This window comes from Hymenobacter glacialis, from assembly GCF_001816165.1.
In the GTDB taxonomy this organism is placed as follows: domain Bacteria; phylum Bacteroidota; class Bacteroidia; order Cytophagales; family Hymenobacteraceae; genus Hymenobacter; species Hymenobacter glacialis.
Map to the genome: position 1 here is coordinate 1 of NZ_MDZC01000014.1, position 115,343 is coordinate 115,343.

Here is a 115,343-nt window from a genome sequence, read left to right on the forward strand (position 1 = left end):
GCCTACACTCCAGCATCGACTATCAGACGCCCTATCACACTCATCAACAGCTTCTTCAAACTAACGCCCTAAACTGTCCAGCGTAATTGGACCACCTCAAGGTTCCCCGCGTGCGGCGTTTGGCATCACTAACGATTCCCGACCTTTGCGCTCCGCTACATTCCTGAAATCACATGTCCGCTCTCATCAAAACGCCCGAAACCACCCGCCGCATCTATTTTCAGGATTGCGACATGCTGGGGCACCTCAACAATTCCCGCTACCTCGACTATTTCCTTAATGCCCGCGAAGACCATACCACGGCGCATTATTCGCTGAACATGGGCGAGCTGGCCCGCGAGCAAAGTGCGGCCTGGGTAGTCACCAAGCACCACATCAGCTACCTGAAGCCCGCGCGGCAGGGGACGGAAGTGCGCATTTCCAGCCAGCTTATCCATTTTGACAACTCCAACCTGGTGGTGGAAATGCAGATGCGCGACGAAACCGGCACGCGCCTGCTGGCCCTGCTGTGGTCGGAGCTGACCTTTGTGACCATGCCCGCCGGCACCCGCACCGACCACGCCAACGCCATGATGGACCTGCTGGAGGAGTTGGATGTAGATGGCGTGGACTACGACCCCGACGGCTTTGACGAACGAGTAAAGACTGTGCGGCAGCAGCTCAAGGCCCTGCGCCGCGAATCGTAGCTTGTGAATTACGCGTTGCCTTGGCTCGGTGTTCCAAGCTGCATTGGCCTGGGTATTTGTTTATAAATCAGGTTATTTCGTTGCTGTACAGTTTTGCAGCAGCAGCAGTAGCCGGCAGGCGGGCGGGGTAGAAGCGGGCGCTCGTGGCCGGGGCGGCAATCCGCTGCCACATAATGGTCGTAACTTTCGCTGGGCAGTGCGGCATTGGGCTTCTGCTGGCCGTGAGGGCAGTTGAAACCCGTGCGGTAGCGCTTCCTTAGAAACTATTCGCCCGTTCCCGCGCTTACCAGCGCATTCCCCATTCTATTCGATTTCCTCTCTCATGGAGCAAAACATTCAGCAGCAGGTACAGGACTACTACGGCCGCGAACTAAACACCAGCCAGGACCTGAAAACCAACGCCTGCTGCACCGACGATATTCCCACCGCTCACAAGCGCATTCTGGCCACGCTGGAGTCGGAAGTACTGGAGAAGTACTATGGCTGCGGTGTGTGCGTGCCCTCGGCCGTGGAAGGTCTCACGGTGCTGGACCTGGGCTCGGGCTCGGGCCGCGACGTGTACTTGCTCTCGAAGCTGGTGGGGGAGCAGGGCCACGTAATCGGGGTGGACATGACGGAGGAGCAGCTGGCCGTGGCCAACCGCAACATTGCCGCCCACACCACCAAGTTCGGCTACGCCAAACCCAACGTGGAGTTCCGCCACGGTTACATCGAAGACCTGGCCTCCGCCGGCATTGAGGACAACAGCGTGGACTTGGTGGTGAGCAACTGCGTACTCAACCTGAGCACCGACAAAGCTGCCACCTACCGCGAAATTTTCCGGGTGCTGAAGCCTGGCGGCGAGCTGTTCATTGCCGACGTATTTGCCGACCGCCGCATTTCCGAGAGCCTGCGCCAGGACCCCGTGCTCTACGGCGAGTGCCTGAGTGGCGCCCTCTACACCGAGGACTTCCGCCGCCTGCTGCGCGAGCTGGGCATCAACGACTACCGCCTCATGAGCCAGCGCCGCCTCACCATTGATAACGAGGAGATTGAGCGCAAAGTGGGCAACATCAAGTTCTACTCGCTCACGGTGCGGGCCTTTAAGCTCGCTTTGGAGGACCAATGCGAGGACTACGGCCAGGTGGCTACCTACCTGGGCACCCTGCCCGACGAGCCCAACGGCTTCACCCTCGACGACCACCACCACTTCGAAACCGGCCGCCCCATGCTGGTGTGCGGCAACACCGCCGACATGCTCGCCCTCACCCGCTTCGGTGCCCACTTCCGCCTCGACGGCGCCAAGGACCGGCATTTTGGGTTGTTCCCCTGTGGGCCGGTAGCTACCACGGCCAGCAACAGTTCAGACGACACTACCGGCAGCTGCTGCTAAGCCGGCCGTGGCCTGCAGCATGTTGCCCTTCTAACTTTTTCTCTTCCCGAGTCCATGATTAAGTCCCTCAAGGCCACCGGCAACCAACTGGCCGACTCTGCCTTCCAGCTCACCGTGCTCAGCCGGGAGGTGGCCGATACCCAACACCAGCCGCGCTTTCACGAGCAGCTGCGGGGTATTGGGTTTTTTCCGCTGAAGCCCGTGGCTCCTGCAGTGATGCAAATCAACGTGGGTAAGATGTGCAACCAGGTGTGCAACCATTGCCATGTGGATGCCGGCCCCGACCGTAAGGAAATCATGACCCGCGAAACGATGCAGCTCTGCCTCGATGCGCTGGCTAAAACCGACATTGGCACGGTGGACCTCACCGGCGGCGCCCCGGAAATGAACCCCGATTTCCGCTGGTTTGTGGAGCAAATCAGCCTGTTGGGGCGCAAGGTGCTGGTGCGCTGCAACCTCACCATCATCGTGGCCAACAAGAAGTACCACAGCCTGCCCGAGTTCTTCAAGCTGCACGGCGTGGAAGTAGTGAGCTCGCTGCCCTGCTATACCGCCGAAAACACCGACAAGCAGCGCGGCGACGGCGTGTTTGAGGACTCTATCAAAGCCCTGAAAATGCTCAACGCCGTGGGCTACGGCCAGGAAGGCTCGGGCCTGGTGCTGAACTTGGTGTTCAACCCCGTTGGCGCATCATTGCCTGGCCCCCAGGCTGGCTTGCAGGCCGATTACAAAAAGGCCCTGGCCCGCGATTTCGGCATCGTGTTCAACGAGCTCTACGCCATCACCAACCTGCCCGTGAGCCGCTACCTCGACTACCTCATCGAGTCGGGCCAGTACGCAGGCTACATGGAAAAGCTGGTGAACGCCTTCAACCCGGCGGCAGCGGCCAGTGTAATGTGCCGCGACACCATTTCGGTGAGCTGGGACGGCGGCCTTTACGACTGCGACTTCAACCAGATGCTGGACCTGCACGTGGCCAGCCCCGTGCGCCACATCCGCGACTTCGACGCCAACGCCCTCGCCGGGCGCGCCATTGTGGTGAACCAGCATTGCTACGGCTGCACGGCCGGCGCTGGCTCCAGTTGCGGCGGTACCGTGGCATAAACCACCAGCTGCTTTAATCGGTACAAAAAAGGCCGACCAGTTCTACTGGTCGGCCTTTCTGTTTTGAGGGTGACGGCTGTGCTAGTTGAACGAGTACCGCAGGCCCAGCTGCCCCTGCCAGCGCGAGTTGATGGGGTCAATTTGCCAGGGCGTGCTGGTGGGCTGTTTGAATTGATACACTGGCTGGTTGTTCTCGATACGCAGAAAATTGAGCAACGCGTAGCCCGAGTTATTGATGTTCGGCACGAAGTACTGGCGGCCCCAGTCGTTGCTCAGCAGGTTGCCCAGGTTGAGTACGTCAAGGGTGATTTCCAGGCGCTGGGTGCCGGCCTGGGTGAGGGGCAGCTTGGCGGTGAGGCGCAGGTCGAGCTGCTGGACCCAAGGCGTGCGGGCCGCGTTGCGCTCGGCGTAGCTGCCGCGGCGGCCCGACAGGTAGGGGCTGTTTTGGATGTACTGGTCGAGTTGGTCGTACTGCTGCGCTGCTGACACCGGCGCGGCCCCCGTGATAGGCGCCAGCACAATTTCCTCACGGCTGCGGGGAATGTAGAGCAGGTCGTTTTTGGCCGAGCCGTCGCGGTTTATATCGCCTTCATAAACAAACGAGAACGGGCTACCCGAGCGCGCGATGTACACCAGGCTGGCCCCGAGGTTTACCCTCCGCACGTTCAGATTATAGTACACGTTGCCGATGAACTTGTGGCGCAGGTCGAAGTTGGAATAAGCCAGGGCGGGCGAGTTGGCCACCAGCGACTGGTTCCATTCGTAGTTGGCGGCCGGCGACACGCGCACGCCGTTCACAATGTCCTTGCTCTGGCCGTAGCTGTAGCCGGCGTAGGCTTCCAGGTGGTTCTGGATGCGCTTGCTGAGCGTGAAGGTGGCGTTGTAGTTGTAGCCCTGGTTGGTGTTGCGCATCACAAACACGTTGGTAAACGCGGGGTCGATTTTGGCCGCGCTGCCGGTGTTGGTGAAGTAGGGCCGGTTGTCGGCGCCGGCGAAGGTGGATTTCGCGTCCTTGAAATTGATGGACTGAAACAGCATGCCCGTCACCACTTTCGAGTACAGGCCCTCGGCCGTGAAGGTGAAGTCATGCGGCAGCTTCACGTCGATGGCCAGCGTGGACTTCCAGTCGCGCGGCAGCTTGAAATCGTTGTCAATCAGGTTGATTTCGGCAATGCCGGGCTGCACGGATTGCAGCGCCGACAAGTCCTCGGCAATGGGCAGGGCGCCGGTAGGGCGATAGTCGATGTTGTTGTAGCGGTTGCCCGAGATGTAGTGCGCGTAGGCGTACCACACAAACGGAATGCGACCCGTGAACAGCCCCGAGCCCCCGCGCACCTGCACGGTGTTGGCCTCGTTGAGCTGGTAGTTGAAGCTGAGGCGGGGGTTGAACTGCGGCACACCGCCAAACTTGTTCTGGTACTGCGCAAACTCCGGGTTTTTGGCCACGGCCGGGTTCACGGGCACCTTGTCGGGGTGCAGCTGCATGTCGAGGCGCAGGCCCAGCTGCACGCTCAGGCGGTCCGTTGCGCGGTAGTCGTCCTGGGCGTAGGCACTGAGCAGCATCACCCGGTAATCGGCCGAGGGCTGGGTTTTGTTGAAGGCCGCGGCGTTGTTTTCGGTGTTGTACACGCCGCGCACGCGGGTGGGGCGGTTGGCCAGAAAGGCATCCACCGAGGGGTACTGCCAGCGGCCATTAAAGGCCGTCAGAAAGCGGTATTCGATGTTGTTCAGCTCGTTGGAAGTGCCGAAAGTGAAGGTGTGCTTGTCCTTGAAAACCGTCAGGTTGTCGGTTAGCTGCGTGGTGCTCACGCTGGAGCCGTAAATGGCCGCCTCGCGGTAGGTGCCCGCGTAAATAATAGTGGAGGCGTTGTAGCTGATTTCGAGGTGCGGAAACAGGCGGTTCTGGTAGCTGCGGTCTTCGTTTACGGTGTTGAAACCGGCAATCAGCTGGTTGGAAACCCTGCTGTTGAACGTGCTTTTCAGCTCGGCCACCAGGCTGTTGGTCTGGCTGTTGTGCCGGAAGCCCTGGTTGCCGTAGTTCAGCACCGTGGGCGAGCGTTCGAGGTTGTCGGCGAAGCCGGCCACGTAGTTGTCGCGCAGCGTGAGGCGGTGCTTGTCGGAGATATTGTAATCGAAGCGCAGCAAAAACTTGTCGCTGTTGCGCTTGATGGACGCGCTGCCAAACGTGCCGGGGTCGTAGCCATACTGCGCCTTCAAAAAGTCGCTTACCTGCTGGGCTACCTCCAGCGGCACGCCGGCGCCGGGCGTGCCGGGCGCGAAAGACACCGGCTCTTCGCGGCGCTGCAGCTCGTAGTTGCCGAAGAAAAACAGCTTGTTTTTGATGATGGGCCCGCCTAGGCTGGCGCCCGACTGGATGTCGTAATATTTATCGATGGGCGTGCGCAGGCCGTCCACGCTCCGGCCCGTGAGCACCTGGTTGCGGCCGTAGCTGTACACGCTGCCGGCAAAACGGTTGGTGCCGCTCTTGGTCACGGCGTTGATGTTGGCCCCGGTGAAGTTGCCCAGCGTGACGTTAAAGGGCGAAAGCACCACCGAAATCTCGTCGATGGCATCGAGCGAAATGGGCTGGGTGCCGGCCAGCGCGCCGGGCGTGCCCGCGGCCACTGAGCCCGCCGCGCCGCTGGCCGGCTCCTGAAACCCGAGCACGTCGTTGGTGGCCATGCCGTCGATGCTCAGGTTGTTGAAGCGGTAGTTCGAGCCGCCGAAGGAGTTCTTGTTGCCCTGCGGCATCAGCTTGGTCAGGTCACCGAGGCTGCGGTTCACGGTGGGCGTGTTCTGGATGGCCGTCTGCCCCAGGTGGTAGGCCTGGCCGTTTTTGTCGGTCGTGAAGGGGTCGCTCTTGTTGGCCGTAACCTGCACGCCGGCCAGCTCGGTGCTGGTTTCCTGTAGTGTGAACGTCTGGCGCGTCACTTTGCCCAGGCTCAGGTACAGGTCCGTTTTGGTTTCGGTGGTGTAGCCCACAAAGCTCACCTGCACCTGGTAGGGGCCGCCGGGCTTGAGGTTGTTGAGCAGGAACTTGCCGCTGGGGTCCGACTGCGTGCCGCTGCGGGTGCCCGTAGGCACGTGCGTCAGCACCACCGTAGCCCCGGGAATGCCGGCGCCGTCCCGGCCCTCAATCTGGCCCTCAAAAGCGCTGGTCGTGAGCTGGGCAAAAGTTAGCAGCGGTAGAAATGTGGCTAACAGGAGAAATAGGAGTTTCTTCACGTAAAGAGGGTAAATGGGGGGCATTGGAGTAAGGCGGACCGTCATGCTGAGCGGAGTCGAAGCATCTCTACCGCTTCGTTGAATCGGCATTGATTACTACTGCGGTAGAGATGCTTCGACAAGCGGACGCCAGATGAGCATGACGTTCTCGTGGCGTTATTTTGCGAAAGAGGCATCACCGGCCCAGCGTGTGAAAGGCGTAGTAGAAGCCCGCGCTCAGTAGCGCGGCCACGGGCAGCGTGAGCAGCCACGACAACCCGATTTTGGCAATCTCCCGGGAGTTGGCCGTGCCATTTACCAGCCCAATGCCGTAGATGCTGCCCACCGATACGTGCGTGGTGGACACCGGCAGGCCGAACTTGCTGGCCGCGATTACCAGCAGGCTCGTTATCAAGTTGGCCGTAAAACCCTGGCCGTGGTTGAGCTTCGATATCTTCTTGCTCATGGTGTCGGCCACTTTGCGCGCATTCAGCAAGCCACCAATAGCCATGGCCACGGCCAGCACGAGCACATTGACGGGCATGGCGAAGAACTTGCACAGCAGCAGCAGTCCCACCAGCTTGGGCGTGTCGTTGAGGCCGCGGGCAAAGCTCATGGCCGCGGCGCTGCCGTAGTGCAGGTTGTTGATGAGCGGCTGAAAGTGCAGGCCGATGAACGTGCCCTGGTAGAGGTTCTGGCACTCGGCCTGGGTGCCGGTGCCAGCCTGCAGCGTGGGCAGCGCCGTGAAAGCCATGGTAGGCGCGGCGGCGGCCGGCACCCAGGTGTCGCCCACGCACACGCACGATTCTTCGGTGATGCCTGCCGCCCGTCTGCCTTGCCGAAATAGCACATACACCAAGCTGCCCAGAACCACGGCCAGCACCGGCCCCAGAATGAGCGGTAGAAAGAAGCTGACCCCCAGCTTGGCAAAGTTCACCGCGGTGCCCACTGCCACCAGCCCGGCACCCACCAACGCGCCCACCAGCCCGTGGGTGGTAGAAATGGGAAAGCCAAACCGCGTGGCCAGCAGCACCGTAACGCCCGCCGCCAGCGCCACCGACAGCGTAAAATCGACCGACTGAATAATATCATCGGGCACCAGCCCTTTGCCCGAGAAGTTTTTAATCAGTTCCTCCGCAAAAAAATACGAGCAGATGGAGCCGGCAAACGTGGCCACGGTGGCCAGTATCAGAGCCGGACGGTAGGCCATCGTGCCGCTGCCCCACAGCGTGGCCACGCCCTTAAAGTTGTCGTTGGCCCCGTTGGAGTACGTGAGCAGCAGGACCGCCAGAAACAGAAAAAGTAACAGCATGGGGAGCGGGCAATACTGAAAAGCCTAAGCAAAAGCCCCACGCCAGATGCCAGCGTGGGGCTTTTGGGGCAATTTACGGCTGTTTTCAGGGCGGTGGTTTCACCGGGAGAAGAAATAGTTTCTTGTGGGGCAATGCGTGGGGAGTATCGGGGCCGGCGCGGCGCTTAGCGCTGCGTCCAGGTGTTGTCCTGCTCGGTGGCATCCATGAAAACGCCCTGCTGCAAGCTCACGGACTTCACGGCTTTGGGCACGCTGATGACGGCCTGCTTCTGGTTGGCCTGCCAGATGGCGGGCGACTGGTGCAGGGTGGCTTTGGTGCCGTCGGTGTACTCCACGGCTACATCGAAGGGAATGACAAAGCCACCGATGTTCTGCACCGTGATGGTGCTCCCGCTGGCCGATACGGCCAGGTCGATGTAGTTATTGGTAAAGAACCAGTTCTGGAAAAACCAGTTCAGGTTCTGGCCCGAAGTGGTGCTGAAAGAGTTGAAAAAATCCCAGGGAATGGGGTGTTTGCCGTGCCAGTCGGCCATGAACGCGTGCAAGGATTTCTTGAACTGCGCATCGCCGAGCATGTCTTTCAGGGCGAAGTAGCTCAGTGAGGGCTTGCCGTAGGCGTTGTTGCCGTAGCCGGCGCGCAGTTCGCTGCTGGGCGTGATAATGGGCAGGTCCTGGGCTGAGTTGCGGTCGTTTATCCAGCGGCTGACGCGGAATTTCTTGTGAAATTCATCGGCGTAGGCTGCGCCGTTCTGGCTGGTGTTGATAAGGCGCTCAAATGTGGTGGCCCAGCCCTCGTCCATGTAAGCAAACCGGCTTTCGTTGATGCCCATGTAGAAGGGGAAGTAAGTGTGCACGATTTCGTGGTCCTGCACAAACTGGCCGAATTTGGGGTCTTCCTGCGGGCTGTCGTTCAGCATCATGGGGTATTCCATGTCGGCAAAACCTTGGAAAGCCGTCATTTTGGGGAAGGGATACGCCACGCCGGGCCAGTTTTTGGGGTCCGAAAACCAGCCCAACGCGTACTGCCCAAACTTCACCGACTGGTGGAAATTGGCGGTAGAGTCGGCAAAGGCGGCCTGCATGCTGGCGCGGCGCTTGGTGCGGGCATCCACCACCACGCTGGCCGCGTCCCACACGTAGCCGCTGCTCAGGCCCACCGTCACGTCGGAAATGTCGTTGGCGGTCCATACCCAGGTGTTGGTGGGGTTTTGGGCGGTGATTGACTTTTTGGCCAGGTCGGCGGCGGTGGCCACGTGAATGACTTTGTCGCTGGTGAAGGACTGCTTCAGGCGCTTGGCTGCCGCCTTCTGCAGCACCTGGTCGGGGTTTTGGAGGGTGCCGGTGGCCCACACAATGTAGTTGGCGGGCACCTGCACGCTCAGCCGGTAGTCGTTGAAATCGTTGTAAAACTCCTTGCTGTCCACAAACGGCAGCCGGTCCCAGCCGGCGTAGTCGTCGTACACGGCCACGCGGGGGTAGAAGTAGGCCAGGAAAAAGGTGTTGGGGTCGATAACGCCCTCGCGGCCGCTTTCCAGCGAAAGCGGAAAGTGCCAGGCAATGGTGAATTTGACGGAGTCGCGGGGTGCCAAAGGCTTGCCCAGGGGCAGGCTGCGGGCCGTGCCGCCATCGGCAAAAGGCGCGGGCAGGCCCTGGCCGTTCACCTCAAACGTGTCGATGACGAGGCCCGAAGTGAGGTAGTCGGGGTTGGCGTCGGCATCGCGGGCCGCACCGGGCCGGTGAATGTTCATGGCCAAGCGCATCACCACTTGCCGCAGCGTGTCGGGGCTGTTGTTGAAGTAGGTAATGGTTTCGCGGCCGCGAATGTCGCGGGCGGGCGGCGCGGCCTGCACCGTGATGTCGTAGCGGGCGCGGTTTTGCCAATATTTGGCGCTGGGGCGGCCGTCAGGGCTGCGGGTGCCTTTATCGTAGGCCCGCTGAATGTCGCGGGGCATGTAAAGCGTTTGGGCCGCGGCCGGGCACAGCGTGCCGGCAAGCAGGAAGGCAAGGAAAATTCGAACCATAAAAAAACAGACGGCGGGAAAACGAGAGGTGTTGCAGTTAAGGCAAGCAAAAGTAGCCCGACGCCACTGGCCACCGCAACGCGGCAGCATCTTCGCACCTCGGCTCCGAGCAACTGCCGCGAGCGGCACCACCGACATTCAACAACACGTTGCGACTATGCATCCGTGGGCTGATTCTATCCTGCGACTTTAGGGCTTCACCTCCACCCAGCCCTTAAACCTGCGGCCGTCGGTGTAGCGCACCAGATAGAAGTAGCTGCCGGCCAGGCCCGCACCGCCCCACCGGAAATTGCGGTCGGGCGACTGGTACACCACCTGTCCCCAGCGGGAGTAGATGGTGATGCCGGCGAAGCTGCGCCCGCAGAAATCGGCCGGCAGGTCGGGCATGCTGAGGAAGTCGTTCTTGGCATCGCCGTTGGGCGTGATGATGTTGGGCGGGCGGAAAGCAACCGAATCCTTTTCGGGCACCAGCTCAAACCGCACCACCCGCTCCTTTGGAATGGGCACGCAGGGGCCGGTTTCAGTGAGCCGGAAGCGCACGGTGAGCGACGTGACGGTACTGCTGCCGGCGTCGCAGTTGGGGTCCCAGGTGAAGAGGCCGGTGGCCTCGCCGGGGCCATTCTGGGCGGTGAAGCGCATGCCCCGGGCCGCCAGGTCGAAGCCGTCGCCGGTGGCGGTCAGGACCAGGGCGTTGCGGTCGGCGTCGGTGCCCAGCAGGGTGGCACTGTAGCGGCTGCCCAGCGCCACGCGCACTACGGCCGGCGGCGCAGTGGGCTGGGCCGGCTCGGGCGGGAAGGTGCTGGTGAGCCGGGGTGCGGCATTGGGCGCTATCGTGGCCGTGAACGCCACGCGCAGGGTATCGCGCCGGGGCAGGCTGCAGCCGTTGTCGGCCACAATCAGGTCGAGCAGGTACACTTTGCCCTGGCTGTCGATGCACTCGGGGAAGCACAGGGTGGTGGTGAGGGTGTCGGGGGCGCCGGCGGCGCGCACGGTGCCGGTGCGGCTGGTGGTGAAGAGCGGCGCGGGCCCGGTGAAATTCACCGGGCGGCTGCTCAGGGTGAGCACCGAGTTGGGGTCGGGGTCGGTGTAGCGAATGGTGAGGCAGCGGTTGCCGCCCGGCACCAGGCGCAGGGTGTCCTGGCCGGGGCGGAACAGGGCCGGGCTGCCCGTGGCCTGCGCCTGCAGGCGCGGTGCGGCGTTGGTGGGGCAGTTCAGCACAAACAGCTGAAAGTCGCGCCGCGTCTCGCCTATTTTCACGCCGCGCCGGTACTCCGAGCAGCGCACGCCAAATACGTACAGCCCCAGGCTGGCCGGCCGCACCGTGAGGCGACCGGTGCGGGCGTCGATGCCCAGGGCGGGGCTGCCGGGAATCTGGTTGGCGGCGCTCCGACCCGCGCTCCACTGAATGAGGGGGTAGGGCGCGCTGCCGGCCTGCGCCACCGACGGCATGTTCGACGAGGTGAAGCCGTTAAGGGGCGTCACCATGTCGTAGGCCAGGGAATCCTGGTCGGGGTCCTGGCCCCCAAATCGTAGTAGAACAGCTCGCCGCGGCAGGCGTAGTCGCCCAGCGGCGGAAAGATGCGCGGCGTGGAATCAATAAACGCGGCCCCGTTGCGCACCACCGCCGGAAACTCCAGGTAAAACGCCTGGGCGGCCCCGGCAGGGTTCACAATGTTGCTGATGGTGACGTTGCGGCAGCAGCGCTCCACGGCCACGTAGTAGCCCGCGGGGTTGTTGTACAGGGCCGGGTCGAGGGTAATGTCGCGGGTGTACACCAGCTTGCGCGTGCTGAGCGAGCCCACGGCGCAGGCCGGGCTGGTATAGTTTACGAAGGTATTGGCGGCCAGCACCAGCACCACGTCGGTAATGCGCTGGTTGGTGGCTTTGGAGAAAATGCTGGCCGTGAGCTGCGGGTCTAGGGCACCGGGGGAGCCGTTGATGGCGTCGAAATACAGGTTGAGGCTGAGCGTGTAGGCCGTGCCGGCTTTGTGCTGCAAATCCAGCTCGCCGCCCACAATGTGCGTGGCCGAGGCCGCCAGTGGAGCCACCAGCGCCAAAACCAAAACTAGTAAAAAAGGGCGGCAATCAAGCAGAACCATCCAGCATCGTATCATAGCCAGTAAGATACCCCAAAAAATGAATACACGGCGGCGCTGCGTTCTATTTCAAAGGGAAAAAATGCCAGCCAAGCTGGGCAGATCCGCCCCGTGTGCTCCGGCAGCTACTGGCGGCAGGCAAATGCCAGCAAGCGAACAACGAGCGGCGCGCTGTGGCATTATTTTGCGTAACGGCAACGCACGGGACTGCTAATATTTGCTCCCATTTCACCCCAGTCGTCTTCCGGCGCCGGGCGAACCAAAGGCGCCACGGGGCGTAAAGCAGCTAGCCCGGGCATATCTCCGGCCTTTCCATTACCGCCACCCTCCTATGAGCATCTTCAGCAGCGACAAACTCAAGGGCAAGAAAGTTGCCATCATCGCCACCGACGGATTCGAGCAATCGGAACTCGACGAACCCAAAAAATACCTGGAAGGAGAAGGTGCCGAAACCCACGTCATCTCCCTCAAAAGTGGCTCCATCAAGGGCTGGGACGGTCCCTCCAAGGACTGGGGCAGCAAAGTGAGCGTCGATAAAGTAATCGGCGATGCCAAGCCTGCCGACTACGACGCGCTGGTGCTGCCCGGTGGGCAAATGAACCCCGACATCCTGCGCATGGACAAAGACGTGGTGGCCTTCATCCGCGAATTTGCCCGCTCCAGCAAAGTGGTGGCTGCCATCTGTCACGGTCCCTGGCTGCTCATCGAAGCCGAAGCCGTGCGCGGCAAACGCGTGACCAGCTGGCCCAGCCTGCAAACCGACCTGCGCAACGCCGGCGCCCATTGGGAAGACTCCGAAGTGGTGTGCGACCACGGCCTTATCACCAGCCGCAACCCCCAGGACATTCCCGCCTTCAACAAGAAGATTGTGGAGGAAATGCTGGAACCCCAGCACGGCGGCAACAGCTAGCCCGCCAGCGCCAGCAATGTGCTAACCGCATGCAAACACAAAGCCCCGACTCTATGCAGAGTCGGGGCTTTGTGTTTGAATAGTAGGTGGTCGGTTAACCGAGCCACGCTGGCAACGAGCAGCCCCGTTACCGTTGAGCCACTGTTACTTACTTCTGGCCCAGAATCCAGGTGCGGATATCAGCTGGCGCATCAATCGAAACGGGAGCGGGCGACATGCCCGCCGCGATGGCGCTGGTAAGCTGCAGGGCGTGGTTGAGGCCGGGGTAGTTTTTCTCGGCTACGTGGGGGTTGCCGTGCAGGCCTTTTTTCAGGAGCGAGACGTTCACCAGCGGGTTTACCACGGTGTCGTCGTCGCCTTGCAGCAGCAGCACCGGGCAGCGCACACCGGCCAGGCTGGCCTGCGGGTCGAAGGTGAGGTAGCTGCGGTAAGCGGGCGTGGTGAGCAGCTGCACGCTGGCTTGCACATCGGCCGGCGCGATGCCGGGGTAGCGCTGGCGCAGCATATTGGTCAGAATGGCCTGAGCCTGGGCGTTATCAGGCGTTTGGCGTACAATCTCCAGCATGGCGCGCTGGTGCTTGATGAGGCTGGCCTCGTCGCGGCGAATGGCCATTTTCTGCCGCATGCGCTGCTGGTCGAGGTAAGTCTGCACCTGCGCGGTGTTGGAGCCATTGGCGCGCATTTTGGCGGCTTCCTGCTCGGCTGCGGTCAGGTCGCGCTGGTACTGGCGCTGGCGCTGTATGTCGGTCGAGTCGTTGCCCAGAAATTTGCCGTACATCACGGGCTGGGTGGCCAGCACCTCGCGGCCGGGCAGCCCTGCTGCTGCCAGTGCTACCACAAAGGCGGGCGCCAGCGGCTGCGCGCCGGCCAGCAGAGCCACGTTGGCTCCTTCGCCGTGGCCGATGATGCCCAGGCGCGTCACATCAAGCTGCGGCCGGGTGCGCAGGTAGTTGAGGGCGGCAAGGGCATCAGCCGAACGCTCGCTCAGGGTAGTGGTGCTGAACGAGCCTTCCGAGCCGCCCTGGCCGCGCTCCTGCAGGCGCAGCACGGCCATGCCCTGGCTCACGAGGTAGTCGGCGAGGGTGTTGAGCAGCTGGTTATCTGCCGAACGCGGGTTATCGGCATCGGAGCCGCGCTCGGGCAGCAATATCACCGCAGGAAAGGGACCGGGGCCGCTGGGCATCCGGAGCAGCCCGTTGAGCCGCACGCCGCCGGCCGGCGAGGTCAGGGCAACGGTTTCGGTGCGGTCCAGCGGCATGGCTTGCAGCGCAAAGCTGCCGGTGAGCAGGGCGCAGAGAGTAGCGAGGGCGGCGATGAATTGGCGCATGGGCGAAGTAGCGGTCAGGAGTTGTAGCAGTCACCTGATTGCCTAGTCAGGCTAAAAGGACTGCTCAAAATTCCGCGCTTCGGCAGCACCGTTTTGCTTTATAAGTTGAACCCCACTATTTACACGGCTTATGGAGGTATTTGCCAAGCGAACCAATGGGCAGTTTTCTCAAAATGGGCCGGCTTTCCCATTATGGGATGTCAAATTGTAGTTTTACTATTTCAAGTTAACTGCTGCAGCCACGCCTGGCCCTGCCAATGCAGCCACGCCCACATCACGGCATCAAAAGCCAGTAAAAAACCTCCCTGCACCCACAGCGAGCGGCCAAATCCGAGCATTCTTTCGGGCCTGTTCCGGCCGGGGTGCCTGCCCAGGGCGCGCAGGTAAAAACCCGTCATGATGTAGGCTACATCGAGCCCGGCATTTAGTAAAAACAGGTTTTCGTTGAGCAACTGCTCTCTAAACAGGTGGGCCATGCTCAACCCCGCTGGCACCGAAAACCGTAGCTGCAATATGCCCCATCCCGCCAGGACCGCGTTCACCAGCCCCCAGCCCACGTTCATGGCCTGGAAATAATACGGTTCGTAGCGGCGGTCGGCGCGGGCCAGCAGGTAGCCGCCCACCACCAGATTGAGCAGGGCCCAGGCCGCCAGCACCGCCAGGCCCCGGCCCACCACTTGCTCATTGCCCTGAAATATGACTGCAATCTGGGCGGGCGTAAGCATGGGCAACAGGATGTAAGAAGAACTCGGAAAGCAGCAGGATGCGGATGGTATTGCCCAACCTGATGCTGCATGCTTTCGACAATGGATTGCCGCTATGGGCACAAGCCGCCGGCCCTGTATGGGCCTTTTTTCAATACCAGCCCAACCCTTGGAAAGTTTGTAAACAACGTGGCCACCGTGGGCCGCCCGCCCGAACGGGGTGCAGCACGCCCACAAAAAAAGGAGGCTTATGCAGCCTCCTTTTTTGGGAATAAATTGAGCAGCCAGGCTTATTGGGTAAAGCCGATGCCTACGTACAGCTGCACGAGGCTGTTGTACAACTTGCTGTTGGAGAAAGACGGGTTGATGAGGCCGGTCTGGCTGTTGCCATCTTCAAAAAGTTTGCCCAGGCTCAGGTTGTAGCGGGCGCCCAGGCGGGCGGGACCCACGCGGGCTTCCAGACCACCCACGGCCCCATAGTCAAACGAATTGAAGCCGTTGGCGGCGATGTCCAGCGTCTTTTCGTCGCGGCGAATGTTGGTGAGCAGCGACACCTGCGGCCCCACGTGGAAGCTGAGGTTATCGGTGAAGTTGCCCACGTACATCACGGGCAGCATCAGGTAGTCCATGCGGTAGCGCTGGCGGGCCGAAGCGCCGGCACCGGTTCCGGTGTTGGCTTCAAAGCCCTGGCGCGAATACAGCAGCTCGGCTTGAATCGACGAAAACTGGTTGAGACCAAACTGGCCGTAAAGCCCGCCGTGCAAGTCGCTGCGCGACTGGCGCTCAATGCCCGAAATATCGTCGCCGCGCAGGGTGTTGAAGTTATACCCACCTTTGATGCCGAAGCCGGTGTTGCGCGATTCGGTGACGCCGCCGCCGGTGTAGTCCACCGACGATTGGCTACCGCCCGGGCGGGCCTGCGAAAATGCTGCCGTGGAAGAACCTACGGCCAATAGTAAAAACAGAAGAGTCTTTTTCATGGGAGAAAGAAGATGAGGAAAATGAAGCTTAAGGGAGGGTAAGATTACTATTCCCGTTTGCCACTATACTTTACCGGGGGCATAAGGTTGCCGCAGGGCCCCGGCGAAAGCCAAAAAAAGCCGCCACCGCCTGTGCGCCTGCCGCCGTTGCGTGCTACCTTTGGGCGTGCCGCCACGCAGTGCGCAGGCATTCCGGGGTGTTAGCTCAGTTGGTTCAGAGCGCCACCCTGACACGGTGGAGGTCGTTGGTTCGAGCCCAATACGCCTCACGGAAACCCTCATTGCCTAGCGCAGTGGGGGTTTTTTATTGAGCCGCCCTGGGGTTCAGGCGGCCCACAGTTTGGGTGCGCCAGTGGGTTTTGCCGGGCAGTTGTGCACTGCCGGGTAGCCAAATCCCGCGCTTATTTCGTTGCTGCTTTATGCTGCCAATTGCTTTCGCACCCACTTACGCCCACCCGCTGCCAGCCGGCCACCGCTTTCCGATGTTGAAATACGAGCTGCTGCCCGAGCAGCTCCTGCACGAGGGAACGGCCACCAGCGGCGATTTTTTTGTGCCCACGCCGCCGCCCGTGGCCGACGTGCTGCTGGTGCACGCCGCCGACTACTACGAGCGGTTGCGTCTGGGCCAGCTTACTCGGCTGGAGGAGCGCACCACCGGATTTCCGTGGTCGGCCGCGCTGTTTGAGCGCGAAATCACCATCCTGGGCGGTACCATTGAGGCGGCGCGGCTGGCCCTGCAGCACGGCGTGGCCTTCAACATTGCCGGGGGCACGCACCACGCGTTCCGGGCGCGGGGCGAAGGGTTTTGCCTGCTCAACGACCAGGCCGCCGCCGCCATGTGGCTGCTCACGCACATGCCCGCCGTGCGCAAAATCCTCATCGTAGACCTCGACGTGCACCAGGGCAACGGCACAGCGGCCATCTTCCAGCACGAGCCGCGGGTGTTTACCTTTTCCATGCACGGCGCCCGCAACTACCCCGCCCGCAAAGAAGCCTCCGACCTGGACCTGCCCCTGCCCGACGGCACCGACGATGCCCACTACTTGCAGCTGCTGGGCGAAACCCTGCCCCGCCTGCTGGATGAAGTGCAGCCCGATTTCGTGTTTTACCTGGCGGGCGTCGACGTGCTGGCTACCGACAAGCTGGGCCACCTGGGCCTCACCCGCGCCGGCTGCCGCCAGCGCGACGAGATGGTGCTCAGCCTCTGCCACCGCCACCGCCTGCCCGTGGTGGTGTGCATGGGTGGCGGCTATTCCGAGCGCATCCTCGACATTGTGGAAGCCCACGCCAATACTTTCCGCGCGCCGCCGCACTTTATTAATGAGCAGGGGCAGACAATTGCTGGCGCGCGTCTGCGACGCGTTGCCGACTGGTTTCGCGTCTGCGACGCGGGGGCGAACATCTGATAGCGGGTCCTGCCAACGGCCCCCAACCCGAGCCGCAGGCTCGCCGCCAGTCGGCAGCGCGTCGCAGACGCGCGCCAGCAATTGTCTGCTCCCTGTTAATTAAAAATAATCACCTGCCAGCGGAACGCCCAGCGCCAGCGGAGCTTGTAGTGGCGGATGCCCGCCCGCGCCAGTAGCGCCACCCAGTCCTGCCGCCGGAAGGCCCGGGCCACCGACAGCGGCGCGTCATGCCGCACCAGGTAGGAGCCGCCCAGCAGCCGCGTGAGCCATTTTATGCTGTGGTAAGCCAGCCAGTGCCGGTGCAGGTCGTTTATCACCACCGCCACCTGCGCCTGCTGCTGCCACTGCCGCAGCAGCGTCACCAACTCATCGTCCTCGAAATGGTGGCAGAACAAGCTGCAAGTGACGATGTCGTAGGGCTGAGCCTGAAATTCGGCGGAAAAAATATCGAATTGCTGGTAGCTGATTTCCGGATATTCCCGGCTCTTGGCGGCGGCGTAATCCAGCATAAAGCGGTTGGCGTCGATGCCCGTGAGGGCAACCGGTATGCGGCGCTTGCGGGCCCAATGGGCCACGTGCCGCAGGGTGTCGCCGCCGCCGCTGCCCAGGTCGGCCAGGCGCAGCGGCTTGCCCTGTGAGAAACGACTTCTCAGGCGGTCCAGGGCATTAAGCACCGGCTGGTAGCCGCCCAGCCAGGTATTGATGGTTTCCAGCTCATCAAGGTTCTGGCGCAGCGCATCGGTGGCCAGCGTCAGGTCGTCCATCAGCTCGGGGCCGGAAGCGCGGGCAGTGAGATTCACGGCGTGTGGAAATTAAACGACCTCCGCCGACTCCCTGGCCTTGCTGCTCACCGCAGTGCCGGCCGCCTCGTGCACCACTTCCAGCAGCATGGCCTCCATGGTCAGCCCCGGCCCGAAGGCGAAGCTGAGCACCGGCGCGCCGTGCTCGGCGGGCGTGGAGTGCGCCAGCACATCGCGCAGCACAAACAGCACCGTGGCCGACGACATGTTGCCATAGTCGCGCAGCACGCGGTAGGCGTGGCGGTTGTCGTCGCGGCTCAGCCCCAGCTCGGCCTCAATGGTTTCCAGAATCTTGCGCCCCCCCGGATGGATAGCAAAGTGCCGCACATCGGCCAGCTCCACGGGCAGGCTTTGCAGCAGCCCATCGGTGAGGTGGCGAATGCCGCGCTGAATGAGCTTGGGCACGTAGCTCGACAGGGTCATCTCGAACCCGAAGTCGTTGATGTGCCACGCCATGTCGTCGTGCCCATCGGGCTCGAGGCCGCAGTGGAAGGCCTGCAGGGCCAGGCTGGGCGCGCCATCGGGTAGGGGCTCGGCCTGTACCAGACACGCCGCCGCGCCATCGCCAAACAGGGCGTTGCTGATGAGGTGGTCTTCCTCCGGGCTCTTCTGAAAATGCAGGGTGCACAGCTCCACGCTCACAATGAGCACGCGGGCGTTGGCATCGGCCAGGCAAAAGGCGTCGGCCAGCTTCACGGCGTTCACGGCGGCGTAGCAGCCCATAAAGTTCACACAGGTGCGGCGCACATCGGGCCGCAGGCCCAGGGCCTGCACCAGCTCAATGTCGAGGCCCGGCGCGTACATGCCGGTGCAGCTCACCGTCACCACGTGCGTGATGCTGGCCATGGCCACGCCGGGCACCTGGCGCAGGCAGTTGCGCACGGCTTCGGTGGCCAGGGGCAAAGCCTCGCGCCGGTACACCGCCATGCGCTGCCCCACGCTGGGAAAGGGCTCCAGAGTGGGCGTGTTGGGGAAAAACGTGTACTCGCCGTTGGGGCGGCCGTAGTCGGGCAGTACCGAGTAGCGGTGCTCAATGCCTGACACCCGGTACAGGGCCCGCAGTTTGCGCGCGTCATTATCGCCAAAATCCAGCGCCTGGGCCATAAAATCGGCTATTTGCGGCTGGGCGATGCGGTGTACAGGATTGGCAGTGCCGATGGCACCTAGGTAACTCGGCATTCGGGATGAATTACAGATTCGAAAGTTGGGGGAGGGACACTCGTTCGGGCAGCTCAATGTACGGAGGCCCGCGCATCGGTAGTGCCTACCTACGGTAGAACAAACGTTTTTGCGCGGTGGTTAGATTAAATAAGCTGCATAACATTCTGGCCTTTCCCGGGCGCCGGACCGTGCTGCAAGGGCTGCCTTTACCTAAAACGCCTGGCCGTGCGTACGGCTCATCAGGGCCTGCACGGCGCCGGGCCAGTGCCGGAGCCCGCCCACCACCAGCTCACTCAGCACGGGCCCGCCAAACAGCTTCTGCACCGTGCGGCCCACCCGTAGCCGGCTGCCAAACTGCGCGTTCCAGGCGCGGGCGTAGCCGGCTTCCATGGCGGCGCGGGCAGTGGTGCCGGCCAAAAAACCGTGCGCGGCTGCGGCCGCCAGGGCCGCGCCGTGCAGCGCCATGGCCATGCCGTTGCCGCATAGCGGCGTGATGAGGCCGGCGGCATCGCCGCACATCAGCACGTGCTGCTCCACCGGCTGCTTGGGGGCAAATGAAATTTCGTTGATGACCTCCGGCTGGGGGTACAGCACCTCGGCCGCGCCCAAAATCTCCCGCAGCCGCGGGTTTTTGCTTAGTACCGCCGCCTCCATGGCCGGAATGGTGCCGTGGTTCTTCAGGTTCTGGCGGGTGGTGAGGTAGCAAAAGCACAGCTTGTCTTCCTCAATGGCCGAAATGCCCGCGTAGCCGTTGGCAAAGTTGTGCAGGGCGATGACATCGCGGGGAAAGCCCGGCAGGCGCAAGTGGTATTTCACGCCCAGGTAGGGCGAGCGCTGCGCGAAAAACGAGCGCTGCAGCTGCCGGTCCAGGTTGGCGCGCTTGCCGTAGGTGCCCAGCACCACGCGGGCCGTGAGCACGCGGCCGTCGGCCAGCGTCACGTGGTGCTGGTCGGTGGCGGCGTCGAAGGCCACGTCCGTCACAGTATTTTTCAGGTAGAACGTAACGCCCCGCGCCAGGGCCAGGCGGTACAGAAAATCGTCCAGCACGTAGCGGCTTACGCCAAACCCGCCCAGGTCGAGCCGGGCCGTGAGCGTGCGCCCGCCCGGCGACGACAGCAGAAACTGCTCAATGGCGGCCGGGGCCAGTGCGGCCGGGTCGGCGTGGAGGCGCCGCAGGTAGGGCAGCACCTCGTTGCTCACGTATTCGCCGCACACTTTATGGAATGGGTACTGCTTGCGCTCCACCACCGCCACCCGGTGCCCGCGTCCCGCTAAATCCAAAGCGGCAGCCAGCCCGGCCAGTCCGCCGCCAATCATTAAAATATCCACTTAAAATGTTAAAAAAGAGAGAACCATGAACAGCGGCCTAGCGTAATCTATCGAAGTTTCTGCATATATTACTAGCGCTTGCGGGTTCATGGTCCTACCTTTGCCAACTAAAACCGCCGCCACTCGTTAATCCTGAGCGCCCCGCGCTTGTTTCTGCCGACCTCTAATTATTACTATGATGCAACGCTTACTATTACCATTGATTTTTTTCATGTGCTTCGGCCTCAGTCTGGGCACCCTGTTCAACGCCCCGGCGGCGGCAGCTACCTTGAGCCGCCCCGGCCAGCAAACCAAACCCGGCGACGATAAAACCCTGCTGCTGTACCCCAACCCCAGCACCGGCATCGTGCACCTCACCATCAATAACCTGCAGGGTAAAAAAGTGCAGCTGAGCGTACTCAACGTCATTGGGTCGGTGATGTACCGCGAAACGCTCACCGAAATGAACGACCGCTACACCAAAATGCTGGACCTGAGCAAATTTGCCAACGGCCTGTACTACGTCCGTCTCGAAGCCAACAACACCAGCCAGATGTGCAAGCTGGTAATTCGCTAAGGAGCCAAACCATCAACACGTTATTCACAAAAAAAAGCAGCCCTGGAGCTGCTTTTTTTTGTGACTTGTTTCTGCAATTAATACTACTTCACCCGAACGCGTACGGGAGCGAGCTTGGGCTTGGCAGAAGAGAGTGTGTCGGAAATGAGCGCGAAAATGGCGGCGAATACGCCGAGCATGACAATAACCATAATGGTATAGGCGAATCAGGTGAATGAAAACGGACCCTTACTGGGGGCTGTTTCTGGTTTACTCAACCCGGAAAGCCGGGCCGGGGTTTCAATAACATTAGGGCATCTGCAATAACCTGGCCACAACCCGCTTGGCATCGGGCCCGGCCCCATTGAGCAGCGCCGAGCGGCGGCTGTCCAGCCAGTCGAGCCCCAAAAAAGCCACCCCCGGTGCCTCCGTGAGCCCCCGGTAATGGCGGGGCTGGCCATCGGCCTCCAAAACAGGCAGGTCTATCCAGGAATAATCGGGCTGGTAGCCCGTGGCCCACACCACCGCGTCCAGCGGAGGAGTAGTCACCTGCCGGCCTTGTATGGCACCGGTTGGCAGCGCGCCATCGGCCCTGCCAATAAACCGCGCGTTTGCAAACCCGCGCAGCTTTTCCAAATCTCCGCTCACCACCGGCTCCGGGTTGCTGATCATCTTGCGGCCCAGCCAGGAGTGGCGCGACACGGCCAGCAGCCCGGTAAGGACAAGTCCAGCCCACATCAGCTGGCCGTTGGGCATGGCCGGGGTCTGCTCATCAAAAGCCACAAACACGGGGCGGCCGGTAGCGGCCACATCGGCGGCTATCTGCAACGCGGAGTTGCCGCTGCCCACCACTGCCACCGGGCCGCTGCCCGGCAGCTGAGTGGGGCGCTGGTAGTCGCGGCTGGGCAGCTGGGTTACCGCGGCCGGCATATCTGTGGCCCAGGCCGGCACCTTGGGTGTGGTATAAGGCCCCGTGGCCACAATTATCCGGCTGGCATGGTAGGTGCGGCCGGCGGCGGTGCACACGGCATAGCCCGCCCCGCTGGTGGAAGCAGTCAGCTGGGTCACGCGCTGGTTCACATCCAGGGGAAACGCAAAGTGTGCCGCGTAGCTGCGCAGGTACGCGGTGGTTTCGTCGCGGGAAGGGTAATGCAGGGGGGTGGCCGGCCAGGGCAGGCCCGGCAGGCCGCTCACCCAGGCCGGCGAAAACAGCCGCAGCGAATCGTATCGGGCCGGCCACGCGGCACCTGCCGCGGGCGCGGCTTCCAGCACTCGAAAGTCGATGCCGGCCTGCTGCAGGTAGTACGCGGCGGCCAGCCCCGCCTGGCCAGCCCCAATCACAAGGGTATTGGTTTGAATGGGGGGCAGTGCTGAAGATTCGCTCATGTAAGGATAAGGGGAGGGGCAGAGGCGCAGGTTGACGCTCAGCCAACCCGCTCGGACATCACAACGCTGGAAGGGCTATTGCTGTTCCGGGAACTCCTGCTGGAGCTCGGCCATTACCTGCTCGGTCACGGCACGCACCTGGGCCACCTGCTCAGCGGCCTGCTTGGGGGCGGGCGGGGTGGTTCCGTAGGCTTCTACTTCCCGAATGGTGTGACGCAGGCTTTCTACCCCCAAGCCGTCGAGTGAGCTTTTGAGGTGGTGGGCGGCGTCGCCCACGGCTTCCCAGTCGGGCTTAATCAGGGCTTCGTCGAGGGCGGTGAGAATGGCGGGCGTGGTTTCGATGAAAGCCCAGGCAAGACGTCGAATAATGGCTTCATCGCCGCGCACCAACTGGCGCACGTTGCTTAAGTTGTATAGAGGGGTTGCAGAGGACATAGCGGCAGGTGTGAGAGGCACTAAGGAAGTGGTATGCGTAGTGTGGCGGGTCAAAACAGCCTGCATGGCCTGAAGAAGCTGTTCTTCCCGATAAGGCTTGGCAAGATAGCCTGCAAAGCCAGCCGCTACCAGGCGTTCGGCCTCGCCCGCCTGGGCCCGCGCCGTGAGGGCAATGACGGGCGTAGCGGCTTTGAGGGCATTAGGGTGTTCGCGCAGGGCACGGGCGGCGGTCTCGCCGTCCATAACAGGCATTTGAATATCCATCAGCACGAGGTCGAACGGGCGTTGCTCGAACAACTGAATGGCAGCCTGGCCACTGGCGGCCGTGGTCACCTGCCAGCCCCAGTTGCGCAGCACGGTTTCGGCCAGCAGGCTGTTCACCATGTTGTCTTCTACCAGCAGCACGCGGCCAATGGCCGGGGCCGCAGTGGTCGCGGCCAGAGCTGTTGTACTATCGGGCTCGGCTTCGGGCACTGGCGGGAAGGCCAGCGTAAAGGCAAAGGTGCTGCCCTCGCCCAGCTCGCTGGTCACCCGCAGCACGCCGCCCATTAGGGTCACGAGGCCTTCGGAAATACTCAGGCCCAGCCCCGAGCCGCCGTATTCGCGGTCGGTGCTGGCGGCGGCTTGCGCAAACGGCTCAAATACCTTGTCCAGGGTTTCGGGCGCTATGCCCACGCCGCTGTCGCTCACCGTGAATTGCAGCCACAAGGTGCCCGCCGGCTCCGAATGCCGGGGCGGAGCCGACACGTGGCGGCAGCGCAGCAGCACCTGGCCCGCATCCGTAAATTTGATGGCGTTGCTCACTAAATTCAGCAACACCTGCCGCAGCCGGTGGGCATCGCCTAACAGGCGGGGCAGGTGCGTGGGTTTGTCCACGCGCATGCGCAGGCCTTTTTTACGGGCCTGCGGCCGCAGCAGCGCGGCGCAGCCCATGAGCAAATCCTCAGGGCTGAAGGGCTGGGCCTCAGCTCGCAGCTTTCCGGCGCCGAGACGGGCCGTCGTCAGTACGTCGTTGAGCACCGTGAGCAGGTGCTCCGCCGACTCGCTCAGCAGGCGCAGGTAGTCGTGTTGGCTGCGGCTGAGCGAGGTTTTTGCCAATATGCTGGTCAGGCCCAGGATGCCGTGCAGCGGGGTCCGGATTTCGTGGCTCATGTTGGCCAGGAAGTCCTGCTTGGCCTGGGAGTCCACCTCGGCTTCGCCCACCGCCGCCTCTAGGGCCCGCTGCATCAGCTTCAGCTCGGTAATGTTGCTGTCCACGCCCAGTACCTGCGCCGTGCCGTCGGAGCGCACAAAGAGGCGCTTCACGCTGCTGAACCACGCCACCTCCCCGTCGGGGTAGGTGTAGCACTCTTCCAGGGTCAGGTCCTGGCCGGTGGCCAGTACCTGCTGGTCCTGGCTGAGGTAGCGGTCTGTTTCGGGGTTGTATACCACCCGTGTGTTGGTTTCGCCGTAGCACACCAGTTCATCGGGTGTCATGCCGTAGAGGGCGGCCATGGCGCGGTTTGCCAGCAGGTAGTTGCCGTGGCCGTCTTTTAAGTAAACGGGGTGGGGCAGGGCGTCAATCACCTGGCGAAACAGGCGGTGCTGCTCGGCCAGCTTATCGGCGGCGGCCTGGCTCTGGGCATCGGTTGCCCGCCGCTCCGTTACGTCTTCGGCCACGCCAATAATGCTTGTTACCTGGCCCTGGGCATCGCGGGCAAAGGGCGTGTGGGCGCTCCGCAGCCAGCGCGTGGTGCCGTTGCGGTGCTGCACGGCAAACTCCAGGGCGAGGGTAGCGCCGTCGGGCAGTTGGGCCACTTCCTGGAAATGTGCCCGCAGCTGCACCAGCGTGTCCTCGGGCACAATGCTTGGCAGCAGCGTATCGTCGCGGAATTCCATCAGCTCTGCGCTGCTGAACCCCAGGAACTGGTCAATGCGCTGGTTGGAGTACGTACTGCGTTCCTCGCGCAGGTCGTAGATGTAAATGAGGTTCGGCACCAGGTCTACTACCTGGCGCAGGAGGTGGCGGCTTTGGCGTAGGTTTTCCACCGCTGCGCGGTGCCGGGTCACGTCCTCGGCGCTGCCCATTACTTCGCGTACCTGGCCATTGGGCCCGAAACCACTGGCCCGGAGGCGGATGCGCAGCCAGCGCCAGCTGCCGTCGCGGTGGCGGAAGCGACAATCCCACGTCAGGGCCCGGTTGCCGGCCAGCACGTGGTGCAGGTCGTTGCGCTGGAAATGGGCCAGGGAGTCGGCGTGCAGCATGGTTTTTCCCAAGGCCTGGCCCATGGTTAGCAGCTCCTGGCTGGAATAGCCCAGCACTGTATGGCAGTGCCGGTTGCAGTGCAGCAGGTGTTGGTGCTCCACATCGTAGCTGAACAGGATGAGCGGCACCCGGTCGGCCAGGCCATTGCCAAAGAGGGGCGCCGAGCTGCCGCCGCTTTCCACTGCGGGCACGGTGCTGCTGGCCGTGGTGCGGGCTATACGAGCAGCTACTCGGCGCACGGCCGGAACCGCCGCCCGGCGGGGAAAACGAGGGCGCATAAGGCAGGAGCTCGGCTAAACGGGAGGAATCAGACGTAAATAAAGGCAATAGCGCCGGTCGTTTCCGGTTTCAGGCCAAGTGAAGCTCGCGCTGCTGCAGCATGCGGTAGATGGTGGACTTGCCAATGCGCAGCTTCGCGGCCACGGCCAGCACGTCGCCACCCATCTCGTCCAGGCAATTCTGCACAATGGCCGTGGTTTGGTCACGCAAGGAAAGCTGACTGCTCGCGCTCACGGCGGCGCGGCCCTCGCGCAAGGGCAAGTCGGTGGCCTGAATCTGTTCGCCGTCGGCTAGCACTGCGGCCAGCTCCACCACCGCTTTCAGCTCCCGCACGTTGCCCGGAAAGGCATGGCTCATGAGCAGGCTGCGAGCTCCTTCGGAGAGCTGGCGCGGCGTGAGGTTGTTGAGCGCACAAAATTCCCGCACGAAGGCTTCGGCCAGCAGCAGCACGTCGTTGCCGCGCTGGCGCAGCGGGGGCAGGGCCACCGGCAGGCCCAGCAGGCGGTAGTAAAGGTCTTCGCGGAAGCGGCCGGCCTGCACTTCGGCCAGCAGGTCGCGGTGGGTGGCCACAATCAGGCGCACATCAAAGGCCACCGACTGGTTGCCGCCCACGCGCGTGACTTCCCGTTCCTGGAGCACGCGCAGCAGCTTGGCCTGCAGGCTCAGGTCAAGGTCCGCTATTTCGTCAAGAAACAGCGTGCCGCGGTTGGCTTCTTCCAGCCGGCCCACGCGCCGGGCCACGGCGCCCGTGAAGGCGCCTTTCTCGTGGCCAAACAGCTCGCTCTCCACCAGCTCGCGGGGGATGGCGGCCATGTTGACGGCCACAAATGGCTGGCTGGACCGGCCCGACTGAAAGTGAATGGCTTTGGCCACCAGCTCTTTGCCAGTGCCCGTTTCGCCGCTCACGCTCACCGTGATGGTGGTGCGGGCGGCTTTGGCAATGAGGGAATGCACCTGCTGCACCGAAGCGTGCTCGCCCAGAATGGCCTGCCCAGGGTTGTAGCGGGCGCCTATCTGCTGGCGCAGGCGGTTGTTTTCGCGCCGCAGGCTGGCCTGTTCGCTCACCTTGCCCACTATGTTCCAGAGGCGGTCGAGCGTGTTTTCGTCCTTCACCAGGTAGTCGTAGGCGCCTTGGCGCAGCATGCTCACGGCCGTGTTCACGTCCTCCTGGCCCGAAATGACAATGACTTCGGTGGCCGGCAGCCGCTCGCGGATTTGCCGGAGTACCTGCTCGCCCTTGCTGTCGGGCAGGGAATAGTCGAGGGTGATGAGGTCGGGCAGCTCGCCGAGCTGGTCGAGGCAGGCACGGGCGGTGGTAAATCGGTATACGCTGTGGTCGGGGTTTTGGCCCAGGCGATGCTGCAGCAGTTCGCCATACCACTCGTTGTCCTCGACCACAAAAATTTTGAATGGTAGGGATGAAGCCATGCTTGGAATGATTTAGGTAGAACTCAGTTCAAGCGGTTCCAGACTGGTGGTTAGTCCGATTTCCGTAGTAGTTAGCGCGTAGCTATTGGAAAAATTATATTGATAAAATTAAGCTATTGCAAACGCTCGTTAAAATCATACCGACGAAACGAGGCATATACGCGTCGAGTATGCATTTGGATTAGTACCAAAAAAATTTTTGCTTCTCAGTTTGAGAACAAATTCCAGTAATGGGAGCACCGCTAAAATATTGCTTGATAACTATGTAATTGACTGTTAGCTCAACAGGAAGTGTCCTAGCGCATGGCTGCCGAATTGCATGAAGGTGAAAGACAGTGTGCCAATTGCTTAAATATTTTTCATCGATTACTATGCGAATATTTACTCTTCCTTCCGTCTTACTGGCTCGGGTCCGGGTTCTCTCCCTTGTAGCAGCTCTTTGTTTGGTGCTGGGCAGTGCATTTGCCACTCGGGCATCAGCCCAGTCCTTGCCCGCCTATTATTCAACGGGCAGCAACGTATTTCAAATTACGCAGCCCTCGCCCCAAGTGACAGGCAGCGGAAACGTGACGGCTGGCCTGAACGCCTCGGATAGTGACTTCAGCACCTTTGCTGTCCTCCGGACCGACGCGAACCTGACGTTGGGCAATCCCGTGGGGCTGCGGCTGAAACTCACGGGTGTGGCGCCGGCCGGCTACCGCGCCGGGGTGCTGCTGGCCAACGCCAGCGGCCTGCTCAGTCTCAACGCGCTGGGCACCGTTACGCTGCGCACCTACCTGAGCGGGGCCACGCCCGAGCTGCGCGAAGAAAAGGTGGTGCGCGCCGACGTGGTGCGTGCCTCTCTGCTGGCCACTGACCGTCCCACGCAGTTGGAATTCTCGTCGTCCAAGTCGTTTGATGCTGTGGAGATTGAAATTGGCGGATTGGTCGGCGTCAACTACACCACCAACATCTACTATGCCTACGGGGTGCTGCCGGGCGTGCAAACCCGGGCAGCGGGTTACCTGTCGCAATTCGCCGCACCCACCAGCGCCGAGTACAACACCCGGGACTACACGGGCCTGGCATGTGTGCTCACCGATGTGGATAATCCGGAGCGCGTGGCGGACTTTGACCTGACCAACTTCGCCACGTTCCGCAGCGTGCTCACCGTGGCCTGCCAGCCCTCGCTGCGCACCAAACTGGCGGGCGTGCCGGCCAGTGGCGTTCCGGCCGGCCATTACGCCGGGTTTGTGGTGGGGCAGGCGGGGCTGCTCGATGCGGGCGTGCTCAGTGGCTTGCGGGTGAGTACCTACCGCAACGGTGCGCTGCAGGAGTCCCGCACTGGCACCGGCCTGCTGGAACTGGACGTGCTTCCGGGCGGCAAAGCCCAGGTGTCGTTTCCAGCCACCCTGCCCTTCGACGAAGTTGGTATTTCGCGGACGGGCCTGCTCACCGCCGTCGACAATTTGAACATTTACTACGGTTTTGGCTTGCAGCCGCAATTTTTTGAGGGCTTGAACCCCGTGCTTACTGATGTTACGGCCCCTACCTCGCCCGAGCAATACCTGGCCAGCGCCCCGCAAACCATTTCGCTCTTAGGTCTGGTGGTAACGCTCTCGCGGGTGGTTGACCCGGAGAACGCCGCCGATGGCATCTTGACGAACTTCGCGCAGCTAAATACCACGGGTCTGGGACTTATTACTGAAACGGCCAAGGCCAGCCTGCGGCTGAAACTTAACGGCACCGGCCGCGCGGGCAACCGCGTGGGCGTGGTCATTCAGCAGGGTGCGGGGCTGCTCGACCTGGCCGCACTCCAACGGCTGACCCTGCTCACCTACGACGCCGACAAAAATCTCATCGAAACCAAGACCGGGTCAGCCTTGCTCACGGTGAGCTTGCTGGCCGGTTCGACGGACAAGTTCAAGGTTTCGTTTCTGGCCACGCGCGACTTCCAGTACGTCGCGCTGGAAGTGAACAGCGCCGCATCCGTTTCATCCAACACACGGCTGTATTACGGGTTTGCCGAGGACGTGCCCCTGCTCTCGTTTGCGGCCCCGCTGCCCGTGGAACTTTCGGCCTTCACCGGCCGCTGGGCCAACGGTGCTGCCACCCTCAACTGGGCCACCGCCTCCGAAAAAAACAGCAGCCACTTTGTAGTGGAGCGGTCCACGGGCAGTAATGCCGGCTTCCAGGCCATTGGGCAGGTGCAGTCGGTGGGCAACAGCAGCCGTGCCCAGACTTATACGCTGCGCGACGAGGAAGCCGCTTCCCAGGGCGTAGCCGTGCTCTACTACCGCTTGCGGCAGGTAGATGTAGACGGCAAGCAGGCCTTCTCACCCGTTGTTTCGGTAGTGGTAGACCAGCGCAGCAGCACATCGCGGCTGCAAGTGTACCCCAACCCTACCTCCGACGTGCGTTCCGTGATGATTCGCCTGCAGGACCTGCCCGCCGGCAGCACCGTGCAGACCTACTCGCCGCTCGGCCGGCTGGTAAGCCGGATGCCGGTAACCGAAGCCGGGGCAACCCGCCTGGTGCTGCCTGCCACGTTGGCCCCCGGCATGTACTACGTGGTGCTGCGCGGCGCGAGCGGGCAAGTGCTATCCACGCAACGCCTCGCGGTAGAGAGCCGCTAAAGCACCTCTCTTTTCGGCAACCACAGGGCCCCGCTGGTACTTCCAGCGGGGCTTTTTATGCCGGCCCACCTGGTATTGCCAACACCCAAAAATGGACCTGTACGAATTTATTACGCCAAAGTAAAGCCAGCGCTTATAGTGCTATAGGGTTGTGTAAAAAGCACATAATGTTATAGGTTGCCTCATTGCCGGCGTCTCTTTCTGCGCGTAACATTGTGGCAGGGTTAGCGAAGCTCCTGCCGGACACCTTCGCTGCCACCATTCACCTCATCATTTTCCTGTTTCGCTCACCTATGAAGCTTACTTGTATCAGAATTAGTAGCCTGGCGCTGCTCGTGGCGTTGGCCACTTCGTGTTCGAAACAGGAGATGACTCCCGAAGCCGGACCCACTGCCGCTGTAGTGGCCCAAGATGCTACCCGCGACAGCCACCTGGCCATGGGCAACCCCAGCGGTGCCACCACCAATACCACGTACTACTACAACTACCTGCTATCCAAGTCGCAGTATGCTATGTCCTACCACCGCGACCGGGGCACGCCCAACTGGGTGAGCTGGCACCTGAGCAGCGCTTGGCTGGGCAGCACCCCGCGCCAGGACGATTTCCGCGCCGATGCTACGCTGCCAAGCGGCTGGTACCGCGTGGGCGGCAGCAGCTACTCGGGCTCGGGCTTTGACCGCGGCCACCAGACCCCCAGCGCCGACCGCACCGGTTCCGTTACCGACAACTCGGCCACGTTCCTCATGTCCAACATGATACCCCAAGCCCCCAACAACAACCAACGGAGCTGGGCCAGCCTGGAAAACTATTGCCGCACCCTAGTGGGCCAGGGCTACGAGCTCTACATTATTTGCGGTAGCTATGGTAAGGGCGGCGATGGCACCAATGGCTACGCCACCACCATTGATGCGGGCCGCGTGACCGTGCCCAACCGCACCTGGAAAGTTGTGGTGGTGCTGCCCGAAGGAAGCAGCGATGCCGGCCGCGTAAGCACCAGCACCCGCATCATCGCCGTAAACATGCCCAACTCCAACACCATCAATACGGACTGGGGCACCTACCGCTGCACGGTCAATTCCATCGAAGCAGCCACGGGCTACAACATCATGTCGGCCGTGTCTACGGCCGTGCAGGACGTCATCGAAGCCCGCACCGATACCGGCCCGACTTCTTGAGTGGCGCCGGGGCCGTAAAAGCCCGCGCTGCACAAAAAAGCCCGTGGTACTCAGCTGAGTACCACGGGCTTTTTTGTGCAGCCAGAAGCTACGGAGGCTTCAGGAGCGGAATAAAGAGGTCAAAGTTACGGCTTTACCCAAATGAAGTGCAAACGCAAAAAATTGTTATAAAAAGATTGACAGCACGATACCCATTCTAAATCCCGGCTATCTCGGTTAATTCGCAGAAAATGAGAAGCGAAAAAAAATCGAAAAAAAACGTAATAAAAACGCAGCATAGCTAGGGGATTCGTCCGGCAAAATGATTTCGTAATTTTGCATCGTGCTTCAACCCAATCACCATTTGATGAAGTGCGGAACGCTGAACACAGCCCCGCAACGAGACCAGAAGGTGTTGGCCGCTGTCGGTTTTGCCGATTTTGATTCCGTTTTTTTTGGTTGTTGCCCCGCTACCGTTTCGTGATTCGAAACGGTTTTTTTTATGTCCAATCGGGTTGGCTTGCCCAGCCCTGTCTCAATAAATAACCCTCTTTTGACGTCCACACAAAAGCGACAGCGTTATCTGAATTGTATTTAGGAGTTGCTGGTTGTCAGTTGGTAGCGAATGGGTTGGGCCTTGCCCGGCTCGCGGCTGGCCACTGACAACCAGCAATTGTTTCCCCGCTGTGCTAACTTCAGGAAGCGGAATTTCCCGGTTGACCGCGCTGTCACACGGCCTGACAACTAACCACGAGCAACGAACAACTGAAGACTATGAAACTCGGCGCCATTACGTTACAAAATTCGGTATGCCTGGCCACCGCTCCCTGGGAGCTGGACGGCACCGGCTACGAGCAGCTGGGCGCCATCTTCACCAAAACGGTGACCATGGAGCCCCGCGCCGGCCTGCCCGGCGACGAAGGCATTCTGCAGGTAGCCGACCAAACCCTGCTCAACCGCACCGACCTGCGCATTGAAGGAGCCGAGCTGCTGGTGCACGAGCACCTGCCGCGCCTGTGCCGCTTCGGCGTGCCGGTGTTTGTGAGCATCACAGCGCCCGGCGTGCCGGGCTTCCGCAAGATTGCGCGCTACCTGCAGCGCGAGGCCGGCGAGCAGCTGGCCGGCGTGGAAGTGTACATCACGGCCCCGCATTCTGGCGCGGGCCCCGACATCACGGCCCGCTACGTGCGCGAAGCCACCGAAGCCGTGCGCACCGAATTGCGCGACGACGCGGCCGTGATTGTGAAGCTGCCGCCGTGGCCCGACCACATCCGGGGCCTGGCCCTGGGCGCGCAGGAGGGCGGCGCCACCGCGCTGGCCGCCACCAATACCCTGAAAGTGCTGCACCTGCCTGCCAATCCCAACGCCGCGCCGCTGGTGGGGGGGCTATCGGGCGAGGCGTTGCGGCCGTTGTCCCTGCGCTGCGTGTGGGAGCTGGCGAATGACGAGAAGCTGCAGCTTCCTATTTTTGGAACGGGTGGTATTTTTACCTTGCGCGACGTGGAAGACTACCTCCGGGTGGGCGCCCAGGCCGTGCAGGTGGCCAGCGGCGAATGGTTGTCGCCGGGCCTATCGGCGCGGCTGGCTTCGGAAGTAGCCCACAAAGCACCCATTGCCCGCTAGCCTGATTCGTACTTCTTTTCCATCCAAACTTCCCGCCCTTTCCGATGCAAAAGCTCCTCAACCGCGTTCAAACTGCCAACTCCCTGCTGTGCGTGGGCCTCGACCCCACCGGCGACGACGCTACCGTGGCCCAGCGGCTGCGCGAAGTGGTAGCCGAAACCGCAGCTTACGCGGCCGCTTTCAAACCCAACTTGGCGTTCTTTCTGAGCCGTGAAAACGGAGTGGCCCTGCTCCAGCAAACAGTACAAAGCATCCCCGATGATATTCCCGTGATTCTGGACGGCAAGTTTGGCGACATTGCCAACACCGCCGAGCAGTACGCGCGCTTCGCCTACGACATCGTGGGCGCCGATGGCGTGACCGTGAACCCCTACATGGGCGACGACACCATCCGGCCCTTTGGCCGGCCCGGCAAAATCGTTTTTTCCCTTGCCAAAACCTCCAACAAGCCCGTGCACGGCCTGCAGGATGCTGCCATGACGCGCGGTGGCTCCATCAGCGACTGGGCCGCCCGCCTGGCCAAGCTCATGGACGAGGAGCTCACCGAGTCCACTGTGGGCTTAGTGGTGGGGGCTACGGAGCCCGAAACGGTAGCCAAGCTGCGGGCCTCGTGCCCGGAGCAGTGGTTCCTGGTGCCGGGCATTGGGGCGCAGGGCGGCGACCTGTCGGCCACATTGCGGGCTGGCTTGCGCACCGACGGTAGCGGCCTGCTTATAAACTCCTCGCGGGGCATCTGGCAGGCAAAAGACGCCGGCGCTGCGGCTCGCCAGCTACAAGAAGAAATTAACCAACACCGGGTGGTAACGAGCCCTCAGTCTGAATAACCAAAAAGCCGCTTTACCGCGGCTTTTTGCGTATTAGATTTTTTGCAACCAAATGACCCTAACCACTTCAACCACAAATTTGCCCCTTGCCCTCGATGCCGAGCGGGTGGAGCAGCAGCTGCGGCAGGAAGACGCCCTGTTGCGCGGGCACTTCCGGCTGTCGTCGGGCCTGCACTCCGATACGTACGTGCAGTGCGCCCGCTTCCTGTGCCGGCCAGAACTGGCTGCGCCCGCCGCCGCCGCGCTGGCCGGCCAGATTAAGGCCGCCGGCCTGCAGCCCGATTCGGTAGTTGGCCCCGCCATGGGCGGTGTGGTGATAGGCTACGAGCTGGCCCGCCAATTGGGCGTGCCCGGTATTTTTACGGAGCGCGACGCCGATGGGCAAATGACCCTGCGGCGCGGTTTCACGATTGAGCCCGGCGAGAAAATCATCATTGCCGAAGACGTGGTGACCACGGGCAAAAGCACCTTGGAAGTAGCCAAAGTGTTGCGCGCCATGGGCGCCGAAGTGCTGGCCGTGGCTTCGCTGATAGACCGCACGGGGGGCAATGGCGGACTTGATTTCCCGCATTTCGCGCTCCTTTCAGTGCAGGCTGCGACCTTTGCCCCTGAGAATTGCCCGCTGTGCGCGCCGGCGTACCAGTGGTAAAGCCCGGCAGTCGGCCGGAAAAAGCGTTTTGATTTTTTGTTATTGGAAAAGGACGTCATGCTGAGCGAAGCCGAAGCATCTCGCTTGCAACCACTAACCAGATAATGCTAAAACGATTGATTTAATGCCACAAGCGAGATGCTTCGGCTTCGCTCAGCATGACAGTTTCCCCCTGACGTTCTGATTTCTCAATGTCCGATAACACCCCCACCACCACCCACACCATCCAACTCACGCTGAAACCCGGCCAGCACGACGGCGACGGCCAGCGCGTGGCCGAAGCCGCCGCCCGCCACCTGGGCCTGGCCACCGGCAACGTGCGCAGCGCCGCGCTCTACACCGTGCGCTATCCGCTGAGCGAAACCCAGGTGCAGGACTTTGCCACCCGCTGCCTCGCCGACCCGGTGATGCACGACGTGCGCCTGAATGAGCTGACTGCCCCCGCAGGCTTCGCCACCTACATTCTGGTGGCCCGCCGCCCCGGCGTGACCGACGACGAAGGCACCTCGGCCCAAAATGCCTTGGCTGACCTGCTGAACGAGCCGCTGGATACGCACACCCAGCACATCTTCAGCAAGCGCCTCTACCTGCTCGAAAACGACCTGCCGGAAACCGACCTGCGCCGCATTGCGGAGGAGCTGCTCGGCAACAAGCTCATCAACTGGCTGGAGGTGGGCCGCGTAGCCGATGGCATTCGGGACTACACGCCGCGCCCCGGCGGTGGGGCCGAGGCCATTACCGAAGTTATTTCGCTGACCGGCCTGAGCGATGCGGAACTGGTGCAGCTTTCGAAGGAGAACATCTACGCGCTGAACCTGGAGGAAATGCAGGCCGTGCGCGACCATTTCGCCGCCGCCGACACGCGGGCCGAGCGCCAGGCTGCCGGCCTGCCCACCGACCCCACCGATTGCGAGTTGGAAATCATTGCCCAAACGTGGTCGGAGCACTGCAAGCACAAGGAGTTTTCGGCCCTCATCAACTACAAGGACCTGGAAACGGGGGAGGAAAAGCAGGTCGATTCCCTCTTCAAAACCTACATCAAGGACGCCACTTCGGAAGTAGACCGCCAGCTGCGCGCCAACGGCAACGACTGGCTGGTGAAGGTGTTTTCGGACAACGCCGGCGCCGTGCGCATCAACGCCGATTCGCTGTTTGTGTGGAAAGTGGAAACGCACAACTCGCCCAGCGCCATTGACCCGTATGGCGGGGCCATCACGGGCATTCTGGGCAACAACCGCGACCCACTGGCCACCGGCATCGGCGGCGCGCGGCTGCTGTTCAATACCAACGTGCTGTGCTTCGGCAACCCCGAGTACGACGGGCCGCTGCTGACCGGGCAGCTGCACCCGCGTCGCATTCTGGAAGGTGTGCGCAAGGGCATTGAGGATGGCGGCAACAAGTCGGGCGTGCCCACCGTGAACGGCGCCATTGTGTTCGACGACCGGTACGCCGGCAAGCCGCTGGTGTACTGCGGCACCGGTGCCGTGATGCCCATGCAATTCGCGGGTAAAGACTCGTGGGAAAAGAACATTGATGCCGGCGACCGCATCATCATGGCTGGGGGCCGGGTGGGCAAGGATGGCATTCACGGTGCGACTTTTTCGAGCATTGAGCTGGACGAAACCGCACCCGCCACGGCCGTGCAAATCGGCTCGCCCATCACCCAGAAGCTGGCGATGGATTTCCTGATGCTGGCGGCCCGCCGCGGCCTGCTGAAGTGCAGCACCGACAACGGCGCGGGCGGCCTGTCGTCGTCGGTAGGCGAGCTGGCCGGTATTTCGGGCGGTGCGGTAGTAGAGCTGGAAAAAGTACCGCTGAAGTACCCCGGCCTGCGGCCCTGGGAGATTTTTGTGAGCGAGTCGCAGGAGCGGTTTACGCTGGTGGTGGAGCCCGGTAAAATGGCCGACATCATGGCGCTGGGCCAGGAAATGGAAGTGGAGCTGACCGACATCGGTCATTTCACGGCCGATGGATTCCTGGACGTGCGTTTCGATGGCACGCCGGTAGCGCGGCTGGATATGCACTTCCTGCACGAGGGCGTGCCGCGCAAGGTGCTGGAGGCAGAATGGACGCGGCCCACGCTGGTTGAGCCGGCTATTGCGCCTGCTACCAACTACACCGCCACCCTCGGCCAGCTGCTGGGTTCGCTCAATATCTGCTCGCGCGAGTCGGTTATCCGCCAGTACGACCACGAGGTGAAGGGCCGCACCATTGTGAAGCCGCTGATGGGCGCCACGGGCCAGGCCCCGCAGGACGCGGCCGTGGTGCGCTTCAATTTTGAGAGCTGGGAAGGCGTGGCCGTGAGCAACGGCATCTTGCCGCGCTTTGGCGACCTAGACGCCTACCACATGTCGGCGGGCGCGTTCGACGAAGCCGTGCGCCAGATTATCGCGGTAGGAGGGAAGCTCCCGAACCTGAGCCACGGCGACAATATTTTCTGGTCGGTAAACGACAACTTCTGCGTGCCCGATTCGGTGTACGACCCCATCGGCAACCCCGATGGCAAGCAGAAACTGGCCAAGCTGGTGCGCATGTGCGAAGCCCTGCGCGACGCCACGGCGGCCTACTGCATCCCGCTCACTAGCGGCAAGGACTCGATGAAAAACGACTTCAAGGCCGATGGCGTGAAGATTTCGGTACCCCCCACCGTGCTCTACTCCATGACCGCCAAAATGGAGGACGTGCGCCGGGCCATCACCTCCGACTTCAAGCAGCCCGACGACGTGGTGTACCTGCTGGGCGAAACCCACGACGAGCTGGGCGGCTCCGAATACTACGCCCTGCACGGCGAACTGGGGGCCAACGTGCCCAAGGTTGATTTCAAAAAAGCCAAGGCCCTGTACACCCTGGTGGGCCAGGCCAACGACCAGCACCTGATTCAGTCCTGCCACGACCTGAGCGATGGCGGCCTGGCCGTGGCGCTGGCCGAATGCACGTTTGGCTACAACTGCGGCGCCAGCATTGACCTGCCCGATACGGGCTTGGCGTTGCCGGCGCAGCTGTTTTCGGAGTCGCACTCGCGCTTCCTGGCCACGGTGGCGCCGGAAGATGTGGTGGCCTTTGAAGCACTTCTCGGCAGCCGGGCCACGCGCCTGGGTACCGTGACCAAGGACGTGCGCCTGGTGGTGCGCCACGGCGGCCGCGAGGTGATTTCGGCCGATACGGACGTGCTGCGCAGCGTGTGGACCAATGGCCCCGTAAACCGGCTGCTGGGCGTGGTGTCGAAACAGAACCTCAGCCACTCCAATTCGCTATAGTGGCACAAAATTCAATTCCATTGGCCCAAAAGACTTTTGAAATGGTACAAGAAGCCGCGCAGGCAGCATATAAAGTTCAATCGGAGGCACAAACCAATGTGCCGGCTTCGGCGGGTGCGGTGCGGGCGCTGATTCTGACGGGCTTTGGCATCAACTGCGAAGAGGAATTTGCCGCCGCCTACCGCATGGCCGGCGCCGAGCCCACCATTGTGCACCTCAACCAGGTGCTGCACGGGCAGGTGAGCATCCACGATTTTGATACCCTGAACTTCCCCGGCGGCTTCAGCTTCGGCGACGACCTGGGCTCGGGCGTGGTGCTGGCTAATAAGCTGCGCTACCGCCAGACCGGCGCTGGCGGCCGCACGCTGCTCGACGACATCAAGCAATTCATCGCCGACGGCAAGTTTGTGCTGGGCATCTGCAACGGCTTCCAGGTGCTGGTGAAGCTGGGCCTGCTGCCCAACCTGAGCGGCGACGTGACCCCCGAAGTGACCCTGACGCACAACGCCAGCGGCCGCTACGAAGACCGGTGGGTGACGCTGCGGGTGAACGCCAAGGCCAACACGCCCTTCCTCAAAGGCATCGACACGCTGGAAGTGCCCGTGCGCCACGGCGAAGGCCGCCTCGTGATTTCCGACGCTGCCATTCAGCAGCGCATCGAAGAAGGCGGCTTCAACTGCCTGAGCTACCTCGACGCCAGCGGCGACGGCACCGACATTTACCCCTTCAACCCCAACGGCGCCGCGCTGAATTGTGCCGGCCTCACCGACCCCACCGGCCAGGTGTTTGGGCTGATGCCGCACCCCGAAGCGTTTCTGTCGGCCTACAACCACCCCGACTGGGCCCGCCGCCGCCGGCTGAATCCGGAGGCGAGTGAGGAAGGCGAGGGCCTGCAGATTTTTAAGAACATTGTGGAGCACATTACCGACACCCGTACCGCTGCAGCTTCTGCCGCGGAATTTGCCACCCAAAACTAGTCTCCTTACGAGTCGCTAATGAACACGCTCACTCAATTTGCTTCTCCCCAGCTTGCTCTGCTGCACCGCGGCAAGGTGCGCGACAGCCTGCGCGCACCTTCCGGCGACCGGCTCATCATCGTGACGGACCGCCTCTCCGCGTTCGATTCGGTGCTGGAAACCGCTATTCCGCACAAAGGTGCCGTGCTGAACGGCTTGGCGAGCTTCTGGTTTGAAAAGACGGCTCACATCATCCCCAACCACGTCATTAAGCTGGTGGATGCCAACGCCATGCTGGTGAAGGAGGCCGAGCCCATTAAGGTGGAAATGATTGTGCGTCAGTACCTCACGGGGTCCATGTGGCGCGGCTATCAGGAGGGCCAGCGCACGTTTTCGGGCGTGACGGTGCCGGACGGACTCACCAAAAACCAGCCTTTCCCGCAGGCCATTGTGACGCCAACCACCAAGGAGGAGTCGGACCGTGAAATCACGCCCGAAAGCCTGGTGAGCGAGGGCTGGGTTACCAAAGAACTGTACGACCAGATGGCCGTGAAGGCCCAAATGCTGTTTGCCGTGGGCTCGCAGTTGCTGGCCGGGAAGGGCATCATTCTGGTAGACACCAAATATGAGTTTGGCCTGCTCAACGGCAAGCTGATTCTCATCGACGAGATGCACACGCCGGATTCTTCGCGTTTCTGGGCCGCCGAGGACTACGCCCGGAACCCCGAAACGGCCGAGCAGATGGACAAGGAGTACGTGCGGCAGTGGCTCATCGCCAACAAAAAAGACGGCCAGTACCCCCGCGCCCTCACCCCGGAGGTGGCCCAGGAAGCCAGCCGCCGCTACCTCGACATCTACAAGCGCATTGTGGGCCAGCCGCTGCCCACGGCCGAAACGGAAGCCGCCGACGCGCCCCACACCGGCCGCCAGGACACCCGCGCCCGCCTGCTGGCCAACCTCGTGCAGGCCGGCCTGATTCAGGACGCCTGGGTGAGCATTGTGATGGACTCGCCCGCCGACAAGGAGTACTGCGAGGAAATCCGCCGGCAGTTCGACGGCTACGGCGTGTTCACGCAGCTACGCGTGGCCTCGGCCCACCAAAACGGCGAAGCCATTGCCGGCATGGCCGAAATCTGGAACAACAGCATCGAGCCCGGCGTCATTATCGCCGTGGCCGGCCTGAACAACGGCCTGGGCGGTGCCTTGGCCGCCAATGTGAACGTGCCCGTGATTTCGTGCCCGCCCTATAAGGACTACGCCGAGCTGGCCCTGAACCTGAACTCCTCAGTTATCATGCCCAGCGGCACGCCCAGCCTGACAGTAGTTCGCCCCGACAACGCCGCCCAGGGAGCCCTGCGCGCCCTGAACCTGCCCCGTCTGCGCGAGCGGCTGAACAAGGACATGCTCGCCACCAAAGCCAAGCTGCGAGCAGCCGACGAGGAGTTTAAAACACTGTAACCCCACCCCAACCTCTCCCCGGTGGGGAGGGACTTTGATTCACTTAAGCCCGAATCCATCTGGCTCCCCTCCCCACCGGGGAGGGGCCGGGGGTGGGGTTAGCTACATGAATAACAACAAAACCCTTCTCCTCCTCGGCTCCGGCGCGCGCGAGCACGCCCTAGCCGAAAAGCTGACCCGCGACGGGGCCACGGTGCACGTGCTGCCCGGCAATGCCGGCATTCCGAATAGCCAATTAGGTTTCGACCCGCTGGATTTTGAGGCGGTGAAAGCCTTTGCGCAGGCCCACGATGCCAAGCTGATTGTGGTGGGGCCGGAAGCGCCGCTGGCGGCTGGCATCACCGACTTTTTTGCTGGTTCCGATATCCAGGTTTTCGGCCCGACCCGCTCGGCGGCGCGGCTGGAAAGCTCCAAAATATGGAGCAAGGAATTCATGCGCCGCCACGGCGTGGCTACGGCGCAGGCCTGGCCGTTTCGGAGCGACAATATTGCTGACGCCCGCGCCAAAGCGGCCGAGCTGGGCGGGCATGTGGTGGTGAAATACGACGGCCTGGCCGCCGGCAAAGGCGTGTACGTGTGTTCGTCGCCGGAAGAAGCGGAAGCAGCGTTTGATGATTTGCAAACGAGCTATTCGGGTTGGTTTTCCTTCCTGCTCGAAGAGAAGCTGACCGGTCCCGAAATCAGCATCATCGGTATCACGGATGGCCACGTTATCCGTTTGTTGGCTACCTCGCAGGACCACAAGCAGCTGCTGGCCGGCGACCAGGGGCCCAACACCGGCGGCATGGGCGCGTATTGCCCCGTGCCCTTCGCCGACGACAACGTGCTGGCCGCCATCCGGCGCGACATCGTAGACCCCACCCTCGGCGGTATCCAGCACGAGCAGTTCGAGTTCCGCGGCTTCCTCTACTTCGGCGTCATGCTCACGCCCACCGGCCCCAAGCTGCTCGAATACAACGTGCGCCTCGGCGACCCCGAAGCCGAAGTCCTGCTACCCGCTCTGGAAAGTAGCCTGCTCGATTTGATTGAGGGCACGCTCAACGGGACGCTGTCGCGGCAGGGCGTGGTGCAGCGGCCCGGCGCGTTTGTGGGCGTGGTGCTGGCCTCGGGCGGCTACCCGACCCCCAAATTTTCCACCGGCTTCCCCATTACCGGCCTCGACAACCTGCCCAACGACGTACGCGCCTACCACGGCGCTACCAAGCACAATGAGGCCGGAGAGCTGGTGACCAACGGCGGCCGGGTGCTCGTGCTCACTGCCCACGGCCACGACCTGGAATCGGCCACGGCCCGGGCCTACGAGGCCTGCGGTCAGGTCACGTTCCAGGACGCTTACTTCCGCACCGACATTGCCCAGCGCCAGTCCTAACCGCTGGCGTTGTAAATTGAAGCTGAAAACCAGTATATGAACAGCCCCACTTCCCAAGAGCAAATTCGTCCGGCTCCCCTCTCTTCTGGAGAGGGGCAGGGGCTGAGGTTGCACGGCGAACGGCCCAATAAAGCCCGCTTGGCCATCTTGCTCTCGGGCCGCGGTTCCAATATGCTGTCGTTGCTGGAAGCCACCAAAATCGGTGTGCTGCAGGATTTGGCCGAAGTGGTCGTGGTGTTCAGCAACAAGCCCGATGCGCCTGGCTTGGCGCTGGCCGCCGCGCAGGGCTGCCCGGTAGCCTCGCTGCCCAGCCAGGGCCGCAAACGCGAAACGTTTGATGCGGAAGCTGCGGCGCTGCTCCAGCAGTACCAGCCCGACTTGGTGGTGCTGGCGGGCTACATGCGCATCCTGTCGCCGGCCTTCATTCAGCCGTTTGCGGGCCGTATTCTCAATATTCACCCCGCCGATACGCACCAGCACCAGGGCCTGCACGCCTACGAATGGGCCTTCGATAACAAGCTGCCGGCGACCAAAATTACCGTTCACCTGGTGGATGAGGGCCTTGACACCGGGCCCATTCTGGCTCAGCAGCCCGTGGACCTGCGCGGGGCCACCACGCTGGCCGAAGTGGAGCGCCGCGGCCTTGCCGTGGAGCACGAATTGTACGCCAAAGCTTTGGCGGAATTAATCAAAACCAATACCACCAGAACGTCATGCTGAGCCTGCCGAAGCATCTCTGCCTCAATTGTAAATCAATTTATAGGATTAGTTGCGCAGTAGAGATGCTTCGGCAGGCTCAGCATGACGTTCTTCTCTAAATCAGTAATCAGAAAAGATATGTGTGGAATAGTAGGTTTTCATGGCCCCGATGACGTGGTTGCCGACATGGTGGTGGGCCTCACGGCGCTGCAGCACCGGGGGCAGGACGCGGCCGGCATCGCCACCTTCGACGGCACCTCGTTTCACCTGCATAAGGGGCAGGGCCTGGTAAACGACGTGTTCAAGCCCAAGCACCTGAAGAAGCTGAAGGGCAACAGCGGCATCGGCCACGTGCGCTACACCACGCAGGGCGCCAACGATTCTGACCTGGCCCAGCCCTTCACCACCAGCTACCCCTTTGGGCTGGCGATGGTGCACAACGGCAACGTCATCAACTTCCGCGACGTGGCCAAGCGCCTGCACGACAAGTACCACGTGCTGCCCAAAACCACCAACGACCTCGAACTCATCATGTACACCTTCGCTTCGGAGCTGCGCGTGAAAGACCTCGACCACCTCTCCGTGGTCGACATTTTCGATGCCGTGGAAACCACCCAGGAGCTGGTGGAGGGCGCTTATGCCACCATCACGCTCATTGCCGGGCACGGCCTGCTGGCCTTCACCGACCCGCTGGCCATCCGGCCGCTGGTGCTGGGCCGCCGCGACACGCCGGGCGGGCCCGTGTACGCCTTTGCGTCGGAGAGCACTTGCTTCGATTTCCTGGGCTTTGAATTTGTTGAAAATGTGGGGCCGGGTCAGGCCGTATTCATTGATAACAATTACCAGGTTCACTACAAAAATCCTTACGAGCTGCCCAAGAATTTCTGCGCTTTTGAGCAGATTTACTTTGCCCGCGAAGACTCCATTATTCACGGCCGGCTGGTGGCCCGCGAGCGGGTGCGGCTGGGCAAGCGCCTGGCCCGCAAAGTGGCCGATGCCGGCCTGAAGCCGGACATGGTGATTGACGTGCCCAGCTCCGGCTACTTTGCCGCTTCCGGGCTGGCCGAGGCCATTGGCGTGCCCTACCGCCGCGCGCTGGTGAAGAACAACCACATGGGCCGTTCCTTCATTGTGGCCACGCAGGCCGGGCGCGAGGACGTGGTGAAGAAGAAGCTCAACCCCATCCGCGAGTTTGTGCAGGGCAAGAAAATCGCCGTCGTGGACGACAGCATTGTGCGGGGCACCACCTCGCGCCGCATCGTGCGGCTGCTGCGCGACGCCGGCGCCACCGAGGTGTACTTTATTTCCAGCGCGCCGCCCATCGTGTCGCCCTGCATCTACGGCATCGATATGGCCATGAGCACCGAGCTGATTGCGGCCAACTACACGGAGGACGAAATCTGCCGCTACATTGAAGCCGATAAAGTCATCTACCAGGATTTGGAAGATTTGCAGGAGCTTTTTGCCGAAGAGAAAGGCCACGGCGGCAGCTGCTTCGCCTGTTTCTCGGGCAAGTACCCCACCGGCGACGTGACCCACTACCTGCGCCACGTGCAGGAAGAGCGCGCCAGCCACCGCCCCGAAAAAGGCAAGAAGAACCTGTCGGTAAGCGCCAAAGCGCCCGAGCCAACGGAGCATTAGTCGCTTCCTGAGGCAAGAAGGACGTCAACTCCCCTCCTCAGATGAGGAGGGGATGTGGCCGCGAAGCGGACGCTGGGGTGGTTGAAACCGTCCGCGCCGTTAGGGGCCGTTGTCTCACTTGCCTCGTTCCGGCTTCGTTCAACGAATTCAACCACCCCCGTTTCAGCTGAAGCTGAAACATCCCCTCCTCATCTGAGGAGGGGAGTTGTCGTTCCAGTATCATGTCCGCATCCTCCGAAAACCCCGCCGGCTACTCCATCGAAGAAGGCAACGCCGCCTCGCGCAACGCCTACAACTGGGCCAAAAAGACGTTCCAGAACCGCGCCGGCAAGCCCGGTGAAGCCGCCCAGGACCTCGACGGCGGCTTTGCCAACGAAATCCGCTTCGGCAACGCCCGCCTCGGCATCAGCTCCGACGGCATTGGCACCAAAATCGAAGTGGCCGAGCGCGTGGGCCGCTACGACACCCTGGGCTTCGACCTGGTGGCCATGACCGCCGACGACCTCATCGTGGCCGGTTTCGTACCCACCAACCTCTCCAACATCATCGACGTGAACCACCTCGACTACGACGTGGTAGACCAGATGATGCGCGGCCTGCACGACGCCTGCAACTTCGCCCAGCTGGCCATCACCGGCGGCGAAATTGCGGAGCTCGGCAACCGCATCGGCGGCTGGCCGGGCGCGGCCATGAACTTCAACTGGTGCTCCACGGCCATCGGCAGCCTGCACCCCAGTCTGGAGCGGCCCCTGAGCGGGCACACCGCCCGGGCCGGTATGGCCGTGGTGGCCATTCAGTCGCCCTCGTTCCGCTCCAACGGCTACTCCCTGGCCCGTAAAACCCTGCAAAAAGTATTCGGTGACAACTGGCACGAAGCCCCCTACGACGGCACCGACGCCGACCAGTACGCCACCTGGGGCGATGCCATGCTGGCGCCCTCGCTCATCTACTCGCCTGGCGTGGCGGCCCTGCTCGATGCCGGCCTGCCCCTGCACGGCGCCGCTCACATCACCGGCGGCGGCGTGGCCGACAACTTCCAGCGCATCCTCAAAAACAACCTCGGCGCGGTGCTGGATAACCTCTTCGCGCCCCTGCCCGCCATGCAGCGCCTCTGCGAAATTGGCGATATCAGCTCCGAAACCGCTTACCTCTACTGGAACATGGGCACCGGCATGCTCCTGGTCACGGAAGAAGCTTCGGCCGCTGCTGTCGTGGCCTCGCTGCAAGGCAACGGCTACGCGGCGCAAGTGGCTGGTCACCTCACGGCCGAGAGCGGCGTGACGATGCGCGTGGGCGCGGGGAACTGCGGTACAGTTAGAGTACGATTGCCATAAAAAGAACGTCATGCTGAGCGGAGCCGAAGCATCTCTACTGCAACACTAAATTTAATTAGCTGTGCGGTAGAGATGCTTCTGCTCCGCTCAGCATGACGTCTCATTTATCAGATATTTTCACTGTCCAATTATTTATCTCCAATTGTTCCTGAGTTAAGCTAATCTGTTTAAATAAACGCTTTTTGTTTATTAATGCCATGTCATGGTACTTGCGTACAGTATCAATTTTATAGATAAATAGGTTTAATCTTCTGTTTCTATTAGTCTGGATTTCAATTATCCAGGCGTCTTTTCCTGGTATCGTTTGGGCTGATGTGTCGCCTGGTAGAATTTGATGGCCTAAATAAAATTCTGGATGGTTGGTCTTGTGGTCTTTAGGAATGGTGTCTTTATAAGACTCGATGCAAATTGCCGAACTGCTTTCGTTTATTATTCTAAGCCGTGAATCATAGTAGTCGCAACCTGATAAGCCAAGCAGAAATACTCCAATACAGAGGCGAAGCCGATGAGTCATAGGATAAGAGCAAAACATACCAATTGATAAAATACAAGTCGAATTGGTAACCCTATTGCACAGCTACGCCCCGCGCACCGGGCGCTTCTCCAGAATAAGCTGCGTGCGGTAGTCGTACAGGCTCATTTCCAGGCCCACGGGGTACACGTGCGGGTTGAGGAAGCGGCGGATGCTGGGGTCCAGGCTTTGCACTTCGCGCTGGGCGTGGGCGCGGCTTTCGGCCAGGGTGGGGAGGTCTAGCACGCGCTGGCCCTGGCGGAATACGGGCTCCAGCAACTCGCGGAACTTGGTTTCGGGCTTGATGAGCAGGCGGCGGGTGTTGTCGGCCGGGTCGATGAGGGTGAGCTGGTCGGGGAGGGGCTCGGCGGTGTTGTAGAGCATGTCGGCGCGGGGCTTGCCGTACTCATTGAGGTAGCGGCGCACCTGCAGAATGCCGGGAATGCTGGTTTTGGCCACCTGCTCCGAGAGCTTGATGGTGTAATCCCAACCCGAATCGTCGGCTTTGCGCAGGGCGGCCAGCTTGTACACGCCCCCGAGCGCTGCTTGGTTGTAAGCTGTTACCAGCTGCGTGCCCACGCCCCAGGTGTCGATGCGGGCCCCCTGCTGCTTGAGGCTGGTGATGAGGTTCTCCTCCAAATCGTTGCTGGCCACGATGCGCGTTGCCGTAAATCCGGCTTCGTCCAGCACCGCCCGCGCCTCCCGGCTCAAATAGGCCAAGTCGCCCGAATCGAGCCGGATGCCGGCCAGCTCGTGGCCGTTGGCGCGCATCTCGCGGGCCACTTTGATGGCCTGGCGCACGCCCTCAATGGTGTCGTAGGTATCCACCAAAAACACCGAGTCGTCGGGAAAAGCCTGGGCGTAGGCCGAAAACGCCTGCGTTTCATCGCCAAACGCCTGCACCCAACTGTGGGCGTGCGTGCCGCGCACCGGAATGCCGTAGCGCTGCCCGGCCAGCACGTTGCTGGTGGCATCGGCCCCGCCTAGATAAGCCGCTCGGCTGGCCCCCAAGCCACCATCGAAGCCCTGCGCCCGGCGCAGACCAAATTCCAGCACCTGGTCGCCGGGCCCGGCCGCTTCCCGGATGCGGGCGGCTTTGGTGGCAATCAGGGTCTGGAAATTGATGAGCGTGAGCAGCGCCGTTTCCAGTAGTTGGGCCTGCAGCAGCGGCCCGCGCACGCGCAGCATGGGCTCGTTGCCAAACACCACGGTGCCCTCGGGCACAGCGTCGATGTCGCAGGTGAACTTCAGCTGGCGCAGGTATTCCAGAAAATCAGCGGGAAACAGCGCGGTGCCCTTGCTGCCGCTTAGGCTGCCGAGGTACGCCAGGTCGTCGTCCGAAAATTGCAGGTTTTCAACCCAGTCCACGGCCAGCGCCAACCCTGCCGCTACCGCGTAGCCGCCCGCGAACGGCGCTTTGCGGAAGTACAGATGAAACACGGCCTCCCGGTCCTGCATGCCCTGCTGCCAGTAGCCGTAGGCCATGGTGAGCTGATACAAATCGGTGACGAGGGCCAGCGATGGGGCGTAGAGGCCGGAAAGAGGAGCTGCGTTCATACAAACAGGGCGGCAAATGAAGCGAATGCCGGAGCTGCAAAGGAAACGCAGGGAAAAGCAACAAAGCCGGATTGTCGCCGTCGGGCGGCCCCGTATATTGCGCCCCGTGAACCCGTCTCGCTCCGCTTTTTTTCGCTTGGCTCACCGGCTGGGCTCCATCACGGCGAAATACCGGCTGCTGACTGGCCTGGCACTGGGGGCCGTGGCCTGGACCATAGCCCCAGCCGGAATAGACACCACCAGCCGCTGGGTGGCGATATGGGACGTGTACGCGGGCACCACCTTGCTGCTCATCGCGGCGGCCGTGTTCACCGCCGATGCGGCCACCATTCGCAAAGTGGCCAACAGCGAAGACCTCGGCCGGGTGCTGGCCTTCGTCTTTGTGCTGGTGGCAGCCGTGGCCAGTCTGCTGGGCGTGGTGGCCCTGCTGGGCACTCTCGATAACTTGCCGCGCGCGCCTTCGTGCAGCACGTGGCCCTGAGTGTGGCGGCCGTGCTGGAGTCGTGGCTGCTGGTGCACACGGTGTTCACGCTGCACTACGCCCACATTTACTACGACAGCGACGAACAGCACGGCGGCGACACCGGCGGCCTTGAATTTCCCGGCAACGACCCCGAACCCGACTACCTCGACTTCGCTTATTTCGCCTTCACCATCGGCATGGCCGCCCAGACCGCAGACGTCACCATTCCCGGCCGGCGGCAGCGGCGCACGGCGCTGCTCCACGCCATTATCTCCTTCGGGTTCAATACTGCCATTGTGGCCCTAAGCATCAGCGCCATAGGCGGACTGCTTTAGATAAGTTTTGAGGGTTCAGGGTTAAATGTTGAATGTTGAATTAGCAAAACAGCACTCAACACTTAACCCCTTACGTAATCAGTCCCCGGCTTACGGCCAGCTTAATGAGTGCCGCCGTGTTCTTGGCCTGGGTTTTGGCGATGATGTTCTGGCGGTGGGTTTCGATGGTGCGCTTGCTGGTGAAGAGCTTATCGGATATTTCGCCGTTGGTAAGGCCTTCGGCGATGAGCTTGAGGACTTCCAGCTCGCGGGCCGTGAGGTCGGCCGTGGCCACGCCGTCGGTAGTAACGGGCGGCGTGCCCGGCGCGTGCGAAACGGCTTTGGAGAGCATGCTCAGCCCGATTTCAGTGCACAAAAACGGACTGCCTGCCGCTACCGTGCGGATGGCGAAGGTGATTTCGCTGATGGCCGCATTCTTCAGCACGTAGCCTGCGGCCCCGGCTTCAAACATGCGCGTCACGTAGTTTTCGTGGTCGAGCATGGTGAGCACCAGCACCCGCACCTCCGGAAAGCGACGGCGCACCTCCGGCACGGTAGCAAACCCGTCGAGCACCGGCATCTGCACGTCCATCAGCACCACATCGGCAGGGGTCGTTTCGAGCAGCGACAGGACCTCGGCACCGTTGCCAGCTTCCCCCACCACTTCCAGGTCGGCATCGGCCAAAAGCAGGGCCCTGATGCCATCGCGCAGAATGGTGTGGTCGTCAGCAAGCAGAATGCGAATCATAGCCAAGGGAAAAGGAAATGCAAAGTTGGGTAGAAATCACGGGGCCGGGGGTGTGGCGTATACGCAAAAAAAAAGACTACGTATTTGTACGAGAAGCGCCCTTTATGGTCCGGGTTTTATTGGTATTAATACGGCTTTTATGGGCGTGGTCCCGACGCAGGGGGGGCATGCCCTGTACTTTCGACGTGGTAAAAATTAGTTTTTCGGCAAGTATTTCGAGAAATTGAAATCTTTGGTTTAGCTGCACTGTCTACTCGCGTATGATTCGCCTACTACTCACCGACGGCCACACGGCCTCCCGCGAGGAACTGCGCCTTCGGCTGGCCACGGCGCCCGGCCTGGAGATAGTAGGGGAGGCCGGTACCGGCGATGAGTTGCTGGCGCTGCTGGCCACTGCGGCGCCCACCGTTGTGCTGCTGGATTTGAACCTGCCCGGCCCCGACGCTTTCGCGCTGCTGCCGTCGCTGCGGCGGCAGTACCCGCAGGTGCGCGTGCTGGCCCGGGGCGACCAGGCCAACGAGCACTACGTGAGCCGCGCCTTCGACCTGGGCGCCCACGGCTACCTGCTGGCCAATGCCCTGCCCATGGAGCTGCGGCACGGCTTGGCCACCGTGGCTGCGGGGCGGCCTTTTTTGTGCACCGCCATTGGGCTGGCCCTGGTAGGGCATTTCTATGCCGAAAGCCCCGCTTCGAGCGACGCCGTGCGCTCGGCCCTGGGCCTGAGCAAGCGCGAAATGGAAGTACTGGGCCTTGTGGGCGAGGGCCTCACCAATGCCGAGATAGCCGCCAAGCTCTTCACCAGCAAGCGCACCATCGAAACCCACCGCCAGAACATCATCGCCAAAACCCAGGCCAAGAACACGGCGGCGCTCATTCGGCTGGCCGCGCGCCAGGGGCTGCTGCCAGAGTGAGGTGAAGTGGGGGTGGTTTGATGTTTGGGCTACGCAGGTTTAGCGCATTGCTATTTTGCGTGTGGTTGGTTTACGCCCTCGCGGCCCTGCGCGGCAATAATGAATTCGGCCAATTCGCGGAAGCACCCGTGGCCGCCGGCCGTCTGGCAGTGCAAATCGGCTTCGGCGCGGGCAAACGACGTGGCATCGCCGGGGCAGGCGGAGAGGCCCACGAGGCGCAGGATTTCCACGTCGTTGGTATCGTCGCCGATAAAGGCCACTTCCTCGGCCCGCAGGCCGGTGCGCGCCAGAATTTCGGCCAGGCAGGCGGGCTTGTCTTTTATGCCCAGGTGTAGTTCCTCAATTTGCAGCTTGGCCGCCCGGGTGCGCACCGACGGCGACACTTCGCCCGTGACAATGCCCGTGGCAATGCCGCACTCGCGCAGCCGGACCACGCCCATGCCGTCGCGGATGTGGAAGCGTTTCATTTCCTCCCCGCGCTCGGAATAATACACGCCGCCGTCGGTGAGCACGCCGTCGCAGTCGGTGAGCACTAAACGGATGCGGCGGGCGCGGGCCAGGAGTTCGGCTAGTTTCATAAAATCAAGAATAAGCGGATGCCAGAATGAGAAAAAAGCGGCCCTGCCGCTGCAATGCGGGCGCAAGAACGGCAAGGATGCGCAAACCTGAGGCAAGTCGAAATTGTGATTATCCCGGAAATCGTATCTTCGTTATAGAGAAACTGCTACACTTGTATCCTATGAAGAATCAATTGACTATTGGGCTGGCGCTTGCCCTCGCATTACCCGTTGCGTCACAGGCGCAGTCAGCGCACAATGCCGTGGTGGCTGCCGAAACGGCCTTTATCGCCATGGCTGCTAAGACCAACACGCAGGCCGCGTTTCTGGCCCACAGCGCCCCCACGGCACTGGTGACCGAGCAGGGCAAGTGGGCCAATGCCCAGGAGGGGTGGAAAAGCCGCCCTGCCCAGCCCGGCAAGACCCTCGCCTGGTACCCCGTGCTGGCTGATGCCGCCCAAACCGGCGACCTGGGCTACACCACCGGCCCGTGGACTTCCTTCCAAAACGACAAGCCGCAAACTACTGGCGAATACGTGACCGTGTGGCGCAAGCAGCCCGACGGCACGCTGAAAGTGGTGGTGGATATGGGCGTTGAGCGCGTGGGGGTGGCCCAGGCCAAAACCGCCAGCGTGCCGCAGCCGCGCCTGCTGCCGGCCGCCGCCGTGCCCAGCACGGCCCCCTCGAACATTGTGCTTGAAGTTGACCGCAAGTTCGCCGCCGCCGAGCTACTCAAGCCCGGCGCTACTTACCAGCAATACCTGAGCTCCGAGGCCCGCCTGTACCGCCCCGGCCTGAGCATGATGCTTGGCGCCGCAGCTTCAGCCAATATGAAAAATATGGACGGCGGCTACCTGTTTACGGTTGTGGATGGGTACCTGGCTGCGGCCGGCGACCTGGGCTACGTGGTGGGTAACATGCGCCGCCCCGGCACCGCCAAGCGCCCCGAAGAGAACGGCACATACCTGCGCATCTGGCGCCGCGAGGCCGTGGACGGCTGGCGCGTGGTGCTGGAGATTTTCAACTTTGCCCCCAATGCTGCTACGGCTACGACCACGGCCCCAGCGCCGGAAGAAGCGTCGGTTGCACCTGGTATCAGCCAGCGCAAATAACCTGCGTTTCGCTGCACCCCAACCAAAAGCCCCCAACTTCCTGAAGTTGGGGGCTTTTGGTTGGGGTGTTGGGTGCTGCACCTGCCGGCAGCTGGATTGGGCACCGCGGTGGCTGGTGCGGCTACGCGCCGGGCGCCAGGCGCACCACCAGCCCGTCGGTGCGGGGAGTGAGGCGAATCTGGCAGCTCAGGCGGCTGCCCAGGTGCACCACGGGCAGGGTTTCCAGCATGTCGAGCTCGTCGTCGCCGGGCTCCGGCAGGGCGGGGCCGGCCAATACTTCTACGTGGCAGGTGGCGCACAGCGCCATGCCGCCGCAGGTGGCCATGATGTTGTAGCCGCTGGCTTTGAGCAGCTCCATCAGGCTCAGGCCCATGTCGGTAGGTCCGATTAACTCCGTGCGTTGGCCCGGAGCTTCCTCAACGTAGATGCGAATGTCTTCTTCCATGAATTGAATTATGAATTAAAAATTATGAATTAAAAATTGGGGTGGCGTGGAAGCCTTTTTGAATTTTTAATTCATAATTCTTAATTTACATAGAGGGTGCCCCGTTCACCGTCGTGTACTTGAGGGTGTACTTTTTGTCGGGGTAAATGTATTTGAACGCGCCCTGGCACATGAGCGCGGCCTCGTGGAAACCGCAGAGAATGAGCTTCAGCTTGCCGGGATAGGTGTTGATGTCGCCGATGGCGTACACGCCGGGCAGGGAGGTGCTGTAGTCCAGGGTGTCCACCACAATGGCATCATCGGTGAGCTCCAGGCCCCACTCGCCAATGGGGCCGAGCTTGGGCGTGAGGCCGAACAAGGGAATGAAGTGGTCGAGCGGCACGGTTTCGGCGGTGCCGTCGTTGCCGGTGATGGTCACTTCGGCCAGCTTGCCGTTGCCGTGCAGGTGCGTCACGTTGGAGCTCAGCACCAGCTTTATTTTGCCGGCGTCGGCCAGGGTCTTCACTTTCTCGGCCGAGTCGGCGGCGCCGCGGAACGTAGTGCCGCGGTGCACCAGGGTCACATCGGCGGCTACGTTGGCCAGGAAATTGGTCCAGTCCAGGGCGGAGTCGCCGCCACCGGCGATGACGATTTTCTGGTCGCGGAAATACTCGGGGTCGCGCACCATGTAGTGCACGCCTTTGCCGCCCTCAAACTGCTCGAGGTTTTCCACGGCCGGCTTGCGCGGCTCAAACGAGCCCAGGCCGCCGGCAATGGCCACGGCCTTGCAGTGAATTTCGGTGCCGTCGGTGGTGTAGAGCTGAAACGAACCGTCGTCGAGCTTGGCAAACCGCTCCACCCGCTCGCCCAGCGTGAAGGTGGGGTGGAAGGGCTCAATCTGCTTCATGAGGTTGTCGACCAGGTCGCCAGCCAGAATTTCAGGAAAGCCCGGGATGTCGTAAATCGGCTTCTTGGGGTAGATTTCGGAGAGCTGGCCACCGGGCTGGGGCAGGGCATCTACTACGTGGCAGCGAAGCTTAAGCAAACCGGCTTCGAAAACGGCGAATAAGCCGACCGGGCCGGCCCCGACGATGCAGATGTCGGTGGAAATAATATTGGGCATAATAGCAAATAGTGCCTGACGAGGCGCCGAGTGAAAAGCGGCCGCACCCTTTAAGGAGCTGTTCGGCAAAGGTACGGTCCGCAACCGGGGCCGCCAACGACGTCCCGGGTATTAACAAAGGCGGCGTCCAAATCGTTGGCTGCCACCCAATATTCGGCTAGTGTAGCACGGGGGTGTGCACGGGTACCAGCACGGCCTCCACGCCCACGTCGTTCAGGAACTGCACCGCCTCCTACATGGTCAGGAAGTGGCGCACGGGCATGGCCTGGGGTGTTGGTCACCGCGTGGCAGCCGTAGTGGGTGCAAAAGCCGGGCACGTTCACCTTGGCCACCACACTCACACCGCGCGCCACTGTCATCTGCTTCACGGCCTAGAAAATGGTTAACAGGGCGTGGTTGGTGACGGGGGCTGCTACCGGGCAGCAATGCGTGGGTAGTCGGCGGGTGTTGCCAGATGCATAAATGCGGGGTGCCACCTGCCCAGCTCTAGGCGGAACATGTAGGTTTGCACAAGGGCATGTACCAACAGCTGCCTTTGCCACGTTATAAGCCCGACGGATTTCGGCCGGGCGGCCATTGGCTGCGTAATGCCTATACTTCGGCCCAAAACCTCGTCTTTTCTGCTTATGCCATTATTTGTTTCTGTGGGGCCGCGTGTGCGGCAGTTTTCTCATTGTTTGGGTTGTGTCGGCGGGCTCTTCGGAGCGCTGCTTCTGAGCAGCTGCGGCTCTGATTCTGCCGATACCAAGTCGGGTAGCCCTGGCAAAAGCGGGAAGCCCGCCACTACCACGCTGGCTGCAACTGAAGCCGCGCCGCTCCGCGTTAATGTTTTTCTAGAGTATTCGGGGGGCATGAAGGGCTTTGTGCCCCGCGGCGGCGCCAGCCAGCCGGCCACCGAGTTCCAGCAGCGCATCGGGGCGCTCATCACCGAAACCCAGGTGAGCGGGGCCATTGCCGACCGCAAGTATTACCTCTGCGAAAACGCGGCGCCCCGCGCGGTGCCCTTTCAGCAGCTGCGCGACGTGGTGCAGGGCGAAGTGAACCAGGCCGCCCTGGGCACGGAGCTGCCGCAGATGCTGGAAGGCATCCTCAACATGCCGCAGGCCACGCAGCAGGTGAGCGTGGTTATTTCTGATTTCATCTATGGTCCGGCGCGCAAATCCGACTTCTCGCAGCTGCCCAACCTGATACGCACCTCTATTGCGCCCGTGAGCCAGAAGCAGCTGGCGGTGGCGGTATTTGGAGAGACTTCCCGTTTCTACGGCACCTACCACCCGGCCGTGAAAACGCCCGTGGCCAAGCGCACCCTCAACGGCGAGAAGGTGCCGTATTACGTGTGGGTGATAGGGCCGCCCGCGCTGGTGGCACGCTACACAGCCGAGGTGTTTAAGAATGCGCCCGCCCAGCAGGCGTTCTTTGGACTGAAAACGAGCACGCCGGCCTTCGCGCCCCTGCTTACCAAGCTCACCGACGCCAAGTTAAAGCCAAGCGGGGGCACTGTGTACGCCGAAAACAACGGCTTGACCCTGAACCCATCCGACGACCCGGTGGACTTTTCGGTGGGTGTAAATTTAGGGGAATTGCCGGCGGCGTGGCAGAAACCGGCGTTTTTGGCCCAACATATGCAGGTGCGCCTTCCCAACGGCCAGGCTGCCCTGCTGCCGAACTCGGTGCGCCTGCTCACCGACGACGAGCAAAGCGGCCAGCCGGTGCTGGCACCCTATACCCACGTAATGCGCCTGCGGGTGAGCAAGCTGGCGGCCCCCACCGCCACCCTCAGCCTGGCCCTGCCCGCCCCGGAAACGCCGGACTGGGTAGCGGCCTGGTCCACTGCCAACGACAATACGCCGGCCCCGCGCACGTTTGGCCTCGACCAGATTCTGACCGGCGTGCGCCAATCGTATCCCAGTCCGCTGCCGGCCGTATTCACGGTTCAGCTTCCTCTCAAAAACGACAAATAACCTGCTTGTTTTTCTATGCAAACCTTCTTCACCAGCCTGTACTCGGCCCTGATTTCCATCTTTCAAAGCCAGCGCCCGGCCGATTTCGGCTTGTATAAAACCGATTTGTTTTCGCTCGTGGGGTGGAGCACGCTGGGCGTGGCCCTGCTGCTGGTAGCTGCCTTTTATTACCTGTTCAATTCGGCGTTGCGCACGGGCATGTTTCGCACCACGCACTGGGTGCTCACGCTGGCGCTGGCCGCGGGCCTGGGCACGCTGCTGGCCAACACGCTCAGCAAAAGCCACGGCGCCGAAGGCAGCAGCTACCTCGGGTATTTTATGGTGGTGAACCTGCTGGTGGCCGCGCTGTGGTTCCTGTTGTTCTCGGTGCTGCTCAAGCGCTGGAGCACGTACGCCCGCACTACCCCGTTTGTGGGCCCATTCTAAGGCAGAACCTCACCCCCGGCCCCTCTCCAAAAGAGAGGGGAGCCCGATGATTTTTGGGCGGTGATTTTAAAGCTATCAACAAAAACGACCCCGCCGCCGTGGCTCCCCTCTCTTCTGGAGAGGGGCCGGGGGTGAGGTTCTCACGATTTAGAACAAACAATGCCTAAACTATTCATCTTCGCCGTAGGCGGCACCGGGGCCCGCGTGCTGCGCTCGCTCACCATGCTGCTCGCTTCGGGCGTGCGCATTCCCAACTGCGACCAGGTGGTGCCCGTGCTCATCGACCCCGATACCCAGAACGGCGACGTGACCCGCACGGTGGCGCTGCTCAAGCGCTACGCCCGCATTCACGAGGCCCTGTACAGCGACGGCCAGAAAGAAAAAGAGGGTTTCTTCAGCCAGCCCATGAACACGCTGGCCCACCTCAACACCGGGGGCTCGGAGGAGCTGCGCGACTCGTTCGTGTACGACTTCGGGGGCATCAGCCAGCCGTTTCGGGACTATTTGAAATACAACGACCTGTCCGTTGAATCCCAGGGTCTGGTCGATTTGCTGTTTACACAGGACAGCCTGGCAGCCAACCTGGACGTGGGCTTCCGGGGCTCGCCCAACGTTGGTTCGGTGGTGCTCAATGCCGTGGTGCAGTCCAAGGAAATGCGCTACCTGGCCCAAAGCCTGCAGGACGGCGACCGCGCCTTTTTCATCAGCTCGATATTTGGGGGTACCGGGGCGGCTGGTTTCCCGCTGCTGGTGAAGAACCTGCGCGACGGCAACTCGCAGCTGGCCCACCCCGAAGTGCGCCGCCGCATGAAAGCCGGCGCGCTGGTGATGCTGCCCTACTTCAAGCTGCAGGAGCCTTCGGTGGATGAAAAAGCCGCCGGCCAGGACTTTATCGACTCGAACACCTTCATTACGAAGACCAAAACGGCCCTTTCGTACTACGCCGACAACTTGCAGGGCCTGGAGTCCATGTACTATCTAGGAGACCAGCCGGGCCAACCGCTGGCCAACCACCCCGGCCGGCCGAGCAGCGCAACCAGGCGCACCTACTGGAGCTGCTGGGCGCCCTGGCGGTGCCGCACTTCATGGAAGTGCCAGACAACCAGCTCGACGCCGGCCAGCCGCTCTACCACGAGTTTGGCCTGAAATCCGACAGCCCGGAAATTGACTTCGGCCAGCTGCCCCCCGAGTTGCGCCAGGAGGTGGCCCGCCCCCTGATTCAGCTGCACTACTTTGCCCGCTACTTCCTCAAGCACACGCCCGACGATGCCAAGGCCCCCTACTACGAGGCCGGCAACCTGGCTGCCCAATTGCGTAACAACCGCGCCCTGCGCGAGCTGGCCGACTTTTTTGGGGATTACAACGAGTGGATTCGCGAGCTGGGCGTGAACCAGCGCCGCTACACCGCCATCCGCGCCGAGGAGATGGACTTCAACAAAATGGTGGCCGACAAAACGGTGGAAACCGGCATTTTCAGCAAAGGCATCACGCCCGGTTACTTCCGCGACGAACTGACCAAGGCCGTGGGCAAGGCCACGCTGAGCAACCCCACCGAAAACGAGGCCCTGCGCTGGGTAGTGAAGGCATTTGAAGAGGCTACGAGCGAGATTCTGGACAAAAAGCTGCAGTACTCGTAGCCGCCGGAACCTTACCCCCGGCCCCTCTCCAAAAGAGAGGGAAGCCAGACGAGAAAACTCCTCGCACAACAAAATCAACAATAGCAAAATCTCACGTTAACAGCATTTCCGGTGCCCCCTCTTTTTTGGAGAGGGGTCATGCCCCAAAGGGGTCTCGTGAGGTTGACGGAAGAACGAAGTAAAACATACACATGGCTAAAATCCTGCGTTTGCACGATACCGGTTCCAGCACCCACGAGGGTTGGGGCCCTACTGGTAAGATTGGCCCCCACGAAGTGGAGCGGCTGATGGACCCACAAGGCGGCCGCGCGGCCAAGGTGGCGGTGTCCATCCCGTCGCCCTTTGCCCGGATGCACCTGGTAGAAACGGCCCTGCGCTTTGTGGGGCAGGGCGGCACGCACCAGGATTCGGTGTACCACCAGCTGGTGAGCCATTTCTGGGACGTATGGGAAATGGTGTTCAACTACCACCAGCGCAAGCTGGCCAGCCAGCGCCTGCAAATCCGGGCCTGGCGCAAAGACGAGGAGCTGGCCAAGCTGCGCGCCAACCCCGGCACCCGGCCCCTGGCCGACGTGCTGAGCCTGTACCTCGACGGCCGCTTTGCGAAGCTGACCGAGATGCACCTGATTTACTTCCCCGGTGCCAATGGTGTGCCGCAGCTCATTGGGGGCACTTCGCCGCTCACGCTGTTTTTTCCAGCGCCCAATGTGCAGCCGCTGCCGGTGCAGCGGCCCCAGGGCGGTGGCTATTATTTCGATAACCAGTACGTGGGGCTGGCCAGCCGGGAGGCTGCGTTCCGTGACTTCGTGTACCAGCAGTTTGTGGGCGACCCGACCCTGATGGCCCTGGCGCCGCTGGTGCGCGACACCCTCGACCGTGGCATTTTGCAGAAGTGGGCCATGGAAGGCAGCGCCAACCTCGGCGAATTCCCCGTGCTCACCGATAGCTCCAACAACCAGATTGACGTGGCCGGCGTGCTGCTGCGCGTGCGCCCCGACGAGGGCACCGTGCGCAACTCCGACCTGTTTATCCAGCCTAGCCGGCCGGGGGTGACCGGCCCGCTGCCCATCGTGCTGCGCCCCGGCTTGAAGGCAGCAGGCAAGCGCTACTTCAACGAGACGCTATTTGCCGACAGTGGCGCCATTGTTCCCGCCTCCGACCCGCGCCCGCTGAAGGAGCGCACGCTGCCCGGCCCGGAGCTGCCCTACCCGTACCTCACGGTGAACGACCTGCTGGAAGAGACCCTGCTCACCGTGCCTTACGAGGTGGATGAAACACGTTTCCACTGCGGGAATCTAAAAATCACGGCTGGTTTCAAACCCAGCACCTGGCCGCTGCTGCCCCTCAAGCCGGCTTATTTCGACTACTTCTCGGCCCAGGATTTGGCCGAGCACCTGAGCATTGAGTTGGACCCGGCCTGCGTGCGCGTGAAGCTGCGCGTGCCCGTGAGCGGCGGCGACTTCGTGGACTTTGAGCGGGCCTACTACCCCAACCCGCAGGGCGACAATATGGGCCGACTGCTGGTGACCAATGTGGCCCTGTCCATTTTCCCCTTCGTGAAGGTGGCCGATGCGCCGCAGTACAACGATTTCTACAAAATCATGCTGGTGGATGCCAACAACATCGACCCGAGCATGGTGACCAAGAAGGTTGACCTGAAGTTCTGGGTGGATGGCCGCCCGCTGGGCGAAACCGGCACCGGCCAGAGCGCCACCCGCTACGAGCGCACGCACAAAACCGGCCAGGACGAAGGCAGTACGTATTTTGAGGTGCGCGGCACCCATTTCGACTACCTCGAAGTGCTGAACCCCGCCCCGGCGGCCGGGGCGGCCCTGGTTATTCCGCGCTGGCCCGAGGTGCGGCAGGGCACCAAGGAATTCCGGTTCGCCATTGACTTTGGCACCACCAACACCCACGTGGCCATGCAGGACAGCCCCGGCCAGGAACCCAAGCCGTTCAGCTTTGGCCTGACCGACACGCCCGTGGCCCTGCTGAAGAAAGCCACCAACGAGCCCGACCGCAGCGCCTACGAGCGCCTGTACCGCGGCATCGACGACGACCCCGCCAACTTCGTGCAAATCAAGCGCTGGCAGCAGTACCAGGAGCGCGAGTTTGTGCCGCCCATCATTGGGGCCGACAGCTCGCCGTATGCTTTCCCGGCCCGCACGGCTACTTATGAGGCACCAAACTACGCCACCCAGGAGCTGAGTGTGCTGGGCAACATCAACGTGGCCTTCGGCATCATTACCGAAGAGCAGCGCCGGCCCAACTACCACACCAACCTGAAGTGGGACAACAGCCTGAACCAGGCCAGCACCAACCGCGTGCGGGCTTTTTTCCAGGAAATCCTGCTGCTGTGCCGTGCCAAGGTGGCCATGAACGGCGGCAACATGGGCGCTACCCAAATCACGTGGTTTGCCCCGTTAAGCTTCTCCACCTACCAGCGCAACCTGTACCAGCGTGAGTGGGACATGCTGTTCCACAGCATCTTCCATACCACCAACTCCATGCCCTGTATGGCTGAAGGTACTGCTCCATATTATTATCTCACTCGGCGAAATATTGTGACATTAGGGCCAGGAGAAAATGCGGCTTTTATTGATATTGGCGGTGGTACTACTGATGTATTAATATATGCAGACCGCAAGCCCGTGTTAAGTACATCCTTTCGCTTTGCAGGAAATGATTTGTGGAGTGATGGTGGAGCTGAGGTGCGTGGTGCCAAGGATAATGGTCTGGTAAGGTTTGGTGTAACTGGTGTGCAAAGCGCGGTGCTATCTCCTGCAGCCCGTCGAGCCCGAGAATATGTGCTACAAGCTGAGGGTACTGATGAATTTGGTTCCGAGGACGTGGCAAGTTTTCTGTTTAGTTACGACCAGTTGCTGGGCTTCAGCGAGAGGCTGCTTCGGGCCGAACACTTGCGCGTTCTATTCTATTTGCATTTCGGCGCGCTGATTTACCATGTCGCTCAAGTGACGGTATCCAACAACCAAAAACTGCCGCGTTACTTGTGCTTCACAGGTAGAGGAAGCCTGTACATCAGATTGCTGGCAGCGGGTACCAACTTGCAGCCGGTAGAAAAATTAGCCCGCCTCATCATGGAGAAGGCTACGGGGCAAACGGTGCCAACTGATTTCCTAATCAAACTGGCCGACGACCCCAAGCAAATTACTGCTAACGGTGGTGTTTTGGCTATAGGCCAGATGCCGCAAGACCCGCCGCTGGTGCGCCCGGTGGGCGTGCTGCCGGGTGCCGATAACCTGCAGGCCGATAAAGGCGAGCACCATCTGGAGGCCAGCGCCGTGACCGACGAAATCAAGCAAGCCGTGTTGGCCAACGCCCGTGCCTGCCTGCAGCTATTGCTCGAAGACCCCGAAGTGAAGCGCCTGCAGGCCGACCTGGGTGTAAAAAACGACCCCGGCCTGGTGATGGGGACGCTGGACCGCCACCTCGGCGACTCGTTCAACCTCTACCGGCAGCAGTATGCCGATGTGCTGCGCGACGGCGATACCATTCCCGAAACGCTGTTCTTCCTGCCGTTCAAAAACGCTCTCTATGAGCTATCTAAGGTGCTTCATGACGCGCAGCCGCTTAACTAGTCCGCCTGATATGGGCACCTCATCATTGCTGGCCGGCTTCCCGCGTAAGGGGAGCCGGCCATTGCTGCTACTTGTACTGCTGCTTCAGTTGGGCGGTGGGGCAGGTGCGTGGGCGCAGCCTGCCGTCGGCTCCGAAGCGCCTGCTGCCGTTACCGATTCGACGACAGTAACGGCCCAGAAAGTGGCTACCGAGCCCGCCTCAACCTGGACCACCGTGTTGGCCGTGCTGGGTGGTGTGGGCATTGGCGCGCTGGGTGCCTGGCTGTGGGCGCGGCGGACGCAGCAGCCAACAGCTACGGGTATCATAGCGCCTGATACGCCCGAAATCAAGACCGCGCCTATTCAAAAAAGGCCGGCAGAAAACGTGCGCAAAGCTCCTGCGCAACTTGCCGCTCCTGCGGCGCCGTTGCCGGCTCCGCCAGAGGCGCCGTCTGCCGAAAATACGGGCAAGGGGGTGTCATTTAAGTCGTTGCGCGAAGTGCAGGGCACGGTTCCGAAACCTGCCGGTAAGTCGGCGGGGGCGGGCAAGAAGAACAAGCCGAACTTTAATTCCCGCAGCTCCGCGTCGGCTAACTCGTCCGGCGGCTGGCCTGCAGTACCTCCTCGTCCCGCCATCATGAACCCAAACTCGCCATCCGTAACGCCCGTTGGCGGCGACCAGCCCCTGGAAACCGGCCAAACCGTAGAGTGGGCCGCGCCCACTTCCACACCACCCGCCATTCAAGAAATGATTGACGCCAGCGCCGCCGAAGCACCCATAGACCGGGATGCCCGTGTGGAATCACTAATGGCGCTGGAAGCGGCGGCAGGGACCGCACCGGCCCCCTCCAACGGCTCGCTGCATTTCTACGCCCCGGCTCCTGATGTGCCCAGCATCGAGCATCGTAAGCTCAGCCCCAATCCGCTACCCCAAATGCCGCTGCTCATCACCCTGGCGCACGCCGAGGCGAGCACGGCGCAGTATTCGTTCAGCCCGCAGGCCGACCAATCGCGCATTATTGGCAATGGAATACAGGAGTTAAGAGAATTTTTTGTTTTTGAAGTTCCACTCAGTGAGCAGTTCACTACCATCACCAACTTAGTGGCGGGCAAGCTGGAAAAGCGCGAAGGCACCTGGCACGTGGTGCAAAAAGCCGAAATTGCGCTGCGTTAGGAGGTCGAGGGACCATAAATGACCGTCATGCCGAGCGTAGCCGAGGCATCTCGCTCGCTTCGTTGACAGACGCGGACGAGGCGAGCGAGATGCCTCGGCTAGGCTCGGCATGACGTTCTAATTCGTTCAATGAGGAGACCCTGATAGGTGTCTGTATGGTTCTGTTTCCTGATTTATGCTTCTAATTGAAATCGTATTAGTTCTGGCGCTGGTGGCCTGGCAGGCGTATGTGTTCTGGCACAACCGCCAGCTCACGGCCCGGGTGCAGGCCATGTACCCGCCAGCGGGCGCGGTGGCGGTGCAGCCCATCACCTACACCGCCGCCAACCCGGAGAAAAATTTCGCGGTGCAGTACGATGCCCTCATCACCCGCGACGCCTCGCCGGAGTTCGGGCAAATTATTGCCGATACCAACGAGTACCTGCAAAACAACCGCGGCGCTGCCGCCGATTTTGGCATTCTGAAAGATATTTCGGAACGCCACGCCGAAGCGCTCGACGAGGAAATACAGGCTCAGATTGCCACGCCGCTATACTTGGGCTTGCTGGGCACGTTCACGGGGGCTATTCTGGGCTTGGTGGCGCTAGTGGGCAATCCCTTCGCGGAAGCTGCCGCCGACCCGGCCCTGGACACGTCGTTTAGCAACAGCGACGTGCAGCACTTTCTGGGCGGGGTACTCATTGCCATGATTGGCAGCTTGTTCGGGCTGGCGTTTACGCTGGCCGGCAACCAGCTGCTAAAGCAGGCCCGCGCCGCGCGCGACCGCCACAAGAATGCCTACTACACCTACCTGCAAAAGGCCCTGCTGCCCAAGCTGAACTCCGACATGCAGGCCGGCATGGCCAACCTTAAGTCGGTACTTGATACGTTTAATACCGATTTCTTTAGCCAGATTCAAAACGACTTTTTCAGCAAAATCCACGAGTTTACGCCGCTCATTGCCAGCATCACGGAGAACGTGAGCGTGCAGAAGCGTTTCCTGGAACAGTTGGAAAAAATTGGGTATTCGGAGCTGGCCAACGCCACCATCAAGGTGTTTGATAGGGTAGACGAAAGCGCCCAGACCTTTGAGAAATTCCTGGGCTACCAGCAGGCCCTGAACACCACCGTGACGCACAGCAACGAAGCGGCCCAGAGCATCGGCTCCCTGCTCAACCGCCTTACGGCGCTGGAGCAGGGCCTGGCCAGTGTGCCGCAGTACCTGCAGCAGCACGACGATGCCCTGCGCCAGCAGGTAGCTTTTTTCAGCCAGCACGGCAAGCTTCTGGCCGATTTGGGGGCCCAGGTGCGCCAGGGCGTGAGCGAAGGCGTGCACCGCATGGACCAGGAACTGGACGGCCGCCTGCGGGAGCTGCAGCAGGAAGCCACCGAAGCCCACGAGCAGTGGCAGCGCCACTTCCGCGAGCTGAACCACAACAACGTATACCAGAAAATCACGGAGTACCTCAACCCCTTTGCCCAACTGCCCGCCCAGCAGCAGCAACTGAACGTGCTGCAGGAACGCCAGGCCGCGCTGGCCGCCCAGGCCATGCAGCGCATGGAAGCCCGCCTCCTGGCCGATGCCCAGATTCAGCAGCAGCTCCTGCAGCAGGTAGACCGCACCAACAAAGTGCTGGAAGAAATCACTCGGCCCAACTGGTTCCAGCGCACCGTGCTGGGCAAGAAGTAGCAGTTCAATGTGCTTAAGGGCACTAAAGACCGTCATGCTGAGCTTGCCGAAGCATCTCTACCGCAATAGTAAATGATTACTTAAGCGGTAGAGATGCTTCGGCAAGCTCAGCATGACGGTCAACTAGTTTAATTACAAGAAATACCTAAATATGAAAGAGAGCAAGGACTTCTTCTGGCCCAGCTACGTGGACCTTATGACGGCCTTGTTTCTGACCATGCTCGTGCTGTTTGTACTCAGCTTCAAGCGCTTCAAAGACAAGGAAGTGAGCCTGCAGATTGCCAACAAGCAACTCAATGTGCAGCTGCAGGAAAAGCGCAAGCTCGATGAGATAAAAGCAGCCCTGAAGCGGCTGGAAAGCGACTATTTCATCTACAACCAGCGCTATAAGCGCTACGAACTGAATTTCCCGGTCACGTTTGCCCCGCAAAGCGCGGTGCTGCCCGCCAATGCCCAAACGCCGCTGGTGAAAGCCGGACGGTTCCTGCTCAGCCAGATGAAAGCCCTGGAAACCAACGACAACGTGCAGTACCTCATTGTGGTGGAAGGCCGCGCCGCCAAAGACCTGCGCTACCCCGCCTCCGACCCGCGCAACCTCGACGGCCCCGCCGTGCGCCAGCTCAGCTACAGCCGGGCGCTGGCCGTAATCCGGCTCTGGGAACAGGCGGGCCTGCGCTTCCCCAACAACCTGGAAGTGGTGGCGGCGGGTAGCGGCTTCCGCGGCGTGGGCCGCTACGTGGGCGCCCAGGAAGGCTTGAATAAGCGCTTTATTATTCAGGTTCAGCCTAAAATTGGCTCAATTGGAAAGTAGGGTTGGCGCCTGAGCCGCCACGGTGGGCCGCCGGCGCCATTGGGCTGGCGCAAACACAGCGTTTCGGGTGATACGCTGGCGATTTTCGTCAGTGCCCCGAAACGCCAACGACACCCAAACGCAGCACAGGGGCATTGTTTGGGTGTCGTTCAACGAGTTTACAACCTTGATTTTCGCTGGCTAGTAGCGGCGGTTCATGCAGTTCAGGTCATCGAAGGCTTGCTTGAGGCGCGTCACGAAGGTTTCTTCGCCCTTGCGCAGCCACACGCGCGGGTCGTAGTGCTTCTTATTGGGCGAGTCGGCGCCGCTGGGGTTGCCAATCTGGCCCTGTAGGAAGCCTTCGTTTTTCACGTAGTAGTCCTTGATGCCTTCCCAGAAAGCCCACTGCAGGTCGGTGTCGATGTTCATCTTGATGGCGCCGTAGCTGATGGCCTCGCGGATTTCCTCCTGGCTCGAGCCCGAGCCGCCGTGGAACACGAAGTCGATGGGCAGCAGCTCCGCGATGTTGTGCTTCTGGCGCAGGTGTTCCTGCGAGTTGTGCAGAATCTTGGGCTGCAGCTTCACGTTGCCGGGTTTGTACACGCCGTGCACGTTGCCGAAAGCGGCCGCAATGGTAAAGCGCGGGCTGATGGCGCTCAGCTGCTCGTAAGCGTAGGCCACTTCCTCGGGCTGGGTGTAGAGCTTGCTGGAGTCCACGTCGGTGTTGTCCACGCCGTCTTCTTCGCCGCCGGTTACGCCCAACTCAATCTCCAGCGTCATGCCAATTTTGGCCATGCGCTCCAGGTAGCGCTTGCAGACTTCGATGTTTTCCTCAATCGGCTCCTCCGACAGGTCCAGCATGTGCGAGCTGTAGAGCGGCTGGCCGTGCGTCTGGTAATATTTCTCGCCGGCGTCGAGCAGGCCATCAATCCAGGGCAGTAGCTTTTTAGCGGCGTGGTCGGTGTGCAGCACCACGGGCACATCGTAAAGGGCAGCCATCTCGTGCACGTGCTTGGCACCCGAAATACCGCCCGCAATGCTGGCCTGCTGCTTGTCGTTGGGCACCGACTTGCCGGCGAAAAACTGGGCGCCGCCGTTCGAAAACTGAATCATAACGGGCGAATTCACCGCCTTGGCGGTTTCCAGCACGCCGTTCACGGTGTTGGTGCCGGTCACGTTCACGGCGGGCAGCGCGTAGGCGTTGGCTTTGGCGTGTTTGAAAAGAGCCTGCACTTCGTCGCCGTGCAGAACACCCGCCCGCAGGCCGGTAAGGGTTTGGTCAGCCATAAAAACAAGTTGTGCGGCAGGGCCGCGATGGTGGGAAGTAAAGCAACAGGAAACCGGCCGCCCGCGCGGGTACCGAACAGCAAAGTACGGTCGGCGCTGCCTAAACTGAAAGTCCAGCGCCTGCCGCTGGGCCCACGCCGCCGCCACGGCCCCCGCTTTCGGCCCAAAAAAGAGGCCAACCGTTGCAGCGGTCGGCCTCACACTCACTTCTTCTCCAGCACTTTCTTTCATTTGCTTAGCCAGCCGTCATCGGCTTGGCCTGGCGGTATACCCCGCGGCTGTTGGTTACTTGCAGTTGGTACGTGTAGTTGCCGGTCTGCAGGCCCAGGCCACTCAGATTTAAGTGGATGGTGTGGTCGCCGGCGCCCATTCCCTTTCGCAAGATGCTGGTTACTTTTCGGTTAGCCGCATCGAGGAGGTCGAGGCGCACATCGCCACCGTTGCTGAGCGTGAACGGAACAGTGGTTTCGCCGTGGTAAGGGTTGGGGTAATTCTGGCCTAGGATGAACTGCCCACCGGTTTCGCGGTCCAGCACAATGCTGGGACCGGGGGCCAGGTCGTGCGGCGTGCCGGCCCCGGCCAGGCAGCCAGTGGCGAGCGCCTCGGAGGCTTCGGCCCTGGGAACGGGGCTCTTGGGCTGGGCGCCTTTTGTCTCGACAACAGAAGGGGCGCCGTAAATCGAGTATCTCGATTTTTTGGGGCGGAATGCAGCTGTAAAAGGCACGGATATGCAAAAGATGATGGCTCGGGTTGCCAAGTTGCGGAATTTCTTTTAGAAAAAAAAGAAATAAAACAAGATTGGCGACGCCTTTTGGCTGGTTTAGGTGCTCAAAGCTCTGTAAAGGTGAATAAGTAAGCGCCACGGGCATTTTTTAAATCGACGGTCTGCAGGAAATACACGCTGAGTGAACCCCTGCAAGCCATGGCGGCCAAGTTTAATCAATGCCCATTATCTGATTTAACCCAAGCGCACCCACCCCCAAGCAGCACCCAGCAAATGGCGCTTTTCCGCCTGTTACAGTTGGTTTTACGCCCACAAAAAAGAGGGAAAAATTCAATCAGGAATCACACGGACATAACAATCAAATTGCTATCTTGCAGGGCATATGAGCCACTCTCATTCCGATTTTTTTGACACGGACGGCCGTCCCGAACCAGCGGATGTCGCCAGCCTCGAGGCTGAGCGCAAGCTGAAGGTGTGGGCTGTGCTCAACGCCGTGGACCAGGGGTTGATGAGTAACGATGAAGCCTGCCTCGCCTACGGCATCAGCCGCTCCGAAATGGAGACGCACCGCGCTGGCTGGCTCGATTTTGAGTCCGGCAGCCGGTAAGCTCGGCCTCATGGCCATGGTGATGGATAGGGGAAGAGCCAGCCTAATGGCCTAAGTTTAGGGGCATTCGTTGCAGCTGTAATAGCTTGTAAATCTTGTTATTTGAGGGGTTGTTTGAGGTGGGCGCACCGGCTGAGCTGCGGGCGCAAAACAAAAGTGTACCCTCCGCAATTAACTTTGGCCTAATACAAAGCCCCCTACATGCAAGAGTTCCGCTCGTCTGTTGCCTCCGCATTGCCCAAGCTGCCCAAGTCCCCCACGGGCATCGAAGGGCTGGACGAAATCACCGAAGGCGGCCTGCCGCTGGGGCGTCCCACGCTGATTTGCGGCAGCGCCGGCTGCGGCAAAACCCTGATGGGCATTGAGTTTCTGGTGCGCGGCATTCAGGACTACAACGAGCCGGGCGTGCTCATGGCCTTTGAGGAAACCGCGCCGGAGCTGGCCGCTAACGTGGCGTCGCTGGGCTTCGACCTGGTGGAGCTGCAGGCCCGCAAGATGCTGCGCGTGGACCACGTACACGTCGACCGTTCCGAGATTGAGGAAACCGGGGAGTACGACCTCGAGGGGCTGTTTATTCGCCTGGGCCACGCCATCGACTCCATCGGGGCCAAGCGCGTGGTGCTTGACACCATCGAGGCCCTGTTTTCGGGCTTTCCCAACCAGGGCGTGCTGCGCTCCGAAATCCGCCGCCTGTTTCACTGGCTGAAGGACAAGGGCGTGACCACCATCATTACGGCCGAGCGCGGCGACGGTACCCTCACGCGCCAGGGCCTGGAGGAGTACGTGTCGGACTGTGTGATTTTGCTTGATAACCGGGTTATCGACCAGATTACCACCCGCCGCCTGCGCATTGTGAAGTACCGCGGCAGCACCCACGGCACCAACGAATACCCCTACCTCATCACCGAAGACGGCATTTCGGTGCTGCCCGTGACGTCGCTGCAGCTCGACCACCCCGTTTCCGACAACATCATGGCTTCCGGCGTGCCGGCCCTCGACGAGATGTTTGGCCGGCGCGGCTTTTACCAGGGCAGCAGCGTGCTCGTGACCGGCACGGCAGGCACGGCCAAAACCATCCTGGCCGCGTCTTTCGCTGATGCTGTTTGCCAGCAGGGGCAGCGCTGCCTGCTGTTTGCTTTCGAAGAATCGCCGCAGCAGCTGCTGCGCAACATGAGGTCGGTGGGCATCGATTTGCAAAAGCACGTGGCGGCGGGGCTGCTGCGCATCGAAGCCTCGCGGCCCACCATCAACGGCCTGGAGCAGCACCTGGTGACGCTGCACCGGCTGGTGAAAGACTTCAAGCCCGCCGCGGTGGTCATCGACCCCATCACCAACCTGATTTCCGTGGGCAACGCGGCCGAGGTGCGCAGCATGCTCACCCGCCTCATCGACTTTTTGAAGGTGAACGGCATCACCGCCTTCTTCACCGCGCTGGTGAGTGGCGGTGGACCGCAGCAGGAAATGACCGACGAAGGCGTGTCTTCGCTGGTGGATACCTGGGTAAGCGTGCGCGACCTGGAAGGCATTGGCGAGCGCAACCGCGGCCTGAGCATTCTGAAGTCGCGCGGCATGGCCCACTCCAACCAGGTGCGCGAGTTTGTCGTGACCGAGCACGGCATTGAGCTGCTGGACGTGGTGGTGGGCCCCACCGGCATTGTGACCGGGGCCAGCCGCCTCACCCAGCAAATGCAGGAGCATGCCCAAACCCTGGCAGCCCAGCAGGAAACCGACCGCCGCGACCGGGAGCTGGAGCGCCGCCGCCGCGTGCTGGAGGCCAACATTGCCAACCTGCGCACCGAGTTTGAGTCGGTGGAGGAAGAGCTGCGGCAAATCTATTCCGACGAGCAAAATCGCCAGCAAACCCTCACCAGCGGCAACCAGCGCATAGCTGCCGCCAACCCGCCCCAGCACCAAACGCCGGGCTCCGCCGAAAATAAGTAGTAGTGCGTATACCCCAAATGCTCCCGGCATTTGCCCCACCCTTTCCATGGCTGAAGAAAACGACGAAGAAACCTGGGAGCTGCGCCTGTACGTAGCTGGCCAAACCCCCAAATCTGTAACGGCCCTGGCCAACCTGAAAAAGTATTGCGAGCAGCATCTCAAAGGCCGCTACAAGATTGAAGTCATCGACCTGTTGGTGAACCCCCAACTGGCCGAAGGCGACCAGATTCTGGCCATTCCCACGCTGGTGCGCAAGGTGCCCGAGCCCATCCGGAAAATCATCGGCGACCTCTCGAACGAGGAGCGGGTGCTGGTGGGCCTGGACGTGCGCCCCCTTACCCGCTAACCCCCGGCCAATGGAACCCCAATTGGAACCGGACGACGTGCCGGAATATTCCGGCCCCGAATACTTGCTGCACCTGTACATCACGGGGGCCACGCCCAACTCGACACGGGCCGTGCGCAACATTAAGGAAATCTGCGAGCAGTTTCTGAAAGGCCGCTACGAGCTGCAGATTGTGGACGTGTACCAGCAGCCCGAACTGGCCCAGGAGATGGACTTGATAGGCGTGCCCACGCTCATCAAGCGGCGGCCGGGGCTGGTGCGCCGCATAGTGGGCGACTTTTCGAACCGCGAGCGGTGCTGAAAGCCCTGGGCATTACGCCGCCCACCACGGGGCCCGTGTGGGAATGAGCGCCGCACGGCCCACACCGGCGGCGCTGGCCCGTGAGAACGAGGAGCTACGCCACCAGTTGGAGGAGGCGCAGGAGCTCATCGACGCCATCCGGACCGGGGCCGTGGACGCCCTGGCCGTGCAAAGCCCCGAGGGCCCGCGCATTTTCACGCTGCAAGGCGCCGACCAGGGCTACCGCACCCTGATTGAGGAAATGAACGAGGGCGCCCTGCTCCTTGCCGAAGACGCTACGGTGCTGTACTGCAATGCCTGCCTGGCCGGCCTGATGGGCCACCCGCTGAGCGAGCTGATAGGCAGCGATTTTGATGGTTTTGTGCCCCCGGCGAGCACGGAGTATTGGGCCAGCCTGATGCTGCAGGGCTGGGCTGGCAAAAGCAAAGGCGAGCTGCCGTTGCTAACCAAAGCGGGGGCGCTGGTGCCCTTCTCGGTGTCGATGAACGTGCTGCTTTTCAACGAGACGCCCACGCTGGCAGTCATTGTCACAGATTTATCGGCCCAGCGCGAAATAACTGCCATTCGGGCCCAGGTAGCCGAGCAGAACACCCTGCTAGACCGCAAAACCGAAGAGTTGAAGCGCGAGGAAGCCGCCCGCCTGGTGGGCGAGCGCGCCGCCGCCGAGGCCAGTCGCATGCTGGAAGGCATCTCCCAGATTGCCTGGACCACCAACGCGCTGGGCGAGCACACCTACCGCAACCGCCGCTGGTACAACTATATTGGGCAGCAGCAGGGCCAGGGCCGCGCGGTGGAGCGCTCCTGGCGCGAGCGCCTGCACCCCCACGACCTGGGCCCCACGCTGGCGCGCTGGCAGCAAAGCCTGCGCACGGGCCAGCCCTACGAGGTGGAATGCCGCATTCGCAACGCGCACGGGGAGTACCGCTGGATGCTGGGCCGTGCCCTGCCCTCGCGCAACGAGCAGGGCGAGGTCATTCAGTGGATTGGCACCTACACCGACATCCACGAACACCGGCTGGCCCTGGAGCGCATCGACCACGGCCAGCGCCAGCTGCGCGACAACAACGAGCAGCTCACGCGGGTGAACGTGGACCTGGACAACTTCATCTACACGGCCTCGCACGACCTCAAGGCCCCCATCAGCAACATAGAAGGGCTGCTGCACGCCCTGCTGGTGGAGCTGCCGCCTGCCACCGTGCAAACCGAGCCGGTGCAGCCCATTCTGCACCTGATGCAGGACTCGGTGAACCGCTTCAAGCGCACCATTGAGCAGCTCACCGACGTGTCGAAGCTGCAGAAGGAGCACGGCCTGCCCACGCAGCCCGTGGGCCTGGCCGGCATTATCCACGACGTGCAGCTCGACCTGGAGCCGCTTGTGAAAGCCGCCGGCGCGCGGCTCGACGTGGACGTGGCGGCCGTGCCCACCGTGTTGTTTTCGGAAAAAAACCTGCGCAGCGTGGTGTTTAACCTGCTCAGCAACGCTCTCAAATACCGCGCCCCCAGCCGCCCCCCGCATGTGCGCGTGCGCGCCCACTGCGAAGCGGAGTTCATGGTGCTGGAGGTGGAAGACAACGGCCTGGGACTGGAGACCCACAACGAGCAAAAACTGTTTGGCATGTTTCAGCGCTTTCACGACCACGTAGAGGGCTCGGGCATTGGGCTTTACATGGTGAAGAAAATGATTGAGAATGCGGGCGGGCGCATCCAGGTACGTTCCCGGCTCGGCGTTGGCACCACGTTCTCCGTATACTTTGTCCGATAGCCGGCGCTTTTTCTCCGGTTTTGAGCGGCCCGTACTTTTCCATGCAAAAACTTAGCAGCGTCTTGCTGGTCGATGACGACCAAACGACTAACTACCTCAATCGACTGTTGCTGAATAGGTTGGAAGTGACCAGTAAGCTGCTGGTAGCCACCAATGGCCAGGAGGCGCTGGACCTGCTGGAGGAGCATTGCAAGGGTGCCACCACAAACTGCCCGGCCCTGATTCTGTTGGATGTGAAAATGCCCGTGCTGGATGGATTTGGCTTCTTAGCGGCCTACGACTTGCTGCCTCTGCCGGAGAAAGAGGCCATCATCATCGTTATGCTCACCACCTCCCTGCACCCGCAGGACGTGGACCGGGTGGGCAAGCTCAACATTGCCGGCTTCTTGAACAAACCCCTCACGGAGGAGAAAATCAACCAGGTGCTGCATAGTCACTTCAACCGCAGCCTGCCTGGCACATAGCTCACTCTGGCTGCTGGAGCAGAAAGGCCTCTGGCCACGCAACAGCGGTAGACAGCATTTGCATCGGGTACAAAAAAAAGGGCAACCGGGGCCGTTGTAACGGCTGTTCCGGTTGCCCCCCTTCTGTGCCCGCCGGGCCTAGTTGCGCGGGTCGGCTTTGGGTTTCATCTCGTAGTCGTGTGGGGGCTGGGCACCGGCCAGATGCTGCACGAAGTAGTCCCAGCGGCGGCGCGTCATGTAGGGCGAGTAGCTACCATAGCCGTGGGCTGCGTTAGGAAACACCACCAGGTCGTAACTCTTATTGGCCTTAGTGAGGGCTTCTACCACCAGAAAGGTGTTGTAGGGAGGCACATTGTCGTCCATCAGGCCGTGGGCCAGCATGAGCTTGCCCTTAAGACTTTTGGCAAAGGTGGCGTTGGCCTGGTTGTCGTAGTTGGTGGTGCCGTCGGGGTTGGTTTTAAGCAGGCCGATGTAGCGCTCGGCCCAGTCGTCTTCGTAGTTGCGGTTTTCGTGGTTGCCCGATTCGGAGATGCCCACTTTGAAGAAGTCCGGGTAGCGGAACATGGCCGCCGCCGTAGCGTAGCCACCGCCCGAGTGGCCCCAGATGCCGGCCCGCTCCAGGTCGATGTAGGGGTACTTCTGCGCCAGCTGCCGCATGCCCGTCACCTGGTCCGATAGCGTGTTTTCAGCCATGTTGCCATAACAGGCATCGTGGTAGCTCTTGGAGCGCAGGGGGTTGCAGCTGCCTTCAATTACCACCACCACAAAGCCCAGCTCGGCCAGGGCCTGGTGGTCGCTCCGCGCCGCCGAAAACGACCAGTTGCCCACGCCGCCGCCCTGCGGGCCGGGGTAGATGTAGTTGATAATGGGGTATTTTTTGGCCGGGTCCAGCGTGGTGGGCGTGAACATGAGGCCGTACAGGTCAATCTGACCGTCCTGGTTTTTCACCGTGATGGGCGTGGGCGCCTTCCAGCCGGTGGAGGTGAGGCGGGAAATATCGGTCTTTTCCAGGGGCAGCAACAGCTTGCCGTCGGCCGCGCGCAGCACCGACGCGCCCGGCTTGTCGGGCTGCGAGTAAGCGTCGATAAAGTACTTGCCCGAGGGCGAAAGCGTGACCTGGTGGTTGCCGGCTTCGGGGGTGAGGAGCGTGAGCTTTTTGCCATCCAGCCCCACGCGGTAGAGGTGGGTGAAGTAGGGGTTGCCCGGCTCGCGGCCATTGGCCAGGAAGTAGAGCTGGCGCTTGGCCTCGTCCACCTTCAGCAGCTGCGTCACCACAAAATCACCTTTGGTAATCTGCTGCTTGACTTTGCCGCTGGTGGCGTCGTAGAGGTACAGCTGGCCCCAGTTGTCGCGCTCCGAATACCAGATGATTTCCTTGCTTTTGGGCAGGTAGCGCCAGTTGATGGCGCCCTGGCCCGACTCGTACTGCGTGGCTACGTTCTCCTCAAATACCTCGCGCACGGCGCCGGTGGCGGCATCCGCTACCCGGATTTTCTCCTGCTTGTGGTCGCGCGAAGTCGAGACGAAAGCCAGTTGGCTGCCATCGGGGCTCCAGTCCACGTCGTCGAAGGTACCGCTGCTGGAAATATCGTCCGATAGACTGCCGCGGTGCGCGTCGGCGGGTATCTGCAAACGCACCACTTTGGCGGGATTCACTTCCACAATCACCCGCTCAATGGTGGCAATGTCTTTGTCGCCGGGCAGGGGGTACTTCCACGCCTTCAGGGTTGGTTTGCCAATGTTGGTGGTCACGAGGTACATGTCACTCACGTTGCGCTGGTCCTGCCGGAAGGTGGCAATCTTGCGCGAATCGGGCGACCAGCGCAGCACGGGTTTGTCGCTGTGCGTCCAGCCGGCGTTGTCGGTGGCGTAGCCATAGTCCTTGGCCCCGTCGGTGGTGAGCTGGGTTTTCTGGTCGGTTTTGGTGTCGCGCACCCACAGGTTGTGGTCTTGGATGTAGGCCGCCAGCTGGCCGTTGGGCGATTCTATCTCGTTCTCGGCGTTGGGGCTGGCCTTGGCTGCGGGCGTAGTGTTCGGGGTCACCTGGCCGCTCATTACGTCGTAGTTCCAGCTTTTGCCGCCAGTGGTGAAGGAGATGACCTCCTCATCGGGCGAAAACGTGAAGCTGCGAAACGGCAGCCGGGCCGCCTCGTAGGGCTGGCCGCTGGCCGCTGAGAGCCCGGCCGCCAGCTTGGCGTGGTCAAAGGCAGGGGTGCGGGTTTTGCGGGCCGGGTCCACCAGCATGAACTCGCTGCCCTGGGCCGTCATCACCCGGTACCAGAACCGGTCGTTGGCCAGCCAGTTGGGGCGGCCCATGCTGCGGTCTACCAGGGCCTGGGTGTTGTAGCCCATGAAGCGTTCGGCGCGGGCGTAGTCTTGCGCCGTGAGGGCCGGTAGCTGCTGGGCCGTGGCCACCTCCGGCAGGGAGAATGCCACCACAGTAAGAGCCAATAAATACTTGTGCATATACTTTGTAGGGAACAGGCTTAAGGTCAGAATTTTCAGAAACGAAAGGTAGAGCGAAATCCGCAACTGGTCTTTGGAAGGGCTGGCCTGGGCAGTGAGAATGGGCCTTGTGTGGCACCGTTATCAACCCGGTGAACTGCGTTTCAACGGTCTCCCTGGCCTTAACGGCCGGCCGCATCCTACCCTTGGTTGCGCTGCCGCCGTACGTGGTCAATGCCTGCTGTTTCGCATTTGGCGGTGCCGGGCTAATGCCCGGATTTGGGTGGCGCCGGCCCGCCAGCTTTCGCAAACTGCGTTCGGCCAGTTTCGTTGCCATTGCCTACCAGCTGCTCAGAATGGGGTGGGCATCAAGGTAGTGCCACACCCACCGCAGCACCGCAAAGCTCCCCCAGGCCACCAGCCCAAATACCACCAAAAAAACCAGCAGCAGGAGCACCACCAGGCCCTTGCCGCTGCCGGTGTGCCGGCCCTCGGCGTAGTGGCGGCGCAGCAGGGCTACGTTGCGCTCGTTGCTTTTGTAAGCGAAGTCGAAGATGTTGCCCAGCAGGGGGATGGCCCCAATCACGGTGTCGAGCAGGATATTGAAGGCCATGCGCACCACCACCGCCCCACTGGCCCCGTGGCGGAGCATGGTCATGAGCAGAGCCACCGACACAGCCAGCGACGACAGGTCGCCCACCACTGGCACCAGGCCCAGCAGCGGGTCGAGGCCGAAGCGGAACCGGGTGCCCGGCAGCCGAAACTGGCTATCCATGAGGCGGGCGATGCGCTCCACCCAACGCAGCCGCTCGTTGGCATCAAAGGCAGAAGTAGGAGGGATGGCGGGCTGACGCGGCTGAAGCATGGGCGGGAGATTTTGTGCTTAATACGTTCCGCCGAGCCAAACGGACACCGGGAACGGCAGAAGGCAAAAGGACGTTATTTTGGTGGTAATGCTGCGTGAGTGAGCCAGTACGTTATCAATTGATTGCCGCACTTGTCATTACGGTCGCTGCATTGCTTATTGCCAAGGCGAATGCGAACACCAGCTGCTGGCAAAGCTGAGGAAACCCCAGAGACATCAAAGAAAAAGCCCTAACCACGCTGGTCAGGGCTTTTTCTTTCGGCGGTACCTCATTACGGGCTCAAGTAGCCCGGCCGCTACCGGCGCAGCGGCGCAAAGCTAGTGGGCGGCGGCATGTGCACGTTGAAGGCCTGAAGCAGCGCCGACAGGAGCCGGTCGCTGGCAGGTGCATCCGAGGCCTCTTCCTGCAGCAGCACGGTTTCGAAGGCGCGCACCACAGCCGAGCCGGCCACACGCCCCAGGGCCATCTCCCAGTTGCCGAAGCGACGCTTAGGCCCATGGCCTTCGCTAACGGTGACGACGTGCGTGTGCCGGCCATCTCGCTGAATGCGGGCATAAAGGGCCTGCACCTCGGCTTTGGGACCTTCCAGCACTTGCACGAAGCAGCCGTTGCTGTGCAGCAGCAGCCCGGTGAGGTGATGCCGGATGTTGTAGGAGCGGGCCGCGGCCAGCATCTCCTGCAACTGGGCTTCGGTGAGAAGCCGGGTGGCGTGGCTGCGGTATAAGACGTGGTAGGGGCTGGCATCCAGCAGCTTCAACACCTGCTCGCAGCTCACCTCCTGCCGCTGGTAGCGGGCCAGCAACTGGTGTTCGTAGTGCCGGGCATGTGGGGCAGCAGCGGCAGCCAGGTCGGCGGCCCAATTCCTAACGCGGTACTGAGCCTCGGTATCGAGGGAAGAAGGTAACATCTGCTGCCTATACGCGGCTCCGGCGCTTTGGGTGTGAAAATTTTAAGACTGCACATACATATACATAGATGATTTTAAAAATCAATGCACTCATGAGCACCTCGCAGCACCCGGGAATCATCGTGCTCAGCACCTTGCGGTTGCGGGCGCGACGAGGAGCATACGCCGGCACATCGCCTGCCTGCAGCAGTGCAGCCGTAGCAGGTAGGGGCTCTTACGCCCAGATCCGGCCAGTTCTTTTGACACACCATTGTGCCTGCTCTCAAAAGCTATCCGAACAGGCATAACAAGGCATATTGCCACAGCAGCGGCAATAGTCAGTCAAATTCAAGATGGCAGATTACGTTTCGCCCCCCTGTATTAACTCAAGGTCAGCCGTAGTGTGCTTAAAATCAGGTATTAGCTGGTGCCTGCTTTATGCCATCTCCTCAAGCCACGCCCGTGCCAGGTCGTGGTCACCAAAGAGCCGGTAGGTCATGGCTGCCGCCTGGGCGGTAGCCGCGGCTACTTCGGATGGCAGCTGGGCAAAGTCTTCGGCTGGCAGCAGCACAGCCCCAAACAAAGGGTGGCGGCGCGGCTGGGAAGTGTTGAGCCAGAGTTCGGTAATCCAGGTTTCTTCTTCGGTGGTGAAGGGCACCATTAGTCGATGGTCGCCCAGCATCTTGTGCCATTCGCGTTTGGCCAGCAGTAATTTAGCTTGGCCCAATAGGGTTTGCACATCGGCAAATCGGCGCGGGCCGGCATTGTGCTTTATTATCACAAAGCCACCCACAGGCAGGGACTGGGCGAGGACCTGGCCGACGGGATTTTCAAAAAATAATTGTAACGAAGCAGGAGGCATAACAGCAGAAAAATATAAGGTGATAGAGGCACAAACGTACGAAACAGTATGGCGAACCCCGTCCCGGACGGTGCAGGCAGGCCCGCGCCGCACCAGCGAAAGGCCGCTTTTGTGCTATTTGTTAATGTGTTGAAACCCCTGGTACGGCGTAGGCAGGCGCAACGCGCTGGCCACTGGGTACCAAGGCATTTTTGGCATCGGCCGGTGCGCCCGGTCCTTGAATCGAAGCCGACGTTCACGCCTTCATTGGACCTGTTGAGGTCTCGGGGAGCAGGCGCTCTGTACTCAGTTATTGTAGAAACAGGTGGCCAATGACTGGCAACGCGTACCTCACAACCCGACTACTTCTGAACGGCTGATTCCTGGCTTTGCGCCCGCATATAGGCCTGCACCACGGGCAGAAACAGCGGCACGGCTGCTTCCACGTATTCGCGTTCGGCGGCGGTCCAGTGGTGGGGGTGGCCAAACACGCAGGGCTGCAGAATGCCCCACAGCTGCCCGCGATGGGTGATGTGGGCGTGCACCAGGGCCCGGTGGCCAAAGGTGCGGCGCTCAAATTCCTGGTTGAGCACGTCCGGCCCGGCTTCGGTCACATCGTCGACAAACACTGTGGGCGCGGCGGCTAGCGCGGCCCGGAACAGCGGGTCTTCCTGGGGCAGGTCGCCGGTGTCGGCTTGCCAGTCGTGACGCGGGTCGGGCACGGCCTCGTCGAGGCGCCAGACAAAGGCAATGCGGCCGCGGCCCTGGGCTGGGTTGCGCACGTAGAGAAAGCAGCGGTCGGCGCGCAGGTGGGGGCCCACCAGGTCGAGGGCGCGTTGCAGGGATTCGGCCGGGGGCGTATCGGCCGCCAGGGCGGCTTCGAGCTCGAGCAGGGGGGCAGCAGGATGCATGGGCGTAAGCAAAATCCCTTATACGCGAACCGCGCTCGGGCGCTCGGTATTTGCAGGAAGTGCCCGTCCGTTCACCGCCGAAATGGTCTGAGCCTGAGCAAAGCGACTGTGTAGCGGCTAGGAGCAAACAGTAGTTGCTGCGCCCGGGGCGAAGGCCTCTAGCAGGACCTGCAAGTGGGCATTCTCCACGCGCAAGCCAGTGGGCGGGTGCGGGGCCAATACGGCGTCGAGCACCCGGTCTACTTCCGGCGCAGCCACGCTTCCAAAGCCCATGTTCCAGTCGGCAAACAGGCGCTTGGGGCTGGGGCCTTCGCTCACGGTTACCACCTGCTGATGGCGCGGGTCGCAGCGAATACGGGTGTAGAGGGCCTCTACCTCGTGCTGGGCGCCTTCGAGCACCTGCACGTAGCGGCCGGCGCTGTACAGCAGCAGGCCCGTAATCCGGTGGCGGGCATTGCGGCGTTCCGACTGTTCCAGCAAGGCGCGCAGCTCTTGTTCGCTGGGGGGCTGGGTGGCGCGGCTGTGGTAGAAAATCTGGTAGATGCTTTGGTCCAGCAGTTCGCTCACCTCGTCCAGGTCCAGAACGCCGGCTTCGAACAGGGCCAGCAGGTCGCGCTCGTAGCGCTGGGGGGCGAGCGGGGTCCCACTCGTGAGAGCGACAGCAAAGGCCACGGCGCGGCGGCGTTGGGCAATGCTAGTGAGTAAAGGCGTGGGCATGGGCCTGTTTTACGCAGGCTGCCGGGCGTAGATACCCGGAAATTGCGGGCATAAATACGTATTTGACCGCAGTGAATGGGTAGCGCCGCCGGCTCAAGCTGCTGGGCGCAACCTGCTTGGTCCGTACCTTTGCCCTTTCCAAAGGCGCTTTTCGCCTGTTTATTCTCCCCGCTCGCCGCAATTTCTTTACTGGCGCAGCATTGCTCCTGCCGCCCCGTCCTGCCGGACGGGTGCGGCTTTTCTTTTGGCCCGTTTTAGTGTGTTTATGTCCCAAGTTGCCTCCCATTTTCAGCAGTACACCGTCAATATTAAAGATGAAACCCTGGCGGGACTCACCACGGCCCTGGCCCTGGTGCCCGAGGTGGTGGCGTTTGCGCTGCTGGCCCACATCAGCCCGTTGGTGGGCATCGGGTCGGCGTTTGTTATTTGCTTGGTCACGAGTGTGTTTGGGGGGCGGCCGGGCATGATTTCGGGGGCGGCGGGTTCGGTGGCTGTGGTTATTGTGAGCCTGGTGGCCACGCACGGCGTGGAGTACCTGTTTGCGGCGGTGGTGCTCATGGGGCTGATTCAAATCGGCATCGGGCTGCTGCGGCTGGGCAAGTTCATTCGCCTGGTGCCCCAGCCGGTGGTGTACGGCTTCGTCAACGGCCTGGCCCTGATAATCTTTATGGCGCAGCTGGAGCAATTCAAGGTGCGCGATGCGGCCGGGGAGGAGCAGTGGCTCACGGGTGGCCCGCTGCTGCTCATGGTGGGGCTGGTGGCCCTCACCATGGCCATTGTGTATTGGCTGCCCCGGCTCACCAAGGCGGTGCCGGCCTCGCTGGTGGCCATTGCGGCGGTGTCGGCCATTGTGATTGGGGGTGGGGTCGAAACCAAGTCGGTGGGCGACATTGCCTCCATTGCGGGTGGGCTGCCCACCTTTCACCTGCCGGAGCTGCCTTTCACCTGGCAGGTGCTGGGGGTGGTGCTGCCCTACGCCGTTATCATGGCGCTGGTGGGCCTCACCGAGAGCCTGCTCACCCTCACGGTGGTGGACGAGATGACCGACACCCGCGGGCGGGGCAACAAAGACTGCGTGGCCCAGGGCCTGGCCAACGTGGCGTCGGGCTTCAGCGGGGGCATGGGCGGCTGCGCCATGATTGGCCAGACCATGGTCAACCTGGAGTCGCGGGGCCGGGGACGGCTCTCGGGCGTGGTGGCCGCCGGGGCGCTGGCCCTGTTCGTGGTGGTGGGCGCGCCCGTCATCGAGCGGCTGCCGCTGGCCGCCCTGGTGGGGGTGATGTTCATGGTGGTCATCGGCACCTTTGAGTGGGCCAGCCTGCGCATACTGCGGCGCATGCCCCGCACCGATGTGCTGGTGATGCTGCTGGTGACGCTGGTAACGGCCGTATCGCAAAACCTGGCGCTGGCCGTGCTGCTGGGCGTGGTGGTGTCGGCCCTGGCCTTTGCCTGGGAAAATGCCAAGCGCATCCGCGCCCGCAAGCACGTGGACGCGGCCGGCGTGCGGCACTACGAAATCTTCGGCCCCCTGTTTTTCGGCTCGGTGCAGGCGTTTGGGGAGAAGTTCGACGTGGCCGGCGACCCGCCCCAGGTCGTCATCGACTTCCGGGAAAGCCGCGTGGCCGACATGTCGGCCATTGATGCCCTGCACAAGCTCACCGAGCGCTACCACCGGGCCGGCAAAACCGTGCACCTGCGCCACCTCAGCCCCGACTCCCGCAAACTGTTGGGTAATGCCAGCTCCATCATCGAAGTGAGCATATTGGAAGACCCCCTCTACACCGTGGCCGGGGCCGACCGTACGTACTAGGCTTGTGCCTGAATAAGGTAAACAACAAAAAAGAACGTCATGCTTCGGCTGTGCGGATGCCAGATGAGCATGACCGTCAACCGTACGGTTCTCTGTGTTGTTAAATAAAAAGGCTACCGGGCATTAAGCAAGAATGCAGAAGTAAGCGTGTGCTCTGGTCTGACCGCCTAGGGCGGTCAGACCGGTTATCGTCAGACCGAAATTGCTGGTGCTTCAACCGGTCAGACCGCCTGGGGCGGTCAGACCAGTAGGCCCGAATCGAATACGGCTACTTATGCGCCATTACTTCAGCACCTGCGCAGCCGCCCATTGCCCGGACTCAATGGCGCCATCCAGCCGACCCCATTCGCTGACGGACGTTTCGGCTCCGGCCCAGTACAGCCGGCCGTCCCAGTAGGGCTGACGCAGCCGGGCCGGGCCCTGCAGCGGAATCTGGTCAGGAAACTGCTCATCGCCGGGAATGCTGGTCAGCTGTTCCTGGCTCCAGTCCAGCTCGTGGTAGGCTAATGGCTGCAGGGCGGCCGGGCCAAACAGGCGGCCCAGCTGCTGCACCACGGCCGCCTGCCGCTGCGCGAGCGGCGCGTTCCGCAGCGGGTGCATAGGCGCAAAGAAGCCAAACAAAGCCCCCAGCGGCCCGGTAGCCGGGGAGGCATCGTGAATTTCGCCCAGCGGCCCCAGCTGGCTGGCCCCAAACCCAGACCAGCCAGCTGCCCGCCAGAAAGGGGTGGCGTACACGGCCACCGCCTTCATCGAATAGGCCATCCAGGTGGGCACTTCCCGCAGCGCCTGCCGCAGCGCCGCCGGCAGCTCCGGCGCAAACTGCAGGCTGTGCGCCGCCAGGCGCGGCGGCAGGGCCACTACCACCGCCGAACCCTGGTAGCTGCGCAGATTGCCATCAACCGCAACCTCCACCGTCACGGTTGGTTGGCCGGCCGGGGCATGCAGCCGCGTCACCTGCGCATTGAGCAGCAGGCTTTGAGTGGGCAGCTGCCGGGCCAGCGTGCGGCAGAGGGCTGCCGCCCCACCCGGCAGGCGCAGGTACCCCGTGGAGCCGGACGGATGCTGCGGCAGGCGGTGCGTGCCCGCGGCCGTCTCGTAGGCCGTGGCGCCGGTGCTGGGCTGCACGAAGGGCTGCAGGCCCAGTTCCCGGCACTGCGCCATCAGGTAGGGGTGATGCGACCAGCCCCAGGTGGCGCCCAGGTCCAGTCCTTCGGCTTCGGCCGAGCCGGGCAGCGCGGAAACGGCCAGCGTGCGCCCGCCCACCCGGTCTCGGGCTTCGAGCACGAGCACCGGCCGGCCGGCCGCGTGCAGGGCCCGGGCCGCCGTGAGACCCGCCAGGCCAGCGCCAATAACGATGATAGGCAGAGCCGGGGCTGTCAGAGATTCTTCTTTCAAGGAGATGGTGTTTAGGCGCAAATAGCGCTAGGCAGCAGGGTGTGGGTTACCGCTGCAAATTGGTTAGAAGCATACCGGCACAACTTCCCGAATGTTTCGACCGTCAGGAAGGAGCTGGGTTGCGGTTTTCGCCTGCGCAGGCTGCTGCAGACTGCCTGAAGGAGGTTGTTTTCCGGCTGCGGCTAGGCCGGCGGCTGGTGCTTTCCGGTAGCCAAAGGCCAGTCCCCACAGATAGTAAGGCTCCGGCGAACAGCAGCGCCGCGAGGCCGTATAGGGTAACAACTGAACTTCTTCGGTGACTACTTCACATTTAATCCTCCTTGAAATGAAAGATTTCATTCGCTTGATTGCCTCTCCCGGCGGCCGCGCAGCCCGCATTGCCGTGGGTACCGGCCTCATTGGAACCGGCCTGGCCATGGGCCGCAAAGGCTGGGCCTTGTCGGTGCTGGGGCTGCTGCCCCTTTCCATGGGCGCATTCGACTGGTGCCTGCTGGCGCCGCTCAATGGCCTGCCCTTCGATGGGGCAAAAGTGCGCGCCGTACTCGGCTCCGGGGCCGCCGACTCAGACGAGTAGCCAGCGCTGCACGGTATCCGGGGCCGGCCTTTTAAGTACTCGTGCAGCCGTAAGCGAAAAAAGCAAACCGTCATGCTGAGCCTGTCGAAGCATCTCTACCGCACCAGTAATTCAGTTACTACGGCGGTATAGATGCTTCGACAGGCTCAGCATGACGGTTTTTTTGGAAACACGCTTTACTGTGCGGGACTGCCCAATTATGGTTAGTGTGTTTGGCTGCTCAAGCGGATACAAATCCGGTGACCGGGCCTGAATGCGTGAGCGTGAGCTGGTGCATGGCCCTGGTGCAAGCCACGTAAAGCATGCTTTTATCAACCTCCGTTTTATAATTTTGGGCCGAGGCGAAGGGCACAATCACAACGTCAAACTCCAGGCCTTTGGCCAGGTGGGCGGTGGTGATGATAATGCCCTCCTTGAAAAGCGTGGACTCGTCGGTGAGCAAGTAGATGCTGGCGGCGTCCAGCGCCGCGTGTACTTGCTCGGCCTGCCGCAGGGTCTTGCAGATGATGCCCATGGATTGGTTCTCGGAGCCCGGGAAGGCCGCCACCAGCCGCTGAATGCCCTGTAGCTCATCTGCTTCGCTCGCGAAACCCGCCACCACGGGCTCCTGCCCGTGCCGTTCCAACGGAATGATGTGCGGGTTGGGGGTGATGCGCTGGGTGAAGGCCGTAATCTCGACGGTGGAGCGGTAGCTGCGGTAGAGTTTCACCACATCGGCTTCCGGAAACACGCGCTCAATGGCTTCGGCCGATGAAGAGCTGTACGGGTTCACCGTCTGGCTGACATCGCCCAGAATGGTTTTGTTGCACAAAAACAGGCGCGACAGCACCGCGTACTGCACGGGCGTGTAGTCCTGCATCTCGTCTACCAGCAAGTGCTTCACGTGAGCGTAGGTGCCAATGCCTTCCAGCCGCATGTGCAGGTAAATCAGGGCAAATACGTCGGCGTATTCCAGGGGCTGGCCGTGGTTATGGCGAAGGAGCTCGGGCCGGCCCGCCCAGCGGAAAAAGTCGCGGTAGAGGTCCAGCACCTGGTGGAACCTGAACATGCGCGGAATGGCTTCGCCAATGCGCGATTTTTCCTGCCCGGTCAGCTTGCGGCGGGTGGCGTTGCGCACATAGGTGCGCACGTCCTCGGCCACCAGCGCAAACCGCTTCAGGAGCGGCACCCGGTGGTAGGTTTTGAAGCGGGCCAGCAAAAACGGCAGCGGCACGGTGAGGTTGCCCACCCGCAGCTCGGTCACCGTGAAGTAGGTGTTCTCCACGTGGAGCAGGTACTGGTTGAGCTGGCTGAGAAACTCGAACGACGACTTAAACCGGATGCGCTCAATAAACGCCGCGTTGTGGCTGTCGAGCAGCGCCGATACCTGCTCGAAAAAGGTCTGGAACTGGTACCGGTGGCCGAGCAGGTCGGCGGCCAGCTCCTCCATGCCCAGCTCCGGAATGTGCTCTTCGCCCAGCTCGGGCAGCACGTTGGAAATGTAGTCGGCAAAGACTTTGTTGGGCGAGATGATGAGCACGTCCTTGGCCGCAATGGTCTCGCGGTAGCGGTAAAGCAGGAACGCAATGCGGTGCAGGGCAATGGAGGTTTTGCCCGAGCCGGCCACGCCCTGAATGACCATGACCGGCGCGGTTTCGTTGCGAATCACCGCGTTTTGGTCGCGCTGAATGGTCGCGACGATGTTCTTCATCTTGTCGTCGGACGACTTGGCCAGCTCACGCTGCAGCACGTCGTCGTGGATGTTCACGTCGTTTTCAATCATGAACTCCAGGCGGCCGTCCCGGATTTTGTACTGCCGCTTGCGGTCGATGGTGCCCTTCACCACGCCGGAAGGCGTGGTGAAGGAGGCATCGCCCAGCTCAAAGTCGTAGAACATAGACGACACCGGCGCCCGCCAATCGTAGATAAGGCCTCGGCGGTTCTCATCCATAAAGGAATACACCCCGATGTACACGGGCATGGTGTCCTGGCCCCGGGGTGCAAAGTCGATACGGCCAAAGTAGGGCGACTGCCCCAGCTTGAGGAGCTTCCGCTTCTGGCCCACGGCGGCTTCGCCGGTAAACGCCATGCGGTCGATGGATTGGCCGGCCGCCACCATATCCGCATCGTCCATGCCGGACTGGTGCTCGTGGATGTACTCCTTTTTCTCCCGCAGCTCCTCCGAATACTGCCGCACGGAGCCGTCTATCCGCCGAATGGCCAGCGTCAGCTTCTCCTTGATTTCTTCCAGGTATTCTTTCTCTTCCTGCTGCGTTGCGTTCATCCCGGCTTGTCTTGGAAATACCCCTCAAAGGTGAGGTCAAATTTTGGGCTGAGGAAGCCTTGTGCGCATTTCCCCAAGGCGCATGACCCGTTGGCTAGTCAGTACAGCCGTCCAAAACGGACCTGACGAGCTCAGTCAGCGTCCGCGCACCATCAAGCAGGAGGTTTCACAACACCCTTTTGGTTAAACCACTACATACGTATCGTGCGGCTCCACTACCAGCGGGCGGTGCTGCGCCAGGTAGGCGCGCATGGCGGCCACGGCGTGGTGGCCGGTTTTTTGGCGGTTGTGGCCAAACTTGGGCGGCACGCCCTGCGCGGTAATAAAGGCGGCCGAGTAGGTGCGGGCCGGGTCCAGCGCCTTGCCCTGCACAAATACGGCCTGCAGGCGGCTACCCTTGGGGTTTTCGACTTTGAAATAGGCCTTCAGGCCCAGGGTGCGCTTCACGTAGCCGCCCATCTGGTGCAGGGGCTGGTGGCTGTAGGTGCCTTCGAGGTTCTTTTCCAGCATCTCGTGCAGCTCGGCCCCCGTGAGTTCCACAGTCTGAATTTCGGGGTCCATGGGCACGAGGTCGTAGAGGTTGTTGAGCTGCACGGGGCCGGGCGCGATGGGCGCGCCGTAGCGCCAGCCGTTGGAGAAATACAGGTCGGCCGGCACCAGGGCCTGCAGGCTGACCAGCAGAAAGTCATCGGCCGGGCACTCCACCGACGTGAGGCGGTGCAGGCCGGTTTCGGTGGTGCCTACCACTTAATTGAGTGCGGCAAACGGCTCCAGCGCCGCTTCTATGCGGGCCTGCAGCGCCGCATCGGGGGCTATGCTTTCGCTGATTTCGTACAGCTCGTGGGTGTGCGAAACCACGCGCCCGCCTTCCACCGTGAGGGTGAGCTGGCCCAGAAATGAGCCGTGGGAGCCGGACTGAATCACCAGCGCGCCACCGGCCTCGAAGGGTTTGTAGAGCCGGTTGTGGGTGTGGCTGCTCAGGCACACGTCAATGCCGGGGCAGCCTTCGAGCAGGGCCACATCCTGCGGAAAGCCGCAGTGCGAAAGCAGGATTATCACGTCGGCACGCTCTGCGGTGCGGAGGCGCTGCACGTGGCCCGGCAGCTCGGCTACCCCGTTGGTGAAGCGCAGGCCGGTGCTGAAGTGGGCCGGCATCGTTTTGTCGACGATGGGGCAGGCCAGCCCGATAATGCCCACGCGCAGCCCCGCCGTTTCCAGCAGCAGCGTGGGCGCGTAGGCCAGTTCCCCGCTGTCCTGATGGTACACGTTGGCCGCCAGCAGTGGGTAGTTGAGCTGGCCCACCAACTCCTGAAGGCGGGCCGGGCCGTAGGCAAACTCCCAGTGGGCCGTCATGGCCGCAATGCCCAGCTCGTTGAGGATGGGGGGCAGGATGCCGCCCTCGGTAGCTACCACCGGCCGGGTGCCGTGGAAGGTGTCGCCGCCATCAAAAAGCAAGTGGTTGGGGTGCTGCGCCCGCAACTCGCGCAGGAGCGTGGCAATGCGGGCGTAGCCGCCGCAACGGCGGTATTCGAACCCCACAGGGCCGAAAAAGGCTTCCTGGTGGAGGTTCAGGTAGCCGTGCACATCGTTAAGCTGGAACAGGGTGAGGGTAGTAGCCATAGCGTAGGGAAAAGGACGGGAAGGAAAATCAACATGCTAGCCGGCCGCTAGCCCAAGGAACCGAACAATGGTTGGCCGCTCGGCCGGGGCGGGGCGGGTACAGCTGCGGGGTGGCGAAGCAGCAACGTCTGTTTCCAGCGGCGGGCAGTACATGCGTCGCTGAATAATCAGCGCCGAAAGCACCGTAAGCCCGCTAATAGCCGCCAGGGCCGTCGAAAGCCCGAAAGCATCGGCCAGCAGGCCGGTGAGCAGCGCCCCGATGGCGTAGCCCGCATCGCGCCAGAGGCGGAAGATGCCTACGCTGCGCGCCCGCTGCGGGGCCGGCGCATACTCGGCCACGGCGGCCAGAAACGTGGGATACACCAGGGCCGTGCCCGCGCCCAGCAGCGCCGCCAGCGCCAGAAACATCGGGTAGGAAGAAGCAAACAGCATGGCCAGCAACACCACGCCCTGCAGCAGCATGCCCCAGAACAGCAGGTCTTTCTTGCAGAGCCGGTCGGAAAGCGGGCCGGTCAGGAGCTGGCCCAGCCCCCACACGGCCGGGTACACGGCGGCCACGGTGCCAATCTGCGTCAGGGTAAAGCCTTTAGTGGCCAGCAGCAGCGGCAGCAACCCCCACACCATGCCGTCGTTGAGGTTGTTGACGAGGCCGGCCTGCGTGACGGAGCCCAGGTTGCGGTGGCGCCACGTTACATCCCAGAACGAGAGGCGCGGGCCCGCCGGCCCGGCCGGGGCCTGGGCGGCTTCCAGGGCCACGTGGGCGCGGGTGTCGCGCACCAGCAGGCTGCCCAGCAAACCCAGCACCGCCAGGCCAATGCCCAGGTAGAAGGGGTAGGGCCGCAGGCCATATTCGGTGGCCAGCCAGCCCGAGGCGAAGGCCGTAGCCGCCACGGCCAAATAGCCGGCCGACTCGTTTAGGCCCATGGCCAGCCCGCGCTGTTTCGGGCCCACCAAATCCATTTTCATCACTACCGTGCTCGACCAGGCCAGACCCTGGTTGAGGCCCAGCAGCACGTTGGCAAAAATCACCCAGCTCCAGCTGGGGGCCCAGAGCAGCAGCAGCGGCACCGGCAGCCCGAAGCCCCAACCAATGAGCAGCAGGTTTTTGCGGCCCACTTTATTGGCCCAGGCCCCCGCGTAGTAGTTGGCCACAGCCTTGGTAAGGCCAAAAACGACGATGAACGCCAGAATAGCCGTGCGCGCCACCAACTGAAACTCCTGCTCGGCCAGCCGGGGCAGAATGGTGCGTTCCAGCCCCACCATGCCACCCACGAAGGCATTCACAACAACCAGCAAGGTGAACTGCTGCCAGTTTTCGCGCAAGCCAAGCTTAGGTATCATAGGGTAGGGCTAGGTAATAGAAATCAAGAAACTGAGAAAAAGGAACGTCATGCTGAGCGCAGCCGAAGCATCTCTACCGCTTCGTTGAACGACTGCTACGAAGCGGTAGAGATGCTTCGACAGGCTCAGCATGACGTTCCTTGTTTTGAAAATGAAAGCTGCCTACGGGTGCACCAGCGCCCAGCCATCAGCCTGGCGAATTATCAGCTCGCCGTTGCCGGTGGGCACGTAGGAGATGTAGGGCAGCATGTCGTCTTTGATCAGCTTGTGGGCTTTCATCGAGTTTTCGCATTGGGCCAGAATAACGCCGGCCTGCTGCAAAGCCAGCACGTCGGCCTCGTAGGGCTGGTTTTTCTTGAACACCACCGTGCCGCCGCTGAACACGACCAACTGCAGCTCCAGCTTGCCTTTCAGGCGCGGGTCGTCCAGGGCGTTTTTCATGTTGCGCAGGGTTTGGCCAATGAGCTTGGGGTCGCTGCTATCGAGCTGATACACGGCCCGGTAGTGCTTTTTGGTGGCCGGTGCGCCCTGGAAAGTGGCTGCTTTGGCTGCCACGGCGGCGTTGGGCGGCGTGAGAACGGGGGCGGGAGTTGCTGGTGCCGTTGGAGGCGTAGCATCCGGCGTGGTTTGGGCGTGAGCAGCAGTGCTCGTACCAATGGTGGCCACCAGGGCAGCGGCAGCGAGCAGGCGGGATAGGGAGTTCATCGGCGGGCAGGAAAAGACGTTAGAAATCATAGTTCACTATCAGGTTCAGGTGGTGCATATCCACCTTGTTTGCCACGAAGCGGGCTTCGCCGTAGGTGTCGCCCAGCGAGGCTTTATAAAGATAGAGAACCTGGCCGCGCAACCCTTTGGCCCAGCCGCGAAACGGGTAGCTGAGGGAGGAGTTGAGTTGGCTGTACGAAGGCATGCCGTACTTGTTGAGGCGAAAATCCTTCACGTCGGGCAGGTAATACTGGCCGTAGCCGACTTCCGCCTTCAGGCCCGGCGCGGCTGGCACCGCATAGCTGGCCAGTAGCATCGCGGCATCGAGGCCCCCGTAGCCTTCCTGCCGCTCGCGGGGCAAAAAGGTGTAGAACGGCTCGCGGCCCCACTCGCGTGGAAACAGAAAGCGCCCCGTGCGGGCGATGCGGGTGTAGTTGGCGCTCAGGCTCCAGGGGCCGCGCTGCGCGCCCAGGCGGGCGCTTAGGGCGTGAGCCTGGCGACCGGGGGCGCTGTAGGCCAGGCGTGGGTCGGCGTTGCCGCCGTGGCCCACCGTGCGCTGGTAATGGTACTGCGCGCCCAGCGTGAGCTGGCCCGCGCCCACGGCCCGGCCGGTGGTCAGCTCCGTGAACAGGCTGTTGAAGAGGTTGTCGGCGTAGTAGTTCCAGGCCTGCACGCGGGTACGCTCTCCCAGCTGCCGGCTAACGCCCAGCACGCCCAGGCCCCGACTGCTCAGGTTGCCGGCGTACAGGGCGCGCTTGCCGGTTTCGTCCACGCCGGTAGGATAGAGGCCGATGGAGCGGGCCACCGACGCCCACTCCGAGGTGGAGCGCACGGCCATGTGCGTAAGCCAGCCCGCCGTGATGCGGGTGCGGGCCAACTCATTCACTTCCAGCCACAGGCCCTGCTCGTAGTTGGGGCTCAGCCGTCCATCCTGCGGATTGACCAGGGGCGTGACCAGCAGCTGCCGGCCAAATGTGGCCACCGACTTCCGCCAGCGGTAGCGCACAAACAGCTCCTCGGGCCGGCCCGTGAGCCGGCGGCGGGCGGGGTTATTCACATCAAACAGGCCCACTTCGTAGCGGTTCACCGTCCCGGTGGCCGCGTCGGGCGTGGCCAGGTCGTTGGAAGCCAGATTCACCCAGAAAAAGCCCCCCGCACCCACCGAAAACCCATGCAGCGGGGCCGTTTCGAATCGTGCGCCCGCCCCCAGTCCGTTGGCGTAGTAATCTGGCAGGGTGTCCTGGTTGCGGGTGGCCATGAAGTAGTTGCGCACCCGCCCGTGCCACTGTCCCCGCCCAAATGCTTCGGCAAGGGTGCGGGCCGGCAGCGTATCAGCTTTGGCCGGTTGGCCAGAAGCGAGGGCGGGCGACAGCAAGGGCTGGCCGGTGGTAGGCGGTGCCGGAACGGGTTCGGCCTGTTGAGCCTGCCCGGCAATGGGCACCAGCAACAGGGCAGCCACTCCAAAACGCAAAAGGGAATGTGTCAACGCGAGTTAGTTGGTTTTGGCCGTTTGGGCGGCCTCAATGGGCTGCCACGGTCCGTACTTGTGCTGCTGCACCGAAAACGCATCGGCATACGGACCAAACGGGTGGTCTATGGGCTTCTTGCTGATGTCGGGCCAGTCGTGCGTGGTTTTCAGGTGGGGGCGGGGCTGCGAGTTCACGAAGGCCGCCACGTCCCAGGCCTGCTTGTCGGTGAGCTGCGGGTGGTCGAAGGTGGCGCCGTAGGGCATGGCCGCCTTCACGTATTTCGCGAAGTTGGTGACGCGGAACAGGCCCGCGCCGTCGTTGTAGCTATGCGGCCCCCACAGGGGCGGGTACTGGTAGCCGCGGCCGTCGGCCAGCGGCTGGCCCTGGCCTTCCGGCCCGTGGCAGCTCTGGCACTTGCCGGCATACACGGCCTTGCCCATCACGGGGTCGGTGGCGCGGTCGAGGTAGGCCAGCTTCACGAAGCCCGTGCCGTACACCTTCTTACCCTTAGCAATGCCTTGCCCCAGCCACTTGATATAGGCCACCATGGCGCGCATTTCGCGGCTGCTGTCGGCCAATGGCCGGCCGTTGAGGCTGCGCTCCAGGCAGTCGTTCACGCGCTTCTCAATGCCCTCTACCTGGCCCGAGCGGGCCCGCAGCTTGGGGTAGGTGGCGGCTACGGCCAGGTAGTTGTTGGCGAAGCCCTGGGTGCCAGCCTGCAGGTGGCAGTTCTGGCAGTTCATGCCGTTGGTGAGGTGCAGCACCGAGCCCTGGGGCCCCAGGTACTGCGCCGTGTTAGCAATCAGCTCGCGGCCGTAGCGAATCTGGCGGCCGGCGGCCGTGCGCGGAATGGTAGCCGTGTCGGGGGCCGGGGTGGCGGGCCGGCGGTAGCTGCCGGGCGGCGGCGGGCCCTCAGTAGCCTCGTTGGCCACCACTTCGGGCGCGGCCGGAGCAGGGCCGTAGAGTTGGGTAAGCACCACCACCAGAACCAGCACCACGGCCGCCGTCAGCAGCATTAGCAGGCGCACCAGTTGGGGCAGCTGCTGCACCCGGTCTTGCGTGGGTTTCATTGGGAGGAAGGTTGAATGTTGTATTTGTTCTAACGTCGCGCCTCACCCCCCGGCCCCCTCTCCGAAAAGGAGAGGGGGAGCCAGACGTCAGAAGCGTATCCGGTGTCCCCTCTCCTTTCGAGAGGGGGTCAGGGGGTGAGGCGCAACGTCAGAACGACTGCCTGGTATTAATACGGCAGCTTTTCGCGCAGGGCGCTATAGGTCCAGGTGCCGGCCAGCGCAGCTACTATCATGATGAGTACCGCGCCCACGTTGGCGCCGGCCCCAACCTGGGCAAACAGCGGACCGGGGCAGGCGCCGGTCATGGCCCAGCCCAGGCCGAAAATGGTGCCGCCAATCCAGATGCCGTGGTTGAATTTTTTGTCGGAGAGCTTGATTTCCTCGCCGTTGATGGATTTCAGGTGGTTGCGCTTGATGAGCTGAATTGAGATAATGCCCACCACAATGGCCGAGCCAATGACCCCGTACATGTGGAAGCTCTGGAAGCGAAACATTTCCTGAATGCGGAACCAGCTGATGACCTCACTCTTGGTGAGAATAATGCCGAACAACGCGCCCAGCACCAGGTATTTGAAGTATTTCATGGAAAGTAAGTAAGTCGAAGTGGGGGTTAAACCGAAAGCGTGGAAGGGGCAGGGCGCTGGGCCAGCAGGCGCACCACGCTGGCCGGGCCGGCATGGAAGCTGCCTTCGTGCAGCACCAGCCGCCGCTCCTCATTTTCGAGCAGCGAGAGGCCGGCAAAGTCGGTGGCCAGCTGAGCCGGCTCGTAGAGCAACTCCGCTTCGCGCGGGCCACCCGAGGCCAAGCCCAGCTGCCGGGGCGTGAAGGCCTCCAGCACCAGGTGTCCGCCGGGGGCCAGGCTGGCGGCCGCGGCCGTGTGCACCGCCTGCCGGTCGTCGAGAGGCAGGTGGGCGTAAATCAGGCCGATGGCATCGTAGTAGCCGGGTCGCTGCCAGGCCAGGTCAGTCAGGTCGGCTACCTGGTAATCGACGCGCACGCCCTGGGTGGCCGCCAGGCGCTGGGTTTTGGCCCGGCCCTCGTCGCTGAAATCCACGGCCGTTACCTGCCAGCCCTGACGGGCGGCGTACACGGCGTTGCGGCCTTCGCCCTCGGCCAGCAGCAGCAGGCGGCCAGGTTGCAGCGCGTCGAGCTGCCGGCGGAAGTAGGCGTTGGGCTCGGTGCCGTAGGCGTAGGCCTCGGCCTCGTAGCGGGCATCCCAGAAATCAGCGGCGTGCGTCATCGGAGTCAATTAAAACAGCTTTGGGTAGATCACCCAGGTCATGAGCAGGCCGCCCACGAAAAAGGCAATAACGGCCACCAGTGACACCCACTGCAGGTTGGAGAGGCCCGAAATGGCGTGGCCCGAAGTGCAGCCTCCGGCGTAGCGCGTGCCAAAGCCAATGAGAAAGCCCCCCAGCACCAGGAAAACCCAGCCTTTCCAGTTGGCCATATTGTCGAGCGAGAACAGCTCGCGGGGCAGCAGACCCGAGAAATCAGTCAGGCCCATTTCAGCCTTCAGGTCGCGCACGGTTTCGGCCGATATGGCGATGGTATCCGGGTGTCCCATCAGCTGGTAACCGATAAAGCCGCCCAGCGCCACGCCCAGCACAAATACCAGGTTCCAGATTTCAGCCCGCCAGTTGTAGGTGAGGAACGGGATGCCGGCCGGCACGCAGGCCGCGCACACGTGGCGCAGCGAGGAGCTGATGCCCAGCGCCTTGTTGCCGATGAGCAGCAGGGCCGGCACCGTGAGGCCGATGAGAGGCCCGGCCACGTACCAGGGCCAGGGCTGTTGCATAAGTTCAAGCATAGTATTCAGAAGTGAAGAGGGCGCGTCCGACCCAGCTTAGAATCGGACACTCAGGAGAATAAATAGGAAGTGACTACTTGGTCGTCAGCGGCTCGGGCCAGTCGAGCACCCCGCCGAGCAGGTTGCTGACATTGGCAAAGCCGCTCTTCGTGAGCATGCCGGCCGCGCTGGCCGAGCGGGCTCCGCTGCGGCAATACACGTAAGTGGGCGCGTCCTGGTCGAGGGCAGCCACGCGCTGGCCAAAGTCGGGCGCGGTGACTTCAATGTTCACGGCGCCGGGCAAGTGGCCGGCGGCAAACTCCTCGGGGCGGCGCACATCCACGAGCACCGCGCCGGGCTGGCGCAGGCCCTCCGCAAACTTGGCGGGGGTGAGGTTGTGGAAAGCGGAGTCAGCAGATTTATTGAAACCAAACATGGCGGGGGGAATCAAGGAATGAAATGGATGAAAATAGCCCGTCATGCTGAGCGCAGCGGAGCGGAGTCGAAGCATCTCTACCGCAGTAGTAATCCTGTTGACTGCAACGAAGCGGTAGAGATGCTTCGACTCCGCTCCGCTGCGCTCAGCATGACCGTTTACCGACTCATTAATGGCTAGCCTCAGCCTTCTGGAAAGACTTCACGGCCTCGCTCAAATCCAGCACTTTGGTATCGGGCAGGGCGGGGGCCACAATGCTGCTGCCGGCTGCCGAACGGTAGCCACCGGCGCAATGCACCACCACGGGCTTGCCGGCCGGAATCTCGCCCACCCGCTCGCGCAGCTCGGGCAGCGGCAGGTTGATGGCGTTGGCAAACAGCGGCTCCGACTTCACCTCCGCGGCATTGCGGATGTCCACGATGGTATAGTTCTCGGGGTGCTTGCGGAAGGCCTCCACGTCCATTTGGGGCATGGTTTCCTTGGTGGACGGCGTGCCCACCAGGGCACCCTTAATCAGCGGCTCGTAGCCGATTTTGGCGGTTTTCTGAATCAAGTCCGTCAGCGTGGCCTCGTCGGTGGCCAGCAGGTAGAACTTCTCCTCCGGCCCTACAATGGAGCCCAGCCAGGTTTCGAACTTGCCGCCCTGCTGAATGTTGATGGCACCGGCCGCGTGGCCCTTCTTGAACTCGCCTTCGGGGCGCGTATCCACCACCACCAAGCCGGCTTCCAGCTTGGCGTCGGCGGCCAGGCGGGGTACTTTGGCGATGCTGGGGGCGAAGTCGGGCGCACCGGCCTTGTTTAGGTCCACATCGTAGCCGAAGTACTTGGGAATGAACGGCTGGTCGGCCAGCAGCTCCTTCACGAAATCCTCCTCCGACTGCGGGCGCAGGGCGTAGTTGCCGGCCTTTTCGGCCCCGATGGTGCTGCTGTTGGCCGAGTTGGTGGCCTTGCTGCAGAGCGAGCCCGCGCCGTGGGCGGGGTACACCAGCACGTCGTCGGCCAGGGGCATGAGCTTTTCGCGGGTGCTGTGGTACATCTGCTTGGCCAGCTCCTCGCGCTTGGCAGTCATGTTGCCGGCTTTTTCGCGCAGGTCGGGGCGGCCCACGTCGCCGATGAGCAGCGTGTCGCCCGTAAACACGGCCACGTCTTTGCCCTCGCGGCTGAGCACGGTGCTCACCGAATCGGGCGAGTGGCCGGGCGTGTTCAGGGCCCGGAACGTGAGCTTGCCTACCGTAAACGACTGGCCCTCGTCGAAGGCCTCGTGGTCATATTCGGCTCCTAGCAGCTTGCTGACGCGGATAACGGCGCCGGTTTTCTGCGCAATTTCCAGGTGGCTGCTCACGAAGTCGGCGTGGGGGTGGGTTTCAAGCACGCACACGATTTTGGCGTCGTGCTGCTTGGCGAAATCGTAGTATTGCTGCGGGTCGCGGGCGGGGTCTACCAGCACAATTTCGCGGGCGCATTCGCTGAGCACGGCGTAGGAATAATGAGCGAGGCCTTTGTCTTCGAACTGTTCGATTTTCATGTCTTTGAGCATAAAGAGTGGGAAAGAAAGCAGGTTAGGATTGGTGAAACAGGAGTTCTTTGACGAGAATAAACGTGCCCATAGCCAGCGTGAACCAGCCGAAAGCGGGTTTCAGCTTGGCGCCGGGAATGAAGCGGGCCAGGTAGGTGCCCAGCACGATGCCGCCGAGCGCAAAGGCCAGAAAACCCAGAATAAACGACCATGCTATGGGCGTGCCCGCGCTCAAATCACCAGTAAATCCGATGAGTGAGTTCAGGGCGATAATGGCCAGTGAAGTGCCCACGGCCAGCTTCATGGGCAGGCGCGCGCCCAGCACCAGGGCCGGAATAATGAGAAAACCGCCGCCCGCGCCCACAAAGCCCGTGAGCGCGCCCACCACCAGGCCAATGCCCAGAATGAGCGGGTAGTTGAAGGAGTTCTTGCGGTGCAGTTCCTCGTCGAGCACTTCCTCGGCCTGCTTGCTGCGAATCATGGATACGGCCGCGCCCACCATCAGCACGGCGAAGGCTACCAGCACCAGCAGGTCTTTAGTGAACACGATGCTGCCCACCGTGAACAGCTCGTGCGGGATGGCCGGCATGAGCACCTTGCGCACCAGAAACACCGAGGCCAGCGAGGGAATCAGAAATACCACGGCCGTTTTCAACGACACCAGCCCCTTGCGGAAGTAACCTACCGCGCCCAGCACCGACGTGCTGCCTACCACAAACAGCGAATAGGCCGTGCTTAGCACCGGGCTCACGCCCATCAGGTACACCAGCACGGGGACAGTGAGAATGGAGCCGCCGCCGCCCATGATGCCGAGCGAGAGGCCGATGAAAATGGCGGCGAAGTAACCGAAGTAGTGCAACATATCAGAAGGGGTGACGCAAAGAAATCAGAGGAAGTAACGTATGAATTTATGAAAGGTTGTTCATGTGTAATGACAAAAAAAAGGCTGGCTCCCTACAGGAAGGTGCAGCCAGCCAGGCACTGAATCACATCAACAACTTCCCGCATCTTCAAAGAGTAGTAAATGTTCTTGCCCTCGCGGGTGCTGCTCAGAATGCCCTTCAGCTTCATGCCCGAAAGGTGGTGCGACAGCAGGCTCTGCTCCACATTCAGCTTCTCGCTGATGTCCGTTACCGACAGGCTCTCCTGCGCCGCCAGCAGCTGCACAATGGCAATGCGGGTGGGGTGGGCCGTAACTTTAAGAATGAAGGCCACTTTCTCCATTTTCTCGATGGAGAGGCCCATATCAACAGCAAGGATGGAGGTAGCAGGTATCATGACGGGAGCAAATATATGAACAACTTATCATACATACAGCCGTAAGCCCCCATAAGTTCACGGGGGTTCTATTATTTCTGTGCCGCTTGTCAACTTCAACGCGTGTCATCCTGAGCTTGCGAAGGACCTTATCACGATTGCGCCTTCTGAATAATACAAGGGATGCGGACGTGAGAAGGTCTTCGCAAGCTCAGGATGACAGACGGAGAAGCCCCTGAATCGCCAAACACCTCCCTGCCCTATACTTCCCAACCCGCATGAAAACCGCTTCCTTTCCTTCAAAAAACGGCCGGCCAGGCTTCTCAGCCACTTTCGCGCTGGGCGCATCCCTGCTGCTGTCAGCCTGCAATCCGAATCCGCAACAGCACGAAAAAGCCGCCCCCACCGCGCAAGCTGCTGTCAACGGCACCTTCACCATCCTGCACACCAACGACATCCACGGCCGGCACCGGCCCTTTGCCGTGGCACCTGGCAACGCCACCTCGCAGACCGGCGACGCGGGCCGGCCGCCCAGCTCCTTTGAGCACGCGGGCACCGTGGGCGGCTTTGCCCACCTGGCCACCGCCGTGGCGCAGGTGCGGCAGCAGCGCGGGCCGGCCAACGTGCTGCTGCTCGACGGCGGCGACACCTTCGGCGACGACTTTGTAGCCAACCAGACCAAAGGTGCCGCCAACATCCGGCTGATGAACGCGCTGGGCTACCAGTTTATGGCCTTGGGCAACCACGACTTCGACTACGGCAGCGCCCGCACCCGCGAGCTGCAGCAGCTGGCCCGCTTCCCCATGCGCGGGGCCAACGTAACCGACAAGGCCACCGGCGAGCCCTTCCTCGGTGACCCCACCCAGGTGTTTACCGTGGGCGGGATGCGCGTGGGCCTGTTGTCGCTCACCTACCATAACACGGGCCTCACCGGCAACCCCAAAAACACCGCCGAACTCACCTTTGGCAATGGTCTGGAGGCCGCCCGCCGCTACCTGCCGGGCCTGCGCGCCCGCGCCGATGTGGTGGTGGTGCTCTCGCACCAGGGCACGAAGGTGGACGAGCTGCTGGCCCGCCAGGTGCCGGGCATCGACCTGATTGTGGGCGCCCACTCGCACGACCTCATTACGCCGCCCCGCCAGGTGGCGGGCGTGTGGGTGGTGCAGGCGCTGTCCGATGCCGCCGTGCTCGGCCAGCTCACCGTGCAAGTGCAAAACGGCCGCCTGACCAAGGTGGAGGGCATCGCGCCCACGCTCTGGACCGACCAGTACCCCGCCGACCCGGCCGTGGCCGCCCTCGTCGATTCGCTGCGCGCCCCGTACCGGGCGCAGCTGGAAGAAGTGCTGGCCACTGCCACCGGCCGCATCGGGCGACAGTACAAGTCGCCCAGTCCCTTCGACCAGCTGGCCGGCGAGCTGCTGCGTGAAGCCACGAATGCCGAAGTCGCCTTTCTGCCCGGCGTGGGCTACGGCGTGTCGCTCGAAGCCGGCCCCATCACCCGCGAAGCCCTGTACACCCTGCTGCCGCACCCCTCCAAACTAGTGACGATGACGCTGACCGGCGCACAGCTGCTGGCCCTGCTGGAGCAAAGCGCCACCAACCTCAACCCCGGCGACGACCTCAAGCGGGTAGGGGGCCTCATCCAAAGCAGCGGCCTGGCCTGGACCGCCGACCTCGGCCGCCCAACTGGGCAGCGCGTGCGCGGTGTGCAGGTAAACGGCCAGCCCCTGGCGCCCACCCGCGCCTACCGCGTGGTGACGCACAACGGCATGCTCAGCGGCATTCACCGCTACACCACCTTTGCCCAGGGCCAGCAGATTGAGAAGCTGGACAAGGGCGTGACGGACGTAGTAGAGGCCGGCCTGCGCCGCCGCGGCACAATAGCCCCGCCGGTGCTGGCGCGGGTTACTATTCAGGCTGCTAAAAAATAGTAAAGTAGCTTTAACTTTTAAACTGTCAAGCATATGGCCATTGCCACGCCCTCGTCCCCGCAGCTTACTTCGACACTTACCTGCCCCACTTGCGGCAATGCTCAGACCGAGCAGATGCCTACCGATGCCTGCCAGTATTTCTACGAATGTCCGGCCTGCCATACGGTCCTCAAGCCCCTGGCCGGCGACTGCTGCGTGTTTTGTTCTTACGGTTCGGTGCCATGCCCGCCCATCCAGGAGCAGGGGGCGGGAGGTTGCTGTGGTTAAGTCGCTCTGCGACTAGCCCTGCTTGCCTGAGCGCAGGCACTGAAATGGTTCGTTCAAACTGCTCTATGCCGCGTTTCCTGTCCCATTTGCTGTTGCTGCTGTATGCGGGTGTTTTCCTGCATTGCCAGCCCCTGCCCGGGCCGGCCGCCAGCGTAGCAAATACTCCAGACACGCAGCAGGAACAGTCTGGCTCCGGCCTCTGCAAAAAGAAGCTGCAAACAGTGCAGGCCGACCCTGTGACCACAAAAGCGCTGGCGGCCAAGCATCATCCGCTCCCTCTCGGGGCCGGCGTGGCCACGGAATATGCAGCGCTGTATTTCGGCCTGCTGTTCCCGGCCGACCAGCCCGCTGTTAATCCTGCCCGCGGCCCCGATGCCGGCCCTGCACAGGGTTTTGCCAACCACCCCAATAAGGCTCCGCCTGTCCGTTTTTCTTAGGAAAAGCGAGGAGGAGCAGGGTTTTGTATGCCCGGCCAGTTCAGGCGCTACTTTAGCCAGACCGTCTGCTCCTTGGGTTTTGTCCCGAAATCAGCCCCGCATTTTCCTGAGAATTCCCCGAAAATCTGCTATTAACCGGCCGACCGGCACCCGTGCGTGCATTTCAGGACCGTGTTTCTGTCGCTACTTCTTCGGGCTGCGGGCTGTTCTCTTGCCCTGCATCGGCTCCTTATAGTAGTTGCATGCAAAACCGCGAAGCCTCCCATTAGTGAACAAATGAAAATTTGTTCATATTAACTTTGTCACCCTGCTAAATCTTCCAACTATGAATCGCAAGACTCTCACCTCCTGGCTCCCGCTTGCCCTGTTTGCCCTCGTCATGTTATCGCCCCTGCGGCCCATCGTACTCGGTGGCCTCCAGCGCGGCCTGCTGGCCACCGGCCTCATGAAAGCCGATGTGCCCATGGCGCCTGCCAACGAAATGCCGGTCGTACTCGCCAACAACAGCGCCTACCCCCACAACCTGCCCATGACCACCCTCGACGGCAAGGCCGTGAACCTGAGCGACCTGAAAGGCAAGGTGGTGTTCGTGAACCTGTGGGCCAGCTGGTGCCCGCCCTGCCGCGCCGAAATGCCCGGCATCGAAGCCCTCTACAAGAAGGTGGACCACTCCAAAGTGGCCTTCGTGATGCTGTCGCTGGACGATGACGCGGCCAAGGCCCGCAAATATGTTCAGGGCAATGGCTTCACCTTCCCCGTGTACATGCGTACCGGCGACTTGCCCGCGCCGTTCGATTCCAACTCCATTCCTTCTACTGTCATCCTCGGCCCCGATGGCCAGGTAGCCGCCCGCCACGAGGGCATGGCCGAATACGACACCCCCGAGTTTCTGACCGCGCTCAACCAGCTGGCCAAAGGAGCAACTCGCTAAGCACGTGCCGCTACGATAGGCAAAAGCACGACGCCCGCCTGGAGAGCCGTACCTAAGCAAGAAATGCCCCGCAGAGTAATCTGCGGGGCATTTCTTGCTTAGGTACAAGCTCAATGTAGGGTGCATTCAGGCTGGCACTGCCATTTGCGTGGGTGGAGCCAGCTCGTTGGGCGTGGGCTGGCCGGCCAGCCAGCAGCTCAGGTTCTCGAGGGAAGTGGTGGCGATGCTGGTCAGGGCATCATGGGTCAGGAAACCCTGGTGGCCGGTTACCAGGGCGTTGGGGTGGGCCAGCAGGCACACCAGCAGCGCATCCTGCAGGGGCTGCTGAGAATGGTCGTTGAAAAACAGGCCTTTTTCGTGCTCGTACACATCGAGCCCCAGATAGCCCAACTGGCCCGATTCGAGTGCCGCCAGGGCAGCTTCCGTGTCCAGGAGCGCCCCCCGGCCGGTGTTGATGAGCATGGCGCCGCGCTTGGTGCGGGCCAGTTGCGCCGCATTTAGAATGTGCCGGGTGGCGGGCGTGAGCGGGGCATGCAGCGAGATGACGTCGGCCTGCGCGCACAGCTCGTCCAGCGACACGTACGTTAATCCGTAACGGTGGGTCAGCTCCGCATCGGGTTGGATATCGTAGCCCAGCAGGCGGCAGCCGAAACCGTGCAGCAGGCCCGCCAGCGTGCCGCCAATGGTGCCGCAGCCAATGATGCCCACCGTCTTGCCGTGCAGGTCAAAGCCCACGAGGTTATCGAGCCGGAAGTCGGCGCGGCGCATTTGGGCACTGGCCTGGAGCAGGCGGCGGTTCAGGGCCAGCATGAGGGCCAGGGCGTGTTCGGCAATGGCGAAAGGGGAGTAGTGCGGCACGTTGGCCACGCGCAGGCCCAGCCGGTGGGCAACGGGCAGGTCCACGTTGTCGTGCCGGCGGCGCGCACCAGCAGGTAGCGCACGCCCAGCGCCCAGAGTGTTTCTAGCACCGGCGCGGAAGCATCGTCGTTTACGAAAATGGCCACGGCGGTGCTGCCGGCGGCCTGGGCGGCACTCTCCTGGGTGAGGGCCGCGTCCAGGAAGTTGAAGGCGTACTGGTCCTGCGCGACCGTGGTCAGATAGGGGCGCTCGAAGGGGTAGGAGCTGAAAACGGTGATGGTCATGGCGTGTTGCATCTATGAAGAAGGAGGTCTGGCTGGTCATGCTGGCCCCGCGCAAAGGCTGGCACCGGCAGGGGTGTCCTTCTGGAAATAGGCAGAAAAGCGGAAATGCAAGGTTACGCCGCTCAGGTAGCCAGCCACTTGATGAAAGTCATGCCGGAGCCTGACATTGCGCATGTCGTTTGTCACGGGCCATGTGGTTATTTGCCCTTGATGCTGCTCCACACTTTAAGCTGTGCCCCATGACCCCTGCTCTGCTGATTCTTACCGACTTTTTTCGGGCTGCCAACCAGGCGCTTGATTACGCCACCAACCTGGCCGGCCCGCTCGGGGCCCGACTGGTGCTGCTGCACGTGCGCCGCGATTCCATCCTCGACTCCGAGCTGTTCACCGGCGAGCTGTCTGACCTGAGCAAGGAAGCTACGGCGATGGCACTGAGCCAGGTAGCCACTGGCCTGGCCGTGCCGGTAGTTGTCGAAGTAGGGCACGGCCGCGTGGCCTTCGCCGTGGCCGATGCCGTGAGCCGGCACCACCCGCTGGTGGTGGTGATGGGCCGGCCCGACTATTCGGCTACCCCCGACGAGCTGGTGCGCACCACCGCGCTCGACCTCCTGCGCACGGCGCCCTATCCCATGCTCATTGTGCCGCACACGCTCACCAGCACGGTGCTGCCCCGGCGCGTGCTGCTGGCCGTCGACGGGGAGGAGTTCACCGTAGGGCCGCACGCCGGGGCCATGCGCCACATCTCGCGCACGCTGGGCGTGGAGCTGACGGTATTGCACGTGACGCCAGATGCCGCCGACGACGTGTCGGAGGACGAGGTAATGGCGTCGGTGCAGCGCACCGGGCTGGGCCTCGACTTGCCCGCCCCCATGCGCTTCCGGCGCGTGGTGGCGGCGAGTCCGGCCGAAGGAATATTGCACGCTGCCCAGGCCGGAGGCGCCGATTTGGTGGTGGTGCTGGCGCGCCCCCGTAGCTTCTGGGGGCAGCTGTTTCACCACAGCGTAACGGCCGAAGTGCTCCTGCACAGCCCGGTGCCCGTGCTGGTGCTGCCCACCCTCGCCTGAAACCGCCGCGGGGGCAGCGCCTTGTCTTTAGCCCGCCGGGAGGACCCGGGCTACGTCGCCGCCCCTCAATTTTGAACTGTTGCAGAAATTAGTTTTCAACCATTTATTCTGAAAATCAAACGGTTTAGTGTCTGGTAATAAAGTTGTTGCACGGGTTAGGTGGTGCCGGTTCCGACACTGGCGGTTGGGGGCGCTAGCCACACCGTTTGCGCTATATAAAACTGACTCTAAGTGCGTTTGGATTGTCTATTATTGATATGCTGCAAAAATTTTACCGCTCCTTCAAACACTATCAATCAGAACAGTACGGCTACATAAATCGTATAGCATTGTATAAATTTCGTCTATATTTAAAAATAAATATCTTCACACCCTTCATTTCGTACTCTGATGAAAAAGTCCATTTTACCCATCACTTTCCTGTTTGCCGCTACACTTCTTGGGGGTTGCTCAATGGGGAGCTCCATCTCCTCCGACACTAATTCCAACAACCCAGCCGTGGCCCAGCAGGCCCAGAAAATTCAGGAGCTGCGAGCGCAGGTGAAAGCCCAAAAGGAGATATCTGACGCCGAAAAGCAAAAGCTCAACGGGTTGGAGCAACAGCTCAAAGGAGCCGAGCAGAACCTGAAAGGCGTGAAAACGCAGGCCAAAGCGCAGTAGCTCTGCATAAATGAAGGGGTAGCTCCGGGGCCTGGCCACGGGACCACCCCAAATGTGGGCTACCTGCGCAGGCTTGCCCAACCCTCTCTTTACCCTTCATATTGCCATGACTTTCTTCCTGAAAACGGCCGCAGTGCTCTTGTGTCTTTCTGCCACCGCCTGCCAGTCAGACAACACCACCGACCTGGCTGCCGACCTCAACTCATCTAATCCGGGCGTGGCGGCACAAGCCAGCAAAGTGCAGCAGCTGCAAGTGCAGCTGGAGCAGCAGCAGGCCACCATTGAGGCCGAGAAACAAAAGCTCCAGGCCATGCAGCAGCAGCTGGATGGCGCCCGCGAAAACCTGACGGGGCTGAAGCGCCAGACTGCGGCTACTCAGTAATTGAAACGCGTACCTGCCCAGCGCCAGTGCTCGCGACGCGGGCGGCTATTTGTTGCCTTTCTTACTTATTGAGGCCTCATTGGCGGCCGCCGAATGCTTAATAATGGGACTTGGGTCTAATTCAATATCCCCTTTCCAGACACCACAGTAGGATTTTATGGATTTTTCGATTGCCTGGCAGAAAATCAACCAGATAGGCCGCGATTTTATGCTGCTGCTGCCAAACCTGCTGTTTGGCATTGTGGTGTTTGTGGTATTCTACTTTGTGGCGCGCGGCGTGCAGTCGCTGGTGGAGCGGGTGATGAGCCGCAAGGAGAACCATAATCAAGGCCTGAAGACGTTGCTCCGGCGGCTCAGCTTCGTGCTGGTGTTGATTCTGGGGGTGCTGGTTACGGTTACCATCATGGTGCCCAGCTTCACGCCCGCCAGCCTGATAAGCGCGCTGGGCATTGGCGGCGTGGCCATTGGCTTTGCCTTTAAGGACATCTTCCAGAACTTTCTGGCCGGGGTGCTGCTGCTGCTCACCGAGCCCTTCAAAATCAACGACCAGATTCGCTACAAGGATTTCGAGGGCACCGTGGAAACGATTCAGACGCGGGCCACCACCATCAAAACCTACGACGGCCGGCGGGTAGTGATTCCCAACGCCGAGCTGTTCATTAACGCCGTGACGGTGAACACGGCCTACGATAAGCGCCGCCTGGAGTACGACATTGGCATTGGCTACGGCGACGACATTGCGCAGGCCCGTGAGCTCATCCTCGAAGCCATGCGCGGCGTGGAAGGCGTGCTGACCGACCCGGCCCCCGAGGCATTGGTGGTGGATTTGGCCGGCAGCAGCGTCAACATTCGGGCCCGGTGGTGGATAAACCCACCGCGCCGCGCCGACATCATGGGCGCGCACGACCGGGTGCTGGAAGCCATCAAGAACACGCTGGTAGCCCACGGCATCGACCTGCCTTTCCCAACGCAGCAGATTCTGTGGCACGACCAGACCGAAGTTACCGACGGCAACCGGCAGCTGCAGCGCGAAGGCTGGCCGGCCGGCTCAGGCCAGGTGCCCAAGTCGCGGGCTGAAGTGCGGCAGGCTCTTCAGGAAAAGCAAGCCTCCTCCGAAGCAGCGCCCCAGCCTGAAACCGACAGCCCAAAATCCGACGACTCGGAAGCCGACAAGCAATAAATTGCCCAATTGGAGGGACAAGGGTTAGTGGGGCTTCTCCTCCGGCTCGGCAGCGCCATCTGGGTAGAGCCGTCGGATGAGGCGCTCCAGCGTGAGGCCCTGCCCGATGACGGAGAACAGCACCACGGCGTAGGTAATGGCCACGATGACGCTTTTAAAGGGCACATCGTTGCTGATGGAAAGCGCCAGGGCCACTGAGATGCCGCCGCGCAGCCCGCCCCAGGTCAGCATAATGGGCGCTTTGCTGTCCAACGTGAGCCAGCGGCGGGCCAGCCGGTAGGGCAGCCACACGGCAATGTAGCGGGACAGCAGCACCAGCACAATGGCCAGGCCGCTGATAAACCAGTACGAGGCATCGAGCTGGATAACCAGCAGCTCCACGCCAATGAGCACAAACAGCAGGGCGTTGAGAATCACGTCGATGAGTTCCCAGAACTTGTCCACGTACTCCTCGGTCTGGTGGCTCATGGCGTCCTGCCGGGCCCGGTCGCCCACGAGCAGGCCCGCCACCACCATGGCCAGCGGGCCCGATACGTGCAGCCGCTGGGCCAGCAGGTAGCCGCCCATCACGGCGGCCAGGGTCAGAATCACCTCGGTCTGGTAGTGGTTGATGGAGCGCAGCAGCCGGTAGAGGCCGTAGCCCAGCACCAACCCAAAGAGCACCCCGCCGCCGGCTTCCTGCAAAAAGAGCATCGCAATGCCGCCCGCCCCAATGCTGTCGGGGCCGCCTAGCACAATGCGGTAAATGGTGGCAAACACCACCACGCCCACGCCGTCGTTAAAAAGCGACTCGCCCACAATGTTCAATTTCACGCTTTCCGGCAGCTTGAGGCGGGCCAGAATGCCCAGCACGGCAATGGGGTCGGTGGGCGAAATCAGGGACCCAAACAGCAGGCACATGGCGTAGCCAATTTCAAAGCCAAGCCAGTGGCTGATGTAGTACAGCCCGGTGCCGATGAGAAAGGTGCTCAGCAACACACCCACGAAGGCAAACAGCATCACCGAGCGGCGCTCCACGCGCAGCTGGGCCGCGTCGGTGTGGAAGGCGCCGGCGAAGAGCAGCAAGCTCAGCATCACGTCAAACAGCACGCGGTCGAAGTCGATGCTGGCCACGGTCTCGCGCGTGAGGGTAAACCAGGTGGGCTGCATGGCGCCCAGCCCCAGTATTACCAGCGAAAAAGCCAGAGATACCACCATGATGCCAATGGCATCGGGCAGCTTCAGAAACCGGGTATTGAGGTAGGCAAACAGCGCCGATACCACAATGAGCAACGTAATTAGGGTAAACAAATCCATAAGGAAAGCTAAGGGGGTTCTACAACTGCAATTAGGGTAGCCGGCGGCAGGGCCGTCTTACTGGCTTGGCGCTGGTAGCGGCGTGGAGGGCGGCGTCAGGCGCTGGCTGAGCTGGTCGAGCAGCGCCGGCGACACGTCCAGGGTGCGGATGGGGAAGGGGATGACGATGTCGGCCGCATCGAAGGCACGCTTGATGCGCATAATGGCCTCGCTTTTGGCTCCCACGTAATCTACCTGCTTTTTGTAGGGAATCCAGAAGCGCAGCATGAATGTGATGGCGCTGTCGCCGAAGCCGGTAAACATGACTTCTACCGGCCGGCCGGGCACCAGGTTCGGCAGGTCCCGCATGGCGGCCAGCACTGTGTCGCGCACCTGCTCCAAGTCGGAGTCGTAGCCCACGCCGCACTCCAGGTCCACGCGGCGGTGGGTGGTGACGGTGTAGTTGGTCACGGCGCTTTCCACCACCTTGCGGTTGGGCACGCGCACCAGCTCGCCGGTGGTTTGCCGCAGGTCCAGGGTGCGCAGGTTGATGCTTTCGATGGTGCCGAAAAACTTGTCGGTTTCAATGACGTCGCCCACCGTAAAGGGCCGTTGCACGGCGATGATGATGCCGCTGATGAAGTTGGCCGCAATGTCCTGAAACGCAAAGCCCAGCGCCAGGCCGATGATGCCGACACCGGCCAGCAGCGAGGTCACGGTTTTGTCGAGGCTGAGCACCTCCAAGGTGAAAAACACCCCCAGCAGCAGCACGCCCACATAAACGACGGTGCTCACCAGGTTGTTGAGGGTGGAATGTTGCGACATGCGCGGGAGCACCTGCGCGCTGAGCTGCCGCAGCAGCCGCGCCGCATACCACGTAGCCACCAGGATTACCAAGGCAATGAGCAGGTTGGGCAGCATCAGAATGAACTGCTGCAGCCAGCGCACCAGCTTGCCAGACAAAAGGGAGAACGCGCGTTGAATATCGGTCATGCAGAAACGTAGAGGAGAATGCCCATCCTACGGCTGAAGGGTAAGCCGGGGTTGGATATGATGAAGAACAGGGGGGCGGCAGACCGGTTCGGTCCGTTTCAGCGGCTGCGGAGCGCAGCTCTAAGGAATGTGGGGGGTGAACAGGCGCCGGCCGGGGAAACGCATGCAGGTCGCCGGCTTCTAACGGCCATGAAAACGGTGCAAAATCAGCGCGTCGTGCCAAATTGCGAAACCGTTTTTACGTCCTCAACCGTCAGCTTATTTCCCTTTTCTATCTTTTTGATAATTGTGATGTCACCCGTGGTCTCCAGAACTATCATTGCTATTTCATCCAAAACAGCTATCCCTTTCTGTCGGCTTGCACTATAGATTTCTTCCACGGTAATTCGCTCCTTTTTCATTGCCTGATGGAGAAAATCGCCGTTGTAAAAAAGCAGTGACGGGCTACTGGTAATTAATTCCTTGACGGTCTTTGTTCTGACAGACAGCCACGTAAGAACGAACTGGAAGCCAATGAGCAACGCAATTGCGGTGACCCCATCCGCCAGCGTAATGCTTTTATTGAGCGCCAGACTGGCTAGTATCGAGCCCAGCGCTATTGTGACGATAAAATCAAAGGCATTCATTTTGGATAAAGTCCTTTTGCCTGAGACTCTCAATAAAAGTATCATGGCGCAGTACCCCAGGGTGGTCAGGACAACCGTCCTCACCATGCTCTCCCAACTGTCGAACCAAATATGTTCCATAGTAAGGCGTTGAATTACCAGTGCTATTCGGGCAGGAAAAGGAAAAATCGATGGTACGTAGTTGGCTTGCCCAGCACCGCGTTTGGAGAAAAATCAATTCTTATACGGAAGTGATGCCCCATGCAGCGGCGTTACTGTCCCAAAAAAGGAGAAAGGCACTACTCCGGCCGCTCTACCCGAAACGGGGGCGCCTGGTAGTCCGGGGGCAGGTAGTCGGCCGGAATGGTGCTGTGGCTGCCGTCGCGGGCGGCGCGGTAGTGGGGCGACATGATTTCGACCCCGGCCGCGTTGAACTGGTCCTGAATGTGCTGGTGCATGCGCGAGTAGATGGCGGCCTGTCGGCTGGCCTCGCGGGTGTAGGCGTTGAGCTGGTAGCTCACGTAAAAATCGTCGAGGCTGGTTTGCAGCACAAAGGGCTTGGGCTCCGGCAGCACCCCTTCGGCCTGTAGCGCGGCGGCCACCAGCAGCTCCTGCACCTGCGCCCAGGGCACGTCGTAGCCAATGGTGACGGTGGTGTGCAGCACCAGGCCCAGCGTGGGGGCGGCGCTGGTGTAGTTGGTGGTGTAGCTGCTCATGATGGAGGAATTCGGGATGGTGATTTCCTCGTTCTTAATGGTGCGAATGCGCGTGACCAGCAGGTTTTTCTCAATGATGTCGCCCGTCACGTCGCCGATGCGCACCCGGTCGCCGAGCTTGTAGGCCCGCATGTAAGTGAGCACCAGCCCGGCCACAATGTTGGAAAGCGAGCCCGCCGAGCCAAACGTGAACAGAAAGCCCAGAAACACCGACACGCCCTGAAACACCGGCGAATCGGAGCCCGGCAGGTAGGGGAAAATCACAATGAGCAGAAAGGCAAACACCAGCACCCGCACTATCTGGTAGGTGGGGTTGGCCCAGTCGGGGTAGAAGCCATCCAGGGTAAGCCGCCCCAGCCGGATTTCCTCTTTCAGGAAATGCAGCCCCCGCAGAAGGTAGCGAAACAGCGTGACAATGACCACGATGGTGACCAGGTTGGGCAGGTAGTTCCAGAGCGAGAGCGCAATGCGGCGCAGCGGCGACAGCACGTACCCCAGCAGCGTATCGGCCACGTTCTGGGTGCCGGGAAATATGCTGAACAGCACCGGCAGCACCAGCGAGATGATGAGGAAAATGAGCACCCAGCGCAGCACGTTGGTGAGCAGCAGCACGCCCTCCACCACGCGGCGCGGCGTGAGCAGCTCGTAGTTGCCGAGGCGCGCCGCGCTAAACCAGGTGGCCTCCTTGCCCAGCAGCTTGCCCTGGAGCCAGCGAAACAGCCGGTTCACCAACCGCACCACAAAGAAGAAGGCCACCAGCACCAGTATCACCAGCCCTATTTCCTTGAGGATGTTGACCAGGCTGTGCTCCTTCTTGTAAGCCGTGACGGCCTGTACGATGCGCGCCCGGTACTGGCGGGCCAGCGAGTCGCGCGGCATGTTCATCCACAGCGCGTCGTTTTCGGAAACGCTCTGCACCACCAGCTCGCCGTACATCAGGTCAATGGTTTGCTCCGAGGGGTAGAGCTGCAGCGAATCAGCTTGAAAGCGCACGTTGGCTTCCAGGCGGCGCACTTTGTCGGCAATGAGCGCGGCCCGCTCGCGGGGCGAAAACGGCCCCAGCTTGGTGTACACCAGAAACAGCGTGTCCTGGTGCGGCACCACGGGGTAGCCGCGGGCGGTGCGCCGCAGCGAGTCGATGCGCAGGCGGGCCTGGGCGCGGCGCAGCGAGTCGGCGGCCCGCAGCGCGGTCAGCTCACGCTGCAGGGCTTGCTCGCGGGGACGGTTCTGGCCGTTTTTCAGCGTGCGCAACTCCTGCTGCAGCTCCCCGAGCCGGCTGGTTGTCTGCCGGCGTAGCGAGTCGAGCTGGCGCAGGGCGCGGGTGTCGGTGGTCAGGGCCGGGTCGCGGGCCGTGTCACCCGGCGTGCCGGGGCGGGTGGCCGGGGCAGTGGTTTGGGCCAGGGCCGGGGCACACAACCTAGCCCCCAGGCTGAATGCGAACAGCAACATGCTCAGGACAGTACGCCGGGATGAATAAGGACGGAATGGTAGCATTGAAGCGAGTTACGGACTCGGAAAACAGTGATTTGGAATGCCTTGCTCGTTTGGCCCCCGCGCAGCCGAAGTACCACGGGCTGACGAAAAAGCTGATTTAAAGACAATCCTGGTTTTCAGAAATATCATCAATAGCAGAAGGCAGAAGCAAGGTCCTCCCCTCCGCCCAAATGGCTCAGCTTATGGAAAGGTAGCGGCCGGGCCGTAATTTCCGAAAGCATGGTCTCGTTTCGGCTGGCCTGGCACTATATTTTGGAGGCGGGCTGCACCAGCAGCTGTATCAGCCGGCGTTTGCCGGCGCGCACCTGCAGCCACCGGCGCAGCCGCAGCTGCTCATCGGCCGGCAGATTTCCTACCGTGCGCACGGCCACAATCACCGTGGTATCGGCCCGCAGCGAGTCGGCGGCGGGCTGCACCAGGCGGCTCAGGCCCAGTTGGCGCACAGTGGGGTGCTCGGCCTGCACCTCGCTCAGCAGCGTCGAAGCGGTGGGAAGCCCCGTCAGTTCCGGGCCATCGCCCTGGGCCAGCATCTGCTGGAGCTGGGCCAGGCGGGTATCGTAGACGGCCATGGCCTGCTCGTTGCGGCTGCGCACGTCTTCCAGCAGGCTGATGCGCATGGTCTGGGCATCGACCGAGTCGAGCTGTGCCAGGCCCTGGCGCACCACCAGCTTGGTAGCCAGTAGCCGGTAGCGGGGCAGCGTGGCGCGGGCTTTGCGCAGCTGGGCGCGCGTGAGGCGCTGGCCCGCCAGCAGCACGTTGATGGTGCTTTCTTCGGCTACGATGCGGCGCGTGACCACGTAGGAGCCGGGCAGGTTCAGCTGCTCGTCGATAAACTGCTGGGCATTGTGCACAAACACTGTGCGCTGCACAATGCGCGCCGCCAGGTACACGCTGGGCCCGCCCGTGACCAGAGCCATGCCCCAAATGATGAGCTGCACCCGCCGCGCCCGCGGCCGGCTCACAAAGGTGTGGTGGGGCAGGGGCAGCACGCGGCTCACCAGGAACGTAGCCAGGCTGATGAACACACAATTGATGAAAAACAGGTACAGGGCCCCCAGCATAAACGACCAGTGCGCCGTGGCCAGCCCGTAGCCGGCCGTGCACAGCGGCGGCATGAGCGCCGTGGCAATGGCCACGCCGGGCACGGTGTTGCCCCGCTCGCGCCGAGTGAGGCCCACGGCCCCGGCTGCCCCGCCAAACAGGGCAATGAGCACGTCCCAGGTGGTGGGCTGCGTGCGGCTCAGCAGCTCGGAGCCGGCGTTGGTGAGGGGCGTAAGCCAGAAGTACAGGGCCGACACGAGCAGGCTGACGCCAGCCGCAAAAAGCAGGTTCTTGAGGCCGCGCCGAATCAGGTCGATTTCGACCGTGGCCGCCCCGAAGCCGATGCCCACGATGGGCCCCATCAGCGGGGAGATGAGCATGGCCCCGATGATAACGGCCGTGGAGTTGACGTTCAGGCCCACCGAAGCCACCAGGATGGCAAAGATGAGCACCCACAGGTTGGTGCCCCGAAACGACATGCCTTCCTTCACATCGGCCACAATGTCGGCCGGATCGGCCATATCGTGGGAAAGGTCGAAGCGCATCCGCAGCCACCGTAAAAAAGCCAGATTCATGGGTAAATGGTAAAGGAGCTAGTAAATAGAGCGTAGCCAAAGCTTGGCGCTCATACGCCGATGCGGCTGACGCTGGTTTGTGGCTTTTGGCCCCCGCGCACCGTTTTTTAGCGTACGGTTGAGCCAGGTGCCGCAAGGTCGGCATTCTATAGCTTATGCCGCGTGCCGGGCTGGGGCAGAAGGGGGGTAGTAAATTGCGCCTGCAACGGCCTTCACCGGGGGGTGGCTGGCTGGGTCTGAAGCCGCCTGCCATCACAGCACTGAACTTAAGCAAGGCCGAAAAGCCTTTTTACGTTACTCTCATTCATCATTCTTCCGGCGGGCAGGCATGGTTTCGCCTCACCAGAGACCCTGCTGCCTACCCCGTCACTTTCTTAATTATATGTCCTACTTCACGTTCCTGCTGCTTCCCCTTTTTGCATTTTTTGGTCTTTTTCAGGGCCCGGCGCCTGCTTACAAAAACCTTGCGCCCGCCCAGTTTTCAAAGGCCATGAGCCAGAAGGGCGTGCTGCTGCTGGACGTACGCCGGCCCGACGAGTTTGCGGGCGGCCACCTGCCCGGCGCGGTGAATATCGACGTGACTGCGCCCGACTTCGCCCAGCGCGTGGCAGCGCTCGATAAAACCCGCCCCACCTACGTGTACTGCCGCAGCGGTGCCCGCTCCACCAGGGCCGCCAATCAGCTCACCCAGGCCGGTTTTGTGCACATCTCCAACCTAATTGGAGGCGTACTGGAATGGCCTGAAAAGCTGGTGCGCTAGTCATTATCCGGCTTACAGGTTCTACGGAAATAAGTGGTGGCCGCCCAGCCCGCAGCGAGAACAGTATAGTTCGCGTTGCGGGCTGGGCGCCACCACTATTTAGGCCGCTGCCCCATCAGTTGGTAGCAGGGAGTTCCTAAGGCCGCTTGGCTAGGAGATTGTAGGCTCCGGTACTACTGGCCCCGCGCCCCTGGTGCGCCCAAACCCCCAATAGAGTGCCGGCATCCCCAGCAGGTTGAGCACCGTGGAGGTGACCACGCCGCCCAGAATCACCACCGACATGGGGTGCTCGATTTCCGAGCCCGGCTCGTTGCCAGCCAGGATGATGGGTAGTAGCGCCAGCACCGAGGTCAGGGCCGTCATAATGATGGGCGAAACCCGTTCCAGCGAGCCGCGAATGATGAGCTCCTTGCTGAAGGGCATGCCCTCCTCGCGCTCCAGGTGCTGGTAGTGGCTCACCAGCATGATGCTGTTGCGGGCCGCCACGCCCAGCACCGTGATAAAGCCCACAATGGAACCCAGCGACAGCACCCCACCCGTGAGAAACGCCGCCAGCAAACAGCCCGACACGGCGAAAAACAAGCTCAGAATGCCCAGCGTAGCCAGCCGTACGGTGCCAAAGTCAGTGTAGAGCACCAGGAAAATGCCCACCAGCGAGAGCATTACCAGCAGCGCCATGCGGTTCTGCGAGGCCTGCCGCTCGGCGTACTCGCCTAGAATTTCAGGGTGGTAGCCGGCCCCGAAGGCCACGCCATCCACCTGCGCCTGCACGTCGCGGGCCACCGAGCCCAGGTCGCGGCCGCGAACGTTCAGCGTCACGTCGATGCGGCGGGAAGAGGCTTCGCGGGTGATTTCGTTGGGCGTGGGCACGATGCGCACATCGGCCACTTCTTTAAGCGGCACGGCCCCGCCGCCGGGCAGGCCCACCAGCAACTCGCGCACGGCCCCAAAATCGGACCGCACGGCGGGCTGGCCCCACACGGCCACGTCGAAAATCTTCTGCTCCTGGTAGATTTCGCCCACCTTGCGGCCCTTCACCAGCGTACTGATGACCTGGAGCACGGTGCCCGGACTCAGGCCAAAACGCGCCGCGGCTTCGGGCTTGATTTTCACCTGAATCTGGGGCACTAGGGTTTGCTGCTGCACTTTCAGGTCGACTACGCCCTCCACGCTTTCCAGCTTCGCGCCCACTTCTTTGGCCTTGGTGTAGAGCTGGTCGAGGTCGGGGCCGAAAATGCGTACCACGATGGTGGCCGAGGTGCCAGTGAGCACCTCCTTGATTCGTTCGCGCAGGTAGGTCAACAGGTCGCGGTAGAGGCCGGGGTAGCCGTCGACCACAGTTTGGATTTTGGCTACCGTGGCCTCGTAGTCCACTTTGGGGTCCACGGAAATCCAGAGTTCGGTGAAGTTCGGACCCACGACTTCATCGGCCACTTCCGCCCGGCCGATGTGGGCACCGAAGTTGCGCACGCCGGGAATGGCGCGCAGCTCCTTGCTGGCCCGGATGGTGATGCGCGACATGGCCTGCAGCGAGGTGCCGGGCTTCTCCACCCAGTGCATCAGAAAGTCGTATTCCTTGAAGTTGGGCAGGAATTCCTGGCCAAAAAACGGCAGCGTGAGCATCGAAACTACGGCTATACCGGTCAGCGACCAGGCCACGCGCTTGGGGCGGGCCAGCAAGCCGGGCAGCAGCCGGGCGTAGTGCCGCTTGAGCCAGGCCACTACCGGCGCATCCTTGGAATCCTTTTCGGCAGCCTTGGGCAGCAGCAGCAGCGCCAGTGCGGGCGTGAGCGTAAGGGCCACAAACAGCGAGGCCAGAATGGCCAGCACATAGGCAAAGGCCAGCGGCTGGAAAAAGGCCCCCGACAAGCCCGGCAGCAGGAAAATGGGCAGCAGCACCAGCGCCACGATAACCGAGCCGTAAATCACGGCCGAGCGCACCTCCATGCTGGCCTCGTACACCACCGCAAATGCGGTTTTGGGCGAGCCCGCTTCCTTGTTCAGCCTCAGCCGGCGCATGATGTTTTCCACGTCGATAATGGCATCGTCCACCACCTCGCCCAGGGCAATGATGAGGCCGGCTAGTACCATCGTGTCAATGGTTTTGCCAGAGTAGCGCAGCGCCAGCGCCGCCGCAATCAGCGACGTGGGCAGCGCCAGGGCACTAATCAGGGCCGTGCGCCACTCGTAGAGGAAGAACAGCAGCACCAGCACCACCAGCACGCAGCCAATGAGCAGCGACTTGTTGAGGTTGCTCAGCGACATCTCAATAAAGGTCGCGGGCCGGAAGATGGTCGAATCGATTTCCAGCCCTTTCAGGCCGGGGCGCATGGCCTCTAGAGACGCTTCCACCTGGCGCGTCACCTCCAGGGTGTTGGCTCCCGGCTGTTTTTCCACGATGAGCAGCAGGCCGGGCACGTCGTTAATCACGGCGTCGCCGATGGGGGCGGGAAATCCTTCCACCACCTGGGCCACTTCGCCCAGCTTGAGGCTTACGCCGTTGCGGAACGTCACGGGCATCTGGGCTAAATCGGCGGCGTCCTGGATAGCGGCACTCTGCGATACGGCCAGGCGCTGGTTGGGCGAGTCGATGAAGCCGCCGCCGGCCAGCGTGGTGGCGTCGGCTGCGGCCTTTTCCACTTCGGCCAGCGTGAGGCCCAGCGTGCGCAGCTGCTCGGGGTTCACCAGCACCTGCAGCTGCCGGTCGCGCTGGCCCCAGATGGCCACGTTGGCCACGCCGGGCACGGCCATCAGGCGCGGGCGGATGCTCCAGCGGGCCAGCGTGGTCATTTCCACCTGCGTGAGGCTGTCGGAGGTAATGCCGATTTTCAGCACCCGGCTCGTGGACGACAGCGGCGAAAGCATCACCGGGGGCCGGGCCACGCCGGGCAGCGTGGGCGCCACCCGCGCCAGCCGCTCCTGCACCGCCTGCCGGGCGTTGTTGATGTCAATGCCCTGCGGGAAGTACAGCACCACCGACGACAACCCCAGCACCGATTTGGAACGAATTTTCTTCACATCGGGCGTGCCGTTCAGGGCGTTTTCCAGCGGCACGCTCACCAGGGCTTCCACCTCGGCCGTGCTCAGGCCGGGCGCTTCGGTCTGCACCTCCACGTAGGGCGGCGCAAACTCCGGAAACACGTCCAGCGGCGTGTTGCGCACCACCTGCAGGCCCACCACGAGCATCACCCCAAAGAGGATGACGACCACCAGCCGCAGCCGCAATGCTGATTCAATTATCCACTTCATTCGATAGTGTTGAAAGTGTATTTATCATAATAGGACGTCATGCTGAGCGAAGGCGCAGCCGCAGCCGAAGCATCTCTACCGCTTCGTTGTGCTGCTAATCAATCGACAGAATTACCACTGCGGTAGAGATGCTTCGACTGCGGCTGCGCCTTCGCTCAGCATGACGTTCTTTTTGTTCTAGGATGCTCGCCGGTTCACCGTTAATGGCTGCCGCCAAATTCAGTTCCGAACAGCTCCGCCGCGCCGTCGGTCACCACTTCGGCGCCGGCTTTTACGCCACGTGAGATGACGATTTGGTCGCCCACTGCCCGCTGCACCTCCACCCGTTGGCGGGTGTATTGCCGGGGCGCAGTGCGCACGTACACCCACTGCCCGCCCGTGGCATCGTAGAGCAGCGCCGCGGCCGGGATGGTGAGAGCTGCGGTGCCGGCCGCGTTGCCGGTTCCTCCCGCAGCGCCAGTCAAAGTCACGTCCACAGCCACCCGCTCGCCGGGACGGAAGGCTTCGTCGGCGTTGTCGATTTCAAAGAACACATCGGCCGTGCCCGTGCCGGCGGTGGCGCCGAGCAGGGGCGCTTCCACCGGCCGGCCCTGGCGCGAGGCCCCGCCGTCGAGCGGGCGCACGGTTACTGCCTGGCCCTGGCCCAGGCGGCGCAGGTCACCCACAAACAGCGGCACGCGCACCCACACCTTGTTGAGCGCGGCCAGCTCCACCAGCACCGTATTGGCCGTCACCACCGAGCCCGAGGTTACGGTTACGCGCTGCACCACCCCGCTTAGGGGGGCTTTGATGGGCAGGGCCTGCCCGCCGCCGGTATTGCCATTCGCGGCGCCCTGGCGGGCCCGGGCGTCGGCCAGGGCGCGTTGGGCCAGGGCCACATCGGCGCGGGCATCGTCGCGGGCGCGCACGCTGCCGGCACGGTCGGCCAGCAGCTCCTCGGCGCGGCCCAAGCGGGCCTGCGCTACCTGCAACTGGGTGCGGGCCTGGGCCGTGCCCTGGTTGAGGGTGAGCAGGTCGCGTTCGGCGGGCAGCGGCACGAGGCTATACAGCGTCTGGCCCTCGCGCACGCGCTGGCCGGCCGTGAGGCCGGCCCCGCCGCGCAAAGTGCCCTGCACGGGCGCCACAATGGTCACGGCCTGGCCCGGCACGGCCTGAATCTCGCCACCCACTTCCCGCGTGGCCTGCACGTTATCGGTTTTGACAACCACAGTTTTGATGCCCAGGCGCTTTTCCGCGTCGGCAGTGATGGTCACGGTGGTCAGCTCCGACTCCTTCACCGGGTTCTCCACTTCGGCGGGGCTGATAGCCTTGGGCTTTTCGTCTTTGCCGCAGGCGGCCAAGCTGAGCAGGCCGACCAGCGGGAACAGGCGAGTTAGTAACTTATTATGGTGGTGCATATTATTTTCTTTTGTCATCCTGAGCAGAGCGAAGGACCTTATCACGCTGTGCCGTTTCGTTGCTACGTCAATCGTTCAACTGGCATAAGGTCTTCGCTCTGCTCAGGATGACAGGCAATTTGAATGAGTTATTAACACCGTCAAAAACGGCCGCCCACGGCGTAGCGCAGCCTTGCCAGGGCGCGGCGCTGGTCGGCGCGGGCGTCGGCGGCGCGCTGCTGGGCGTCGAGCAGCTGGCGGGTGGTTTCGGCTACCTGCACGTAGGGGAAGTCGCCGTTGATGAAGGCGTTGGTGGAGCGGCGCAGCGCGTCGGTGAGGGTGGGCAGGTAACTGCGCTCCCACAGCGCCACGCTTTGGGTGGCCTGCTCGTACTGGGCGTAGGCTTCGCGCACGTCGAGGTTCACGGTCTGGCGCAGGGCCAGGTACTGCCAGGAGGCCTGTTCCAGCTCCGCTTTCACCCGGGAGATGCGGCCCTGGTTGCGGTTGAAGATGGGCAGGCCGATGGCCGCGCCGGGGGCCAGGCTCACGGGCTTGGGGTCGTTGAGGCGGGCGTTCAGCGAGAGCACAAACGAGAACACCCGGCTCCGTTCCCACTTCAGCCGCTTGCCAATGCCCTCAATGCCGATGCGGGCGGCCCACAAATCGGG

Annotated in this window: 100 protein-coding genes and 1 tRNA gene (1 of these 101 running past the window's edge); 48 read left to right on the forward strand and 53 right to left on the reverse strand. The window is 62.0% G+C overall.

Translation table 11 applies throughout. From position 1 onward, the window contains the following. Positions 1–173 precede the first annotated feature (173 nt). The 3 genes from BEN48_RS00650 to arsS all read left to right on the forward strand — a co-directional run bounded on the left by BEN48_RS00650 (position 174) and on the right by arsS (position 3,162). The gene (locus tag BEN48_RS00650) at positions 174–686 is read left to right on the forward strand and encodes an acyl-CoA thioesterase (RefSeq protein WP_070731943.1); all 513 of its coding nucleotides are present in this window, start codon (positions 174–176) and stop codon (positions 684–686) included. 322 nt (positions 687–1,008) lie between these two features. Further along, positions 1,009–2,058: a methyltransferase domain-containing protein gene (locus BEN48_RS00655; RefSeq protein ID WP_070731944.1), complete on the forward strand. Its 1,050-nt coding sequence runs from the start codon at positions 1,009–1,011 to the stop codon at positions 2,056–2,058. A 57-nt stretch (positions 2,059–2,115) separates the two neighbouring features. Further along, complete coding sequence (gene arsS / locus BEN48_RS00660) at positions 2,116–3,162, forward strand: arsenosugar biosynthesis radical SAM (seleno)protein ArsS (protein ID WP_070732128.1); 1,047 nt, start codon at positions 2,116–2,118, stop codon at positions 3,160–3,162. 81 nt (positions 3,163–3,243) lie between these two features. On the opposite strand, the gene BEN48_RS00665 is transcribed toward arsS, so the two are convergent. From BEN48_RS00665 to BEN48_RS00685, 5 genes are all read right to left on the reverse strand, one after another. Then, positions 3,244–6,387: a TonB-dependent receptor gene (locus BEN48_RS00665; protein WP_070732130.1), complete on the reverse strand. Its 3,144-nt coding sequence runs from the start codon at positions 6,385–6,387 to the stop codon at positions 3,244–3,246. A gap of 175 nt (positions 6,388–6,562) precedes the next feature. Beyond that, positions 6,563–7,678 carry an inorganic phosphate transporter gene (locus BEN48_RS00670; RefSeq protein ID WP_070731946.1) on the reverse strand — a complete coding sequence of 372 codons (1,116 nt, stop codon included), beginning with the start codon at positions 7,676–7,678 and terminating at the stop codon, positions 6,563–6,565. 164 nt (positions 7,679–7,842) lie between these two features. Next, positions 7,843–9,699 carry a M1 family metallopeptidase gene (locus BEN48_RS00675; RefSeq protein WP_070731948.1) on the reverse strand — a complete coding sequence of 619 codons (1,857 nt, stop codon included), beginning with the start codon at positions 9,697–9,699 and terminating at the stop codon, positions 7,843–7,845. Positions 9,700–9,888: 189 nt separating this feature from the next. Next, a complete protein-coding gene (locus BEN48_RS00680) occupies positions 9,889–11,184 on the reverse strand; it encodes a T9SS type B sorting domain-containing protein (protein WP_070731951.1) in 1,296 nt (431 codons plus the stop codon). Next, positions 11,178–11,762, reverse strand: a complete 585-nt coding sequence (locus BEN48_RS00685) for a hypothetical protein (RefSeq protein WP_070731953.1) — start codon at positions 11,760–11,762, stop codon at positions 11,178–11,180. The genes BEN48_RS00680 and BEN48_RS00685 overlap by 7 nt, the downstream gene beginning before the upstream one ends. Before the next feature lie 364 nt (positions 11,763–12,126). Here BEN48_RS00685 and BEN48_RS00690 point away from each other — a divergent pair, with 364 nt between their 5' ends. Continuing rightward, on the forward strand, positions 12,127–12,705 hold the full coding sequence (locus BEN48_RS00690) for a type 1 glutamine amidotransferase domain-containing protein (protein WP_070731955.1): 579 nt from the start codon (positions 12,127–12,129) through the stop codon (positions 12,703–12,705). A 148-nt stretch (positions 12,706–12,853) separates the two neighbouring features. Here the strand turns inward: BEN48_RS00690 and BEN48_RS00695 are convergent, their stop codons facing one another. The 3 genes from BEN48_RS00695 to BEN48_RS00705 form a co-directional block, all read right to left on the reverse strand. After that, on the reverse strand, positions 12,854–14,032 hold the full coding sequence (locus BEN48_RS00695) for an alpha/beta hydrolase family protein (RefSeq protein ID WP_070731957.1): 1,179 nt from the start codon (positions 14,030–14,032) through the stop codon (positions 12,854–12,856). 221 nt (positions 14,033–14,253) lie between these two features. Next, the gene (locus BEN48_RS00700; protein WP_070731959.1) at positions 14,254–14,757 is read right to left on the reverse strand and encodes a DUF6992 family protein; all 504 of its coding nucleotides are present in this window, start codon (positions 14,755–14,757) and stop codon (positions 14,254–14,256) included. A 269-nt stretch (positions 14,758–15,026) separates the two neighbouring features. Further along, complete coding sequence (locus BEN48_RS00705) at positions 15,027–15,716, reverse strand: porin family protein (RefSeq protein ID WP_070731961.1); 690 nt, start codon at positions 15,714–15,716, stop codon at positions 15,027–15,029. A gap of 194 nt (positions 15,717–15,910) precedes the next feature. On the opposite strand from BEN48_RS00705, the gene BEN48_RS00710 reads away from it, so the two are divergent. Both BEN48_RS00710 and BEN48_RS00715 read left to right on the forward strand, forming a co-directional pair. Then, positions 15,911–15,985, forward strand: a tRNA-Val gene (locus BEN48_RS00710). Between the two features lie 150 nt (positions 15,986–16,135). Beyond that, positions 16,136–17,122, forward strand: a complete 987-nt coding sequence (locus tag BEN48_RS00715; RefSeq protein ID WP_083320625.1) for a histone deacetylase family protein — start codon at positions 16,136–16,138, stop codon at positions 17,120–17,122. A 95-nt stretch (positions 17,123–17,217) separates the two neighbouring features. Here the strand turns inward: BEN48_RS00715 and BEN48_RS00720 are convergent, their stop codons facing one another. The 3 genes from BEN48_RS00720 to BEN48_RS00730 all read right to left on the reverse strand — a co-directional run bounded on the left by BEN48_RS00720 (position 17,218) and on the right by BEN48_RS00730 (position 20,412). Next, positions 17,218–17,922, reverse strand: a complete 705-nt coding sequence (locus tag BEN48_RS00720; protein ID WP_241502125.1) for a methyltransferase domain-containing protein — start codon at positions 17,920–17,922, stop codon at positions 17,218–17,220. Positions 17,923–17,934: 12 nt separating this feature from the next. Further along, positions 17,935–19,158 (reverse strand): type III polyketide synthase, encoded by a 1,224-nt coding sequence (locus BEN48_RS00725; protein WP_317043657.1) that lies wholly within the window; start codon positions 19,156–19,158, stop codon positions 17,935–17,937. A gap of 135 nt (positions 19,159–19,293) precedes the next feature. Then, positions 19,294–20,412 (reverse strand): NAD(P)/FAD-dependent oxidoreductase, encoded by a 1,119-nt coding sequence (locus BEN48_RS00730; RefSeq protein ID WP_083320626.1) that lies wholly within the window; start codon positions 20,410–20,412, stop codon positions 19,294–19,296. A 211-nt stretch (positions 20,413–20,623) separates the two neighbouring features. Here BEN48_RS00730 and BEN48_RS00735 point away from each other — a divergent pair, with 211 nt between their 5' ends. Then, a complete protein-coding gene (locus tag BEN48_RS00735; RefSeq protein ID WP_158010063.1) occupies positions 20,624–20,968 on the forward strand; it encodes a T9SS type A sorting domain-containing protein in 345 nt (114 codons plus the stop codon). 288 nt (positions 20,969–21,256) lie between these two features. Here the strand turns inward: BEN48_RS00735 and BEN48_RS00740 are convergent, their stop codons facing one another. The 3 genes from BEN48_RS00740 to BEN48_RS00750 form a co-directional block, all read right to left on the reverse strand. Continuing rightward, positions 21,257–22,333 (reverse strand): flavin-containing monooxygenase, encoded by a 1,077-nt coding sequence (locus tag BEN48_RS00740; RefSeq protein WP_070731968.1) that lies wholly within the window; start codon positions 22,331–22,333, stop codon positions 21,257–21,259. Between the two features lie 75 nt (positions 22,334–22,408). Continuing rightward, positions 22,409–25,291, reverse strand: a complete 2,883-nt coding sequence (locus BEN48_RS00745) for a PAS domain-containing hybrid sensor histidine kinase/response regulator (RefSeq protein ID WP_070731970.1) — start codon at positions 25,289–25,291, stop codon at positions 22,409–22,411. Between the two features lie 70 nt (positions 25,292–25,361). Beyond that, the gene (locus tag BEN48_RS00750) at positions 25,362–26,720 is read right to left on the reverse strand and encodes a sigma-54-dependent transcriptional regulator (protein WP_070731972.1); all 1,359 of its coding nucleotides are present in this window, start codon (positions 26,718–26,720) and stop codon (positions 25,362–25,364) included. 548 nt (positions 26,721–27,268) lie between these two features. Here BEN48_RS00750 and BEN48_RS00755 point away from each other — a divergent pair. The 12 genes from BEN48_RS00755 to BEN48_RS00810 all read left to right on the forward strand — a co-directional run bounded on the left by BEN48_RS00755 (position 27,269) and on the right by BEN48_RS00810 (position 44,299). Continuing rightward, entirely contained in the window at positions 27,269–29,335 is a 2,067-nt protein-coding gene (locus tag BEN48_RS00755; protein WP_158010064.1) for a T9SS type A sorting domain-containing protein, read from the forward strand. A gap of 293 nt (positions 29,336–29,628) precedes the next feature. Next, complete coding sequence (locus BEN48_RS00760) at positions 29,629–30,510, forward strand: DNA/RNA non-specific endonuclease (RefSeq protein WP_070732134.1); 882 nt, start codon at positions 29,629–29,631, stop codon at positions 30,508–30,510. Positions 30,511–31,263: 753 nt separating this feature from the next. Beyond that, complete coding sequence (locus tag BEN48_RS00765; protein ID WP_070731976.1) at positions 31,264–32,112, forward strand: dihydroorotate dehydrogenase; 849 nt, start codon at positions 31,264–31,266, stop codon at positions 32,110–32,112. A gap of 44 nt (positions 32,113–32,156) precedes the next feature. Continuing rightward, positions 32,157–32,936, forward strand: a complete 780-nt coding sequence (pyrF, locus tag BEN48_RS00770) for an orotidine-5'-phosphate decarboxylase (protein WP_070731978.1) — start codon at positions 32,157–32,159, stop codon at positions 32,934–32,936. Between the two features lie 79 nt (positions 32,937–33,015). Beyond that, positions 33,016–33,585 (forward strand): orotate phosphoribosyltransferase, encoded by a 570-nt coding sequence (gene pyrE, locus BEN48_RS00775; RefSeq protein WP_206599800.1) that lies wholly within the window; start codon positions 33,016–33,018, stop codon positions 33,583–33,585. A 191-nt stretch (positions 33,586–33,776) separates the two neighbouring features. Next, positions 33,777–36,842: an AIR synthase-related protein gene (locus tag BEN48_RS00780; protein ID WP_070731980.1), complete on the forward strand. Its 3,066-nt coding sequence runs from the start codon at positions 33,777–33,779 to the stop codon at positions 36,840–36,842. Positions 36,843–36,883: 41 nt separating this feature from the next. Further along, positions 36,884–37,819 (forward strand): phosphoribosylformylglycinamidine synthase subunit PurQ, encoded by a 936-nt coding sequence (locus tag BEN48_RS00785; protein WP_083320644.1) that lies wholly within the window; start codon positions 36,884–36,886, stop codon positions 37,817–37,819. An 18-nt stretch (positions 37,820–37,837) separates the two neighbouring features. Beyond that, positions 37,838–39,256 (forward strand): phosphoribosylaminoimidazolesuccinocarboxamide synthase, encoded by a 1,419-nt coding sequence (locus BEN48_RS00790; RefSeq protein WP_070731981.1) that lies wholly within the window; start codon positions 37,838–37,840, stop codon positions 39,254–39,256. A 106-nt stretch (positions 39,257–39,362) separates the two neighbouring features. Beyond that, on the forward strand, positions 39,363–40,625 hold the full coding sequence (purD, locus tag BEN48_RS00795) for a phosphoribosylamine--glycine ligase (RefSeq protein ID WP_070731983.1): 1,263 nt from the start codon (positions 39,363–39,365) through the stop codon (positions 40,623–40,625). 138 nt (positions 40,626–40,763) lie between these two features. Next, positions 40,764–41,345: a phosphoribosylglycinamide formyltransferase gene (gene purN / locus BEN48_RS00800; RefSeq protein WP_241502126.1), complete on the forward strand. Its 582-nt coding sequence runs from the start codon at positions 40,764–40,766 to the stop codon at positions 41,343–41,345. 117 nt (positions 41,346–41,462) lie between these two features. Next, on the forward strand, positions 41,463–42,965 hold the full coding sequence (purF, locus tag BEN48_RS00805; protein WP_070731985.1) for an amidophosphoribosyltransferase: 1,503 nt from the start codon (positions 41,463–41,465) through the stop codon (positions 42,963–42,965). A 221-nt stretch (positions 42,966–43,186) separates the two neighbouring features. Continuing rightward, on the forward strand, positions 43,187–44,299 hold the full coding sequence (locus BEN48_RS00810) for an AIR synthase-related protein (protein WP_070731987.1): 1,113 nt from the start codon (positions 43,187–43,189) through the stop codon (positions 44,297–44,299). A gap of 100 nt (positions 44,300–44,399) precedes the next feature. Here the strand turns inward: BEN48_RS00810 and BEN48_RS18495 are convergent, their stop codons facing one another. Together BEN48_RS18495 and BEN48_RS00815 are read right to left on the reverse strand one after the other, a co-directional pair. Continuing rightward, on the reverse strand, positions 44,400–44,813 hold the full coding sequence (locus BEN48_RS18495) for a hypothetical protein (protein ID WP_125932407.1): 414 nt from the start codon (positions 44,811–44,813) through the stop codon (positions 44,400–44,402). A gap of 63 nt (positions 44,814–44,876) precedes the next feature. Continuing rightward, complete coding sequence (locus BEN48_RS00815; RefSeq protein WP_070731989.1) at positions 44,877–46,367, reverse strand: nicotinate phosphoribosyltransferase; 1,491 nt, start codon at positions 46,365–46,367, stop codon at positions 44,877–44,879. Between the two features lie 136 nt (positions 46,368–46,503). Between BEN48_RS00815 and BEN48_RS19880 the strand changes: the two genes are divergently transcribed. Both BEN48_RS19880 and BEN48_RS19885 read left to right on the forward strand, forming a co-directional pair. Continuing rightward, entirely contained in the window at positions 46,504–46,848 is a 345-nt protein-coding gene (locus BEN48_RS19880) for a DUF1345 domain-containing protein (protein ID WP_158010065.1), read from the forward strand. Then, complete coding sequence (locus BEN48_RS19885; RefSeq protein WP_083320630.1) at positions 46,830–47,165, forward strand: DUF1345 domain-containing protein; 336 nt, start codon at positions 46,830–46,832, stop codon at positions 47,163–47,165. The genes BEN48_RS19880 and BEN48_RS19885 overlap by 19 nt, the downstream gene beginning before the upstream one ends. 70 nt (positions 47,166–47,235) lie before the next feature. Here BEN48_RS19885 and BEN48_RS00825 read toward each other — a convergent pair whose 3' ends face one another. Next, positions 47,236–47,892, reverse strand: a complete 657-nt coding sequence (locus tag BEN48_RS00825) for a response regulator (RefSeq protein WP_070731990.1) — start codon at positions 47,890–47,892, stop codon at positions 47,236–47,238. A 260-nt stretch (positions 47,893–48,152) separates the two neighbouring features. Here BEN48_RS00825 and BEN48_RS00830 point away from each other — a divergent pair, with 260 nt between their 5' ends. Next, positions 48,153–48,803 carry a LuxR C-terminal-related transcriptional regulator gene (locus BEN48_RS00830; RefSeq protein ID WP_070731991.1) on the forward strand — a complete coding sequence of 217 codons (651 nt, stop codon included), beginning with the start codon at positions 48,153–48,155 and terminating at the stop codon, positions 48,801–48,803. Between the two features lie 50 nt (positions 48,804–48,853). On the opposite strand, the gene BEN48_RS00835 is transcribed toward BEN48_RS00830, so the two are convergent. Next, entirely contained in the window at positions 48,854–49,381 is a 528-nt protein-coding gene (locus BEN48_RS00835; RefSeq protein ID WP_070731993.1) for a KdsC family phosphatase, read from the reverse strand. A 161-nt stretch (positions 49,382–49,542) separates the two neighbouring features. Between BEN48_RS00835 and BEN48_RS00840 the strand changes: the two genes are divergently transcribed. Beyond that, the gene (locus tag BEN48_RS00840; protein WP_070731995.1) at positions 49,543–50,472 is read left to right on the forward strand and encodes a nuclear transport factor 2 family protein; all 930 of its coding nucleotides are present in this window, start codon (positions 49,543–49,545) and stop codon (positions 50,470–50,472) included. Between the two features lie 121 nt (positions 50,473–50,593). Here BEN48_RS00840 and BEN48_RS00845 read toward each other — a convergent pair whose 3' ends face one another. Together BEN48_RS00845 and BEN48_RS00850 are read right to left on the reverse strand one after the other, a co-directional pair. Then, a complete protein-coding gene (locus BEN48_RS00845) occupies positions 50,594–50,917 on the reverse strand; it encodes a 2Fe-2S iron-sulfur cluster-binding protein (protein WP_070731997.1) in 324 nt (107 codons plus the stop codon). An 85-nt stretch (positions 50,918–51,002) separates the two neighbouring features. Beyond that, on the reverse strand, positions 51,003–52,010 hold the full coding sequence (locus BEN48_RS00850) for an NAD(P)/FAD-dependent oxidoreductase (RefSeq protein WP_070732140.1): 1,008 nt from the start codon (positions 52,008–52,010) through the stop codon (positions 51,003–51,005). 635 nt (positions 52,011–52,645) lie between these two features. Between BEN48_RS00850 and BEN48_RS00855 the strand changes: the two genes are divergently transcribed. The 8 genes from BEN48_RS00855 (at position 52,646) to BEN48_RS00890 (ending at position 63,275) form a co-directional block, all read left to right on the forward strand. Beyond that, a complete protein-coding gene (locus BEN48_RS00855; protein WP_125932408.1) occupies positions 52,646–53,980 on the forward strand; it encodes a hypothetical protein in 1,335 nt (444 codons plus the stop codon). 15 nt (positions 53,981–53,995) lie between these two features. Next, entirely contained in the window at positions 53,996–54,406 is a 411-nt protein-coding gene (locus BEN48_RS00860; RefSeq protein WP_070732001.1) for a hypothetical protein, read from the forward strand. A 159-nt stretch (positions 54,407–54,565) separates the two neighbouring features. Then, positions 54,566–55,552: a hypothetical protein gene (locus BEN48_RS00865; RefSeq protein ID WP_070732002.1), complete on the forward strand. Its 987-nt coding sequence runs from the start codon at positions 54,566–54,568 to the stop codon at positions 55,550–55,552. Beyond that, positions 55,492–56,043 carry a hypothetical protein gene (locus BEN48_RS00870; protein ID WP_070732004.1) on the forward strand — a complete coding sequence of 184 codons (552 nt, stop codon included), beginning with the start codon at positions 55,492–55,494 and terminating at the stop codon, positions 56,041–56,043. The genes BEN48_RS00865 and BEN48_RS00870 overlap by 61 nt, the downstream gene beginning before the upstream one ends. A gap of 191 nt (positions 56,044–56,234) precedes the next feature. Then, on the forward strand, positions 56,235–59,642 hold the full coding sequence (locus BEN48_RS00875) for an acetate and sugar kinases/Hsc70/actin family protein (RefSeq protein WP_070732006.1): 3,408 nt from the start codon (positions 56,235–56,237) through the stop codon (positions 59,640–59,642). A 10-nt stretch (positions 59,643–59,652) separates the two neighbouring features. Continuing rightward, the gene (locus BEN48_RS00880; RefSeq protein ID WP_070732008.1) at positions 59,653–60,795 is read left to right on the forward strand and encodes a hypothetical protein; all 1,143 of its coding nucleotides are present in this window, start codon (positions 59,653–59,655) and stop codon (positions 60,793–60,795) included. Between the two features lie 175 nt (positions 60,796–60,970). Next, a complete protein-coding gene (locus tag BEN48_RS00885) occupies positions 60,971–62,464 on the forward strand; it encodes a hypothetical protein (RefSeq protein ID WP_070732010.1) in 1,494 nt (497 codons plus the stop codon). A 151-nt stretch (positions 62,465–62,615) separates the two neighbouring features. After that, positions 62,616–63,275 (forward strand): OmpA family protein, encoded by a 660-nt coding sequence (locus BEN48_RS00890; protein WP_070732011.1) that lies wholly within the window; start codon positions 62,616–62,618, stop codon positions 63,273–63,275. A gap of 180 nt (positions 63,276–63,455) precedes the next feature. Here BEN48_RS00890 and fbaA read toward each other — a convergent pair whose 3' ends face one another. Both fbaA and BEN48_RS00900 read right to left on the reverse strand, forming a co-directional pair. Then, on the reverse strand, positions 63,456–64,541 hold the full coding sequence (fbaA, locus tag BEN48_RS00895; RefSeq protein ID WP_070732013.1) for a class II fructose-bisphosphate aldolase: 1,086 nt from the start codon (positions 64,539–64,541) through the stop codon (positions 63,456–63,458). A gap of 235 nt (positions 64,542–64,776) precedes the next feature. After that, positions 64,777–65,265, reverse strand: coding sequence for a hypothetical protein (locus BEN48_RS00900; protein WP_125932410.1), 489 nt, complete (start codon positions 65,263–65,265; stop codon positions 64,777–64,779). A gap of 382 nt (positions 65,266–65,647) precedes the next feature. Here BEN48_RS00900 and BEN48_RS00905 point away from each other — a divergent pair, with 382 nt between their 5' ends. The 6 genes from BEN48_RS00905 to BEN48_RS00930 all read left to right on the forward strand — a co-directional run bounded on the left by BEN48_RS00905 (position 65,648) and on the right by BEN48_RS00930 (position 70,686). Beyond that, on the forward strand, positions 65,648–65,872 hold the full coding sequence (locus BEN48_RS00905; protein ID WP_070732017.1) for a DUF1153 domain-containing protein: 225 nt from the start codon (positions 65,648–65,650) through the stop codon (positions 65,870–65,872). Between the two features lie 201 nt (positions 65,873–66,073). Then, positions 66,074–67,813 (forward strand): circadian clock protein KaiC, encoded by a 1,740-nt coding sequence (gene kaiC, locus BEN48_RS00910; RefSeq protein ID WP_070732019.1) that lies wholly within the window; start codon positions 66,074–66,076, stop codon positions 67,811–67,813. Between the two features lie 46 nt (positions 67,814–67,859). Further along, on the forward strand, positions 67,860–68,159 hold the full coding sequence (kaiB, locus tag BEN48_RS00915) for a circadian clock protein KaiB (protein ID WP_070732021.1): 300 nt from the start codon (positions 67,860–67,862) through the stop codon (positions 68,157–68,159). A 10-nt stretch (positions 68,160–68,169) separates the two neighbouring features. Continuing rightward, positions 68,170–68,460: a circadian clock KaiB family protein gene (locus tag BEN48_RS00920; protein ID WP_070732023.1), complete on the forward strand. Its 291-nt coding sequence runs from the start codon at positions 68,170–68,172 to the stop codon at positions 68,458–68,460. Positions 68,461–68,503: 43 nt separating this feature from the next. Then, positions 68,504–70,222 carry an ATP-binding protein gene (locus BEN48_RS00925; protein ID WP_070732024.1) on the forward strand — a complete coding sequence of 573 codons (1,719 nt, stop codon included), beginning with the start codon at positions 68,504–68,506 and terminating at the stop codon, positions 70,220–70,222. Positions 70,223–70,263: 41 nt separating this feature from the next. Next, positions 70,264–70,686, forward strand: coding sequence for a response regulator (locus BEN48_RS00930; RefSeq protein ID WP_070732142.1), 423 nt, complete (start codon positions 70,264–70,266; stop codon positions 70,684–70,686). Positions 70,687–70,824: 138 nt separating this feature from the next. Here the strand turns inward: BEN48_RS00930 and BEN48_RS00935 are convergent, their stop codons facing one another. From BEN48_RS00935 to BEN48_RS00960, 6 genes are all read right to left on the reverse strand, one after another. Continuing rightward, positions 70,825–73,125 (reverse strand): S9 family peptidase, encoded by a 2,301-nt coding sequence (locus BEN48_RS00935; protein ID WP_241502127.1) that lies wholly within the window; start codon positions 73,123–73,125, stop codon positions 70,825–70,827. 346 nt (positions 73,126–73,471) lie between these two features. Continuing rightward, a complete protein-coding gene (locus BEN48_RS00940; RefSeq protein ID WP_070732026.1) occupies positions 73,472–73,996 on the reverse strand; it encodes a DUF4112 domain-containing protein in 525 nt (174 codons plus the stop codon). A gap of 296 nt (positions 73,997–74,292) precedes the next feature. Beyond that, positions 74,293–74,904, reverse strand: coding sequence for a BLUF domain-containing protein (locus BEN48_RS00945; RefSeq protein ID WP_083320632.1), 612 nt, complete (start codon positions 74,902–74,904; stop codon positions 74,293–74,295). A gap of 415 nt (positions 74,905–75,319) precedes the next feature. Then, a complete protein-coding gene (locus BEN48_RS00950) occupies positions 75,320–75,745 on the reverse strand; it encodes a hypothetical protein (RefSeq protein WP_125932411.1) in 426 nt (141 codons plus the stop codon). A 341-nt stretch (positions 75,746–76,086) separates the two neighbouring features. Then, on the reverse strand, positions 76,087–76,635 hold the full coding sequence (locus BEN48_RS00955; RefSeq protein ID WP_070732033.1) for a GAF domain-containing protein: 549 nt from the start codon (positions 76,633–76,635) through the stop codon (positions 76,087–76,089). Positions 76,636–76,752: 117 nt separating this feature from the next. Then, on the reverse strand, positions 76,753–77,352 hold the full coding sequence (locus BEN48_RS00960) for a BLUF domain-containing protein (RefSeq protein ID WP_070732035.1): 600 nt from the start codon (positions 77,350–77,352) through the stop codon (positions 76,753–76,755). A 265-nt stretch (positions 77,353–77,617) separates the two neighbouring features. Here BEN48_RS00960 and BEN48_RS00965 point away from each other — a divergent pair, with 265 nt between their 5' ends. After that, complete coding sequence (locus BEN48_RS00965) at positions 77,618–79,162, forward strand: SulP family inorganic anion transporter (RefSeq protein ID WP_070732037.1); 1,545 nt, start codon at positions 77,618–77,620, stop codon at positions 79,160–79,162. Positions 79,163–79,444: 282 nt separating this feature from the next. Here the strand turns inward: BEN48_RS00965 and BEN48_RS00970 are convergent, their stop codons facing one another. Next, positions 79,445–80,557 carry a flavin monoamine oxidase family protein gene (locus BEN48_RS00970; protein WP_317043658.1) on the reverse strand — a complete coding sequence of 371 codons (1,113 nt, stop codon included), beginning with the start codon at positions 80,555–80,557 and terminating at the stop codon, positions 79,445–79,447. A gap of 325 nt (positions 80,558–80,882) precedes the next feature. On the opposite strand from BEN48_RS00970, the gene BEN48_RS00975 reads away from it, so the two are divergent. Next, entirely contained in the window at positions 80,883–81,131 is a 249-nt protein-coding gene (locus BEN48_RS00975) for a YgaP-like transmembrane domain (protein WP_070732041.1), read from the forward strand. 220 nt (positions 81,132–81,351) lie between these two features. On the opposite strand, the gene BEN48_RS00980 is transcribed toward BEN48_RS00975, so the two are convergent. The 14 genes from BEN48_RS00980 to BEN48_RS01040 form a co-directional block, all read right to left on the reverse strand. Beyond that, positions 81,352–83,394 carry a HelD family protein gene (locus BEN48_RS00980; RefSeq protein WP_070732042.1) on the reverse strand — a complete coding sequence of 681 codons (2,043 nt, stop codon included), beginning with the start codon at positions 83,392–83,394 and terminating at the stop codon, positions 81,352–81,354. Between the two features lie 183 nt (positions 83,395–83,577). Beyond that, positions 83,578–84,141: a 5'-nucleotidase C-terminal domain-containing protein gene (locus tag BEN48_RS19490; protein WP_241502128.1), complete on the reverse strand. Its 564-nt coding sequence runs from the start codon at positions 84,139–84,141 to the stop codon at positions 83,578–83,580. Next, positions 84,142–85,014 (reverse strand): metallophosphoesterase, encoded by an 873-nt coding sequence (locus BEN48_RS19495; RefSeq protein ID WP_241502129.1) that lies wholly within the window; start codon positions 85,012–85,014, stop codon positions 84,142–84,144. Between the two features lie 36 nt (positions 85,015–85,050). Further along, positions 85,051–86,355 carry an MFS transporter gene (locus BEN48_RS00990; protein WP_070732044.1) on the reverse strand — a complete coding sequence of 435 codons (1,305 nt, stop codon included), beginning with the start codon at positions 86,353–86,355 and terminating at the stop codon, positions 85,051–85,053. Between the two features lie 162 nt (positions 86,356–86,517). Next, positions 86,518–87,060: a DsrE family protein gene (locus tag BEN48_RS00995; protein ID WP_070732047.1), complete on the reverse strand. Its 543-nt coding sequence runs from the start codon at positions 87,058–87,060 to the stop codon at positions 86,518–86,520. Positions 87,061–87,079: 19 nt separating this feature from the next. Then, positions 87,080–88,519: an OprD family outer membrane porin gene (locus BEN48_RS01000; protein WP_083320634.1), complete on the reverse strand. Its 1,440-nt coding sequence runs from the start codon at positions 88,517–88,519 to the stop codon at positions 87,080–87,082. Positions 88,520–88,552: 33 nt separating this feature from the next. Then, entirely contained in the window at positions 88,553–89,599 is a 1,047-nt protein-coding gene (locus BEN48_RS01005; protein ID WP_070732048.1) for a c-type cytochrome, read from the reverse strand. A gap of 167 nt (positions 89,600–89,766) precedes the next feature. Further along, entirely contained in the window at positions 89,767–90,183 is a 417-nt protein-coding gene (locus BEN48_RS01010) for a DUF6691 family protein (protein ID WP_070732050.1), read from the reverse strand. Positions 90,184–90,209: 26 nt separating this feature from the next. Then, positions 90,210–90,839, reverse strand: coding sequence for a class I SAM-dependent methyltransferase (locus BEN48_RS01015; protein WP_070732052.1), 630 nt, complete (start codon positions 90,837–90,839; stop codon positions 90,210–90,212). A gap of 9 nt (positions 90,840–90,848) precedes the next feature. Further along, on the reverse strand, positions 90,849–91,418 hold the full coding sequence (locus BEN48_RS01020; protein ID WP_094122908.1) for a YeeE/YedE family protein: 570 nt from the start codon (positions 91,416–91,418) through the stop codon (positions 90,849–90,851). A gap of 64 nt (positions 91,419–91,482) precedes the next feature. Next, on the reverse strand, positions 91,483–91,839 hold the full coding sequence (locus BEN48_RS01025; RefSeq protein WP_158010066.1) for a rhodanese-like domain-containing protein: 357 nt from the start codon (positions 91,837–91,839) through the stop codon (positions 91,483–91,485). 154 nt (positions 91,840–91,993) lie between these two features. After that, positions 91,994–93,349 (reverse strand): MBL fold metallo-hydrolase, encoded by a 1,356-nt coding sequence (locus tag BEN48_RS01030; protein ID WP_070732152.1) that lies wholly within the window; start codon positions 93,347–93,349, stop codon positions 91,994–91,996. 34 nt (positions 93,350–93,383) lie between these two features. Continuing rightward, entirely contained in the window at positions 93,384–94,202 is an 819-nt protein-coding gene (locus BEN48_RS01035) for a sulfite exporter TauE/SafE family protein (RefSeq protein WP_070732056.1), read from the reverse strand. A gap of 92 nt (positions 94,203–94,294) precedes the next feature. Next, positions 94,295–94,618, reverse strand: a complete 324-nt coding sequence (locus tag BEN48_RS01040; protein WP_070732058.1) for an ArsR/SmtB family transcription factor — start codon at positions 94,616–94,618, stop codon at positions 94,295–94,297. Positions 94,619–94,875: 257 nt separating this feature from the next. On the opposite strand from BEN48_RS01040, the gene BEN48_RS01045 reads away from it, so the two are divergent. The 4 genes from BEN48_RS01045 (at position 94,876) to BEN48_RS01055 (ending at position 98,163) form a co-directional block, all read left to right on the forward strand. After that, on the forward strand, positions 94,876–96,528 hold the full coding sequence (locus BEN48_RS01045) for a bifunctional metallophosphatase/5'-nucleotidase (RefSeq protein WP_083320636.1): 1,653 nt from the start codon (positions 94,876–94,878) through the stop codon (positions 96,526–96,528). A gap of 33 nt (positions 96,529–96,561) precedes the next feature. Further along, a complete protein-coding gene (locus tag BEN48_RS19500) occupies positions 96,562–96,795 on the forward strand; it encodes a GDCCVxC domain-containing (seleno)protein (RefSeq protein WP_083320637.1) in 234 nt (77 codons plus the stop codon). Between the two features lie 65 nt (positions 96,796–96,860). Further along, entirely contained in the window at positions 96,861–97,232 is a 372-nt protein-coding gene (locus BEN48_RS01050; RefSeq protein WP_125932412.1) for a hypothetical protein, read from the forward strand. 325 nt (positions 97,233–97,557) lie between these two features. Beyond that, positions 97,558–98,163 (forward strand): TlpA family protein disulfide reductase, encoded by a 606-nt coding sequence (locus tag BEN48_RS01055; protein ID WP_070732061.1) that lies wholly within the window; start codon positions 97,558–97,560, stop codon positions 98,161–98,163. 126 nt (positions 98,164–98,289) lie between these two features. On the opposite strand, the gene BEN48_RS01060 is transcribed toward BEN48_RS01055, so the two are convergent. Both BEN48_RS01060 and BEN48_RS19330 read right to left on the reverse strand, forming a co-directional pair. Then, entirely contained in the window at positions 98,290–99,066 is a 777-nt protein-coding gene (locus BEN48_RS01060; RefSeq protein ID WP_206599801.1) for an NAD(P)-dependent oxidoreductase, read from the reverse strand. Beyond that, positions 98,961–99,305, reverse strand: a complete 345-nt coding sequence (locus tag BEN48_RS19330) for a Rossmann-fold NAD(P)-binding domain-containing protein (RefSeq protein ID WP_206599802.1) — start codon at positions 99,303–99,305, stop codon at positions 98,961–98,963. The genes BEN48_RS01060 and BEN48_RS19330 overlap by 106 nt, the downstream gene beginning before the upstream one ends. 239 nt (positions 99,306–99,544) lie before the next feature. Between BEN48_RS19330 and BEN48_RS01065 the strand changes: the two genes are divergently transcribed. From BEN48_RS01065 to BEN48_RS01080, 4 genes are all read left to right on the forward strand, one after another. Beyond that, positions 99,545–100,369 carry a universal stress protein gene (locus BEN48_RS01065; RefSeq protein WP_070732063.1) on the forward strand — a complete coding sequence of 275 codons (825 nt, stop codon included), beginning with the start codon at positions 99,545–99,547 and terminating at the stop codon, positions 100,367–100,369. Positions 100,370–100,822: 453 nt separating this feature from the next. Then, complete coding sequence (locus BEN48_RS01070) at positions 100,823–101,029, forward strand: hypothetical protein (RefSeq protein WP_070732065.1); 207 nt, start codon at positions 100,823–100,825, stop codon at positions 101,027–101,029. 106 nt (positions 101,030–101,135) lie between these two features. Beyond that, positions 101,136–101,411, forward strand: a complete 276-nt coding sequence (locus tag BEN48_RS01075) for a hypothetical protein (RefSeq protein ID WP_070732067.1) — start codon at positions 101,136–101,138, stop codon at positions 101,409–101,411. A gap of 157 nt (positions 101,412–101,568) precedes the next feature. After that, a complete protein-coding gene (locus BEN48_RS01080; RefSeq protein WP_070732069.1) occupies positions 101,569–102,591 on the forward strand; it encodes a mechanosensitive ion channel family protein in 1,023 nt (340 codons plus the stop codon). A 24-nt stretch (positions 102,592–102,615) separates the two neighbouring features. Here BEN48_RS01080 and BEN48_RS01085 read toward each other — a convergent pair whose 3' ends face one another. The 5 genes from BEN48_RS01085 to BEN48_RS01105 all read right to left on the reverse strand — a co-directional run bounded on the left by BEN48_RS01085 (position 102,616) and on the right by BEN48_RS01105 (position 109,236). Beyond that, entirely contained in the window at positions 102,616–103,887 is a 1,272-nt protein-coding gene (locus BEN48_RS01085) for a cation:proton antiporter (protein WP_070732071.1), read from the reverse strand. Positions 103,888–103,944: 57 nt separating this feature from the next. Next, positions 103,945–104,859: a mechanosensitive ion channel family protein gene (locus BEN48_RS01090; protein ID WP_070732073.1), complete on the reverse strand. Its 915-nt coding sequence runs from the start codon at positions 104,857–104,859 to the stop codon at positions 103,945–103,947. Between the two features lie 206 nt (positions 104,860–105,065). Then, positions 105,066–105,605, reverse strand: a complete 540-nt coding sequence (locus tag BEN48_RS01095; RefSeq protein ID WP_070732074.1) for a DUF421 domain-containing protein — start codon at positions 105,603–105,605, stop codon at positions 105,066–105,068. Between the two features lie 158 nt (positions 105,606–105,763). Beyond that, complete coding sequence (locus tag BEN48_RS01100; RefSeq protein WP_094122909.1) at positions 105,764–107,629, reverse strand: mechanosensitive ion channel family protein; 1,866 nt, start codon at positions 107,627–107,629, stop codon at positions 105,764–105,766. A 290-nt stretch (positions 107,630–107,919) separates the two neighbouring features. Next, a complete protein-coding gene (locus tag BEN48_RS01105) occupies positions 107,920–109,236 on the reverse strand; it encodes a DUF389 domain-containing protein (RefSeq protein WP_158010067.1) in 1,317 nt (438 codons plus the stop codon). Positions 109,237–109,672: 436 nt separating this feature from the next. Here BEN48_RS01105 and BEN48_RS01110 point away from each other — a divergent pair, with 436 nt between their 5' ends. Next, entirely contained in the window at positions 109,673–110,050 is a 378-nt protein-coding gene (locus tag BEN48_RS01110; protein WP_083320639.1) for a rhodanese-like domain-containing protein, read from the forward strand. Positions 110,051–110,200: 150 nt separating this feature from the next. On the opposite strand, the gene BEN48_RS01115 is transcribed toward BEN48_RS01110, so the two are convergent. From BEN48_RS01115 to BEN48_RS01125, 3 genes are all read right to left on the reverse strand, one after another. Next, positions 110,201–113,299, reverse strand: coding sequence for an efflux RND transporter permease subunit (locus BEN48_RS01115; RefSeq protein WP_070732076.1), 3,099 nt, complete (start codon positions 113,297–113,299; stop codon positions 110,201–110,203). Between the two features lie 200 nt (positions 113,300–113,499). Next, the gene (locus BEN48_RS01120; protein ID WP_158010068.1) at positions 113,500–114,696 is read right to left on the reverse strand and encodes an efflux RND transporter periplasmic adaptor subunit; all 1,197 of its coding nucleotides are present in this window, start codon (positions 114,694–114,696) and stop codon (positions 113,500–113,502) included. 140 nt (positions 114,697–114,836) lie between these two features. Continuing rightward, positions 114,837–115,343 carry the 3' portion of a TolC family protein gene (locus BEN48_RS01125; RefSeq protein ID WP_070732078.1) on the reverse strand. 858 nt of this gene lie beyond the right edge of the window, so only the last 507 of its 1,365 coding nucleotides appear in the window; its start codon lies off the right edge, out of view; the stop codon is at positions 114,837–114,839.

Coding starts and splice junctions, on each gene's coding strand:
- BEN48_RS00670 (WP_070731946.1), bottom strand. CDS start 7,678: ATGCTGTTACTTTTTCTGTTTCTGGCGGTCCTGCTGCTCACGTACTCC.
- BEN48_RS01040 (WP_070732058.1), bottom strand. CDS start 94,618: ATGATACCTGCTACCTCCATCCTTGCTGTTGATATGGGCCTCTCCATC.
- BEN48_RS00785 (WP_083320644.1), top strand. CDS start 36,884: ATGGTACAAGAAGCCGCGCAGGCAGCATATAAAGTTCAATCGGAGGCA.
- BEN48_RS00735 (WP_158010063.1), top strand. CDS start 20,624: ATGTGCTTCGGCCTCAGTCTGGGCACCCTGTTCAACGCCCCGGCGGCG.
- fbaA (WP_070732013.1), bottom strand. CDS start 64,541: ATGGCTGACCAAACCCTTACCGGCCTGCGGGCGGGTGTTCTGCACGGC.
- BEN48_RS00980 (WP_070732042.1), bottom strand. CDS start 83,394: ATGAACGCAACGCAGCAGGAAGAGAAAGAATACCTGGAAGAAATCAAG.
- BEN48_RS01095 (WP_070732074.1), bottom strand. CDS start 105,605: ATGGAACATATTTGGTTCGACAGTTGGGAGAGCATGGTGAGGACGGTT.
- BEN48_RS00995 (WP_070732047.1), bottom strand. CDS start 87,060: ATGAACTCCCTATCCCGCCTGCTCGCTGCCGCTGCCCTGGTGGCCACC.
- BEN48_RS01015 (WP_070732052.1), bottom strand. CDS start 90,839: ATGACGCACGCCGCTGATTTCTGGGATGCCCGCTACGAGGCCGAGGCC.
- BEN48_RS00940 (WP_070732026.1), bottom strand. CDS start 73,996: ATGCTTCAGCCGCGTCAGCCCGCCATCCCTCCTACTTCTGCCTTTGAT.
- BEN48_RS00825 (WP_070731990.1), bottom strand. CDS start 47,892: ATGATTCGCATTCTGCTTGCTGACGACCACACCATTCTGCGCGATGGC.
- BEN48_RS00860 (WP_070732001.1), top strand. CDS start 53,996: ATGCAAACCTTCTTCACCAGCCTGTACTCGGCCCTGATTTCCATCTTT.
- BEN48_RS00835 (WP_070731993.1), bottom strand. CDS start 49,381: ATGAAACTAGCCGAACTCCTGGCCCGCGCCCGCCGCATCCGTTTAGTG.
- BEN48_RS19330 (WP_206599802.1), bottom strand. CDS start 99,305: ATGACCATCACCGTTTTCAGCTCCTACCCCTTCGAGCGCCCCTATCTG.
- BEN48_RS00950 (WP_125932411.1), bottom strand. CDS start 75,745: ATGCCTCCTGCTTCGTTACAATTATTTTTTGAAAATCCCGTCGGCCAG.
- BEN48_RS00690 (WP_070731955.1), top strand. CDS start 12,127: ATGAGCATCTTCAGCAGCGACAAACTCAAGGGCAAGAAAGTTGCCATC.
- pyrF (WP_070731978.1), top strand. CDS start 32,157: ATGCAAAAGCTCCTCAACCGCGTTCAAACTGCCAACTCCCTGCTGTGC.
- BEN48_RS00870 (WP_070732004.1), top strand. CDS start 55,492: ATGGAAGTGCCAGACAACCAGCTCGACGCCGGCCAGCCGCTCTACCAC.
- BEN48_RS00815 (WP_070731989.1), bottom strand. CDS start 46,367: ATGAACGCAGCTCCTCTTTCCGGCCTCTACGCCCCATCGCTGGCCCTC.
- BEN48_RS00885 (WP_070732010.1), top strand. CDS start 60,971: ATGCTTCTAATTGAAATCGTATTAGTTCTGGCGCTGGTGGCCTGGCAG.
- BEN48_RS00865 (WP_070732002.1), top strand. CDS start 54,566: ATGCCTAAACTATTCATCTTCGCCGTAGGCGGCACCGGGGCCCGCGTG.
- BEN48_RS00780 (WP_070731980.1), top strand. CDS start 33,777: ATGTCCGATAACACCCCCACCACCACCCACACCATCCAACTCACGCTG.
- BEN48_RS00955 (WP_070732033.1), bottom strand. CDS start 76,635: ATGCATCCTGCTGCCCCCCTGCTCGAGCTCGAAGCCGCCCTGGCGGCC.
- BEN48_RS01005 (WP_070732048.1), bottom strand. CDS start 89,599: ATGAAACCCACGCAAGACCGGGTGCAGCAGCTGCCCCAACTGGTGCGC.
- purD (WP_070731983.1), top strand. CDS start 39,363: ATGAATAACAACAAAACCCTTCTCCTCCTCGGCTCCGGCGCGCGCGAG.
- BEN48_RS00890 (WP_070732011.1), top strand. CDS start 62,616: ATGAAAGAGAGCAAGGACTTCTTCTGGCCCAGCTACGTGGACCTTATG.
- BEN48_RS01075 (WP_070732067.1), top strand. CDS start 101,136: ATGACTTTCTTCCTGAAAACGGCCGCAGTGCTCTTGTGTCTTTCTGCC.
- BEN48_RS00765 (WP_070731976.1), top strand. CDS start 31,264: ATGAAACTCGGCGCCATTACGTTACAAAATTCGGTATGCCTGGCCACC.
- kaiB (WP_070732021.1), top strand. CDS start 67,860: ATGGCTGAAGAAAACGACGAAGAAACCTGGGAGCTGCGCCTGTACGTA.
- BEN48_RS00880 (WP_070732008.1), top strand. CDS start 59,653: ATGGGCACCTCATCATTGCTGGCCGGCTTCCCGCGTAAGGGGAGCCGG.
- BEN48_RS01030 (WP_070732152.1), bottom strand. CDS start 93,349: ATGAAAATCGAACAGTTCGAAGACAAAGGCCTCGCTCATTATTCCTAC.
- BEN48_RS01070 (WP_070732065.1), top strand. CDS start 100,823: ATGGGGAGCTCCATCTCCTCCGACACTAATTCCAACAACCCAGCCGTG.
- BEN48_RS00920 (WP_070732023.1), top strand. CDS start 68,170: ATGGAACCCCAATTGGAACCGGACGACGTGCCGGAATATTCCGGCCCC.
- BEN48_RS00875 (WP_070732006.1), top strand. CDS start 56,235: ATGGCTAAAATCCTGCGTTTGCACGATACCGGTTCCAGCACCCACGAG.
- BEN48_RS01045 (WP_083320636.1), top strand. CDS start 94,876: ATGAAAACCGCTTCCTTTCCTTCAAAAAACGGCCGGCCAGGCTTCTCA.
- BEN48_RS01080 (WP_070732069.1), top strand. CDS start 101,569: ATGGATTTTTCGATTGCCTGGCAGAAAATCAACCAGATAGGCCGCGAT.
- BEN48_RS00655 (WP_070731944.1), top strand. CDS start 1,009: ATGGAGCAAAACATTCAGCAGCAGGTACAGGACTACTACGGCCGCGAA.
- BEN48_RS00745 (WP_070731970.1), bottom strand. CDS start 25,291: ATGCGCCCTCGTTTTCCCCGCCGGGCGGCGGTTCCGGCCGTGCGCCGA.
- BEN48_RS00960 (WP_070732035.1), bottom strand. CDS start 77,352: ATGCCCACGCCTTTACTCACTAGCATTGCCCAACGCCGCCGCGCCGTG.
- BEN48_RS01085 (WP_070732071.1), bottom strand. CDS start 103,887: ATGGATTTGTTTACCCTAATTACGTTGCTCATTGTGGTATCGGCGCTG.
- BEN48_RS00945 (WP_083320632.1), bottom strand. CDS start 74,904: ATGTTACCTTCTTCCCTCGATACCGAGGCTCAGTACCGCGTTAGGAAT.
- BEN48_RS00675 (WP_070731948.1), bottom strand. CDS start 9,699: ATGGTTCGAATTTTCCTTGCCTTCCTGCTTGCCGGCACGCTGTGCCCG.
- BEN48_RS00975 (WP_070732041.1), top strand. CDS start 80,883: ATGAAAGATTTCATTCGCTTGATTGCCTCTCCCGGCGGCCGCGCAGCC.
- BEN48_RS19495 (WP_241502129.1), bottom strand. CDS start 85,014: ATGGCTACTACCCTCACCCTGTTCCAGCTTAACGATGTGCACGGCTAC.
- BEN48_RS01110 (WP_083320639.1), top strand. CDS start 109,673: ATGTCCTACTTCACGTTCCTGCTGCTTCCCCTTTTTGCATTTTTTGGT.
- BEN48_RS00680 (WP_070731951.1), bottom strand. CDS start 11,184: ATGGTGACGCCCCTTAACGGCTTCACCTCGTCGAACATGCCGTCGGTG.
- BEN48_RS01010 (WP_070732050.1), bottom strand. CDS start 90,183: ATGAAATACTTCAAATACCTGGTGCTGGGCGCGTTGTTCGGCATTATT.
- BEN48_RS01065 (WP_070732063.1), top strand. CDS start 99,545: ATGACCCCTGCTCTGCTGATTCTTACCGACTTTTTTCGGGCTGCCAAC.
- BEN48_RS01115 (WP_070732076.1), bottom strand. CDS start 113,299: ATGAAGTGGATAATTGAATCAGCATTGCGGCTGCGGCTGGTGGTCGTC.
- BEN48_RS00760 (WP_070732134.1), top strand. CDS start 29,629: ATGAAGCTTACTTGTATCAGAATTAGTAGCCTGGCGCTGCTCGTGGCG.
- BEN48_RS00750 (WP_070731972.1), bottom strand. CDS start 26,720: ATGGCTTCATCCCTACCATTCAAAATTTTTGTGGTCGAGGACAACGAG.
- BEN48_RS00990 (WP_070732044.1), bottom strand. CDS start 86,355: ATGATACCTAAGCTTGGCTTGCGCGAAAACTGGCAGCAGTTCACCTTG.
- BEN48_RS00840 (WP_070731995.1), top strand. CDS start 49,543: ATGAAGAATCAATTGACTATTGGGCTGGCGCTTGCCCTCGCATTACCC.
- BEN48_RS01055 (WP_070732061.1), top strand. CDS start 97,558: ATGAATCGCAAGACTCTCACCTCCTGGCTCCCGCTTGCCCTGTTTGCC.
- BEN48_RS00830 (WP_070731991.1), top strand. CDS start 48,153: ATGATTCGCCTACTACTCACCGACGGCCACACGGCCTCCCGCGAGGAA.
- BEN48_RS01120 (WP_158010068.1), bottom strand. CDS start 114,696: ATGCACCACCATAATAAGTTACTAACTCGCCTGTTCCCGCTGGTCGGC.
- BEN48_RS00700 (WP_070731959.1), bottom strand. CDS start 14,757: ATGCTTACGCCCGCCCAGATTGCAGTCATATTTCAGGGCAATGAGCAA.
- BEN48_RS00810 (WP_070731987.1), top strand. CDS start 43,187: ATGTCCGCATCCTCCGAAAACCCCGCCGGCTACTCCATCGAAGAAGGC.
- BEN48_RS19500 (WP_083320637.1), top strand. CDS start 96,562: ATGGCCATTGCCACGCCCTCGTCCCCGCAGCTTACTTCGACACTTACC.
- BEN48_RS00740 (WP_070731968.1), bottom strand. CDS start 22,333: ATGAGCGAATCTTCAGCACTGCCCCCCATTCAAACCAATACCCTTGTG.
- BEN48_RS01035 (WP_070732056.1), bottom strand. CDS start 94,202: ATGTTGCACTACTTCGGTTACTTCGCCGCCATTTTCATCGGCCTCTCG.
- BEN48_RS01090 (WP_070732073.1), bottom strand. CDS start 104,859: ATGACCGATATTCAACGCGCGTTCTCCCTTTTGTCTGGCAAGCTGGTG.
- purF (WP_070731985.1), top strand. CDS start 41,463: ATGTGTGGAATAGTAGGTTTTCATGGCCCCGATGACGTGGTTGCCGAC.
- BEN48_RS00855 (WP_125932408.1), top strand. CDS start 52,646: ATGCCATTATTTGTTTCTGTGGGGCCGCGTGTGCGGCAGTTTTCTCAT.
- BEN48_RS00965 (WP_070732037.1), top strand. CDS start 77,618: ATGTCCCAAGTTGCCTCCCATTTTCAGCAGTACACCGTCAATATTAAA.
- BEN48_RS18495 (WP_125932407.1), bottom strand. CDS start 44,813: ATGACTCATCGGCTTCGCCTCTGTATTGGAGTATTTCTGCTTGGCTTA.
- BEN48_RS01100 (WP_094122909.1), bottom strand. CDS start 107,629: ATGTTGCTGTTCGCATTCAGCCTGGGGGCTAGGTTGTGTGCCCCGGCC.
- BEN48_RS00845 (WP_070731997.1), bottom strand. CDS start 50,917: ATGGAAGAAGACATTCGCATCTACGTTGAGGAAGCTCCGGGCCAACGC.
- BEN48_RS00930 (WP_070732142.1), top strand. CDS start 70,264: ATGCAAAAACTTAGCAGCGTCTTGCTGGTCGATGACGACCAAACGACT.
- kaiC (WP_070732019.1), top strand. CDS start 66,074: ATGCAAGAGTTCCGCTCGTCTGTTGCCTCCGCATTGCCCAAGCTGCCC.
- BEN48_RS00715 (WP_083320625.1), top strand. CDS start 16,136: ATGCTGCCAATTGCTTTCGCACCCACTTACGCCCACCCGCTGCCAGCC.
- BEN48_RS00705 (WP_070731961.1), bottom strand. CDS start 15,716: ATGAAAAAGACTCTTCTGTTTTTACTATTGGCCGTAGGTTCTTCCACG.
- BEN48_RS01050 (WP_125932412.1), top strand. CDS start 96,861: ATGCCGCGTTTCCTGTCCCATTTGCTGTTGCTGCTGTATGCGGGTGTT.
- BEN48_RS00905 (WP_070732017.1), top strand. CDS start 65,648: ATGAGCCACTCTCATTCCGATTTTTTTGACACGGACGGCCGTCCCGAA.
- BEN48_RS01105 (WP_158010067.1), bottom strand. CDS start 109,236: ATGGCCGATCCGGCCGACATTGTGGCCGATGTGAAGGAAGGCATGTCG.
- BEN48_RS00650 (WP_070731943.1), top strand. CDS start 174: ATGTCCGCTCTCATCAAAACGCCCGAAACCACCCGCCGCATCTATTTT.
- BEN48_RS00695 (WP_070731957.1), bottom strand. CDS start 14,032: ATGCGCCAATTCATCGCCGCCCTCGCTACTCTCTGCGCCCTGCTCACC.
- BEN48_RS00790 (WP_070731981.1), top strand. CDS start 37,838: ATGAACACGCTCACTCAATTTGCTTCTCCCCAGCTTGCTCTGCTGCAC.
- BEN48_RS00925 (WP_070732024.1), top strand. CDS start 68,504: ATGAGCGCCGCACGGCCCACACCGGCGGCGCTGGCCCGTGAGAACGAG.